This is a genomic window from Lacrimispora brassicae, assembly GCF_054772055.1.
In genome coordinates, this window is sequence record NZ_BRYH01000006.1 from 115,344 (window position 1) to 230,686 (window position 115,343).

Annotated in this window: 113 protein-coding genes, 2 tRNA genes, 2 pseudogenes and 2 riboswitches (2 of these 119 cut by a window edge); of the genes and pseudogenes, 91 read left to right on the plus strand and 26 right to left on the minus strand. The window is 44.7% G+C overall.

Annotation, left to right across the window (positions count from 1 at the left end; genetic code table 11):
• Positions 1-796 carry the 5' portion of a helix-turn-helix domain-containing protein gene (locus ACYVD3_RS03605; RefSeq protein ID WP_460641144.1) on the minus strand. 170 nt of this gene lie to the left of the window's left edge, so the window shows 796 of its 966 coding nt (coding positions 1-796); its start codon is at positions 794-796; its stop codon lies beyond the left edge, outside the window.
• A gap of 197 nt (positions 797-993) precedes the next feature.
• On the opposite strand from ACYVD3_RS03605, the gene ACYVD3_RS03610 reads away from it, so the two are divergent.
• From ACYVD3_RS03610 to ACYVD3_RS03635, 6 genes and pseudogenes are all read left to right on the plus strand, one after another.
• The gene (locus ACYVD3_RS03610; RefSeq protein ID WP_460641145.1) at positions 994-1,605 is read left to right on the plus strand and encodes an MptD family putative ECF transporter S component; all 612 of its coding nucleotides are present in this window, start codon (positions 994-996) and stop codon (positions 1,603-1,605) included.
• Positions 1,602-2,306, plus strand: a complete 705-nt coding sequence (locus ACYVD3_RS03615) for an energy-coupling factor transporter transmembrane component T (RefSeq protein ID WP_460641146.1) — start codon at positions 1,602-1,604, stop codon at positions 2,304-2,306. The genes ACYVD3_RS03610 and ACYVD3_RS03615 overlap by 4 nt, the downstream gene beginning before the upstream one ends.
• A 10-nt stretch (positions 2,307-2,316) precedes the next feature.
• The gene (locus tag ACYVD3_RS03620; RefSeq protein ID WP_460641147.1) at positions 2,317-2,469 is read left to right on the plus strand and encodes a hypothetical protein; all 153 of its coding nucleotides are present in this window, start codon (positions 2,317-2,319) and stop codon (positions 2,467-2,469) included.
• Positions 2,470-2,477: 8 nt separating this feature from the next.
• Positions 2,478-3,227 carry an ATP-binding cassette domain-containing protein gene (locus ACYVD3_RS03625; protein ID WP_460641148.1) on the plus strand — a complete coding sequence of 250 codons (750 nt, stop codon included), beginning with the start codon at positions 2,478-2,480 and terminating at the stop codon, positions 3,225-3,227.
• 14 nt (positions 3,228-3,241) lie between these two features.
• Positions 3,242-5,007, plus strand: a pseudogene (locus ACYVD3_RS03630) (ABC transporter ATP-binding protein).
• The gene (locus tag ACYVD3_RS03635; RefSeq protein WP_460641149.1) at positions 4,997-6,712 is read left to right on the plus strand and encodes an ABC transporter ATP-binding protein; all 1,716 of its coding nucleotides are present in this window, start codon (positions 4,997-4,999) and stop codon (positions 6,710-6,712) included. The pseudogene ACYVD3_RS03630 and the gene ACYVD3_RS03635 overlap by 11 nt, the downstream one beginning before the upstream one ends.
• Before the next feature lie 251 nt (positions 6,713-6,963).
• Here the strand turns inward: ACYVD3_RS03635 and ACYVD3_RS03640 are convergent, their stop codons facing one another.
• The gene (locus ACYVD3_RS03640; protein WP_460641150.1) at positions 6,964-7,314 is read right to left on the minus strand and encodes a helix-turn-helix domain-containing protein; all 351 of its coding nucleotides are present in this window, start codon (positions 7,312-7,314) and stop codon (positions 6,964-6,966) included.
• A 363-nt stretch (positions 7,315-7,677) separates the two neighbouring features.
• Here ACYVD3_RS03640 and ACYVD3_RS03645 point away from each other — a divergent pair, with 363 nt between their 5' ends.
• The 23 genes from ACYVD3_RS03645 (at position 7,678) to ACYVD3_RS03755 (ending at position 34,211) form a co-directional block, all read left to right on the plus strand.
• Positions 7,678-8,418 carry a LytR/AlgR family response regulator transcription factor gene (locus tag ACYVD3_RS03645; RefSeq protein ID WP_460641151.1) on the plus strand — a complete coding sequence of 247 codons (741 nt, stop codon included), beginning with the start codon at positions 7,678-7,680 and terminating at the stop codon, positions 8,416-8,418.
• A gap of 11 nt (positions 8,419-8,429) precedes the next feature.
• Positions 8,430-9,767 carry a sensor histidine kinase gene (locus ACYVD3_RS03650; RefSeq protein ID WP_460641152.1) on the plus strand — a complete coding sequence of 446 codons (1,338 nt, stop codon included), beginning with the start codon at positions 8,430-8,432 and terminating at the stop codon, positions 9,765-9,767.
• 226 nt (positions 9,768-9,993) lie between these two features.
• Positions 9,994-10,116, plus strand: a complete 123-nt coding sequence (locus tag ACYVD3_RS03655) for a hypothetical protein (protein ID WP_460641153.1) — start codon at positions 9,994-9,996, stop codon at positions 10,114-10,116.
• Positions 10,117-10,226: 110 nt separating this feature from the next.
• Positions 10,227-12,113, plus strand: coding sequence for a putative bifunctional diguanylate cyclase/phosphodiesterase (locus ACYVD3_RS03660; protein WP_460641154.1), 1,887 nt, complete (start codon positions 10,227-10,229; stop codon positions 12,111-12,113).
• Positions 12,114-12,237: 124 nt separating this feature from the next.
• Entirely contained in the window at positions 12,238-13,446 is a 1,209-nt protein-coding gene (locus ACYVD3_RS03665) for a GGDEF domain-containing protein (RefSeq protein WP_460641375.1), read from the plus strand.
• 206 nt (positions 13,447-13,652) lie between these two features.
• Entirely contained in the window at positions 13,653-15,083 is a 1,431-nt protein-coding gene (aspA, locus tag ACYVD3_RS03670; protein WP_460641155.1) for an aspartate ammonia-lyase, read from the plus strand.
• Positions 15,084-15,223: 140 nt separating this feature from the next.
• On the plus strand, positions 15,224-16,594 hold the full coding sequence (locus ACYVD3_RS03675; protein ID WP_460641156.1) for a PQQ-dependent sugar dehydrogenase: 1,371 nt from the start codon (positions 15,224-15,226) through the stop codon (positions 16,592-16,594).
• 559 nt (positions 16,595-17,153) lie between these two features.
• Positions 17,154-17,588 (plus strand): PTS sugar transporter subunit IIA domain-containing protein, encoded by a 435-nt coding sequence (locus ACYVD3_RS03680; protein WP_460641157.1) that lies wholly within the window; start codon positions 17,154-17,156, stop codon positions 17,586-17,588.
• A gap of 53 nt (positions 17,589-17,641) precedes the next feature.
• Positions 17,642-18,832 carry a glycoside hydrolase family 88 protein gene (locus tag ACYVD3_RS03685; protein ID WP_460641158.1) on the plus strand — a complete coding sequence of 397 codons (1,191 nt, stop codon included), beginning with the start codon at positions 17,642-17,644 and terminating at the stop codon, positions 18,830-18,832.
• 22 nt (positions 18,833-18,854) lie between these two features.
• Entirely contained in the window at positions 18,855-19,346 is a 492-nt protein-coding gene (locus tag ACYVD3_RS03690) for a PTS sugar transporter subunit IIB (protein WP_460641159.1), read from the plus strand.
• A 28-nt stretch (positions 19,347-19,374) separates the two neighbouring features.
• Positions 19,375-20,163, plus strand: a complete 789-nt coding sequence (locus ACYVD3_RS03695; protein ID WP_460641160.1) for a PTS mannose/fructose/sorbose/N-acetylgalactosamine transporter subunit IIC — start codon at positions 19,375-19,377, stop codon at positions 20,161-20,163.
• Positions 20,153-20,962, plus strand: a complete 810-nt coding sequence (locus tag ACYVD3_RS03700; protein ID WP_460641161.1) for a PTS system mannose/fructose/sorbose family transporter subunit IID — start codon at positions 20,153-20,155, stop codon at positions 20,960-20,962. The genes ACYVD3_RS03695 and ACYVD3_RS03700 overlap by 11 nt, the downstream gene beginning before the upstream one ends.
• 72 nt (positions 20,963-21,034) lie before the next feature.
• Positions 21,035-23,032 carry a heparinase II/III family protein gene (locus tag ACYVD3_RS03705; protein ID WP_460641162.1) on the plus strand — a complete coding sequence of 666 codons (1,998 nt, stop codon included), beginning with the start codon at positions 21,035-21,037 and terminating at the stop codon, positions 23,030-23,032.
• Positions 23,033-23,130: 98 nt separating this feature from the next.
• A complete protein-coding gene (locus ACYVD3_RS03710; RefSeq protein WP_460641163.1) occupies positions 23,131-24,135 on the plus strand; it encodes a LacI family DNA-binding transcriptional regulator in 1,005 nt (334 codons plus the stop codon).
• A gap of 108 nt (positions 24,136-24,243) precedes the next feature.
• Positions 24,244-24,326: riboswitch (glycine riboswitch) on the plus strand.
• Positions 24,327-24,484: 158 nt separating this feature from the next.
• A complete protein-coding gene (gene gcvT / locus ACYVD3_RS03715) occupies positions 24,485-25,567 on the plus strand; it encodes a glycine cleavage system aminomethyltransferase GcvT (RefSeq protein ID WP_460641164.1) in 1,083 nt (360 codons plus the stop codon).
• A gap of 26 nt (positions 25,568-25,593) precedes the next feature.
• Positions 25,594-25,977: a glycine cleavage system protein GcvH gene (gene gcvH / locus ACYVD3_RS03720; RefSeq protein ID WP_460641165.1), complete on the plus strand. Its 384-nt coding sequence runs from the start codon at positions 25,594-25,596 to the stop codon at positions 25,975-25,977.
• 13 nt (positions 25,978-25,990) lie between these two features.
• The gene (gcvPA, locus tag ACYVD3_RS03725; protein WP_460641166.1) at positions 25,991-27,310 is read left to right on the plus strand and encodes an aminomethyl-transferring glycine dehydrogenase subunit GcvPA; all 1,320 of its coding nucleotides are present in this window, start codon (positions 25,991-25,993) and stop codon (positions 27,308-27,310) included.
• Between the two features lie 4 nt (positions 27,311-27,314).
• Positions 27,315-28,775: an aminomethyl-transferring glycine dehydrogenase subunit GcvPB gene (gcvPB, locus tag ACYVD3_RS03730; protein WP_460641167.1), complete on the plus strand. Its 1,461-nt coding sequence runs from the start codon at positions 27,315-27,317 to the stop codon at positions 28,773-28,775.
• Complete coding sequence (locus ACYVD3_RS03735; protein WP_460641168.1) at positions 28,759-29,757, plus strand: lipoate--protein ligase; 999 nt, start codon at positions 28,759-28,761, stop codon at positions 29,755-29,757. The genes gcvPB and ACYVD3_RS03735 overlap by 17 nt, the downstream gene beginning before the upstream one ends.
• Positions 29,758-29,775: 18 nt before the next feature.
• Complete coding sequence (lpdA, locus tag ACYVD3_RS03740) at positions 29,776-31,188, plus strand: dihydrolipoyl dehydrogenase (protein WP_460641169.1); 1,413 nt, start codon at positions 29,776-29,778, stop codon at positions 31,186-31,188.
• Between the two features lie 279 nt (positions 31,189-31,467).
• Positions 31,468-32,628 (plus strand): tyrosine-protein phosphatase, encoded by a 1,161-nt coding sequence (locus tag ACYVD3_RS03745; protein WP_460641170.1) that lies wholly within the window; start codon positions 31,468-31,470, stop codon positions 32,626-32,628.
• Positions 32,629-32,682: 54 nt separating this feature from the next.
• Positions 32,683-33,216 carry a nitroreductase family protein gene (locus tag ACYVD3_RS03750; RefSeq protein ID WP_460641171.1) on the plus strand — a complete coding sequence of 178 codons (534 nt, stop codon included), beginning with the start codon at positions 32,683-32,685 and terminating at the stop codon, positions 33,214-33,216.
• A 779-nt stretch (positions 33,217-33,995) separates the two neighbouring features.
• Positions 33,996-34,211, plus strand: a complete 216-nt coding sequence (locus ACYVD3_RS03755) for a hypothetical protein (RefSeq protein ID WP_460641172.1) — start codon at positions 33,996-33,998, stop codon at positions 34,209-34,211.
• A gap of 209 nt (positions 34,212-34,420) precedes the next feature.
• Here the strand turns inward: ACYVD3_RS03755 and ACYVD3_RS03760 are convergent, their stop codons facing one another.
• Positions 34,421-34,903 (minus strand): GNAT family N-acetyltransferase, encoded by a 483-nt coding sequence (locus ACYVD3_RS03760; RefSeq protein ID WP_460641173.1) that lies wholly within the window; start codon positions 34,901-34,903, stop codon positions 34,421-34,423.
• 115 nt (positions 34,904-35,018) lie between these two features.
• Positions 35,019-36,389, minus strand: coding sequence for an APC family permease (locus tag ACYVD3_RS03765; RefSeq protein WP_460641174.1), 1,371 nt, complete (start codon positions 36,387-36,389; stop codon positions 35,019-35,021).
• Positions 36,390-36,753: 364 nt separating this feature from the next.
• On the opposite strand from ACYVD3_RS03765, the gene ACYVD3_RS03770 reads away from it, so the two are divergent.
• The 5 genes from ACYVD3_RS03770 to ACYVD3_RS03790 all read left to right on the plus strand — a co-directional run bounded on the left by ACYVD3_RS03770 (position 36,754) and on the right by ACYVD3_RS03790 (position 43,105).
• A complete protein-coding gene (locus ACYVD3_RS03770) occupies positions 36,754-37,674 on the plus strand; it encodes an ArsR/SmtB family transcription factor (protein ID WP_460641175.1) in 921 nt (306 codons plus the stop codon).
• A 348-nt stretch (positions 37,675-38,022) separates the two neighbouring features.
• Positions 38,023-39,435, plus strand: coding sequence for an extracellular solute-binding protein (locus ACYVD3_RS03775; RefSeq protein ID WP_460641176.1), 1,413 nt, complete (start codon positions 38,023-38,025; stop codon positions 39,433-39,435).
• Positions 39,436-39,507: 72 nt separating this feature from the next.
• Positions 39,508-40,407: a carbohydrate ABC transporter permease gene (locus tag ACYVD3_RS03780; RefSeq protein WP_460641177.1), complete on the plus strand. Its 900-nt coding sequence runs from the start codon at positions 39,508-39,510 to the stop codon at positions 40,405-40,407.
• Complete coding sequence (locus ACYVD3_RS03785) at positions 40,397-41,227, plus strand: carbohydrate ABC transporter permease (RefSeq protein ID WP_460641178.1); 831 nt, start codon at positions 40,397-40,399, stop codon at positions 41,225-41,227. The genes ACYVD3_RS03780 and ACYVD3_RS03785 overlap by 11 nt, the downstream gene beginning before the upstream one ends.
• A gap of 78 nt (positions 41,228-41,305) precedes the next feature.
• Entirely contained in the window at positions 41,306-43,105 is a 1,800-nt protein-coding gene (locus ACYVD3_RS03790) for a glycoside hydrolase family 2 protein (protein ID WP_460641179.1), read from the plus strand.
• Between the two features lie 114 nt (positions 43,106-43,219).
• Here the strand turns inward: ACYVD3_RS03790 and ACYVD3_RS03795 are convergent, their stop codons facing one another.
• Both ACYVD3_RS03795 and ACYVD3_RS03800 read right to left on the minus strand, forming a co-directional pair.
• Positions 43,220-43,408, minus strand: a complete 189-nt coding sequence (locus ACYVD3_RS03795; RefSeq protein ID WP_460641180.1) for a hypothetical protein — start codon at positions 43,406-43,408, stop codon at positions 43,220-43,222.
• Positions 43,409-43,478: 70 nt separating this feature from the next.
• Complete coding sequence (locus tag ACYVD3_RS03800) at positions 43,479-43,664, minus strand: small, acid-soluble spore protein, alpha/beta type (protein ID WP_460641181.1); 186 nt, start codon at positions 43,662-43,664, stop codon at positions 43,479-43,481.
• A gap of 225 nt (positions 43,665-43,889) precedes the next feature.
• On the opposite strand from ACYVD3_RS03800, the gene ACYVD3_RS03805 reads away from it, so the two are divergent.
• The 3 genes from ACYVD3_RS03805 (at position 43,890) to ACYVD3_RS03815 (ending at position 45,820) form a co-directional block, all read left to right on the plus strand.
• Complete coding sequence (locus ACYVD3_RS03805; RefSeq protein ID WP_460641182.1) at positions 43,890-44,714, plus strand: AraC family ligand binding domain-containing protein; 825 nt, start codon at positions 43,890-43,892, stop codon at positions 44,712-44,714.
• Between the two features lie 23 nt (positions 44,715-44,737).
• A complete protein-coding gene (locus ACYVD3_RS03810; protein WP_460641183.1) occupies positions 44,738-45,652 on the plus strand; it encodes a DMT family transporter in 915 nt (304 codons plus the stop codon).
• Positions 45,653-45,727: 75 nt separating this feature from the next.
• Positions 45,728-45,820 carry a DUF2000 family protein gene (locus ACYVD3_RS03815; protein ID WP_460641376.1) on the plus strand — a complete coding sequence of 31 codons (93 nt, stop codon included), beginning with the start codon at positions 45,728-45,730 and terminating at the stop codon, positions 45,818-45,820.
• 54 nt (positions 45,821-45,874) lie between these two features.
• On the opposite strand, the gene ACYVD3_RS03820 is transcribed toward ACYVD3_RS03815, so the two are convergent.
• The gene (locus ACYVD3_RS03820; RefSeq protein ID WP_460641184.1) at positions 45,875-46,462 is read right to left on the minus strand and encodes a hypothetical protein; all 588 of its coding nucleotides are present in this window, start codon (positions 46,460-46,462) and stop codon (positions 45,875-45,877) included.
• Between the two features lie 126 nt (positions 46,463-46,588).
• Positions 46,589-46,918: a winged helix-turn-helix domain-containing protein gene (locus tag ACYVD3_RS03825; RefSeq protein WP_460641185.1), complete on the minus strand. Its 330-nt coding sequence runs from the start codon at positions 46,916-46,918 to the stop codon at positions 46,589-46,591.
• A gap of 351 nt (positions 46,919-47,269) precedes the next feature.
• Between ACYVD3_RS03825 and ACYVD3_RS03830 the strand changes: the two genes are divergently transcribed.
• From ACYVD3_RS03830 to ACYVD3_RS03865, 8 genes are read left to right on the plus strand one after another with little or no spacing between them, the layout of a single operon-like run.
• Positions 47,270-48,469: an ABC transporter substrate-binding protein gene (locus tag ACYVD3_RS03830; RefSeq protein WP_460641186.1), complete on the plus strand. Its 1,200-nt coding sequence runs from the start codon at positions 47,270-47,272 to the stop codon at positions 48,467-48,469.
• Positions 48,470-48,477: 8 nt separating this feature from the next.
• The gene (locus ACYVD3_RS03835) at positions 48,478-49,494 is read left to right on the plus strand and encodes an ATP-binding cassette domain-containing protein (RefSeq protein WP_460641187.1); all 1,017 of its coding nucleotides are present in this window, start codon (positions 48,478-48,480) and stop codon (positions 49,492-49,494) included.
• 14 nt (positions 49,495-49,508) lie between these two features.
• On the plus strand, positions 49,509-50,738 hold the full coding sequence (locus ACYVD3_RS03840; RefSeq protein WP_460641188.1) for an ABC transporter substrate-binding protein: 1,230 nt from the start codon (positions 49,509-49,511) through the stop codon (positions 50,736-50,738).
• Entirely contained in the window at positions 50,729-51,421 is a 693-nt protein-coding gene (locus tag ACYVD3_RS03845) for a GTP-binding protein (protein ID WP_460641189.1), read from the plus strand. The genes ACYVD3_RS03840 and ACYVD3_RS03845 overlap by 10 nt, the downstream gene beginning before the upstream one ends.
• Positions 51,422-51,427: 6 nt before the next feature.
• Complete coding sequence (locus ACYVD3_RS03850) at positions 51,428-52,438, plus strand: FecCD family ABC transporter permease (protein WP_460641190.1); 1,011 nt, start codon at positions 51,428-51,430, stop codon at positions 52,436-52,438.
• 5 nt (positions 52,439-52,443) lie between these two features.
• A complete protein-coding gene (locus ACYVD3_RS03855; protein ID WP_460641377.1) occupies positions 52,444-53,214 on the plus strand; it encodes an ABC transporter ATP-binding protein in 771 nt (256 codons plus the stop codon).
• Positions 53,211-53,516 carry a hypothetical protein gene (locus ACYVD3_RS03860; protein ID WP_460641191.1) on the plus strand — a complete coding sequence of 102 codons (306 nt, stop codon included), beginning with the start codon at positions 53,211-53,213 and terminating at the stop codon, positions 53,514-53,516. Before ACYVD3_RS03855 ends, ACYVD3_RS03860 begins: the two co-directional genes overlap by 4 nt.
• The gene (locus ACYVD3_RS03865; protein ID WP_460641192.1) at positions 53,509-53,985 is read left to right on the plus strand and encodes a GNAT family N-acetyltransferase; all 477 of its coding nucleotides are present in this window, start codon (positions 53,509-53,511) and stop codon (positions 53,983-53,985) included. Before ACYVD3_RS03860 ends, ACYVD3_RS03865 begins: the two co-directional genes overlap by 8 nt.
• A 227-nt stretch (positions 53,986-54,212) precedes the next feature.
• On the opposite strand, the gene ACYVD3_RS03870 is transcribed toward ACYVD3_RS03865, so the two are convergent.
• The gene (locus ACYVD3_RS03870) at positions 54,213-54,470 is read right to left on the minus strand and encodes a zinc ribbon domain-containing protein (RefSeq protein WP_460641193.1); all 258 of its coding nucleotides are present in this window, start codon (positions 54,468-54,470) and stop codon (positions 54,213-54,215) included.
• 248 nt (positions 54,471-54,718) lie between these two features.
• Between ACYVD3_RS03870 and ACYVD3_RS03875 the strand changes: the two genes are divergently transcribed.
• On the plus strand, positions 54,719-54,862 hold the full coding sequence (locus tag ACYVD3_RS03875) for a hypothetical protein (RefSeq protein WP_460641194.1): 144 nt from the start codon (positions 54,719-54,721) through the stop codon (positions 54,860-54,862).
• Positions 54,863-55,080: 218 nt separating this feature from the next.
• Here the strand turns inward: ACYVD3_RS03875 and ACYVD3_RS03880 are convergent, their stop codons facing one another.
• Complete coding sequence (locus tag ACYVD3_RS03880) at positions 55,081-56,754, minus strand: S8 family peptidase (protein ID WP_460641195.1); 1,674 nt, start codon at positions 56,752-56,754, stop codon at positions 55,081-55,083.
• A 421-nt stretch (positions 56,755-57,175) separates the two neighbouring features.
• On the opposite strand from ACYVD3_RS03880, the gene ACYVD3_RS03885 reads away from it, so the two are divergent.
• Positions 57,176-58,528 (plus strand): PQQ-dependent sugar dehydrogenase, encoded by a 1,353-nt coding sequence (locus tag ACYVD3_RS03885; RefSeq protein WP_460641196.1) that lies wholly within the window; start codon positions 57,176-57,178, stop codon positions 58,526-58,528.
• Positions 58,529-58,872: 344 nt separating this feature from the next.
• Here the strand turns inward: ACYVD3_RS03885 and ACYVD3_RS03890 are convergent, their stop codons facing one another.
• Positions 58,873-59,073, minus strand: coding sequence for a cold-shock protein (locus ACYVD3_RS03890; RefSeq protein WP_013272236.1), 201 nt, complete (start codon positions 59,071-59,073; stop codon positions 58,873-58,875).
• 354 nt (positions 59,074-59,427) lie between these two features.
• Between ACYVD3_RS03890 and ACYVD3_RS03895 the strand changes: the two genes are divergently transcribed.
• From ACYVD3_RS03895 to ACYVD3_RS03915, 5 genes and pseudogenes are all read left to right on the plus strand, one after another.
• Positions 59,428-59,559: a hypothetical protein gene (locus tag ACYVD3_RS03895; protein ID WP_460641197.1), complete on the plus strand. Its 132-nt coding sequence runs from the start codon at positions 59,428-59,430 to the stop codon at positions 59,557-59,559.
• A gap of 44 nt (positions 59,560-59,603) precedes the next feature.
• Positions 59,604-59,816 (plus strand): hypothetical protein, encoded by a 213-nt coding sequence (locus ACYVD3_RS03900; protein WP_460641198.1) that lies wholly within the window; start codon positions 59,604-59,606, stop codon positions 59,814-59,816.
• A gap of 565 nt (positions 59,817-60,381) precedes the next feature.
• Positions 60,382-60,624, plus strand: a pseudogene (locus ACYVD3_RS03905) (DUF4317 family protein); the annotation flags it as partial.
• A 258-nt stretch (positions 60,625-60,882) separates the two neighbouring features.
• Complete coding sequence (locus ACYVD3_RS03910; protein ID WP_460641199.1) at positions 60,883-61,593, plus strand: hypothetical protein; 711 nt, start codon at positions 60,883-60,885, stop codon at positions 61,591-61,593.
• Positions 61,594-61,751: 158 nt separating this feature from the next.
• Positions 61,752-62,135 carry a VOC family protein gene (locus tag ACYVD3_RS03915; RefSeq protein WP_460641200.1) on the plus strand — a complete coding sequence of 128 codons (384 nt, stop codon included), beginning with the start codon at positions 61,752-61,754 and terminating at the stop codon, positions 62,133-62,135.
• Between the two features lie 267 nt (positions 62,136-62,402).
• On the opposite strand, the gene ACYVD3_RS03920 is transcribed toward ACYVD3_RS03915, so the two are convergent.
• Positions 62,403-62,645: a CsbD family protein gene (locus ACYVD3_RS03920; protein ID WP_460641201.1), complete on the minus strand. Its 243-nt coding sequence runs from the start codon at positions 62,643-62,645 to the stop codon at positions 62,403-62,405.
• Between the two features lie 136 nt (positions 62,646-62,781).
• On the minus strand, positions 62,782-63,030 hold the full coding sequence (locus ACYVD3_RS03925; RefSeq protein ID WP_460641202.1) for a GlsB/YeaQ/YmgE family stress response membrane protein: 249 nt from the start codon (positions 63,028-63,030) through the stop codon (positions 62,782-62,784).
• Positions 63,031-63,636: 606 nt separating this feature from the next.
• Between ACYVD3_RS03925 and ACYVD3_RS03930 the strand changes: the two genes are divergently transcribed.
• The gene (locus tag ACYVD3_RS03930; RefSeq protein ID WP_460641203.1) at positions 63,637-63,879 is read left to right on the plus strand and encodes a hypothetical protein; all 243 of its coding nucleotides are present in this window, start codon (positions 63,637-63,639) and stop codon (positions 63,877-63,879) included.
• Between the two features lie 284 nt (positions 63,880-64,163).
• On the opposite strand, the gene ACYVD3_RS03935 is transcribed toward ACYVD3_RS03930, so the two are convergent.
• The 5 genes from ACYVD3_RS03935 to ACYVD3_RS03955 form a co-directional block, all read right to left on the minus strand.
• Positions 64,164-64,237 (minus strand) — tRNA-Val (locus tag ACYVD3_RS03935).
• Between the two features lie 6 nt (positions 64,238-64,243).
• Positions 64,244-64,316, minus strand: a tRNA-Ala gene (locus tag ACYVD3_RS03940).
• A gap of 91 nt (positions 64,317-64,407) precedes the next feature.
• On the minus strand, positions 64,408-65,355 hold the full coding sequence (locus ACYVD3_RS03945) for a 2-hydroxyacid dehydrogenase (RefSeq protein WP_460641204.1): 948 nt from the start codon (positions 65,353-65,355) through the stop codon (positions 64,408-64,410).
• Positions 65,356-65,499: 144 nt separating this feature from the next.
• The gene (locus ACYVD3_RS03950) at positions 65,500-66,591 is read right to left on the minus strand and encodes an aldo/keto reductase (RefSeq protein WP_460641205.1); all 1,092 of its coding nucleotides are present in this window, start codon (positions 66,589-66,591) and stop codon (positions 65,500-65,502) included.
• A 416-nt stretch (positions 66,592-67,007) separates the two neighbouring features.
• Positions 67,008-67,823: a hypothetical protein gene (locus ACYVD3_RS03955; protein WP_460641206.1), complete on the minus strand. Its 816-nt coding sequence runs from the start codon at positions 67,821-67,823 to the stop codon at positions 67,008-67,010.
• A gap of 983 nt (positions 67,824-68,806) precedes the next feature.
• On the opposite strand from ACYVD3_RS03955, the gene ACYVD3_RS03960 reads away from it, so the two are divergent.
• A complete protein-coding gene (locus ACYVD3_RS03960) occupies positions 68,807-72,442 on the plus strand; it encodes a leucine-rich repeat protein (protein WP_460641207.1) in 3,636 nt (1,211 codons plus the stop codon).
• Between the two features lie 359 nt (positions 72,443-72,801).
• Here ACYVD3_RS03960 and ACYVD3_RS03965 read toward each other — a convergent pair whose 3' ends face one another.
• The gene (locus tag ACYVD3_RS03965; RefSeq protein WP_460641208.1) at positions 72,802-73,809 is read right to left on the minus strand and encodes an ABC transporter substrate-binding protein; all 1,008 of its coding nucleotides are present in this window, start codon (positions 73,807-73,809) and stop codon (positions 72,802-72,804) included.
• A 77-nt stretch (positions 73,810-73,886) separates the two neighbouring features.
• Positions 73,887-74,018, minus strand: coding sequence for a hypothetical protein (locus ACYVD3_RS03970; RefSeq protein ID WP_460641209.1), 132 nt, complete (start codon positions 74,016-74,018; stop codon positions 73,887-73,889).
• Positions 74,019-74,172: 154 nt separating this feature from the next.
• Here ACYVD3_RS03970 and ACYVD3_RS03975 point away from each other — a divergent pair, with 154 nt between their 5' ends.
• Both ACYVD3_RS03975 and ACYVD3_RS03980 read left to right on the plus strand, forming a co-directional pair.
• A complete protein-coding gene (locus ACYVD3_RS03975) occupies positions 74,173-74,982 on the plus strand; it encodes a Cof-type HAD-IIB family hydrolase (protein WP_460641210.1) in 810 nt (269 codons plus the stop codon).
• 84 nt (positions 74,983-75,066) lie between these two features.
• Positions 75,067-75,369, plus strand: coding sequence for a YerC/YecD family TrpR-related protein (locus ACYVD3_RS03980; RefSeq protein ID WP_460641211.1), 303 nt, complete (start codon positions 75,067-75,069; stop codon positions 75,367-75,369).
• Between the two features lie 116 nt (positions 75,370-75,485).
• Here the strand turns inward: ACYVD3_RS03980 and ACYVD3_RS03985 are convergent, their stop codons facing one another.
• The gene (locus tag ACYVD3_RS03985; RefSeq protein WP_460641212.1) at positions 75,486-76,106 is read right to left on the minus strand and encodes a DUF1836 domain-containing protein; all 621 of its coding nucleotides are present in this window, start codon (positions 76,104-76,106) and stop codon (positions 75,486-75,488) included.
• Positions 76,107-76,369: 263 nt separating this feature from the next.
• Between ACYVD3_RS03985 and ACYVD3_RS03990 the strand changes: the two genes are divergently transcribed.
• The 13 genes from ACYVD3_RS03990 (at position 76,370) to spoVAE (ending at position 85,354) form a co-directional block, all read left to right on the plus strand.
• Positions 76,370-76,753 carry a RidA family protein gene (locus ACYVD3_RS03990; RefSeq protein WP_460641213.1) on the plus strand — a complete coding sequence of 128 codons (384 nt, stop codon included), beginning with the start codon at positions 76,370-76,372 and terminating at the stop codon, positions 76,751-76,753.
• A 465-nt stretch (positions 76,754-77,218) separates the two neighbouring features.
• Complete coding sequence (locus ACYVD3_RS03995; RefSeq protein ID WP_460641214.1) at positions 77,219-78,595, plus strand: bifunctional folylpolyglutamate synthase/dihydrofolate synthase; 1,377 nt, start codon at positions 77,219-77,221, stop codon at positions 78,593-78,595.
• Entirely contained in the window at positions 78,592-78,732 is a 141-nt protein-coding gene (locus ACYVD3_RS04000) for a hypothetical protein (protein ID WP_166433171.1), read from the plus strand. The genes ACYVD3_RS03995 and ACYVD3_RS04000 overlap by 4 nt, the downstream gene beginning before the upstream one ends.
• An 11-nt stretch (positions 78,733-78,743) precedes the next feature.
• Positions 78,744-80,066, plus strand: coding sequence for a tetratricopeptide repeat protein (locus tag ACYVD3_RS04005; RefSeq protein ID WP_460641215.1), 1,323 nt, complete (start codon positions 78,744-78,746; stop codon positions 80,064-80,066).
• 224 nt (positions 80,067-80,290) lie between these two features.
• Complete coding sequence (locus tag ACYVD3_RS04010; protein ID WP_460641216.1) at positions 80,291-80,632, plus strand: STAS domain-containing protein; 342 nt, start codon at positions 80,291-80,293, stop codon at positions 80,630-80,632.
• 10 nt (positions 80,633-80,642) lie between these two features.
• Positions 80,643-81,077 carry an anti-sigma F factor gene (gene spoIIAB / locus ACYVD3_RS04015; RefSeq protein WP_460641217.1) on the plus strand — a complete coding sequence of 145 codons (435 nt, stop codon included), beginning with the start codon at positions 80,643-80,645 and terminating at the stop codon, positions 81,075-81,077.
• Between the two features lie 5 nt (positions 81,078-81,082).
• Complete coding sequence (sigF, locus tag ACYVD3_RS04020; RefSeq protein WP_460641218.1) at positions 81,083-81,796, plus strand: RNA polymerase sporulation sigma factor SigF; 714 nt, start codon at positions 81,083-81,085, stop codon at positions 81,794-81,796.
• Between the two features lie 64 nt (positions 81,797-81,860).
• Positions 81,861-82,022: a hypothetical protein gene (locus tag ACYVD3_RS04025; RefSeq protein ID WP_013272250.1), complete on the plus strand. Its 162-nt coding sequence runs from the start codon at positions 81,861-81,863 to the stop codon at positions 82,020-82,022.
• Complete coding sequence (locus ACYVD3_RS04030) at positions 82,019-82,645, plus strand: stage V sporulation protein AA (RefSeq protein WP_460641219.1); 627 nt, start codon at positions 82,019-82,021, stop codon at positions 82,643-82,645. Before ACYVD3_RS04025 ends, ACYVD3_RS04030 begins: the two co-directional genes overlap by 4 nt.
• Complete coding sequence (locus tag ACYVD3_RS04035; RefSeq protein WP_460641220.1) at positions 82,635-83,057, plus strand: stage V sporulation protein AB; 423 nt, start codon at positions 82,635-82,637, stop codon at positions 83,055-83,057. The genes ACYVD3_RS04030 and ACYVD3_RS04035 overlap by 11 nt, the downstream gene beginning before the upstream one ends.
• Before the next feature lie 87 nt (positions 83,058-83,144).
• Positions 83,145-83,597: a SpoVA/SpoVAEb family sporulation membrane protein gene (locus ACYVD3_RS04040; protein ID WP_460641221.1), complete on the plus strand. Its 453-nt coding sequence runs from the start codon at positions 83,145-83,147 to the stop codon at positions 83,595-83,597.
• 32 nt (positions 83,598-83,629) lie between these two features.
• On the plus strand, positions 83,630-84,649 hold the full coding sequence (gene spoVAD, locus ACYVD3_RS04045) for a stage V sporulation protein AD (protein WP_460641222.1): 1,020 nt from the start codon (positions 83,630-83,632) through the stop codon (positions 84,647-84,649).
• 348 nt (positions 84,650-84,997) lie between these two features.
• Positions 84,998-85,354 (plus strand): stage V sporulation protein AE, encoded by a 357-nt coding sequence (gene spoVAE / locus ACYVD3_RS04050; protein WP_460641223.1) that lies wholly within the window; start codon positions 84,998-85,000, stop codon positions 85,352-85,354.
• Positions 85,355-85,443: 89 nt separating this feature from the next.
• Here spoVAE and ACYVD3_RS04055 read toward each other — a convergent pair whose 3' ends face one another.
• On the minus strand, positions 85,444-88,095 hold the full coding sequence (locus ACYVD3_RS04055) for a transglycosylase domain-containing protein (RefSeq protein ID WP_460641224.1): 2,652 nt from the start codon (positions 88,093-88,095) through the stop codon (positions 85,444-85,446).
• Between the two features lie 162 nt (positions 88,096-88,257).
• On the opposite strand from ACYVD3_RS04055, the gene ACYVD3_RS04060 reads away from it, so the two are divergent.
• The 13 genes from ACYVD3_RS04060 (at position 88,258) to ACYVD3_RS04120 (ending at position 101,996) form a co-directional block, all read left to right on the plus strand.
• Positions 88,258-88,914 carry a YigZ family protein gene (locus ACYVD3_RS04060; protein ID WP_460641225.1) on the plus strand — a complete coding sequence of 219 codons (657 nt, stop codon included), beginning with the start codon at positions 88,258-88,260 and terminating at the stop codon, positions 88,912-88,914.
• Positions 88,915-89,152: 238 nt separating this feature from the next.
• On the plus strand, positions 89,153-90,985 hold the full coding sequence (typA, locus tag ACYVD3_RS04065; RefSeq protein WP_460641226.1) for a translational GTPase TypA: 1,833 nt from the start codon (positions 89,153-89,155) through the stop codon (positions 90,983-90,985).
• A gap of 212 nt (positions 90,986-91,197) precedes the next feature.
• On the plus strand, positions 91,198-91,824 hold the full coding sequence (locus tag ACYVD3_RS04070) for a single-stranded DNA-binding protein (protein WP_460641227.1): 627 nt from the start codon (positions 91,198-91,200) through the stop codon (positions 91,822-91,824).
• Between the two features lie 178 nt (positions 91,825-92,002).
• Entirely contained in the window at positions 92,003-92,506 is a 504-nt protein-coding gene (locus tag ACYVD3_RS04075; protein ID WP_460641228.1) for a cob(I)yrinic acid a,c-diamide adenosyltransferase, read from the plus strand.
• Positions 92,507-92,529: 23 nt separating this feature from the next.
• Positions 92,530-92,704, plus strand: a riboswitch (Lysine riboswitch).
• A gap of 173 nt (positions 92,705-92,877) precedes the next feature.
• Positions 92,878-93,762: a 4-hydroxy-tetrahydrodipicolinate synthase gene (dapA, locus tag ACYVD3_RS04080; RefSeq protein ID WP_460641229.1), complete on the plus strand. Its 885-nt coding sequence runs from the start codon at positions 92,878-92,880 to the stop codon at positions 93,760-93,762.
• A gap of 186 nt (positions 93,763-93,948) precedes the next feature.
• Positions 93,949-94,707 (plus strand): 4-hydroxy-tetrahydrodipicolinate reductase, encoded by a 759-nt coding sequence (gene dapB, locus ACYVD3_RS04085; RefSeq protein WP_460641230.1) that lies wholly within the window; start codon positions 93,949-93,951, stop codon positions 94,705-94,707.
• A 76-nt stretch (positions 94,708-94,783) separates the two neighbouring features.
• On the plus strand, positions 94,784-95,080 hold the full coding sequence (locus ACYVD3_RS04090) for a hypothetical protein (RefSeq protein WP_460641231.1): 297 nt from the start codon (positions 94,784-94,786) through the stop codon (positions 95,078-95,080).
• A gap of 205 nt (positions 95,081-95,285) precedes the next feature.
• Entirely contained in the window at positions 95,286-95,657 is a 372-nt protein-coding gene (locus ACYVD3_RS04095) for a hypothetical protein (protein ID WP_460641232.1), read from the plus strand.
• A gap of 146 nt (positions 95,658-95,803) precedes the next feature.
• Positions 95,804-96,511 carry a phosphoribosylaminoimidazolesuccinocarboxamide synthase gene (gene purC, locus ACYVD3_RS04100; protein WP_460641233.1) on the plus strand — a complete coding sequence of 236 codons (708 nt, stop codon included), beginning with the start codon at positions 95,804-95,806 and terminating at the stop codon, positions 96,509-96,511.
• A 125-nt stretch (positions 96,512-96,636) separates the two neighbouring features.
• On the plus strand, positions 96,637-98,079 hold the full coding sequence (gene purF / locus ACYVD3_RS04105; RefSeq protein WP_460641234.1) for an amidophosphoribosyltransferase: 1,443 nt from the start codon (positions 96,637-96,639) through the stop codon (positions 98,077-98,079).
• 138 nt (positions 98,080-98,217) lie between these two features.
• Complete coding sequence (gene purB / locus ACYVD3_RS04110; protein WP_460641235.1) at positions 98,218-99,648, plus strand: adenylosuccinate lyase; 1,431 nt, start codon at positions 98,218-98,220, stop codon at positions 99,646-99,648.
• A gap of 76 nt (positions 99,649-99,724) precedes the next feature.
• On the plus strand, positions 99,725-100,618 hold the full coding sequence (locus tag ACYVD3_RS04115) for a LysR family transcriptional regulator (RefSeq protein WP_460641236.1): 894 nt from the start codon (positions 99,725-99,727) through the stop codon (positions 100,616-100,618).
• Positions 100,619-100,721: 103 nt separating this feature from the next.
• Positions 100,722-101,996 carry an adenylosuccinate synthase gene (locus ACYVD3_RS04120; RefSeq protein ID WP_460641237.1) on the plus strand — a complete coding sequence of 425 codons (1,275 nt, stop codon included), beginning with the start codon at positions 100,722-100,724 and terminating at the stop codon, positions 101,994-101,996.
• A 71-nt stretch (positions 101,997-102,067) separates the two neighbouring features.
• On the opposite strand, the gene ACYVD3_RS04125 is transcribed toward ACYVD3_RS04120, so the two are convergent.
• A complete protein-coding gene (locus ACYVD3_RS04125; RefSeq protein ID WP_460641238.1) occupies positions 102,068-102,301 on the minus strand; it encodes a hypothetical protein in 234 nt (77 codons plus the stop codon).
• Positions 102,302-102,483: 182 nt separating this feature from the next.
• Between ACYVD3_RS04125 and ACYVD3_RS04130 the strand changes: the two genes are divergently transcribed.
• Positions 102,484-103,548: a cell wall-binding protein gene (locus ACYVD3_RS04130; RefSeq protein WP_460641239.1), complete on the plus strand. Its 1,065-nt coding sequence runs from the start codon at positions 102,484-102,486 to the stop codon at positions 103,546-103,548.
• A 54-nt stretch (positions 103,549-103,602) separates the two neighbouring features.
• On the opposite strand, the gene ACYVD3_RS04135 is transcribed toward ACYVD3_RS04130, so the two are convergent.
• Complete coding sequence (locus ACYVD3_RS04135) at positions 103,603-105,516, minus strand: ABC-F family ATP-binding cassette domain-containing protein (RefSeq protein ID WP_460641240.1); 1,914 nt, start codon at positions 105,514-105,516, stop codon at positions 103,603-103,605.
• 308 nt (positions 105,517-105,824) lie between these two features.
• Between ACYVD3_RS04135 and ACYVD3_RS04140 the strand changes: the two genes are divergently transcribed.
• From ACYVD3_RS04140 to ACYVD3_RS04165, 6 genes are all read left to right on the plus strand, one after another.
• Positions 105,825-106,499: a redox-sensing transcriptional repressor Rex gene (locus tag ACYVD3_RS04140; protein WP_460641241.1), complete on the plus strand. Its 675-nt coding sequence runs from the start codon at positions 105,825-105,827 to the stop codon at positions 106,497-106,499.
• A gap of 198 nt (positions 106,500-106,697) precedes the next feature.
• Positions 106,698-108,221, plus strand: coding sequence for an NAD(P)H-hydrate dehydratase (locus tag ACYVD3_RS04145; RefSeq protein ID WP_460641242.1), 1,524 nt, complete (start codon positions 106,698-106,700; stop codon positions 108,219-108,221).
• A gap of 129 nt (positions 108,222-108,350) precedes the next feature.
• A complete protein-coding gene (alr, locus tag ACYVD3_RS04150; protein ID WP_460641243.1) occupies positions 108,351-109,538 on the plus strand; it encodes an alanine racemase in 1,188 nt (395 codons plus the stop codon).
• A gap of 205 nt (positions 109,539-109,743) precedes the next feature.
• Positions 109,744-110,091: a type II toxin-antitoxin system PemK/MazF family toxin gene (locus ACYVD3_RS04155; protein ID WP_054740115.1), complete on the plus strand. Its 348-nt coding sequence runs from the start codon at positions 109,744-109,746 to the stop codon at positions 110,089-110,091.
• A 185-nt stretch (positions 110,092-110,276) separates the two neighbouring features.
• A complete protein-coding gene (locus tag ACYVD3_RS04160) occupies positions 110,277-111,680 on the plus strand; it encodes a hemolysin family protein (protein ID WP_460641244.1) in 1,404 nt (467 codons plus the stop codon).
• Positions 111,681-111,952: 272 nt separating this feature from the next.
• Positions 111,953-112,681 carry a YebC/PmpR family DNA-binding transcriptional regulator gene (locus ACYVD3_RS04165; protein ID WP_460641245.1) on the plus strand — a complete coding sequence of 243 codons (729 nt, stop codon included), beginning with the start codon at positions 111,953-111,955 and terminating at the stop codon, positions 112,679-112,681.
• Positions 112,682-112,736: 55 nt separating this feature from the next.
• On the opposite strand, the gene ACYVD3_RS04170 is transcribed toward ACYVD3_RS04165, so the two are convergent.
• Positions 112,737-113,429: a PocR ligand-binding domain-containing protein gene (locus ACYVD3_RS04170; protein ID WP_460641246.1), complete on the minus strand. Its 693-nt coding sequence runs from the start codon at positions 113,427-113,429 to the stop codon at positions 112,737-112,739.
• A 169-nt stretch (positions 113,430-113,598) separates the two neighbouring features.
• On the opposite strand from ACYVD3_RS04170, the gene ACYVD3_RS04175 reads away from it, so the two are divergent.
• Complete coding sequence (locus ACYVD3_RS04175; protein ID WP_460641378.1) at positions 113,599-114,234, plus strand: GNAT family N-acetyltransferase; 636 nt, start codon at positions 113,599-113,601, stop codon at positions 114,232-114,234.
• A gap of 3 nt (positions 114,235-114,237) precedes the next feature.
• Here ACYVD3_RS04175 and ACYVD3_RS04180 read toward each other — a convergent pair whose 3' ends face one another.
• Positions 114,238-115,005, minus strand: a complete 768-nt coding sequence (locus ACYVD3_RS04180; RefSeq protein ID WP_460641247.1) for a GNAT family N-acetyltransferase — start codon at positions 115,003-115,005, stop codon at positions 114,238-114,240.
• A gap of 246 nt (positions 115,006-115,251) precedes the next feature.
• On the opposite strand from ACYVD3_RS04180, the gene pepF reads away from it, so the two are divergent.
• On the plus strand, positions 115,252-115,343 hold the 5' portion of the coding sequence (pepF, locus tag ACYVD3_RS04185) for an oligoendopeptidase F (protein WP_460641248.1). The gene runs 1,693 nt beyond the window's last position; only the first 92 of its 1,785 coding nucleotides appear in the window; the start codon lies at positions 115,252-115,254; its stop codon lies beyond the right edge, outside the window.

Here is a 115,343-nt window from a genome sequence, read left to right on the forward strand (position 1 = left end):
TATACTCTGTAATCGTACAGTTGTGATAAAGCTTAAAGCTGGTCTTTAACTTCGTTGTACCCATACAGGCGATTTTGGAAAGACGCTCTAAGGGCAGGTCAAATGCGAAATGGTCGTTTATGTAAGAAGTGACAGTTTCCAACTGACGCATATCCTGGCCGGAAAGCCTGGAAGCCGGTTTTATCCGGCTCTTTTTTTGTCTTTCCACAACCAGTGCCACTGCTTCGGCGACCTTTGCCTCATAGAAGAGTTTGGCTGAAAATCCTGCTCCGCCATAGTTTTTTACCTGCCCTAAAAGTCTGGCCATTTCAGGGAAATCCGTTGTTTGATCCACAGATAAAAATGCATCGTGCAGATCGGTATATTCACCGGGATACTGCTTCTTCAAATAGTCTTCATAATAGGCCGGCATAATTTCTATACCAATGGAGCGGATGGGAATCTTCTTGTGCATCAGAATTTTATAAGGTTCATGTCCGCCGATTACACTTTTAATGCATCCGGCTGTCAGTCGGCGGTAAGGGGTCAGTTCTTCGCCGGATACGGATTCGTACTGTGTGATATTTAAGCACTCAGGAAGATCGAATTCCAGAAATGAGTCCTCATGAAAATAAAAGTCGTGAATTTTAATATCAAACAAATCTTTTTGACCATAGGTCCAATAATAGCCTTTGCCTATTTTTTCAGATAACCTCCAACATAATCCCAGCGACCCAAACCGGTCATTATCCGGTTCGGCGGTGAAGCCGTGTTCCGCCAGCAATGGGGAATAAATGTCTTCAATAATGTTATTCAACTGCAAATGAACCTCCTTCCCACGATCAGACGGAAACTTATCCATAATAGACGAACATTGATGTATCCGGTTGACTTAAGTTATTCATACAGAATATAATCGATCAGGTAGTTAGAAGCAACTAACTATAATTATACCCCGTCTTATGTGTCTCGTCAAGAAGGCAGATAAAGACGAAAACAAGGAGGAAACAACATATGACCAATCAAACAAATTTAAAGAAAGAGGGGCGAACCGTGAAGGATCTTGTGACCACAGGAATTTTCACTGCATTGTTTTTTATCTTTACGATTATCGGCGGGCTTCCTTTTGCCCCCAATCCTGTATTGATCTTTTATATGCCCATTGGTTCTGCCCTGCTTTGCGGCCCCATATTCCTGCTTCTGGTTGCGAAGGTGCCTAAGCGCTGGACGGTCACTACCCTTGGCATCATAGTTGGGTTGATCTTTTTTGCGACCGGTATGCATTGGGCCATGGATCTGGGATATATTGTGATGGGCTTTATTGCGGACCTTGTTGGGGGAATGAAAAAGTACAGAAGTGTAAAAATGAATGTCCTGTCCTATGTGCTGTTTTGTCTGGGAGCCACAGGAACGTATATTGTGTTTTTCCTTAATCCCGCCGGATGGATCAGTACCATGGTGAAAAACGGAACAGAACAATCTTATATTGATGCCATGACTGCCTCCGCTTCTGATTGGATGCTGGCTGTCATTCTGCTGGGAACGGCTGCAGCGGCAATTGTCAGCGGATGGATTGGAGCAACGCTTCTGAAAAAGCAGTTTGAAAGAGCGGGAATCACTCCATGAAAAGAACCTTGCAGCAACGATTCCTGGATCCCAGAACAAAGTTGTTTCTATTATTAATGGTCATTTTATCAACATCCATGGCCCCGTCCCTTTCTTATGAGCTGTGCTTAGTTGCGTTGATTGCCGTCACCGGTATCCTCTGCGGGCGCATTTATGAGAGCTTGCTGGCGGCAGCCGTTTATGGGGCTTTCTATTGGTTGACAATCCTGGTGCTTGGCGTGATGCATGGCGGGCTTCAGACAACTATGATCGCCTTTCTGGGACTTGTACATAAAGTTTACCCCTGTGGGATGATGGCCGGAATTATAATTTATACCACGAAAGTCACGGAGTTCATGTCGGCCATGTGCCGGATCTATGCTCCCAAAAAGCTGGTCATTCCCTTTGCGGTTATGCTGCGTTACCTTCCCGCTGTCCGGGAGGACTGGTGCTTTATCAAGGATGCCATGAGGCTTCGGAATGTCTCTCCGAATCTGGCAGGACTTATTTTCCACCCTGCCGTCGTGACCATGGAGTGCGTTTATGTCCCCCTCATGATGTCGGCTTCCAAAACTGCTGATGAGCTTTCCATGGCGGCGGTAACCCGTGGGATTGAAAATCCGGCGTCCCGCACCTGCCTGACCCAGCTTCAGTTCCGGCTTTCCGATGTTCTCACGGCGGTCTGCTTTTTTGTGTGGTTCGCTGTGGGCCGGTTTTGGTAAGGAGGGGCTCATGATCGAATTTAAAAATGTAGCCTTTTCTTATTACGGACAGAGGGGCGAAGGGCTGAGAAATTTAAGCCTGACCGTATTGTTTACCTGGAACAGGGGGAAATTGCGGGCATTTACAGACCGGAAGAATTCTCCCGCCTCCCCGCCGGGGTGAGGGAGAGTATGGGACTGCGGGCTGCAGACATGGCAGAGGTTCGTTCCCCTGGGGCGGTGCCGGTTCCTAGGTCTGCCCCGGTTTTGGAGCTGAAAAATGTATCTGTATCCTATAAAAAACGGAAGGTTTTAGAGAATCTGTCTCTGTCCGCATCTGCGGGAGAAATCATCGGCGTGGTGGGGCACAACGGGGCGGGGAAGACAACTTTTTCCCGCAGTCTTTGCGGGCTGCACCGGGATTGCATGGGAGAATTTCTCTGGGAGGGCGTTCCTCAGGGAAGCAAAGCCAGAAGAAAACGTTCTTATCTGGTGATGCAGGACGTAAACTACCAGCTTTTCGCCGAGAGTGTGGAACAGGAGTGTGTGCTGGGCGTACAAAATCCGGATCTGGCTCTGGCGGATTCCACTCTGGAACTTCTGGGTCTGGGTCCATTGAAACAGCGCCATCCAAACACCCTCTCCGGCGGGCAGAAGCAGCGGCTGGCAACGGCGGTAAGCATGGTATGCAAAAAGGATGTGCTGGTATTTGATGAACCAACCAGCGGTCTGGATTACGACAGCATGTCACAGGTAGGGGTGCTGGTGGAACGGCTGTCCCAGAAGGGGAAGGTGATTTTTATTGTAACTCATGACTATGAATTGATCTGCCGGGTCTGCACCCGGGTGCTGCATTTTGATCAGGGAGAAATGACGGACGATCTGCCGGTGAACCGGGAGATCGAAAGGAAGCTCCGAAACCTGTTGGGAGCGGATCAATAAAAGGAGGAAATTTCATGCAACAAAAAGAAGAAAACCCTGTTTTCCTGCTGATAAAATGGGCGGGACGGGATAAATATTACCTGTATCTGGCGGTATTGGTCGCATTTTTCAGCGGCCTGTGTACGGCAGTTCCGTATTTTGCCCTTTACCGCCTCATGGATTCGGTGCTTACGGATACCTGTACACGGCAGGTGATTGTGCAGTGCGCTCTGATGGCCGCGGCGGCGGTAACCGCCCGCTTTACCTTATTCGGACTTGCAGGCGTGCTTTCCCATAAGGGCGCTTATGGGGCGCTGTTTCGGGTCGGTGCATGGTGACGGAGCATTTGGCCCGGGTCCCCTTAGGAGCCCTGGGTGAGCGAAGCACAGGAAGCCTTAAAACCGTGATGAACGAGGATATCGAAAAGCTGGAGCTGTTTTTGGCGCACAATCTGCCGGAACTGGTTTACTATCTGGTAGGTCCTGTGGCAATTTTTATCTATCTGCTGGGAGTCAATATCCCTCTGGCACTGCTTTCCCTGATTCCTCTCATCTTTTCGCTGCTTGTGATGACAGCCATGTTCCGGCGGTCCGGCGGCATGATGGGGCGTGCAGGCCTGGCAATTGCGGCTCTCAATTCCGTGACCATCGAGTACATCAGCGGTATGAAGCTGATCAAAGCCTATAACATGGGGAGCCGGTCATTTCAGAAGTTTTCTAACGCCATCCGTGAGGAAAATGACGTATGGAATGAGATGTCCCGCAAGATGGGGCCGCTGTATGCGGCGTTTGTCATTATTGTGGAATGCGGTATGCTGCTTATGGTGCCTGTAGGGGGCATGTTCTTTTTAAAGGGTTCTATGTCTGCCAGCGCATTTTTGCTGTTTGCGTTTGTGGGTTCCCTGTACTTAACGGAGCTTCGCCCTTTACAGGAGCTGGGCAGCAGCTTTGCGCAGGTGCTCAACGGGCTTCGCAAGGCAAAGGATATTCTGGATATTCCGGCCTTTGAAAGCGGCGGCGATTTCCCGGAAGACTGCAGTATTGAACTAAGAAATGTATGTTTTTCCTATGATGGGAAAACAGATATTTTGCGTGACTGTAACCTTAAGCTTCCGGCAGGGCAGAAGCTGGCCCTTGTGGGAGGCTCCGGCGCGGGGAAAAGCACCGTTATCCAACTGATTTCCCGCTTCTATGACGTTCAGGAAGGAGAGGTGCTGATCGGCAGTAAAAACGTCCGGGACATTGACTATGAAACACTTTTGAAAAATATTTCCATCGTGTTTCAGAAAACCTTCCTTACACGGGAAAGTGTGCTGGAAAACATCCGCATGGGTTCCCAGGCGACTCTGGAACAGGTACGGGAGGCAGCCAGATCAGCACAGATCGATGATTTCATCATGTCTCTGCCGGAAGGATATGACACAAAGGTGGGCGGCTTTGGATCCCGCTTTTCAGGCGGTGAAAAACAGCGTATTGCCATAGCGAGAGCCATCTTAAAAAATGCCCCTATCCTGATTCTGGACGAGGCCACTTCGGCGGCTGATCCGGAAAATCAGGTGGAAATTGACCGGGCGATTCAGAATCTTTGCCGCGGGAAAACCGTAATTGTGGTTGCCCACCGCTTAAGTGCCGTACGTTTATGCGATCAGGTGGCAGTAGTGGAAAACCAGACAATTTCCTACGCAGGAACTCATGAGGAAATGCTGGAATGCAGCGCTTATTACCAAAAGGTGTGGAGTGATTATGAAACAGCACGGCAGATCGAATACCGGCTGAAAGGAGGTGGGGCTCATGCAAACTAAGGCAAATCCCATGAGAAAAAACAGAGACTTTCAGATTGGTCTGGTGTTTAACGTTGTGGAGGGAATTCTGTCCGGCAGCAATTTCATGCTGCTCTACGCCGTGATGCAGGCGCTTTGTGGAGGCAGTCTGGATATGAACCGGATTGGATTGCTTACCGGAGGATTGGCGTCAATATTTGTGTTGAGGCTTATCATTTACAGTACCGGCTATGTAAGGGCACAGATTGGAGGTGCTGCCGTAAGCATGGAGATCCGCCTGTTTCTGGGCGATAAGCTGCGGCGGATTCCTTTGGCCCGGTTTTCTCAGGGGCAGATGGGGCAGTACGTCAATACGCTGACAGCCAATGTCAGCAGCTATGAGAAAATCCTGACCCATAAGACCGGAGATCTTGCGAAAAACATCACCCTTTGCGCCTTGCTGATTGGGTTCGTGGGCAGTATCTGGATTCCTGCCGGATTGATCCTGCTCCTTGGGGGCTTGCTTTTAATTCCCGCCATGTGGCTTTCCTTTCGTGCGGTAAACAGGTATGGCGTTCAAAAGAATGCCATCAGCGCAGAAGCGGTCAGCAGCATTGTAGAGTATGTGACAGGAATTCAGACGCTGCGTGCCTACGGCGTTGGAGGCGCCCGGAACAGGACCACTGTTGCAGCAATGAAGGCTTTCAGTGACATTAGCTTCTACTATGAGGCAAAGATAATTCCCGTGGGGTTTATATACTCTATTCTGCTTTGGATGACCCTGCCGCTGACCATGTGGGCAGCCTCCTTCCAGTGGATCAACGGAACCCTGGACACCGTAGCCTATTTGCTGCTGTGCATGCTCCCTCTGTTTTTTTCCAAGCTGTGCGGAACCATTTTTGTCGATCTGACCAGCTACAAAAACATGATGATTTCCCACAACCAGATTACAGGGCTGATGGGAGAGCAGGAGGAAAAAGGCTGTAATTCCGGCTTTTCTCCTGGTTCCTTTGAAATTGCCATGAGGGATGTTGTTTTTTCCTACAATCCCGGTGAACCGGTGCTTGGTGGAGTCAGCTTTACCGCAGAGGACGGTAAACTCACCGCAGTTGTGGGAGATTCAGGCTCCGGGAAGTCCACCATACTGAATCTGATCGCAAAATATTATGAGCCGCAGAGTGGCAGTATCTCCATTGGAGGAAGGTCTGTGAAGGACGTGGAGGCGGCTCAGGTGCTGGGACTGGTCTCCATGGTGGATCAGGATGTTTTCCTCTTTGATGATACGGTCCGCAACAACATCCGTTATGCCCGCCCGGATGCGGCCGACGCTGAAGTGGAAGCCGCCTGCCGGGAGGCCAATTGCCATGAATTCATTGAAAAGCTGCCGGGAGGATATGATACAAGAATCGGCGAGAATGGGAACTTTCTGTCCGGCGGGGAGCGCCAGCGGCTGTCCATTGCCAGGGCAATCCTGAAAAACAGCCCGATTCTGCTTCTGGATGAGGCAACTGCAAATTTAGATATCGAAAATGAGCTGGCGGTCAAGCAGGCTGTGGCCCGGCTGCTTTTCAGAAAGAAAACCGTTATTATGATTGCCCACACCTTGTCTGTTGTGCGGGGCGCTGACCGGATTCTTGTTGTTGATAAGGGCAAAATTGCTGAATCAGGAACCCATCAGGAGCTGCTGCGCAAAGGCGGAAAATATGCGGATATGTGGCAGGCAGAGATGATTCTTTCGGAGGGATAATTTTAAATATCAGCGTTTTTTCAGTTGTTTTCATCTTCTCTGGTTCGGTTCTGAGGTCAAGGAGGGGCTGTATTGGAGCATGGAAAAATACGACGCTTTTAGGCAGTCCTTTGTAAAGAAGTATAGAAGCAGTTTTGAGAGAGTGGCGTAGCGTAAAGGCTACGCCATTTTTTTGACAGGTCCAAAAACTATGGGTAAATTGTACGGCTCAAAAAACAAGCCTCTATGGAAAAGGAACCAGAGCGGCTTCTTTAACTATGCTCCAAGTTAAAAGCTTTAAAGAGATTGTTCATGATAGCAAAAGCGATATCAAATTCCTCCGGGGACAGGTGTTCCATGCGTTTTATTAAAAAGTCCAGCCTTTCAGCATCAACAGGATCCGGTTCGCTCATAAGCAGAAAATCACTGGGAATAGAGAGGGTATTACATATCTTTTTTATCATGGATACAGAAGCACCAACTACGCCTCTTTCGATAGCTGATAAATTTTTCGGACTCATTCCAATCATTTCGGCAAAATCGTCTTGAATATAGCCGGCAGCTTCCCTGGCTATTTTAATTTGTTTCCCAATATGCACATTAATATCTTTTTTCTCACTCACTTTCAGCACCTCCTTATACCGTTAGTATAAGTAATGTTGATATTGACCTGAACATGGTAACTGCATTATAATGTATCGTGCTAATGCCTTTAGTCCCGGGGGATAAAAGTATTTTTGGCATTTAGGAGGGAAGAATACACCGCCTAAACCAAATGTCACTTTTATTTATATAACAGGAATAAGAGCATTAAAGTGGGATATAGATTGTCTACACCAAAATTTAAGATATTTACCCCATCAACATTAGAAGAACCTTACATCTATTTATACTATATACGGAAAATGAATGGATTTGCAAGGTGTAAAAAGAACAAAAATAAGGCTCTTTTTTTCAGCCGCTATATCTTTAAGGGAGGTGAACCGATGCTGCAGGTATTTTTATGCGATGACAACGAGATAGATATTCTACAATATGCAAATCTAATTTTGCAGCTTGCGGCAAAAAATCAAATTCAGGTAGAGCTTTCATGCTTCAGCAACTGTGAAACAATGCTTGTAGAAATTTGTGAATTTCACCGGCATGTAGATATTATTTATCTGGACATTGTCATGGATAAGGTCAATGGCATGGAAGCGGCGCGCTATCTGCGTGACTGCGGCTCCTATGCACAAATCGTTTTTTTAACAGCCAGCCTGGATTACATGAATCAAGCCTTTGATGTGGATGCCGTTCAATATCTTCTCAAGGGCCAGGTATCGGACAGCATGTTTGAACAGGTATTCCGGCGTGCGGTAAGCCGTGTGATCCGGCAAAAGGAAGAACTCTTTATCTGCGAGTTCAATGGCATCCGGACCAGCGTTCCCGTCCGGCAAATTGCATACTTTGAAGTTATGAACCGCATCATGATGATTCATCATGGGAAAGGCAAAGCTCCGATTAAGTTTTACGCAAGTATGAATCAGTTGGAAATGCATTTGGAGGGCAAGGATTTCTTGCGCACACATCGTTCCTATCTGGTGAATCTTTCTTATGTCGCCAAATTCGGTGCCCGAGTGGTCATTTTAAAGTCTGGAATTGAACTCCCCATTGGAAGCAGTTATATGACTCCTGTGAAGAGAGCCTTTGCAGACTACATATCAGGCAACCACATCTTTATGTGTTAAGGAGAAAAGAGATGAATTATCCTGCTACGATCAGCATTATCATTTATTATTTTGTGTTTTTACTGTACTACAGAAGCCTTTTCCCCAGAGAGGGAAGCAGGTATCCTCAAATGGCATTATCTCTTGTGTTCGTAACAGGGGGGTGCGTCATACTGGATTATGCAGGACTCTACTGGCTGAACATTCCCTTGCTGATGCTTTTTATGGCGTGCGGGATTTGGTTCGCTGTTAAAATGTCCTTTTTACAGGCGCTCTATGCCGGAGGATTAGGTGTACTGACCATCTATTCCTTCAGGGGGATTATCACATCGATCTGGGCGTGGATTTCTCAGGAAAGCAGCCCCAGCTTTGCCTTGTTTTCTAAATATCCCTATGCAATGACCATGGCGGCCGGCCTCTTGTCCCTTGCTTTTTTTCAGATTCTCCGCCGGACACTGCTCCCTGATAAAAATATTCGGTTTTTTTTAAAGAATAAAGAGAAGGTAAAGTCCATTGTCATTTACGATTGGGCGGCCGTTCCTTTCTTTGCATTGATGAATTTGGGGGGGCTCTTTGAACCTCATGTTATGTGGTACTTAGGAATTACGCTGGCCGGAAGCCTGTTCACACTTGTGATGCTGATTTACTCCATTTATCAGGCAATACGGTCAGTTCGTTTAACCATATACAAGGAGAACACCCAGCTTCTGGAAAAACAACTGACAATACAACTGCGGCATTACAATTTCCACCATGCCAGTACAGAAGCTTTCCGCTCATTCCGCCATGATTCCATTTCGCTCATGAGAACCCTTAAAACTTTAATCGGCACAGAAAAATATGAAGAAGCGCTGGCAATGCTGGATGAAGCCTGCCAAACAACGCAGCATTTGTCACAGGCCTATAGGGAGTATTCCGACAATGCCACGCTCAACGCAGTGCTTCAGGATTTAGCATTGTTATGCAAGGAAAACAGCATCCGCTATTCCTTTATGGCTTCCGTACCAAGGCATACCGAGCTTACCCCCCTGGACTCTTTTCGCATCTTCTCCAATATTACCGCCAACGCAGTGGAAGCCTGTCAAAAAGTGCCTGAAAAAAAACGGTTTATCAAAATCAGTACCCGGAGCGAAAGAGGGTGGGTTCTGCTGGATGTTGTGAACTCCTTTAACGGGGACATGTGTATTGAAAATAACTGGTTTGAAAGTACAAAGCAGAATAAAGAAGAACATGGCCTGGGGCTGCAAATCGTGGAAGAGCTGGTGGAAAGCAAGGGCGGTATTATACTCTGTGACGTGGATACAGGGAGGAAAATCTTTCGAACAAAGGTGCTTGTCCCCCAATGCCAGTTGCATGGCGAAACTCCGTAGACAAAATTCGACTATTTACATCAAAATTTTCATCGTTTACTACGAGGATAAATTTTGCCGGTTTCACCTTGTATAATTTATAATGATATCTATCCCCAGGGATTCGTCTGTAAAAGGTCAATGGCAAGATTCGCGGCAAGAAAATTGGCATAGTTTTGCCGATGACAGGTAAATGTGGGTGAGCAACAGACCAAAACAAAAATTGATGTGAAAGAAGGAATCTGATATGAGAAAATTCGGGAATTTCAGCATTGCATGTAAACTGCCAACAGGTTTTTTGATTCTGGATCCGTCCAAAAGATTCAGTGATGACGAGTTTTTTGTTTTGGTACAGGCGTCACAACAGTAAAGAAAAACATTGGGCTTGAACAAAGGAAAATATTGGGCTTGACGGCAGTGGGGCGTTCGTTGAACTGCCTGTATTGCCATCATATGCCGTACATACAATAGGAGGGGCACATGAAAGGGAATGCCAAGTGTGAGGATTGGACTCTGGAGGGCGATTTCAAGGAGGAAGAACAGGTTTTACGCTCAATTACTGAAGTGCTGGAGTATGGGGAAAATGGTGAGGCAATCAAAAGGATCTTAGAACTGGTGGGCACCTATCTTTGCGCAGCACAGGTAGTTATTCTGAAGGGTCATGAAGATGAGACAAAAGCAAGCATTGTATGTGAATGGAAGTATTCAGGCAATTTTGGGGAGCTTTGTGACAGCAATCCATACCAATATAACTTAAATTTGGATATTATCTGCCAATTTCAGAGGCAGGGCTGGTTCATCACAGAAACCCCCAACCCTGTAAGTGAACAAAGATTCTCTTATGCATTTCCATTGCAAAATGAAAATGGATATTACGGAATTTTATGGCTGGGAGAATGCGCCAGGCTTAGCCTGTCCAAAAACGTGTTGTTCCATTTTTTATCTGAGGTTTCCCACGGGACCTTAAAACTCATTGAAAAAATTGAGAAATTGGTCAGGCAGCAGAATATCCCCTCCCTCCCACGGCTGTTTCCGGAGGAGAATACCTTAATCGACTATGATTGGAGAACAATGCTGCCGAACAGGCCCCGGTTTGAATGTTATATGAGGACTGCGCTTTTGAATGCGGAGAAATCGGGCCAAAAAGGGTATGTCATTATGATTGATGTGGATGACTTCAGGCTGATTAACCGGGAATACAGCTTTGAAACGGGAGACAGGCTCATTACGGTGATCTCCAATTATTTGGCGGATACCTTTTCCAAGCGTCATTCCCTGTTTCGGATTGGAACAGATTCTTTTTTACTGGTGAATACCTATGGCGACGAGGAGCAATTAACATGGGTAACAAACACCATTTACAAACGCTGCCAGTCATTGTGGCAGGTTGATGAAAAAACCCTGTACTGCACTGTAAGCATGACTGCGGTTCAATATCCCGACCATGGAAACAGTGTAGAGCAAATCTACAGGAATTTATTCAATGTGATGTATCAGGTCAAGGGTTCCGGGAAAAACAGTATCCTGTTATATCAGGAACAATCGGAATACATCTCCAATGTTATTTTGCGGCATCAGGAGATCGAAAAAATGTTGCGTGATTCTATTTCCAATCAGTATCGGGGCTTTCAGTTGAATTATCAGCCACTCTACCATACCGAAGCAGATAAGCTGATTGGTGCGGAAGCTTTGGTGCGCTTTACCAGTAATAAGGGCATCAGGATCCCCCCTCAGCATTTTATCCCGCTGGCGGAAGCGGATGGATTGATCGTGCCCATAGGCGATTATGTTTTACAAAATGCCGCCATATTCTGCAAAACGGTAAATAACATGATAGATCCGGAATTTTCCATCAGCATTAATGTGTCCATACGGCAATTTCAACTTTTAGATTATGCGAAAAGGGTTGAAACGTTGCTGAGTGACGTGGGAGTTTCCTTTCAAAATATAATTCTGGAAATTACAGAGGGTCTGGCAGCGGCGAACATTGAAAGAATCCGTAACACCTGCATCGAACTGCGTAAGTTGGGCATCAGAATTGCTTTGGATGATTTGGGTACCGGCTATTCATCGTTGAACATGCTGCGAACCATGCCTGTGGATATTATTAAAATAGACCGTTCCTTTATTAAAGATATTACCACCGATACTTACTCTCATCATTTTGTTGGGCTGATCACAGAGCTTGGCCATACCCTGAATCTAAAGGTCTGCGCCGAAGGGGTTGAGGATGCGGTGCAGTTGGCCCGTTGTAAGGATCTGGGGATCGATTGTATTCAGGGCTACTATTTTCATAGACCGATGTCAAAGGATCAGTTTTTAGAAGGTCTCATGAATTCATGGGGCCATGCAGCTCGGACATCGTAAAAAAGTCCATAGGGGGGGGCCGGCACGAGATAGGCGAACCAAACAGCTATAAAGCAAAAAATCGGACGGTCCCCAATCCCCAATAAAGTTTGTCCGATTGTAAGGAGGTGTTGTATTGCCGGAAATGTTCCATAAAGCCTTTGCGCTGGATAGCAGAACCTTGATCGTTGTACTGTTTATGGGAAACCTGACCGCAGTGATTCAGATTCTAACCTATGAGCGTATCTATTTATATAATGCACAAAGCAAGCGGTTAAACATATATGTGCTTGCAAGATTACTCCAGGCACTTGCTTTTCTTCTCTATATATTGCGCGGTTATGTAAGTGATTTTGCTTCCATTGTTATTGGAAACGTATGCATGCTGACCGGCTCGTATTTTGAATCTGTCGCAATTCAGCAGTTAGCCAATACTGCAAATAAACGCAATACCTTTGTGCTGCGCACAATGTTGAGTGTATCGATTATAGTATTTGTCCTTGTGGAGTACCTGTTCCATAGTCCTGCCAACCGCATCATTTACTCATCAATAGGCGTATTTTCACTCATCTTTATTTCCAATATCCAGCTCATAACCAGCAAGAAGGCCAATGCATTTAAGCGGATAATGGGTATTTTGTATCTGATATTTCTCATGTTCCTGCTGCCGAGTACCATTTATACAATGGCAACGCCCCAGGCCGATATTTTTACCAATGCCTTCCTGCATTCCATGACATTCTTATCTATGATTGCTTTATTGCTATATGGGCAATCATTTTATTTGCTTCTTGCCAAGGAAAAAGCCGACGCGCTGCTCAGCAAGATGGCAACAACAGACGAGCTTTCGGGCCTGCTGAACCGGAGCAGCTTTATGGAAAAGTCGAATAAAGAATTTGAGGATGCGAGGGAACAGCATAGGAATATTGCCGTGTTTTTCTGCGATATCGACCATTTCAAAGAGATCAATGATGTATATGGGCACCTTTTTGGAGATGAAGTGATCAAGAAGTGCTCACAGGTATTACAGTCCTGCGTACGTAAAAATGACATTGTTTGCCGCTACGGCGGGGAAGAATTTACGATCTTTTCTTTTGTAAGCGATTTAGATATTGCAAGAAGTATGGCAGAGCGTATTATGACCAAGATATGCAGTATCCACTATGAGGACAAGCCTGAGTTTTCCTTTACGGTCAGTATCGGCGTTGTATACGGAATCCCTCAAGGGGATGAAGTGTTGACGGAATATATCGAAAGAGCGGACCAGGCACTATATACGGCAAAGAACACGGGACGTAACCGGTATTGCGTTTATTCGGAGATGCAAGCTGTAATGAAAGGAGGCAGAATATAAGAAGTAAATATATTCTTTGCCTCTAAAAATAATTGTCTTCCAATTTTCATTCATAAAATATAAATTTGTTATCTGGCTGTTTTTAGGATGCAGATATGTCTGACATATAAATAAATATCTATAATTATTATAAAGATATATATATTTGATTAAATCATAGGCATAACCTATAATAAAGTCAATAAAAAATTATAGGGGATAAAAGAATGGCAGATACGATAAAAAGTGAAAAGGTACGAATGGAGCATGACTCTATTGGCAGCAAAGAAATCCCGGCGGATGTTTATTACGGTGTACAGACATTGCGTGCGGCTGAAAATTTTCATATTACCGGTATGTATATGCATCCGGAATTGATTAAAAGCGTTGTTCAGATTAAAAAAGCGGCTGCAATCACAAATTGTGAAGTGGGACATCTGGATAAAAAAATAACAGAAGCAATTGTAAAAGCCTGTGATGAAATAATCGGCGGTAAAATGCATGACCAGTTTATCGTAGATCCCATACAGGGAGGGGCAGGAACTTCTTTAAATATGAATGCGAATGAAGTGATTGCAAACCGGGCCATAGAATTATTAGGGGGAGATAAGGGGGATTATTCCATAGTCAATCCCAATGATCATGTCAATTACGGCCAGTCAACAAATGATGTCTTTCCATCCTGCGGCCGAATAACTTCTCTGAAATTATTAAATAAAGCACAGTTGCAATTAACACGTTTATACGATGCGTTGTTAAATAAGGCGGAAGAGTTTGACGGCGTTATAAAAATGGGAAGAACCCAATTGCAGGATGCAGTTCCGATTCGGCTTGGACAGGAATTCAGAGCATACAGTGCTGCAATTAAAAGAGATATTTCACGGTTGGAAAGTGCAAAACAAGAGATGAGTTCCTTAAATCTGGGAGGAACTGCAATAGGAACAGGATTGAATGCTGATATTATGTATTCACAAAAGGTTATAACAATACTGTCCGATATTTGCGGTCTTCCCTTAACTCAGGCCTATGATTTGATTGATGCCACCCAGAATCTGGATGGATACACGTTTGTTTCAGGAGTGGTGAAAGCTTGTGCGGTTAATCTTTCAAAGATATCCAATGATCTTCGGCTGATGTCATCAGGCCCAAGAGCAGGATTAGGCGAGATTAACCTTCCGGCAAAGCAAAATGGTTCTTCCATAATGCCGGGAAAGGTAAATCCCGTTATTCCGGAAGTAGTAAACCAGGTTGCATTTAATATCATTGGAAATGATATGACAATTACAATGGCAACAGAGGCAGGTCAGTTGGAACTTAATGCATTTGAACCGATTATTTTTTATAATCTTTTTCAATCCATAGAAACTCTTAGTTATGCAGTAAGTACGCTGGTTGACAACTGTATCCAAGGGATTACTGCAAATGTTCAAAGGTGCAAAAGTATGGTTGAAAATAGTGTGGGAATCATCACGGCACTCTGCCCCCATATCGGCTATGAAAAATCCGCAGTTATTGCAAAGGAAGCAATTAAAACCGGTGCCTCTGTAAAAGAACTTATTTTAAGAGATGGGATATTGTCAGAGGACAAATTAGGAAAGATATTAAATCCCTATTCCATGACAGAACCGGGAATTTCAGGGCAAGAGATGCTGGTATAAGTTATAAAAAAATAAATGAATCAACGGCTTATTATAAAAGATTGATTGAAAAATCTGCAGGAATCCCTGCTGCCTGGTTAAATTGTATAATTTAAATAAATCCGAATATAATGTAGTAAAAAAATTTCCTGGTGCAGTTAATGTTTCAAGATAAAAATAGCAGAGGAGTTCTTTCTTGTAACCAAATCGATCCCTTAGGGGAACGATATTTAAATCCAGAAGATATTTACATTGTCCATGGTTATGGTATTGAAGCATTTATAAAAAACTTAGATTCTCCAATTGGAATGGTATTTAATGAGGATGGAGATATTTTGATTGCTGATTCTGGGTTAGCAACTGGAAATCCCAGAGTGCTGCAGATGGTCAACGGTCACTTTGAGACGATTGCGGAAGGTTTCGTTGCTCCCATATCGGGCATTAATTATTTAAACGGTGTCATATATGTGTCACATAGAGGTTATGTAACTAAAATATACAGAGACGGTACGAGACATAATATCATTATGGGTTTGCCCAGTAATGGTGATAATTATAACAGTCCCGTTACTTTTTCACCTGATAATAAACTGTATTTCGGCCAAGGAACTGTTACCAACAGCGGCGTTGTCGGAAATGATAACAAGTGGGTGATAGCTTCCCCGCTGCTATGTGATTATACCGGTGATTATGTCATGCTCTACGGTCAAAATTTTGAGTCAAAAAATATTCTGACAGAGGCTTTGCCCAATGCTACTGCAACAACGGGCGGTTTTTCTCCTTATGGAATACCTAATGTAGCATATGAAATCAGAAAGAAGTATATTAAAGCTTCAGGGAGCATCCTAAGGGCAAATCTCGATGGTTCAAATCTGGAACAAGTTGCCTGGGGCTTCCGGAATCCATCCTACTTAAAATTTGATATAAACGGTCAGTTGTTTGCAGTCAACAATGGCTATAATCCCATCGGGAGCAGACCGATTGAAAATGCCACGGATGATTTTTATTATATTACCCCCAATCTATGGTATGGATGGCCGGATTACTCCGGAGGGGAGGCGGTAAACTCGCCGCGGTTTACACCAAGAGGAGGGATCCAGCCAACGCTTCTGTTTAAAAATCAGCCAAATGTTCCTCCAAGACCTTATGTTTCATTTCCGCCGAATTCTTCCATAAGAGGGTTTGAGTTTAATTATAATGCGGACTTTGGTCCCTATGGGGATGTTTACATAGCAGAATATGGCAGTACCATACATACACAGGTAGGTGATTCCATATCCTATGCCAGTGCAGGGCATAGGATATCAAAAATTGATATGAGATCCAGAACCATCAGTACGTTTGCAATTAATAACACCGGCTTTCCGGCATCCTTATCAAATGGAGGAGGGTTGGAGAGACCGTCGCATCTTATATTTGGACCTGACGGAGCAATGTATATTGTGGATATGGGGTTAAATGTTACAGGAAATGCAGATGCCTTTATACCGAATACCGGAGTGGTATGGAGAGTGTACAGAACGGGTTCATAATCTGAAATCATAATCCGCTGCAGATCCATACCCCAAACAAAACCATGGACGAGGTAAGGATCACACTGATTGCCAATACAAAATTTATAGGAGTAAACCATATTGAGAGAGTCGATTCAGGCGAAAACTGGATCGACTCTTTCTTTTTTGTCCTTGACAAAGGGGACAGTTTATGCCATGTTCTCCATTTTAATTTATCCCTATGGCCCAACGGACATTGCAACCGTTTATTGCAGCCGTTTCTTCCGATGCAATATCTGCCCATAGTGGATTTGAATTATAATGGTTTACTAAAAATTTAAGTAAACAAATGAAAAATATAAATTAATGGGTTCACTTTAAAAAGAAATGATTATTGTACAATATGCATAATAAAATTAATTATAATTGTTAAAAATGTGAAAAGTGTAGGATGAATATCAGATTAATATTGACAAGGACCACAAATGATATTATACTTCAACCAAGGTAAACCAATTTACTAAAAGTGAAAATAAAAGCAACATATATGTACAAAACAGTAAATAAAGGTAAACCAAATAGAAAGGGAGTATTCAAAATGACGGGAATCGTTGTAACGGGACACGGACATTTTCCAACAGGCATTCTAAGTGCCGTGGCGTTGGTGGCGGGCCGGCCAAATCATACCGTTGGTGTTGATTTTGAAGAAGGTCAAAGTCCGGAAGACTTAAAAAAATCCATGGAAAATGCAATGGAATCTCTGGAGGGAGATGAGGTTCTGATTCTTGCAGATCTGCTGGGAGGAACGCCTTTTAAAATGGGAGCAGCCATAAAGGCAGAGAATCCGGACCGTAAAATCAAGGTAATAGCAGGAGTGAATATGGCGGCTTTGGTAGAAGCGGTATTTTCAAGGCCATTGTATGATTTGGAGGGGCTGGCAGCAGCGGTTATCCAGTCAGGAAAGGATGGATTGGCTGACCTGGATCATTTAGAGCGTGATGGCGGAGAACCTGAATTTGAGGATGGATTATAGTTAAGAAAAAAGCGGGGATATTATTAATTAATAAGGAGAGGAGTAAAGACAGGATGATAAAGAAAATCCATGTAGAACCAATTGGCAAAACACAGGAATATAGAAGTACATCCCTTCTTACCAGAGAGGAAGTAGAGAAAGCCATCAGCAAAGTAGTAGATCAGGTGCGCTGTAATATGAACTATTTTGGTACAAGGTTCCCATCGCCGGCCACAAAAGACCAGACATACGGTATTATTGAGAATATAGAGTGGACTGACGGTTTTTGGACAGGGATGTTATGGTTGTGCTATGAATATACAGGCGATGAGGATTTCCGCAGATGTGCAGAACAGAATGCAGCTTCCTTTTTGAACCGGGTGGAGAAACGCCTGGAACTGGATCATCATGATCTGGGCTTTTTATACAGCCTTTCCTGCGTTGCCGGCTATAAGCTGACAGGTTCGGAAGATGCAAAGAAAGCGGCAATTATGGCTGCGGATAAACTGATGGAAAGGTATCAGGAAAAGGGCGGTTTCATCCAGGCTTGGGGAGAACTTGGCGCAGGGGATAATTACCGTCTGATTATTGACTGCCTGCTGAACATTCCGCTGCTTTACTGGGCATCGGAGGTTACGGGAGACGATACATATAAGGCAGCAGCAAGGCGTCACTATGAGACATCGTGCAACAATGTGATACGGGATGATGCTTCCGCATACCACACCTTTTATTTTGATCCGGTAACAGGGGCCCCTTTAAAAGGTGTGACAAGACAGGGTTACAGCGATGATTCGGCATGGGCCAGAGGTCAGGCATGGGGGATATATGGAATTCCGCTGAATTATAAGTATACAAGAGATAACAGTGGGTTCAACCTGTTTAAGGGAATGACCAATTACTTTTTAAACCGTCTCCCAAAGGATGATGTGTGTTACTGGGACCTGATATTTTCAGACGGCTCCGGCCAGCCCAGGGACTCTTCTGCAGCGGCTGCCGCGGTGTGCGGCATTCATGAGATGCTTAAATATCTGCCGGAGGTGGACGATGATAAGGAAACCTATAAATATGCAATGCACCGTATTCTCCGCTCCCTGATGGTTCATTACGCAAACTTGGAAACCGGTGAGGGGAAACCGGTCCTTCTTCACGGAGTATATTCCTGGCATTCAGGAAAAGGTGTAGATGAAGGAAATATCTGGGGAGACTATTACTATCTGGAAGCTTTGATACGGTTTTATAAAGATTGGAACCTGTACTGGTAAAACATCAAGGAGGAACAGTTTAATGACAGTACCTAATATTGTATCATTCAGAATCGATGAAAGACTGATTCACGGACAGGGGCAGCTTTGGATAAAAGCCCTGGGAGTAAATACCGTGATTGTGGCAAATGATTCAGCCAGTGAGGATCCCATGCAGCAGACGCTGATGAAAGCAGTGGTTCCCAGATCAATTGCCATGCGTTTTTTTTCCATCCAGCATACTTGCGATGTGATCATGAAGGCTTCTCCAAAGCAGACCATATTCATCGTGTGTAAGACACCTGAGGATGCGCAAAAGCTGGTGGCAGGAGGTGTCCCGGTAAAGGAAATCAACGTAGGCAATATTCATCACGGACCGGGGAAGGAAGAAGTGAGCAAGTACATTGCCCTGGGGCAGGAGGATAAGGAAGCCCTGCGGGAGCTGCGGGACCGGTACGGTATTCGGTTCAATACAAAGACCACTGCATCCGGAGATGACGGAGCCATAAAAGTGGATTTGAATAAATACTTATAAGAAATGGAAGGACAAGGAGGGAATAATAATGACAATCAGTATCATTCAGTGTTTGTTAATCGGTTTATGGACCGGGTTCTGTCTTGCAGGCATGCTGTTCGGCATTTATACCAACAGATGTCTGGTAATGGCCGCAGGAGTAGGTCTGATTCTGGGTGACCTGCCAACAGGACTTGCAATGGGAGCGGTGGGGGAACTGGCATTTATGGGATTTGGTGTATCCCAGGGAGGTTCTGTACCCCCTAATCCCATGGGACCTGGCATTGTTGGAACCATTATTGCGATTACCATGAAGGATTCGGGAATTGACGTGGGTTCTGCCCTGGCTCTTTCCTTTCCCTTTGCAGTGGCGTTCCAGTTTGTGATCACCGCAACTTACACATTCACAACAACGCTCACCAGCTATGCAGGCAAAGCTCTTGAAAAGAAGAATTTCAAAGGATTCCGCATTGCGGCAAATGCCACGGTATGTGTATTCGCAGTGGTGGGCTTTATTGTCGGATTTGGCGGTGCCTTCAGCTCCGAGGGGCTTCAAAAGGTGATCTCCCTCATTCCGGCGTGGCTGAGCAATGGTCTGGGGGTAGCAGGAAAGATGCTTCCGGCCATCGGATTTGCCATGATTCTCAATGTTATGGCAAAAAAGGAACTGATTCCGTTTGTACTGATCGGATATATATCCATCGCTTATTTGAATCTGCCTGTAATGGGCGTGGCGGTAATAGGTACGGCAATCGCTTTGCTTGTTTTTTTCAACCCAGGAAAGGGCGGCGGCGAGTCCGTGGAAGAAGTGGAGGTTGAATTTGAAGATGGCATATAATCAGTTAGAGAAAAAGGATTATGTTAAAACATCCCTGCGGGCATACTTCCTGCAAAATGGATTTAATTATGGAAACTACCAGGGGCTTGGTTATGCCAATGTAATGTATCCGGCCTTGCGTAAGATGTATAAGGGTGATGATGATAAACTGCAGGAAGCATTAAAAGAAAATATCGAGTTTTTTAATACGAATATTCATTTCTTTCCCTTTATTACCAGTCTGCATCTGGTAATGCTGGAGAATCACACGCCTTCAAAGGAAATCCGTAATATCAAGATGGCCCTTATGGGACCGCTGGCAGGTATCGGAGATTCTCTGGCTCAATTCTGTCTGGCACCGCTTTTTGCCACGATAGGGGCCTCCCTGGCTCAGGACGGACTGATCATGGGACCGATTCTTTTCTTTACAGCTATGAACGTAATCCTCCTGGCCATAAAAGTCCTTACCGGCATGTGGGGATACAAGCTGGGAACCAATATTATCGGCACCTTAAGTTCTAAAATGGAGCATATATCCAATATTGCCAGCATGATCGGAGTGACCGTTATCTCCGGACTGGCTGTGAATTTTGTGAAGCTCACCACACCCATCCAGTATGCGGCAAACATGCCTGGTGACCAGCAGAAGATTGTGGCTGTACAGGAAATGATGGATGCAATTGCACCAAAGCTTCTTCCGGTCCTGTACACAGGCCTGATATTCTATCTGATCAAAGTAAAGAAATGGACCACATACAAGCTGGTCATTCTGACCATTATATTGGGAGTTGTACTTTCACTCTTACATTTAATTGCATAATTCCATACATCAGGGGAGGTGCCTGTCCGGCACCTCCCTGTAGCTGTTGGTAAGATCACAAGGAGTCATAAAATGCAGGATAAACGTTTTGACAGCCTGAAAAGGCGTGCAAAAGAGTATGTAAGCCGATACGATGGGGCCTATGTAACGGAATATATGGAAAAGAACTGCCGGGAAGAGAGGAAGACGGTACTGAAACAGGCGGACCGGCTTTTGAAGCAGGTATTTGTTTTTGAAGACAAATGGGATATGGAACCCTGCTCCGTTCCTTATGCACTGGAGAATATGGTCTGGGATTACAGCCCTAACGGTGATCCGGAGTGGGTCTATATGCTGAACCGTCATGAGTACCTTCACAAGCTCTTTCTGGCATACTGCTTTACGAAGGATGAAAAATATATAGAAAAGCTTAAGTGGTATTTGCAGCACTGGATCAATACCAATCCCATCATGCCGGAGGCCACGGAAACCACAAGAACCATTGACACGGGAATCCGCTGTATGAACTGGCAGCTTCTCCTGATTCAAATGATAGGAAGAGGGCTTTTGGATCAGAAGGAGGCAGAGGCGGTACTGGAAAGCATGAGCCGGCAGTTTGATTACATGGGCAGTAAGTATATGGAAAAGTACTCCTTGAGCAACTGGGGAGTGCTGCAGACCACGGCTATTTGTCAGGGATATCTTTGGTTTAAGGAATATCTGCCTGAAAATGGGATGGAACAGTGGGCGTGGAAGGAGCTGGAGCATCAGACGGAACTTCAGGTATTATCCGATGGATCCCACTGGGAACAGTCCATGATGTACCATATAGAAGTACTTCTGGCCTTTATGAAGCTGTTTTCCAATTCAGGAGATAAGGAATGGCTCTTGAGAAACATCCATGCCATGAGCCGTTATGTCCTTTATGGCGCAGCACCGGATCATTGCCAGATCGCCCAGTGTGACAGCGATGTTACCGATGTAAGGGATGTGCTGGTAAAGGCTGCGGTTCTTACGGGTGACGGCAGGTACAAGTATGGCGGATATAAAACCATGGATCTGGACAGTGCCTGGCTGTTTGGACGGGAAGGAATCCGTAAGTATGAAGAATTAAAGGCGGTAAAGCCTGAATCCCTGTTTATGAATGCGGCAGATACAGGAAATATTTACTTTAGAAGCGGCTGGGATGAGGACAGCCATTTTACTTATCTCAAGTGCGGGCCTCTGGGAAGCAGCCACGGACATGCAGATCTGACACATATTTCCCTGTATTATAGAGGAAAACCGTTTCTGATAGACAGCGGAAGGTATTCTTACAGGGAGGAAGAGCCGCTGCGGGTCTTATTAAAAAGTGGGCAGGCCCATAACGTCTGTGTAGTGGATGATGAGTCTCCCGGAAGGCCGGTGAGTTCCTGGGGGTATGAAAGCTTTGGTCAGTGCCTGAAAAATTATTACAGGGAGGAAGGGCCGGTCTGTTATGGGGAAATGGCTTATCACGGAACTTTATCCGGGGGTGAAAACTGTCTGATCCTGCGCAAGGTAATGGCGGTAGACTGCGGGCTTTGGTTGATTGTAAATGATATCTGCTGCAACGGAGTCCACCAGGTGAAGGAATATTACCATTTGAATGCTTCGGTGGAGGCAGCCCCTTTGGCGTCAGATGGGGCTGGGTGGCATTGGGAGCTTAAGAATGGGACCGAAAGGCTGAACCTGTGGGGGTCCGGTATTTTCCGATCCCATAAATGCCTTGTCTCCAACCGTTACAATCAGCTTTCAGACAGCAGTTGTCTGGTCAAGGAGTCCGGCTTTACGAACCGTCACACGGACTGGACATGTCTTGGAGGGCCTAAGGTGGGGTTAAAGGATGCTGCGGTGCATCAATCCGGTAATCCGCTTCCTGCAGACCATGAGACAGTGACAGCCAAAGAATTTGTTTTGTCAGAACAGGAGTCGTGGATTCTTCTTATCTGGAACAGGGAAACCTGCTGTGGCGGTAAATTATATAAATGCCGGAATATGCAGATTTATGCAAAAGCCGCAGCCATTCACTGCAAGGAAGGCAAAAGAACCCTTTACCGTTTAAGAATTTGATGGAAACCCGTTCCACGAAAGGATTATCTATGGTATATTATATAAAAAGGTTGAGTTTGTCCCTTGTAATTTAGGGGCATCAGGTCGTGGAGGTTACTATGAAAAAGCTGACAATTAATGAGATTGCTGAGAAAGCAGGTGTTTCTAAGACAACGGTTTCCTTCTATCTTAACGGCAAGACCAATAAGATGTCCGAGGAGACGAAGCAGAGAATCCAGCATATCATTGATGAGACAGGATATGAACCCAGTGCCGCAGCAAGAGCGATGAAGGCAAAGAGCAGCGGCCTTATAGGGGTTATCCTGGGAGATGCTTCGGAACCATATAGTGCCAGAGCGCTAAAAGGCATAGAAGATGCGGCCAGTGCCCAGGAATACCAGATCATGATCGGCAACAGCGGACTGGCCTTCCAACAGGAAAAGGACTATGTACAACGTATGCTGAAGCTTGGCGCAGAGGGTTTTATTATCCAGTCGACTTATCGCTTTGGAATGCTGGCCAGTGACTTGGAGAAGAAAAAAAAGCCCATTGTTTATCTGGATGCCAGGCCCTATGACTTTAAGGGAAGGTATGTGAAAGGCAACAATTATGATTGTGTATACCGGGTGATCACAGAATGTATCAAAAAGGGATATGATGATTTTCTGATGATAACAGACGGGGAAGCAGAGATGAGTGCGGGTTTTGAGAATACCCAGGGCTATAAGGATGCCCTTCAGGATGCCTGGAGGGAAGGCGGAACCCGGTATCTTCAGGAGGGAATCAAGTCAGTCGAGGTATTCGAGATGCTGAAACAGGCTGTAGATCTTAGTAAAAAAACGCTGATCTATGTAGCCAGCCCCGGCCTGTTTCAGGTAGTATACCAGGCTGTCCGTAATTATCCGGACTATATGTCACTGTTTCCCGGAACATTAGGACTGATCGGCTTTGATGCCGGGGGATGGACAAGGATGACTACCCCCGCTGTTTCCGCCATTATCACCCCAGCCTACGAGGAAGGCGTAAGAGCGATGGAAGAACTTATTGATTTGCTGGAGGGCAGGCGGATAGAAGGTGAGGTCGTATTCAGGAATATCGTGAAATGGAGAGAAACGACTTTGTAAACCTCTTTAAAGGCAGGCAGATCAGTTGTCAGAATCATTCTTGAAAATTGCGTAAAAAAATCATTGACAGTGCCAAAATACTCTGATAATATCAATAATAAATAACGGATGATGAATCCGAGAGAGAGCACAAATCTGTGCCGCCGAAGGGGAACGCAGAAACTCTCAGGCAAAAGGATCGGATTCGGACGTAACTCTGGAGAACATTTATGTACCGACGAAGTCAATCTTTCAGGTAAAAGGACAGAGGCAGACAAGAATATCCAATAGGGATGTTTCTTTCTGCCTTTTTTTGTACGGATAAACGGGTAACTTCCTATTATCATATAAATTTAAGGAGGATTAAGACATGGAACGAAAAACACCGCTTTATGAAATGCATCTGAAGTATCATGGCAAAATGGTCCCTTTTGCCGGGTATCTTCTTCCCATCCAATATGAGGAAGGGATCATAAAGGAGCATATGGCAGTAAGAACAAGAGCAGGACTTTTTGATGTTTCCCATATGGGTGAAATAAGCTGTAAGGGAAAAGATGCACTTGAGAATCTGCAGCGGCTGCTGACCAATGATTTTACGGATATGGCAGACGGCCAGGCAAGATACAGCCCCATGTGCAATGAGCATGGGGGGACCGTGGATGATTTAATTGTATATAAGAAAAAAGATGAGGAGTATTTTATCGTCGTAAATGCTTCCAATAAAGAAAAGGATTACCGGTGGCTGCTGGAACATAAATTTGGAGAAGTGGTGTTTGAAGATATTTCCGATGATATCACACAAATCGCCCTGCAGGGTCCTAAGTCCCGGGAAATACTTATGAAGCTGACAACAGACATTCCCGAAAAGTACTATCATGGTATTTTTGATGGAAGGGTGGCCCAAATCCCATGTATCGTATCCAGAACCGGTTATACAGGGGAAGACGGTTTTGAACTTTATTTAGATAATACATATGCTGAAACAATGTGGGAAACGCTTATGGAGGCAGGTAAAGAATACGGACTGGTCCCCTGCGGCCTGGGGGCCAGAGACACCCTGAGGCTGGAGGCCGGCATGCCTCTGTACGGACATGAAATGAACGACGATATCAATCCGGTGGAAACCGGTCTCGGGTTTGCTGTGAAAATGCAGAAGGCGGATTTTATCGGCAAAAGCCATTTGCCGGATAAAGATTCCCTTACAAGAAAGCGGGCAGGCTTAAAGGTAACGGGACGCGGAATCATACGGGAACAGGAAGATGTGCTTGTAAACGGGAAAAAGGCAGGTTTTACAACCTCTGGAACCCATTGCCCGTACTTAGGCTATCCGGTGGCCATGGCTATTTTGGATAAGGAATATGCAAAAGTAGGTACAAAAGTAACGGTAATTGTAAGGGGAAGAGAAGTAGAGGCAGAAGTGGTACCCCTTCCATTTTATAAAAAAACAAAATAATTCATCTGGGAGAAGGAGAATCAATCATGAAGGTATTAGAAAATCTGGTTTACACAAAAACACACGAATGGGTAAGGTTTGAAGATGAAACAACAGCTTTGGTGGGCCTTACGGATTACGCCCAGCAGTCATTGGGAGGGCTTGTTTTCGTTAATCTTCCGGAAGAAGGTGACGAGACCACAGCCGGTGAAGTATTTGCCGATGTGGAATCCGTAAAAGCCGTTTCCGATGTATATTGCCCGGTAACCGGAGTTGTGGCAGAAATCAATGAAGAACTTTTAGACGCACCGGAAAGGATCAATGAGGCTCCTTATGACGCCTGGTTTGCAAAGATAACCGATATTATTGATAAAGAAGAATTCTTAAGTCCTGAGGAATACGAAGAATTTGTCAAAAAAGAAATAGAATAAAGGAGATCTGCATATGGGTTCATTTGTACCGGCAACCGATCATGACAGAAAAGAGATGCTGTCAGCGATTGGAATCAACAGCATAGAAGACCTTTTTGGGCAGCTTCCCCGGGAAGTGATGTTAAAGGATGGGTTGAATCTTCCTCATGGAATGTCTGAAATGGAAGTATGTAAGAAGATGGAAGGCATTGCAGCAAAGAATACGGTGTTCCCGGTTATGTTCAGGGGAGCAGGTGCGTACAGGCACTATATTCCATCCATAGTGAAAAGCGTGTTATCCAAGGAAACTCTTTACACGGCTTATACCCCCTACCAGGCGGAAATCAGCCAGGGTATCTTACGGTCTATATTTGAATACCAGACCATGATCTGTGAGCTTACAGGAATGGATACAGCCAATGCCTCCGTATATGACGGCGGGGCAGCGGCGGCAGAAGCGGTGGCTATGTCCAGGGACAGAAAGAAAAACAGAGCCTTTGTTTCCGCAGCGGTTCATCCTCAGGTCATGGAGACCATAAAGACTTATTGTTTTGGAAATAGCATGGAACTGACGGTTGTTCCTGAGAAAGACGGCATCACGGATCTGGATTTTCTGAAAGAACATCTGGATGGTCAGGCCGCATGTGTGTATATTCAGAATCCCAATTATTACGGCAGTCTGGAACCGGCTGGGGAAATCGGAATCACGGCAAAGGAAGCCGGCGCACGCTATATCATGGGCGTGAATCCCATTTCCCTTGGAATCATAAAGACGCCGGCAGAATACGGCGCCGATATTGCAGTGGGAGAGGGGCAGCCCCTTGGACTTCCCCTGGCATTCGGCGGGCCATATATCGGTTTTATGGCATGTACCAAAGAACTGACCAGAAAGCTGCCGGGAAGGATCGTTGGTGAAACCGTTGATTCCAACGGAAAAACAGGATATGTCCTGACCCTTCAGGCCAGGGAGCAGCATATCCGAAGAGAAAAAGCATTGAGCAACATCTGCTCAAACCAGGCGCTTTGCGCATTGGCAGTGGGAGTCTATTTATCGGCCATGGGAGCAGAAGGGCTGAAACAGACAGCCATACAGTGTTTGTCAAAGGCCCATTATCTGGCGGCCCAATTGGAAGCAATCGGGTATCCGGTTGTAAACCGGGGAGAATTTTTCCACGAATTTGTGACCGCTTCCAAAATTCCGGTAGAACAGGTAATGGGTCTGCTGGAGGAACAGGGGATCCTTGGCGGCTATCCCTTAACCGGTGAGAGAGCCGGGCAGATCTTATGGTGCTGTACGGAAATGAATGCAAAGGATGACATGGACCGTGTCATTGGCATTTTAAAGGAGGTGTAAGGCTATGCTGATTTTTGAAAAGGGACAGGACGGAAGAACCATGACCATCCTGCCGGAATGTGATGTGCCGGTGAGGCTGCCGGAGGAAGACAGCCAAAGAAAAAAGAGCCTGCGCCTTCCCCAAGTGTCTGAAAATGATATAAGCAGGCATTATACAGAAGCGGCGAAAATGGCATATGGCGTCAATGACGGCTTTTATCCTCTGGGTTCCTGCACCATGAAATATAATCCCAAGATCAATGAAGACATGGCCTCTCTTCCGGGATTTGCGAAGATCCATCCCCTGCAGCCGGAGCATACGGTGCAGGGCTGCATGGAGGTATTGAAAACAGCAGAGAGATACTTATGTGAGATCACCGGAATGGACCGTATGACCTTTCAGCCGGCAGCAGGAGCCCACGGTGAATTTGCCGGACTTTTGCTGATAAAAGCATATCATGAAAGCCGCGGTGACGGAAAAAGGACAAAGATCATAATACCGGATTCCGCCCATGGAACCAATCCCGCAAGTGCCTCAATGGTGGGCTATTCGGTGATCAGTATTCCGTCCGCAGAAGACGGCGGAGTGGATCTGGAAGAATTAAAAAAGGCAGTGGGAGAAGATACGGCCGGACTGATGCTGACCAACCCCAATACATTGGGCCTTTTTGATAAAAACATTTTAGAAATCACAAAAATCGTTCATGAAGCCGGAGGGCTGGCTTACTATGACGGAGCAAATTTAAACGCCGTCATGGGCATGGTAAGACCGGGGGATATGGGATTTGATGTGGTTCATTTAAATCTTCATAAAACCTTTTCTACCCCTCATGGAGGCGGTGGTCCCGGCAGCGGACCAGTGGGATGCAAGAATCTCCTGGCTGAGTTTTTACCTGATAACCTGGTGGAGGAAGAAAACGGATATACGTTTAAACGTCCGGTTCAAACCATGGGACAGGTGAAGAACTTTTACGGAAACTTTCTGATCGTGGTCAGAGCCATGACGTATCTGTTTATGCTAGGAAAGGAAGGAATTCCGGAAGCTTCAAAGCATGCCGTATTAAACGCCAATTATATGATGGCAAAATTAAAGGATGTATATGATATGGCATACCAGGGACCCTGTATGCATGAATTTGTCATGAGCCTGGCCAGGCTAAAAAAAGAAACAGGTATATCCGCTATGGACATAGCAAAAGGACTTTTGGACCATGGCATCCATCCCCCGACCATGTATTTTCCGCTCATCGTATCAGAAGCGTTAATGGCGGAGCCTACGGAAACAGAATCAAAAGAAACCATGGATGAGGTGATATCTGTATTCCTCAGCCTGTATGAAACAGCCGGCTCCCAGCCGGAAACCCTTCATCAGGCCCCCATCCATACGCAGGTCACAAGACTTGATGAAGTAAGGGCAGCCAGAAATTTAATGTTAAAGTATGACTTCTTAGATAAGGAAACCCATAAAGATGATACAGGAAATTAAATATTTAAGCGGAAAGGGCAATGACCCCTATCTGAATCTTGCCATAGAAGAATATTTATTGGATACAACAGAGCGGGATACCTGTATCTTATACCTTTGGCAGAATGAAAATACCGTTGTAATCGGCAAAAACCAGAATCCATGGAAGGAATGCAGGATCCGGGAGCTGGAAGAGGATGGCGGACATCTGGTGAGAAGGCTTTCAGGAGGAGGCGCCGTATACCATGACCTGGGTAATTTGAATTTCACCTTTCTTGTTCACAAGGATCATTATGATCTGGATAAGCAACTGGAGGTCATTTTAAGCGGAGTCAAAAAACTGGGGATACATGCAGAAAAATCAGGAAGAAATGATATTACCGTATCAGGCAGGAAGTTTTCCGGCAATGCCTTTTATACCAGAGGGGAGAAGTGCTATCATCATGGGACCCTGCTGGTTCATGCAGATATGGAGAAGCTTTCCCAGTACCTGGAGGTTTCAAAGGATAAGCTGGCATTAAAAGGAGTGGATTCTGTCAGAGCCAGGGTAACCAATCTTTCCGAGTATCAGCCAGGTCTGACCATTGATATGCTGAAAGAAAAGCTTCTGGAGGCATTTGAGGAAACCTATGGATGCAAGGCGGTTTTCTTAAGACAGGAGGACTTAAACCAGGAAGCATTGTCAGAAGGAAGAAAGAAATTCTCCTCCTGGGATTGGCTGTACGGGCGAAGTATGGACTTTCAGTACGAGCTGTCAAAGCGGTTTGCCTGGGGGAATGCAATCTGGCAGTTTCAGGTGAACGGTGGAATCATAAAGGATCTGCAATTGTATTCCGATTCCATGGAACCGGATCTTGTGGACCGGATTCCCGGGTACATAATTGGAAGCAGATATGAGAATAGGGATATTTGTAATAAACTGGATCAGGTGCCTGCAGAAACGCAGGCCCAGTCTGCCATGACAAAAGATTTAAGAGAGTTTTTTGCTGCTGCAGAATTATAAAAGCCAGGGAGGGATAGGATGGAGGTAATATATGATCTGCTTGTGATCGGTGCAGGACCCGGAGGATATGTAGCGGCGATTAAGGCTGCAAAGCTGGGAATGAAGACCGGGGTGATAGAAAACCGGGAAGTCGGCGGCACCTGCTTAAACCGTGGTTGCGTTCCGGCAAAGGCCATGCTGCATGCTGCCAAATTGTATCAGGAGGTTCAGTCCGGAGAACGGTTTGGTATCATCTCCAAAGAGGTGAGCTATGATTACAGCAAAGTAATGTCCTATAAAAATGAGACTTCTGAAAGTCTCAGACTTGGAGTGGAACAGCTCCTTAAGGGAAATAAAATAGAACGGATCCATGGGACAGGGACGCTGACAAAGGATGGAAGGGTCAGGGTCAAGACGGAGGACGGCGAAGAGATCCTTCAGGCGGACCATATTCTGCTGGCAACAGGATCCAAACCCTCTTTTCCTCCCATTGAAGGAATCCGCCTTCCCGGAATCATGACCAGTGACGAGATGTTTCAGCTTGATCATGTGCCGGAAAACCTGGTGATTATAGGCGGCGGGGTCATAGGGGTGGAGTTTGCCACCGTATTCTCTTCCTTTGGTTCCAAGGTCACATTGCTGGAGGCGGAAGAAAAACTTCTGCCCGGTCTGGATAAAGAGATTTCCCAGAATGTAAAGCTGCTTTTGAAAAAGAGAGGCGTTGACATTCACACCAAAGCATTTGTCCGGAAGATAGAAAAGGAGGGCCTGGATTTTATCTGTACCTATGGGGAGAAGGTAAAAGACGAAGAAAAGATTGAGGTCTTAAAGACCCCATATCTGCTTTTGGCCACCGGACGTATCCCCAATACGGACGGACTGCTGGAGGAAGGGACATTACTTAAAATGGACCGGGGCAGGATTGTGGTGAAGGAAAACTTTGAGACAAGTATGCCGGGTGTGTTTGCTGTCGGAGATGTGATCGGAGATATTCAGTTGGCCCATGCCGCAAGCTCCCAGGGCATCTGTGCGGTGGAAGGGATGAATGGGAAAGACCCTTCCATTGATTTGTCGGTAGTTCCGTCATGCGTTTATATTGATCCTGAAATTGCATGTGTAGGAATGACGGAAGAGGAGGCAAAAGGGAAAGGAATTGAGACCGCTGCCGGGAAGTTCTTGACCCATGCCAACAGTAAGTCATTTATAACTAAGGAAGAGAGAGGCTTTGTTAAAGTTGTAACAGATAAGGAAACGGGCGTACTGCTGGGAGCACAGATGATGTGTGCCAGAGCTACGGACATGATTGGTGAGATGGGAACTGCCATTTCCAATAAACTTACTGCAGTGCAGCTTTTAAAAGCCATGCGGGCTCATCCTACCTATAATGAATCTGTGGCAGAAGCGCTTGAGGACTGTATTGGAGGAGCGATTCATGTCCTGCCCCGCAGGTAATTAATTTTAAAATTCAGATATGGCAGACATAATAGAGCGGTTCTTTTTGCTGAGGAAACCCATATTACAAAGAGTTTTAAGAGGGCGCACACCTGACCTGTCGGGTGTGCGCTTGAATGGTATTCCGGAGGTTGTGGGTTCGATTCCCGTTATCTCACCAAATTTATAGGTGGTTCAAAAAACGGGAAATCTAATGCGTAATTATACTTAACAACCTGCTTGTTTTGTGGTATTCTTGATGTGTGAGGTTTACAAAATATTATTCTTGGAGGGGCTTTAATGAAAAGGAGAAAATGTATTTCGATTGGCTTATTTATTGCTGTATTCTTAAGTGGTGCTAAGCCTGTTTACACCATGGCTTTTGAAAATGCAAGTGTAATACAAGAGTCGCAGAACCAGTTGTCCGTTAAGGTTTCAAAAGTGCATGAAAAATATGGCAATGTATATATTGGTATTAAAAACCCTGATTTTCTAAAAGTATTCCAATATGGCGACATGGTGAATGTGACAATTGGAGAACAGTTCTTAGAGGTTCCGGTATGTTCTTCCTATAGTGATGTGGACAGTAAGAAGGTCGTTATAGTTGCATCATCAGATGAAGAAAAAGCTAATGAGGACATTATATTGGCAATAAATCTGGGCAGCTTTGCAGATACATACGGGACGGCTGTTAATGATAATGTAACGATCACCCTTTCAAAAAAGGGAGGATACCTGGCTGAATACGAAGTACGTCAACTGAAACGTACGAACAACAGAGATGATTATGGCAGTGACCAGGTGTTTGCCAATTTCCGTGAAGTGACTTATGGCAGTATAGCTCCGGGCAGGCTATACAGGTCATCTAACCCCATAAATCCGGAAATTGGAAGAAACCAATACGCTATGCGGCTTACGGAAGATGCGGGAGTTAAGGTTATATTTAATCTTTCCGAAACAGCCCAGGAGGTTGCGGCTCATTTGGGAACCGATGCCGGCGGCGAACTTGCATATTATAAGGGACTGAATGATATAGGTAATGTGTACGCGCTGGGTATGGGACTTGATTTACAATCAGAAGATTTCAAGCAGAAACTTGCTGTTGTTTTACGGGAAATGAGCCAAAAGGAAGGTCCATACCTTATCCATTGCGTAGAGGGAAAAGACAGGACTGGTTTCGTCGCCGCTTTGCTTGAATCCTTAATGGGTGCGAAATATTGGGAGATTAAGGTTGACTATATGGACAGTTTCGTTAATTTCTATAATGTACCTGTAGGGCCTGGTCAATATGACCGGATTGGGAATAACAACATTTTGGAGAGTATGAGGCAGATGGCTGGTATTCCCAAAGGAAGCAGTCTTAAAGGGGTAGATTTGTCCAAAGCAGCAGAGAGTTATATCAAGTCAATAGGTTTAACTGATGATGAAATAGAAAAGCTTAGAGTCAATCTCTCTAACTGAGGCAGTAGGAACAACAGTAAAACATCAGCCTTCACACATAAAGGAGCAATTAAAATGAATGATTTTATGGATTTATGCCTTCGCAGGCAAAGCTGCAGAAATTTTAAAGATCAATTGATTGAACACGAAAAGCTGGTTAAATGTGTTGAGGCGGCCCACCTGGCACCTTCCGGTTGTAATGGTCAGCCATGGAGTTTTGTGGTAGTTGAAAATCCGGAATTTATAGAAAAGGTAGCGGAATCTGCACAGCAGTTGGGATCAAATGGGTTTGCTTCCAAAGCACGGGCATTTTTTGTTGTGGTTGAAGAACATGCAAATTTAATGCCCCATGTTAAAAGCCTTGTAGACAGTCAGTATTTTGCTCCCGGCGACATTGGAGCGGCAATTGCCTATCTTTGCCTGGAAGCCGAATCCCAGGGAATCGGTACTTGCATTTTTGGAATGTATGATAGAGAAAAAGTTGCTTCACTGCTGAACATTCCCAAGGAAAAGCATATATGCGGATTAATTGCAGCCGGATATCCGGCAGATCAGACGGTGCGAAAGAAATCCCGTAAACCACTGGATGAAATTGTCCGGTTCGTTTAAATTCCTTATAATCCTGTAATATAAAGTTCGCGATTCTGCCTGTACATATGTCGTTACACCAATATAATTTCATATTCAGCAATCCCAAAAGTCAGTATTTTGCCTATGGCACTGTACTGACTTTTTTTCTTTCCCCAAGGAATCTTTAATAAAACTTCCCTCAGCATTTTCTGACCTTTGTACCTTCTTTTAATGCATGTAATGGACTTATTGTTGCAAGTACCGTAGGTTCCGCAATAATAGCAGGAATTTTTATTTCCACGTTTTATTTCCATGTTTGGATAATAAAGTACCGTTATAGTTGGTACTGTTAAACAATGATATAATATATAATTACAAATACATGAAGATCAGAGATGATTCCGTGTATTTAGTTAATAATCATATGGAAAAGTGTAGGATGAGTTGATTTGAATAAGAAAAGAGCTGAAAATATTATATTCTCTCTCTGTATTCTTTGCGTACCATTATTTATCTGCGAAGTTCTTTCTTGTCATAATTTTGGACATCTCTCAATAGATGAGGGAACCAGGGAATCATGAGCAGGCAGCAAAAAAAGTGGAAATATATGGAATCCCATGAAAAGAAAGGGAACGGTCGCGGCTAAAAAAATAAATCCATATATGCTATATCGGGGAGTTCGAATGTATTACCGGGCACTGGCTATGATATCGAAAAGTAAGTAAACAGTAAAAACGGTAATTGCCAATCATCTCTTGATTTTCTCTGCATAGTTTCTGTGGAAATACAAAAACTATTGACAGACAGGAGGTATTATTATGGCAAAAGCAGGTATGAGAAGACCAAGTCCCTATGATTCAAACAATCATGGTACGGAGAATCATGAGAAAATGCATCATCCAAAGAATGACCAGGCCCAGGTACCGGAAATCCAGGGTGCTGCAAAGAATGGCAATGAGAAAGCCGGTCCGGTCAATGCTCCAAACTGGGCCAGAGACGATTACAAAACAGGAGATAAGCATTACGGTATTTAATAAAGAGGTACTTTTATGCTTGATAGCAATCCATATGAGATCGGACACTTAATAAGGATTGAGCACATGGAAAGACTTGTTGGAAATGCATTTCTTTCAGACGTTCTTTGTAAGGCAGAATATTAATTTTAAGAGTGTGGCGCAGCATAAAGGCTGCGCCATTCTTTTCCGTCTGTTAACGTATCTTTCCAATGCCATGGTATTGGCAGTTATTCTAAATATTCAAAAGCAATTCTTGGACTTCCGTCTGCCGCATAAATAGTTCCGCATCTCGTAAACCCATTTTTTTGAATCAGATGTTTCATGATCCCGTTATTTTCATGTGTATCTATTCTAAGATGAGAAATCTGTCTTTTGCAATAGTCCACACATTTCGTAAATATGCCGTTTTCCGTCCCATCACTGGCAACCATGTGTATGGCTCCATAAATTGTATCAGATACCCAGGCGCCGTTTTCTATATGGCTGTAAGTAGGATCATCTCCAACGGTAAGAGTGAATACTCCATGTATCTGTTCTTCATTTTCGTAAACATATAGCTGTTTTTTCTTAATAGCCTCTTCAAGCAATTCTTTCGGCGGGAAATGGTTTCCCCATTGGGATGCATTTCCGTTATCAGCCATAAATTTTCTTGCAATTTCATACGCGGTCAAGATCGAAGGTAAATCCTGCGGTTTTGCATGTCTTATCATATACACTCCCCCTTATTCTTTTTTCTGTAATGTGAGGTTGATTGTCCGGGAAACTTTTCATTGAGACGTCGCGGTCATGGGTAAGGCTGTCAGCCGGAGTCTCCCTGTTATTTTTTTATTTATTCCGGGCCTCATTCCGGGGCTGCTTTACTTTCCGTAAAAGCACAGCGCCAAAGGCCATGATAACAAAAAACACTATCAGATAAGCCACCGCAGCAATTCCGTGGGCAAACCAGGCGGCAGCGATCATAAATATACAGCCTGCAAGGGATATACAGGGCATTAATATCCGGTTAAAGAAATTAAGCTCTTTCCCTTTTGCCATGAACATAATAAAAATGGGGATGTACAGGGCATAAATTGTGATTATGGGCAATTCCGAAGAGTCAAAACTGAAGAATCCAAACCAGTTGGAGGTTAAGTTTGCTCCATAAAAATAAAATAACCAGATTCCGCAAAGAAACAATCCTAAAATCGCAGAATTCACAGGCATATTGGTCGCCGGATCAATCTGGCTGAAAACCTGGGGTTTAGGGCCAAGACCTCTTGCGGCAATGGAATAGATCCCCCGTGTACAGCCAAGCATCAGGCCGTTTAAGGTTCCCAGGCATGAAATGATGACAAACACAAACAAAAGGGAACCGCCTGCAGAAGTGAAAATCGTCTGGAAGGCCAGCTTGGCGCCGGCTTCACCGCCAGCCATCATCACTTCATTTTTAATTGTTCCGGCCAAACCGATGTAATACAGAATGTAAACGGACATGGTAATAAAAGTACCTGCAATCAAAGCCAAAGGAAGGTTTCTCTTTGCATTTCTTAATTCTGCGTTAATGCAGGTTGCAATGATCCAGCCCTCATAGGCAAAGCAGGCTGCCACAACGGCCGTAAACAATCCGTTGGAAGTGCTTTGGGACACATAATGGGTGAAATTGTATATGGTCATGCCGCTGCGAAATCCTGCAAACGTTCCCACAACTGCCATTAAAGAGAGGGGGATCAGTTTGATTGCCGTAGTGCTGACCTGGAATTTCCCGGCCAGAACAGGAGATAAGGCATTCATTGTAAAGCTTGAAATCAGGTAAAGGCAGGCAATGGTCATACATTCTCCCCCTGTAATGGAAAATCCAAAGATAACGCAGGTGTACCGGGCGGAAACCCATGCAAGTACGGAGGTAATTGTGGGATAATAAATCAGTGCCATGAACCAGCCTACATAATAGGCATATTTTTTCCCCATTGTGGCTTCCGCATAATCCACTACACCGTTGATGTACTGATATTTGGTAGCCATGACAGAAAAGGTGTACGCACAGGAAATCATAATGATACCGCCGATCACCCACGCCAGGATGCCCTGCTTTAAATTGCCTCCGGTTGCCGTAAGGATCTTTTCCGCCTTAAAAAACACGCCGCTGCCGATGACGATACCTACAACCATTGCTATGGCTGTAAAAAGACCATATTTCTTTTCTAACTTCGGTTCCATAAGTTAACCAGTCCTATTTTTTCATAGGATTCCTTTTTGATTATTCTTTCATCCTCAAAGAAAATAATTGCCATAAAGATGGGGTTATAAGACTCGGCATCCTTTTTTGATGAAACTTTTTTTATTTTATCATAAAATTGTCTATCATTCAGTAAGAATTTTCTTTTTTAGAAATTTTTCCAGTAAATACAAATATTTGTAAACTTCCGAAAAAACATACAGGATTGACAGCATCCCAAAAAATAAGGTATGATAAGTATCAATTATGGGATCCAAGGAGTCATGGATCCCAAACCTGGAAGGTTGGACCTGCAAAACCCATAAGCGCTCAGGCGCTGAAAAAGGGTGAAAGGAGAGTGGCGTCATGGCAAAAATTAAGGAGTTTACTCTGGAAAATATCAAGGAAATCTGTGAGTTTGGCAAGGCGGTCTCGTCGCCTGTGCGGCTTGAGATCATAAAACTGTTATACCAGGATAATTATTCCATAAGCCAGATTGCGGAAACCCTTGATCTTCCCCAGTCCAGTGCCGCTTTTCATTTAAAGCTTCTTGAGGCGGCGGATTTAATCCGTATGGAGGAACAGCCTGGGAGCCATGGGACCATGAAGGTGTGCAGCCGGAAACAGGATTATGCCAATCTCTGCTTTCTGCCCAGAAGCAGCCAGATCAATGAGGTGTTAACCGTTGAAATGCCTGTAGGCGCATTTGTGGACTGCAGCATTTATCCCACCTGCGGCTTATACACGCCCAATGGAGTGGTTGGAATGGAGGATAAGGAGTACAGCTTTTATCTGCCGGAACGGATGAATGCCGGACTCTTATGGACTTCCAAAGGTCATGTGGAATACAGGTTCCCCAATCAGCTTCCTGGGGAAAAACAGCCGGTGCGCCTGTCTTTTTCTATGGAGATTTGCTCGGAGGCGCCTGGGTATGCGGAAGACTGGAAGTCTGACATCACCTTGTGGGTAAACGGTGTGGAATGTGCTACATGGTGCTGCCCGGGAGATTTCGGGTCCAGAAGGGGGAGACTTACGCCTCCCCTGTGGCCCAACGGTTCTACCCAATATGGTATTTTGGTAAAGTGGGAGATCAAGGGAGACGGAACCTATATTAACGGAGAGCGGGCTTCCAAAGTCAGGATCAGCGACATTGGGCTTTCGGAAAACGCCTTTGTCACCATGATCATGGGAAATAAAAAAAGTACAAAATATGAAGGCGGCTTTAATCTTTTTGGAAAGACCTTCGGCGACTATCCTCAGGATATTCTTATGGAAATCGAATATTGATGACATATGGCGAAAGATGAAACAACTGTTTGGAGAATAAATATATTTTCCGGGCGGTTGTTTTTTTATTGCCTTACGGCGGGAAAGCGGTGGACCTGTATTATAACAGAAATTCTATTTTTCTGAAGAAAAGAAATTAATAATACAACAGTAATATTGTTATAAATATAAAAAATGTACAAATAATTATATAAAATAGAGAATAATATATTGACTTACACAATGAAATGGTGTATTGTTGATGTATTAAATCAGTATTACTGTTGTTAATTCGACTTTTTACGAGGAAAAGAGCAACAGGCTGTTTTATGGTTTGCGCGGCAAAATGAACAAAACAAGGAGGTAATTATGAGAAGGGGTAAAAAATGGATGGCTGCATTAGGTGCAGCGGCACTGGTTATGGCAGCACTGTCTGGATGCGGAAGCAGCGCATCAACGCAGACGGCCGGGGAGACTAAAGCAACCCAGGGGGCACAGGAGACCAAAGAGACTTCCCAAGGGGAAACGTCAGCAGCAGCGGAAGAAACAAAGAATGTCAATGACGACGGAACGGTCAACAATCCGGAACAGGTTGCGGTAGACGCCAACAAGCTGGTCATGTGGTCTCTGTTCAGCGGCGGTGACGGCGGTTTTATGACTAAGATGATCGAGGAATATAACGGCACCAATCCAACCAAGCAGGTACAGTCCATTATGCTGGTATGGGCTGATTATTATACCAAGCTTCAGACAGCCGTTGCTGCCGGGAAAGGGCCGGATATCGGAATTTCCCATGCATCCTCCCTGCCCCAATTAGTGGAAGACGGTGTGGTGCAGCCCATCACATCTTATCTTGATGAGCTGGGGATGGATTTAAGCCAGCATTATTCCCAGGCCTCCATTGATGCAGTGACTTTTGACGGAGAAGTTTATGCGGTGCCTTTGGACACTCATGCGGAGATCATGTATTTCAATAAAGGCATATTAGAACAGGCCGGCGTGACCTTAAATACAGACGGAGGAGTTGATATTAAAAGCGTAGATGATTTCTATGCTGTTTGCGATAAGATCAAGGCCGTGATCCCGGAAGATGGATCGACCATTGCCATTACCAACAACGGAGACGATCCTTACCGTCTGTGGTGGGCAACCTATTTCCAGATGGGAGGAACCCCGATTGTCAGCGACGACGGCAAGACGGTCACCCTTGATAAGGAAAAGGCAGTGAAGGCAGCAGAGTTTGTAAAGGGACTTTATGACAAGGGCTATATTAAGGAAGGCATTGATGACCACCAGAAATTTTTCCAGAGCGGAAAAGCGGGAATCTGCATCAGCGGAACCTGGGCCGTAGGTGCTTTTGAGCAGACAGATAACTTAAGCTTTGTGCCGGTGGCATTCCCCAAGCTCTTTGATACGGATAATTGCTGGGCTGACTCCCACACCTTTATGCTTCCTACAAAGAAGACAAGGAATGAGGCTGACAGCAAGGCAGCAGTAGAATTCATGGTGGCGGCATCCATGAAGGGCGGTGTGACCTGGGCAAGCTCCGGCCAGATCCCGGCATGTAAGGAGGTTCTTGCAAGCGATGCCTATAAGGCCCTTCCATACAGAAGCAGCTACATGTCCGAGGTGGAGAAAGCAGTTCTTCCGGCAAAGGTATCTACCTTTAACGGAATGAAAAAGGGCATGATCGACAGCCTTGATACCATCTGGACAGGAAAGGGAGATGCTGCTTCCGGTATTGATGCACTCTATGATGAGCTTGAATCAAACCTTCCGTAATGCTTACGAAACAGAGGGGGGATACTTCTCCCCTCTTATAAAAGGGATTGTATCGTTGGGGAGGGCAGGAATTTGAGCAGAAGCAGAAAAATAAGAGATATGGCTACGGGCCTGGGATTGTGCTTTCCTTTTTTGGCCTTATATACGGCCTTTACCATATGGCCGGTTCTCCAGGGGCTGTATGTGAGCCTGCATAAGTGGTCCTTAATGGGTAAGGTAAAATTCGTAGGACTGGACAATTACATTAAATTTTTATCGGATCAGAAGTTTATTGACGCACTGAAACATACGCTCTTCTTTGTCCTCCTTTCTGTGCCATTTCTGGTGATCATGGCTTTGATACTGGCCCTGTTTGCCAACAGGCCGGTGAAGATCAAGCGGGGATTAAGGATCGCATATTATCTTCCCAGCATTATTTCCGTTTCTGTTGCGTCCTTTATTGCAAAATATATGTTTGCGCCCTATATGGGCTTTGTAAACGGAGTTCTCCATCTGACCGGGCTTTTAGGTCCGGGATCGGAAATCCAGTGGCTGATTGACACCAATCATGCATGGGCAGTGGTTACCATGATGACTGTATGGTGGACCGTAGGGTTTTCCATGCTTTTATACTTATCGGCTCTGCAGGATATCTCTCCGGAGATTTACGAGGCCGCGGAAATTGACGGGGCGGCAAAATGGCAGCAGTTGTTATCCATTGTCCTGCCCCTGCTAAAGCCAACTACCTACTTAATCGTCATGCTGCAGATCATCGCCAGCTTTAAGGTGTTCGGCCAGATTTACTTAATTACGGTGGGAGGGCCGGCAGGAAGCACAAAGCCTTTGATTCAGTATATTTATGAAACGGGATTTACGAAAAACAATATGGGCTATGCCGCTGCCATGTCCTATGTGTTGTTTGCCATTCTGGTGGTGTGCACCCTCTTCCAGAAGGCGGTTCAGAAAAAGGGGGAAAAGAAAGATGAAGCATAAGAAAGTAAAGGCAGGGAGTGTTGTTCTGACCCTTCTGTCCGCCGGGCTGGCCGTCATTTTTCTGGCACCTGTGTTATGGGCTTTTTTCGTATCCCTGCAGTATGAGGGGAAGCAGATCAAAAGCGTGGTCAGTTGGTTTTCTCCTCCTTATACCTTTGGGAATTATCTGGACCTGATTATCGGTTCCGATGTTGCCAAGTGGCTGCTTAATTCTGTGATCGTTGCAGTACTTGTTACGGTTTTGACCATCCTTTTTTCTGCCATGGCAGCTTATGCCCTGTCAAAAATTAAATTTATGGGAAGAAACAAACTGTATTTTTACTTTTTGCTGGGACTCATGGTTCCGGGGGAAGCGACCATTGTTCCGCTGTTTATTACAGCCAACAGCATGCACCTCATTGATTCTTACGCAGGGCTGCTTCTGCCGTCTGTGGCAGTATCCATGAATCTGATCATCATGGTGACGTTTTTTAAAGGGATTCCGGATTCCCTCATTGAAGCCGCAAGGATCGACGGCGCCGGAGAGCTTACGATTTTTGCCAGGATCATCATGCCTTTATCAAAGGCGGTGGTTTCCACTATCAGCATTTTTGCATTTATCGGAAGCTGGAATAATTATCTGTGGCCCCTGCTTTGCGCCATGGACAGCAGTAAATTTACATTGCCTGTGGGCATTCCTATTTTTGCCGGAACTTACACCGTGGATTATGTGAAGCCGATGACGGCCAATATGATCGCGTCCATACCTGCCATCATCATTTATCTCATATTTGAAAAACAGATCGTGCAGGGAATCACCATGTCCGGCGTTAAGGGCTGACTTAAGTAAAAACAAACACCTTACAAGTATACCTTAATGCCATAAATCAGGCAGGAAAGAGGAAAGGAGAACTATTACATGCTATGCTATCAGAAGGACTATCCAAGACCCCAGTTTGTCCGTAAGGACTGGACCAATTTAAACGGCATTTGGGACTTCAATTTTGATGATGAGAATAGAGGGGAGATCAAAGGCTGGTATAAGGGCTTCCAGGGGGAAAAAGAAATATGCGTGCCCTTTACTTATGAAACGAAGAAAAGCAATATCCATGATGAAGGGGTCCACAATTTTGTGTGGTATGGCCGCAGGTTTCAGGCGGAAAAGGAGAAATTAGCCGGGAATAAGCTGGTTTTGCATTTTGAGGGAAGTGATTTCCTTACAAAAGTATGGATCAACGGGCAGCTTGCCGGAATACATGAAGGAGGATATTCCCGCTTTTCCTTTGATATCACAAATCTTGTAACGGATGGGGAAAACCTTGTGGTCGTAAAAGCGGAGGACCATTTGGATCCTCAGCAGCCCAGGGGAAAGCAGCGTTGGGTTTCTGAGAATTTTGGCTGCTGGTATGTTCAGACAACAGGGATCTGGAAGACCGTATGGATGGAGTATGTGCCGGACATCAGCTTAAGTTCGGTGAAAATGACTCCTGATTTACCAGAGGGCAGGCTGGAACTGGAGTATACCGTGGACTGTCCGGCTGCCCTTGACGGGAGAAGGCTGGAGGTGGAAGCGGTCGTAAGCTTTCAGGGTAAGTTTGTCACGAGGACCATCACCGGCATAGGGAAAAATCCTACAAAGGCTTCCATTGACTTAGAGGCGGCTGAAGCAGATAATCCTTGGGGAATACGTACATGGACTCCGGCGGCTCCTCAGCTTTATGATATCAGCTTTTGCACCCGGTACGACGGAGAGGTGTGTGATGAGGCAGGATCTTACTTTGGCATGCGTGAGATCCACATCGACGGTTCCAACATTCTTCTCAATGGGGCACCGCTGTATCAGAGACTGATCCTTGACCAGGGGTATTGGGAGGAAACTCATTTGACGCCTCCTGATGAGGAAGCCTTGATTGAAGATATTGATAAAATCCATGCTTTGGGATATAACGGTTTGAGGAAGCATCAGAAGACAGAGGATGAACGGTTCCTCTACTGGTGTGATGTAAAGGGAATGCTGGTGTGGAGCGAGGCCCCGGCCGCTTATGTTTATTCCCACCGGGCAGTGGAGCTGTTTACAAGGGAATGGCTGGATATTGTGAAGCAGAATTATAATCATCCTTCCATTATTACATGGACTCCTATAAATGAATCCTGGGGGGTTCCTCAGGTTGAGACCAATAGAAAGCAGCAGCATTTTACGGAAGGGATTTATCATCTGACGAAAAGCGTTGACCAATACCGGCCGGTGATCGTAAATGACGGCTGGGAGCATACGGTTTCAGATATCATCACCCTTCACGATTATGAAGAGAAGGGGGAAGTGCTAAGGAAACGTTATACAGAATATAAGGATGAGATCATGACGGCAGAGGTTTACCACTCCACCTATAAATCGGCTTTTGCCAATGGCTTTTCCTACAGGGGCCAGCCGGTGATGATCAGTGAGTTTGGAGGTATCGCATTTGACAGCGACAAGGAAGGCTGGGGATATGGGAATAAGGTCAATACCAAGGAGGACTTTTTAAAGAGGTTTGAGAGCATTACCACAGCCATTAAAGAGATCCCTTATGTATGCGGCTATTGCTATACCCAGGTCACGGATGTGCAGCAGGAGGTCAATGGACTGATGGATATCAGAAGAAACTTTAAGGTGGATCCGGAGAAGGTAAAGGAAATAAATGAGAAGAGAGTGGCTTTCTGGAGGGATGAACTCCGGTAGCATACAGCTCTTGCCAGGACTTGATCAATATTATTTTTTATTGTGGATAGTTGGTAAAAAAACAGTCACTCCTGCAAAAGGACATTGCCTTTTGCAGGAGTGACTGATCTTTTTTTATTTTGGTGTCATTATTGTGTGAACATAAGCCAGCATTTCTTCTTTCGACTGTATCGTTTGAGTATGATCGATGATCTGCTGCTGTGTTTGCCCGGGCAAGGAAAAAAAATGATCCATTGCCTTATATTCTTCAAGTGCCAGGCCAAGGCCTACCGGTAATTCTGCACCGCTGGTGTATTTTTCCATCTTTAACCCCCTCTTTGAATGTGATTTTTATATGGCGGTATTATTTGATTGCAGATGACGGAACGGATTGTTAAGATTTATCCATCAACTGTTTTTCCTGCTCTTCAATCATCTTTTTCACCATATAGCCATATTGATAAGACGTCATTTTGCCATAATCATTGCTTTTTATAGGAAAGCCGGTTTCTTCAGCGATTTCATATTTAAATCTGTCAAGAGCTTCCCTTGCTTCTGGAATTACATTGCTTTTTGGCATATATAATCACCTCAATTCGTTTTATAAGATATTATTAAGTTTTTTAGGAAAAATATTCAGAAGCATAAATATATGGAGGTTTTCTTCCGAGTGTGGCAAACAGCCGGACAACAGTCAAACATATATGTAAACGGATTCTAAGGGGAAAGGGCAATATCATACAAGAATTCTATTGCCGCTTGTGGTACACTGAATATCAGAGAATCGGGGAAGGAGGATAAGTTTATGAAACAGGAGATAAGAATGGTAAAGTATGATGCTGAATTGAAAGTGGAAGCCTATCACTTTCAAGGCATTATGCAGAAGTTTCCCAATCACTTTCACCAGTATTATGTGATTGGTTTTATTGAAAAAGGCCGCCGGTATTTATCCTGTAAGAACCAGGAGTATACCATAGAGCCGGGAGACTTGTTACTGTTTAATCCAGGTGATAATCATACCTGTGAGCAAATTGATGGTAAAACCCTGGATTATCGCTGCATCAATATTCAGTCGGATATAATGAGCAAGGCTGTCTTTGAAATAACAGGAAACGAGTATTTGCCTTATTTTACGTCCCAGGTGGTTTTCCATAATGAATTGGTGGCAATACTCCGGGAATTGCATCAAATAATTATGGAGGAAGAAAAGGATTTTAGAAAAGAGGAAATCTTCTTTTTCCTTTTGGAACAGTTAATTGAAGAATATACGGATCAGGCAGTACCTCCAGGAGATACGGAACAAAGTGCGCAGGCGAGGGAGATATGCCAATTCCTGGAAACTCACTACATGGAAAACATTGCCCTGGAAGACCTTTGTAAACTGACCGGATTGAGCAAATACTATCTGCTTCGTTCTTTTACCAAACAAAAGGGGATTTCACCTTACAGCTACTTAGAAACCATACGGATTGACAAGGCAAAGAAACTGCTGGAACAGGGCATTTTGCCCATTGATGCAGCGTTACAGACCGGGTTTACAGACCAAAGCCATTTTTCAAACTTTTTCAAAAAGTTTATCGGGCTGACACCAAAACAATACTGGAACATTTTTAAGGATATCCAAAGCTGATTTTTTACATAGAAAGGGATTTCATGGACGGAAAAAAAGAAATTCAAGGACACTTGCTTGCATTTGTGACGATTTTTATTTGGGGTACGACTTTTATATCAACTAAAATACTCTTAAAAGCAATGTCACCTGTTGAAATATTGTTTTTAAGATTTGCCATAGGATATGTCCTGCTGGTTCTGGTTTATCCTCACAGATTCAGGATCAAGGACAGAAAGCAGGAGCTGTATTTTGCAGGAGCTGGTTTATGCGGCGTAACGCTGTATTTTTTGCTTGAGAATATTGCTCTGACCTATACCTTTGCGTCTAATGTAGGGGTTATTGTATCCATTGCACCGTTTTTCACCGCCATTCTTGCCCATTGTTTTTTGGACCGAGAGAAATTGAAATTGGGATTTTTTATGGGATTTGCCCTTGCGGCTGCCGGAATTTTTATTATCAGCTTTAACGGAAGCAGCCGCCTGCAGTTGAATCCTCTGGGAGATATACTGGCTGTTTCAGCCTCCGTGGTATGGGCTGCCTATTCTGTTTTGACAAAGAAAATCAGCGGGTTCCATTACAATACCATTCAGGCAACGCGGAGAATTTTCTTTTATGGGCTGCTGTTTATGCTGCCTGCATTGCTGGTATTTGGATTTCAGCCCAGCATAAATCAACTGATACAGCCGGTTAATCTCTTTAACATCCTGTTTTTAGGCTTGGGAGCATCTGCTCTTTGCTTTGTAACGTGGAATTCTGCGGTTAAAATATTGGGTGCAGTTAAAACCAGTGTTTATATTTACGCGGTTCCCGTAATAACCGTTGCCACTTCCGTTATTGTGCTTCATGAAAGAATTACAGGGATTGCTGTGATCGGGATTGTGCTTACATTGGCGGGATTATTGGTTTCACAGAGTAGAACATTCTTAAAGACAAGAGGAGTTTTGAAGTATGAGTGATATGAAATGTGTTATGATTATAGATTCAAAGCTTCCGGTCAAACCCACTTAGGTATCGTTTCAATTCCTGTTACAATGGAAGGGGACCATAATTATTTTGGAATAGCTATTTATGGAAGCAAGAAAAAGGTAAACAAACTGACAGGATTTATGGCGCTTTTAAGATAAACGGCATAACCTTCCTTCACCGCAATGGATTCCGGGAAGGAAGGCTGGAGAAAACTATATAATAAACCACCAGATAAGAATTGTAAGCCCGGCGCCGGCAATGCAGCAGATCATATCATTCATCGTATCCACAAGACCGGCGGGCTGAATTGCTTTTTCAGATACATGGTTAATGGAAGCATGGACCTTTTGCCATCGCTGTGCATTTCCATGAAATATACAATCGGTTATATATTCAAGGACTTCCCAAAACACATGAAGTGTTATGGAAAAGGTAAAACCAAAGAGCAGAATTACGGAGTTTATAATATCAGATCCTGTACCGGCAATTGCAATCCCAAAACCCACGAACCCAGCGCCGGACAGGAAATGTATTGCACGATCCCACCATTTATATTTATCATAGAAGTGGAAGGAGCTGCCCAGGTATAATGCCATAAATAGGATGATCAAATAAACAAAGATGCTGAAGGAATCAACTTGTATTTGAAATACCCCATGCAAAAATCCAGGTAAAAATGACAATGCAAATACCAGGATAAGGGATTTCATTAACTTAAATTCCCGCTTGTAAATATGATAAATTGCCAGCACAAATAAAACACACCGAAAAATAACCTCGCAGAGATCCAAAAAATTCATATCATCACCTCACGAGTTGAGTATGCACAGCGGCTGAAAAAATATGCGTTTGTTGAAAATACAGGCCATTTTGTGTATTGTCCTGGGTCTGCTTTGCTGTTGCCTGAAGATTTTAAGTTTGAAGTCTTAAAAACGAAATTCCTGCTCAATCAGTTTTTCCGCATATTCTTCCACGGTTTTCTCGATTTTCCGGTAAGTCTCAAGAACCTCTTTGCCCTTTTCAGTCAAACGGGTCCCTCCCCGTTCATTTCCACCCTTTTCAGAAATGACAACAGGAAATCCCAATTCTTCTTCCAGGGTCCGGATCATCCGGATGGCTTTTGGATAGGAAATCCCCGTGTATTCCGTTGCCTTTTTTATGGATTTATTCAGTTCAATGGCATCCAGCATTTCTTTTACGCCTTTGCCAATAAAAATTCTGTCTTTGCCAATCCTTATTCTTGTAATTACACGCATGATTTGCCTCCTAATGAATAAAACGGATATGCTTGGATATTCAGTTACTTCACAAACTCAAGGTTGAAAGATGTTTTTCTTTCAACCTTATATTACCTCAGATTTACTATACAAAGATTTTTGATTTGTGGCAAGAGGAATGTGAAACAAATAAAATCAAAAAATCAAAATTTTTGTTAGCTTGATTTTTTGAATCCGATATATTAATATGTTTATATCGAGAAAAAAGAGAAAATTCTTCCTGGTTTTTGGGCGGTTTGAACAAAATGGCCAATGATTTTTCAATTTTCACCTAAAAAAATTTGTTGATCATAAAAAATCAGGATGAAAAAAAGAAAGGAATTACTTATCATGCGGAGAATACCTAAGAAGAAACGTATCTATTTGTCAGGATTGCTTTTATGCATCACACTTGCATTAAGCGCCTGCAAAGGAGCCGGAACCACTGCCGGTTCAGCAGTCCAGGAGACACAGCCGGTAACAGAAAGCAGTACTGCCAAGTCTGAGGAAATGGCAAAAACAGAGAATGAATCCTCCCAGGCGGCACAAAACGATTCCCCAGTCCAGGAGGTTACAGACCATGCAGGGCGTAAACTGGAATTGCCTGCAACCATCAGCCGCGTATATTCCACCAGCCCCATAGGCACCATGCTCATGTATACCTTTGATGACAAAATGGTAGCCGGTGTAAATGTGAACATATCCGATGCAGAAAAAGCCTATTTGACAGAATATTATGCAGCACTTCCGAATCTGGGAGGCTGGTATGGCAAAGGAAATCAGGGAAACATTGAAGAGATCATCAAAGCAGCACCGGATGTGGTCCTTTCCAGCGGAACGGATCAGGGAAGCATGGATCAGGCAGAGCAGCTTCAGAAACAGCTTGGCATACCGGTGATATTAGTGAAAAGTGATTTAACGGACTTACCGGAAACCTACCGCTTTTTAGGCAAGCTGTTGGGCAAGGAAGAACGGGGAGAAGAGCTGGCCTCCTATACCCAGAAGACATTGGATCATGCAAAAGAGATCACAGCCAAAATTCCTGAGGATAAAAAGATCCGTGTTTACTATGCAGAAGAGCAGGACGGTCTTCATACCGACCCATCAGGTTCCTCTCATTCCCAGTTAATCGACCTATGCGGCGGAATCAATGTAGCAGATTGTGAAATCACGCCGGGATACGGACGCACCGCCGTGTCCATTGAACAGGTTATGAAATGGAATCCGGAACTGATCATCTGCAGCGTGGACAATGGATTTGCAGATTCCAGCAGCTATAACACCATCATAAACGATGGGAAATGGTCTGCTATCCCTGCAGTTAAAAGCGGCCTGGTGTTTGAGACACCCATGCAGCCTCAGAACTGGTTTGACAGGCCGCCTTCTGTAAATACGGTCATTGGGATCAAATGGGTCCATTCCATACTGTATCCGGAATACGTGGATTATGATATCAAGGAAGAAACAAAAGAATTCTATAAGATGTTTTATCACGTGGAACTAAGCGATAAAGATGTGGAAAACATCACAAAGAACGCTTTGCGAAAGTGAATCAAATCATGATAACAAAGGAATTATTGACAGATAACATTGCTGTGGTTTTAGAAACCTATCCCTATGCCGGCGACTTTTTTGCAGCCTCCGGTATAGAGGGCTTTTCCCGGCAGCCTCATTGTAACGTCCGGCAGTTTATTGACGAAATCCCCGAACATTTGCTGGAGGACATCGGCGCTTCCCCTTCCTTGCTGGCAGATCATTTTATCCTGTTTTTAAACCGGATGGAGTCTTTGAAACAGAAGAAGAAATCCGTGGAAAAGATCACCATCATAGGAGGAGAGAACAAATTGGGAGAAGGTGAGAATCTTTCCTTTTCCATAGAAAAGGGGGAGATCATCACGGTTATGGGGCCCACGGGATCAGGAAAAAGCTGCTTATTGGCAGACATTGAATGCCTGGCCCAGGGAGATACCCAGACAAAACGGAAAATCCTCATTGATGACCGTGTCCCCAGTGACAGGGAGCGCTATCAGATCGAAAATAAACTGATCGCCCAGCTTTCCCAGAACATGAATTTTGTCATGGATCTTCCTGTCATGGGTTTTCTGCGCCTTCACGGGGAGAGCCGGATGATCCAATCCCTTGACAAGGTGGTCGAGAAAATTTTTGATACGGCCAATGACCTGGCAGGAGAACGGTTTTCCAAAGAAACGCCTTTGACAGAGTTAAGCGGAGGCCAGTCCCGTGCCCTGATGATTGCGGACACTGCTTTTTTAAGTGCCTCCCCCATTGTGCTGATCGATGAAATTGAAAATGCGGGAGTAGATCGGAAAAAAGCGCTGCGCCTGCTGGCTCAGGAGCAAAAAATCGTGCTCATGTCTACCCATGACCCCATCCTTGCTTTGATGGGGGATAAGCGCATCATTATTGAAAATGGCGGCATAAAATCGGTGCTGGTGACCAGCGATATGGAAAAGAGAAATTTAAAGGAACTGGAAGATATGGACAGAAAAACAACAAGGCTGTTACAGATGCTCCGCGGGGGTGAACGGGTGGAGATATCGGTTTCAATGCTTTAGTCAGGAGGTTTATTGTGATAACAGGAACGATGAAGCTTAAAGAGATTCTGGAACAGTATCCGGAAAGTTTTGAAGTGTTCCGGTCCAATGGCTTTGACTGCGAAGAGCCGGAGCATTTTTTAGAAGAGGCAGGCCCGGATACCATGCTAAAGACCCTGCTTTATGTAAGGGGCTTAAATCAGGAGCTTTTTTTATATTATTTGGACAATGCCGTCTTAAAGGCAGAGGCAGAGCGCCAGTATCTTCTTGAGGATTTTTCACCGGGGGAAAAGCTGGATTTTTACGGCAATACCATTTGCCCCTTAAAATTCACCTTCCGGGATGCCCTGGAAGACCTGGAGCGGAAATATAAAAAGCACCATAGGGTTTCAAGAAAGTGCTATTTGGAGTTCGGGAAAATGACAGACGATACCTGTGAGGAATCCTGGGCAGATCCTGATCCAAAGCTCTTTCCGGGACTGCTGTTTTCAAAAGAATTTAATGAATACCTGGGTCTGGATTTTCAGAAAAAAATGTCCGGGATGTTTGCAGGAGGCTTCTGTCAGAACGTAAATCCGGCATTAAAAGCGGCAGGTTTATGGGATTCGGAGGATGTTTATACTGTTTACGGCGTTATGGCGGAAATGTTTATGATCGACAAGAAACGGCTGGGCAGCCTTCCGGTTCCCAGGACCCTGGAGGACCTCCTTGATCCGGTCTATGAGAATAATATCATTATCTTTGGAAAAGACCGGGACACCATATCCAATGCCATGTTTTTATACATATACAAGCTGTATGGCGAGGAAGGGATCCGGAAATTTGCCAAAAACGTGAAGCATGCCCTTCACGGCAGCGTGATGTCAAAAACAGCCGGAAGCAACCGGCCGGAAGGAGGAGCCGTTTATCTTGTTTCCTGGTTTTTCGCCCAGACCTGTGTGCGGGATGAGGTGGAGATTATATGGCCTGATGACGGGGCCATTACCCTGCCAATGTACATGCTTGTGAGAAAGGATGAGGCAGAGAGGGTAAAGGATATTGCGGATTATATCATTGGAAATGAATTTGCCCAGGCTTGTGTAAAGGCTTATACGCCGCCCATGAACGGGGAGGTGGATGCAAAGCTGCCCCCTGGCGCCGCTTTTCAGTGGCTGGGATGGGATTTCATCCGCGAGCATGATATTCCTTCTCTGGCGGAACACTGCCTGGATGTCTTTTTTCAGGAATGGCAGAGGGTTCATCCCGGAGGTGTATTATGCCCATGAAATTGATTACGGTTTCCGGGCCGCCTTCTGCGGGAAAAACTTCTGTTCTGATCCGGATCATTGAACAGCTTGGAAAGGACAAGGCAGGAGTGGCAAAATTTGACTGCCTGTCCAGTTCGGATGCAGACCGGTTTGAGGAGCATCAGATCTGTTCTGTTGTGGGGCTTTCGGGAAACTTATGCCCGGATCATTTTTTTGTCAGCAACATAGAAGAGTGTGTGGCCTGGGGATTTAAAAATGATTTTGAATATCTTGTGATTGAAAGTGCCGGGCTGTGTAACCGGTGCTCTCCCCATTTACGTGAATTTTTAGCTGTATGTGTGATCGATAATTTATCAGGCATCAATACCCCTCACAAAATCGGCCCCATGCTTCGTTATGCCGATCTTATTATTGTTACAAAAGGGGATATCGTATCTCAGGCGGAAAGGGAAGTTTTTGCATTTAAAGTAAAAATGGCAAACCCAAAGGCGGATATATTATTTCTTAACGGGATTACAGGACAGGGGGCTTTTGATGCCGCGGAATATTTCCGAAAAGGGAAAACCCTTCTTTCAGGCAATATGCAGGACTGCCGCCTAAGGTTTACCATGCCAGCGGCCCTTTGCTCCTATTGTCTGGGAGAGACCCGGGTGGGGGAAAACTTCCAAAAAGGAAATATTAAAAAAATGAAGATAGGATGATCAGAAGTGGATCAAACAAAAAATAAAATACAGCCGGTGGGGATGCTGTGGCTGCTTGCGCTTCTCTTGCTGGCTTCCATATTGCTGTCTTTACTGGCCGGACGTTTTCCCATATCCCTGGCAGACGTTATAAAGACGCTGTTAGGGTATTCAGAAGACCAGCAGATCGCGCATATCATTTATCAGGTCCGTCTGCCGCGGATTTTTGCTGCCATCCAGGTGGGAGGAGCGCTGGCGGTCAGCGGCGCGGCGTATCAGGGGATGTTTAAAAATCCGCTGGTATCGCCTGATTTACTGGGAGCGTCTTCGGGCGCTTCTTTTGGCGCTGTGCTGGGAATTGTTTTGTCGGTTGGCATTGCCGGCACCAAGATAATGGCCTTTGCATTTGGCCTTGTGGCTGTTATGATGGCATGGTTTATTGCCGCGCGGATCGGAAAAGGAAATAATACGGTGTTTTTATTGGTATTAGGGGGAATTCTGGTCAGCGGCCTGTTTCAGTCTTTGATCACTTTGATGAAATACACTGCGGATACGGAAAACAAGCTGCCGGAAATCACCTTTTGGCTCATGGGGAGCTTAAACAAGGCCACCTGCCAGGATGCCATAGGCATGGTGGCGCCTTTTTCCATATGTATCGCAGTCTTGGTGTTTTGCAGCAATAAAATCAATATTCTTTCCTTAGGTGAGGATGAGGCAAAGGCATTGGGCGTGAATACCCGGTGGCTGCAAGCCGTCATCACCATTACAGCCACCGTTTTAACAGCATATTCCATATCAGTGACCGGGACAATCGGGTGGATTGGGCTGATCGTTCCCCACTTGGCAAGAATGCTCATGGGTCCTAATTTTAAATATGTGATCCCCGGCTCTCTGCTTTTAGGGGCCGTTTACCTTTTGCTGATGGATGATTTGTGCCGCAGTTTAATGACCATTGAGATCCCTCTTGGAATCACTACATCCCTGGTTGGAATCCCCTTCCTCATATTTCTGATGAGCAGAAGAGAAAGCGGTTGGTGAAGCAAATGAAAATGGAAATGAAAAATCTAAGCTGCGGCTATCATGGCCATGCAGTGATCGAAAATATCAATATTACCATCGGAACAAAGGAAATGTGGTGTGTGCTTGGGTCGAATGGGGTGGGGAAAACGACGTTTTTTAAGACGGCCCTTCGCTTGCTGGAGCCTATAAGCGGTGGTATTCTGTTAAATGACATTCCCCTTGAAAGCTGGAACAGGAAGGAGCTGGCAAAGCAGATCGCCTATGTTCCTCAAAACCATGTTCCGCCCTTTGCATTTACAGTTAAGGAGGTCATTGCCATGGGAAGAAATCCCCATCAACAGGGCATGGGAAAGCTTGGGGGAGAGGACCGGAGGGCAGTGGAAGAAGCTATGGAGCTGTTGGGGATTGAATCTCTTTGCAATAAGGATTATACCCAGATCAGCGGAGGGGAGAGGCAGCTTACTCTGATCGCCCGGGCCATTGCCCAGCAAACGTCCATATTGGTTATGGACGAGCCTGTTTCCAACTTAGATTTCGGCAACCAGGCCAGGATTATTTCCCATATCTGCGGTCTGGTGGAAAAGCTTGGCCGGACCGTAATTATGACGACTCATTTTCCGGACCATGGGTTTTTGGCGGATGCAAATGTATTGATGCTCTTTAAGAACAAAAAGCATTGTGTGGGGAAAGGCAGAGATATCATTACGGAACAGGCCGTAAAAGAGTTATATGATATTGAAAACCGGATTCTTTATTTAGACTCCTGTAAAAAAACGATTTGTGTGTCATTGTGAAAGGGGAAGAAGTTCCGTCTATTCACCCAAACGGGAATTCAAAGCTTCCCATGGAAGACACCTGTTATTCAAAACTCAGGAAAAATAATGGATATAGTCAAATCGGTTGTTTTCCCCCGATCCATGGTGACGTTGAAAACTTAATATTGACCTTCATCAGTTTTTCAGGTATTATGATACAAATATCAGGAAGAAACTGGAAAGAGAGGGCAAACTATGACACACCTTGGAACGGTATATCTGGAAACGCAACGGCTGGTATTGAGGAAATTTACCTTAGAGGATGCGGAAGCAATGTTTAAAAATTGGGCTTCCGATACCCAGGTCGCAAAATATCTGACATGGCCGGCCCATAAGGATGCTGACACTAGCAGAATGGTGCTGAAAAAGTGGGTAAACGACTATTCCGGGATGGACAATTACCAGTGGGCCATTGCCTTAAGAGAGTCCCCGGCTGAGCCCATTGGTTCCATAAGCGTGGTATCCCTCAACGACAGTGTTGCCTCAGCCCAGATCGGATATTGCATTGGACGCAAGTGGTGGCATAAGGGCATTACTTCTGAGGCTCTTAAACGCGTTGTGGATTACTTATTTGATGAGGTGGGAATGAACCGCATAGAAGCATGGCATGACACCCAAAATGCCAATTCAGGCGCTGTCATGGAGAAATGCGGTATGAGATACGAGGGGACAATGCGGCAGGCCGGCCGCAATAATGAGGGGATCCGTGATCTTTGTTATTATGCCATATTGTCCTCTGACAGAAAATGATAAGTATCATGGAATCCGGCAGGGCGGCAGGGCCGGTTTGCCACAGTCCAAGGAAATATAAGGCAGTGCTTTGAATTAAGGGGCTGCCGCAAAAGAGAGAGTCTGCATCAGATATTGAATATTACACACCTCTGTGTAAACAATATCAGGTCTTGGTCCCCTTTTTGCGGCAGCCCCCTGCCGTCATATATAGGTTAGGTAATGTTTATATTTTATCCGGATTGTGATTATTTCCAGCGTTTAAGAGTTGGCAATAAAGCTGTGATTACTTTCCTTGCTTCTTCGTTTCCCATAGATCTGCCTAGAGCAGGCACGATCATATCAGCCATTTCTTCCATGGTCAGGTGTGGGTCAATGAATTTTCCGCTTTTATAGCAGTTTGTGCAGTAAATGCTTCTGTTTCCGTCAGGTTCTGTTGCAATGAAATGAGCATGCTCTTTGTTAAAAGGTAGACTGCAGCTTTGACACATCGTTACTTCTGCCATTTTCATCATTCCTTTCATATAGTAACTCAGTCAATAGTTGGTTTATATTGCAAATTGAAGCTGGTTTTATTATAAAGGAAGTTCTTGGGGCTTGTCAACGGCAAGCCGGAAGGCTTTTGCGGGATTTAAATTTAACGGCCGGTTCAGACCCTGATGGAGGACATTAAGATACTGTTAAGATTTCCTATTCTCTCTTCCTTTCCAAGGCGATTTTCATTAAAATAAAGATGGAGAAGGAGGATTAATTTATGAATACCTTTATTATTATTATGATTGCTATTTATGGGGTCATAGGTGGGTTGTCCACCCTGTATTTGTTTTTCAGCATGCCTGCGGTTATTATATGGAAGATTTACCGGAAGTTTAAATATCACATATCTTTAATGAATTAATGGTTGCATAAAATCCGAATTTTAAATAAAGGGTGTGCCTTTCTATGATTTTCACATGATAGAAAGGGACACCCTTATGCATATAAAGTTGTGGCTGTGAAAGAACGGCAGGCCTGGGGGGCGGGTGCAGTAATATCCTGAATAGACATGGTCTTTCACGGAAATGCCTCATTCCATGACATGGCTCCAGATACCTGTGACGGTTATGACCGGGTTCTTTAAACATTGGTAAGCCTTCGAAACAGATTGTTCACATCCATCTGGCCATATCCCCATATGTTATTGGGATAAATAATGGCGCTTTCACGCCGGGCGCCTCTTATCAGCAGGCGGTTTACATCGTATCCGGTCATAGAAGTATAATTCCCTCTGGGAATGGCCCATTCCAGGATCATGGCAATGGCGCCGGCTGTGTGAGCTGCCGCTGCTCCTGTTCCGGTAATTGTTCCATACTGGTTCCCCGGAACGGCACAGGGAATCTGATAGCCTGGAGCGGCGATATCTGGTTTGACCATGCCGCTTCTGGTGTAGCCTCTGCTTGATTCTATGAGTATGCTGTCATTAAACTGGTTATAGGCCGTAACTGTCAGTTGATGGAGTCCGTTACCGGGAGAGGTTATGGTTGTATCCGGGTTTGGACTGAGAAAAAAGGTTTCATTTGAAATAAGGTTTCCGGAAGGCAGCCAGGCATGGAAGGATATGGGCTCGTTTTCAGTGCTTTGGACCCGAATGCTCCAGACTCCTGGCTGGGGATCCTTAAAGCGAAGCAATATCAACTGGTCACCGGTTTCCTCTTCAAATATAAAGTTATTGACCCAGATCACACTTGGAGTGAAAATAAAGTTGAACATTCTGCAGGAACCGATGGAGGGATAAATAAGCTGAGTGGATTCCCGGTTTGGTGAAGAAACATCTACGGCCAGCCGTCCAAAGGCATAGGGCCATATTTCCATGGAAAATAATTTATCCTGTTCCCCTACTCTTAATTCAAAGTCATTGTAAAAGGGAGCCTCCGTCGTATTGTTAAAGTAATGTCGGCGGTTGTTTCCTTCATTCCCGGCGGAAACAGAAAGACCGATTCCGGGAAGCCTGCCTAAATAGTTTAGAAAATTGCTGAGGGCGCCATTTCCGTCATGACCTTCCTGGCTGCTTCCCAGGGCGATACATATGACTACGGGACGGCTTACACTTTGCGCATAGGCATTCAAGTAGCGTATCCCCAGTATGATATCAGATTCCTGAAAGCACAAAATATCGTCTGGTACAAAAAAGATTTCCTTAAGATTTTGCTTTGCATCCTTTAACTTTACAACTACCAGTTCGGATTCCGGTACAACACCGGAAAAGGTACCATCTGGACTAGGTTTTCCGGCAATTACGCTTGCAATGGCTGTGCCGTGGCCGTTGGTGTCAACAGAAGGTACAATGGATAAGGGGTTATCTGATCTCAAGGCAAGATTAATAATCTCTCTTTTATATTCAGTTCCAAAGGTAAATCCTTCGGGAGGGGAACCTTCTTGTACGGACTGGTCCCAGAGAGAAAGGATTCTGGTGGTGTTATCATTATAAAGGAAGGCCCTGTGCTGGTAATCAATTCCGGTATCTATGATTCCAACAATAATCCCCCTCCCAAACAGGCCTAAAAAAGGATTTCTCTGTACGGTGCCGATCCCTGATTTTTCGATGCTGACAGTAGAAGTTGGCACATAGAGAGTCGGAAAGCTGTGATAAGGATACACTCCTAAGTTGCAGGGATCCGAGTTTGTCTTCGGGATGTGAAGAAGAGAGTGCCTGAAATTCAGCGTTGTAATGTTATCCCCGGAAGCATACATGGGGATTGAGACATTATTAATAATGAGGTCATAGTAGTTATTGTCCAAAACTTTTTCCAAATTTCAGCCTCCAGGTTTGGTTCGAAAGGAGCATTTGTTTTATATTATGCAGCAGGAGTGCTATTATGAGCAGCATAAAGGTTTGTTTTATTCTGAGTTTATGAAAGATTGAGCTCCCTGGGGCCGGATGGGCCTGTCGACTTCAGGCAGCAACGTGTTGCTGATGTTTTTGCCATTCGATTGATAAAAGACGAATTTGATGACGAACTGTCGGGAACTTCGCTATGGGGATCCTGATAGGACCAGAACCTGGGCTATGGGGCAGAACTGGGGGCTATCCCGAAAGTGTAATGCTCCATAAACGGGAGGGACTGGCAAGTTTAGGGGGAATCCTGACGGTTGAAATATTTAATACTGAGTGGTCATCATGTTATAAAGGTTGCCATATATTGTAAATAATATATATAGGCGGAGATCAACGGTGAATTTCGCTACAATCAATTATCAGCAGAAGTTATACATGCATCAGGTTCCGTATAAACAGAGAGAGCTTGATCCTAATAGAATAAGTGTACCTATGGGTTATGAAATAGAGGTCTTTGCTCAAGGATTAAATGCACCAATTGGAATGGTTTTCACAGAAAATGGCGATATGTTAATTGCAGATTCCGGAATAGCTACAATGAACCCTCGGGTTATGCGCATAAGTAATGGAAATATTGCGGTTGTTGCTGACGGCTTTAATGTCCCGCTGACTGGAATAAATTATAAAAATGGATATATTTATGTGTCGCATAAAGGAGTAGTAACTGTTATTAATCCGGATGGTACAAGAGAAGATATTATAAATGGCTTGCCAAGTTATGGAGACTTTAGCAATAATCGGGTCGAGTTTAGTAATGATGAGAAAATTTATTTTGGACAGGGAACAGCAACAAATTCCGGTGTAGTAGGACTGGATAATATCTGGGTTTTCGATCATCCTTATTTTCACGATTTCCCAGGTTCCTATATCATTCTTAATCACACTAATTATGAAACTGAAAATGTGCTGATACCAGCTATGGAGCCGGCTGTTACCGGAGCGTTTTCCCCTTTTGGAGTTCCTAATATCCAAGAATTCCAAGTGAAAGAGGGTAGACTATTAGCTTCTGGCAGTGTATTAAGAGCAAATATGGATGGCTCTGATATAGAACTGGTTGCATGGGGACTTCGTAATCCGTTTTGTATGAAATTTGATGGCTTAAACCGACTGATTATATCAAATCAAGGAATGGATACAAGAGGAAGCAGACCCATTGCTAATGCATTTGATGAATTATATTTATTTAATACAGGGGCATGGTATGGCTGGCCAGATTACTCAGGGGGATCTCCTATTACAATGCCCAGGTTTACTCCCATCAGAGGCAGAAAACCTGAATTATTACTTAACACCATTCCATCGTTTCCGCCAACACCAATTGCAGTTTTTCCGTCTGGCTCCAATATAATGGGATTCGACTTTAACAAGACACCAGATTTCGGACTGCTTGGTGACATTTATATTGCGTGTTTTGGCGGAATCCAATATGAAGAGTCCAGCGAATATATACGTTCAGGTGTAGGGCATAGGATATTGAGAGTTAATATTGTTAATGGAGATATATTAACATTTGCTATAAATAAATCGGGATTTCCAGAAGAAAGAGGGTTAAGCAGACCCACTGATGTTGCTTTCGGACCTGATAATGCAATGTATATATCAGATATGGCAATAGCTGATTTAGATATGCCAAATGTTTATTTGCCAAATACAGGAGTAATATGGAGGATTAGAAAAACAATGATGTAAATATCATGTGGGATTTATTTTGGATTAATTAGATGTAAAAATTACAGATACGAAGAATGTCAGCACAACTTGTAGCTGAGAAATCTGGATTTATTATAAGTGTTTTCAGAACTACCGACTATTTATATTAATGTTGGTAGTTTTTTTATGTAGCAGCTTTGTCATGAAAATTGAAAACTTAGGTTGAGCCAGCAAGGAATATATCATAAACCTTGCTGACTTAGCTGTAATAATTAAATATTGCTCTGACTTTTTAACCTACAGATTGTTGGTACATATTCATTCTATCAATGGGTATTTTGAAGAAAATGGATAAGTTAGATGTGATATTAATACGTTAAGGATTAAGCGATGTGTACATTTACGGCCTGTAAGCCACGAGCGCCGTTAGTAGTCTCAAAAATTACTGACTGGCCATCTTCTAAAGATTTGAAGCCTTCCATAGCAAGACCGGAGAAATGAACGAATATATCGTTACCTTCTTCGTCGCAGATAAAACCGAACCCCTTTTGTGCATTAAACCATTTTACTGTACCTTTTTTCATAAAAGATACCTCCTTAAAATTATATTTATTTTAATAAAAATTAAAAATCGCATATATGTGTAAATCATCAATAGAATAATGACTTACAAATACATGCGAAATCAAAACTTTATTTAAAATACTGATTCAGTGTATCATGGTCTTACAAAGAAGTCAAGCAAAAAATCATACAATGCTTTTAACTTGTGAGAATATCACCTTAAGATTCCCTTTGTTTTTTGATCCCTCAAACGACACTTATCCACAATAATGTGGAAATAATTGTGGATTGATTGTTAATGTCTGAAAATACGACACAAAACAGCAAATTATTACAGGCTTAGCGACGAAGCTGTTCCCCAGGGGTTTTCCCGTATGTGGGATGATATCCCTGACATAGGGCAGAATCATGGGATAGTTCCGCCTAGAAGTGAAGGCGGTAATAAGATGCCAAAAGTGACCATTAAAAAGCGGATGGGACAGATGGCTTTTATTATGCAGCACTAAAGAAAATCACCGAGGCGGAGTGAAGAGAAATTTGAAGGAATGTAATGCTTAAAGCAAAAAGCGGCCTTGATGTAGCTGAAACATTTGAAGAGAGATATGTTGATGTGTTAAGGGGTATTGAATCATTGCAATATTCCTTGGAATTGACTGAATGCAATTTTGCGTTGAGTGCTTATAAGTATGCCGATGTCCATAACAAGGAAAGGCCCGCATTTCGATTATTTAGGCTAAAGGGGGAATTGCCAATAAGCACTTAAAACACTAAAATAGGGAAAATATGAAGCTTACATAGGCATTGCAGATAGGAAAGTGAGGAAAAAGGCAGCAGAATCATTGTGACCTGCTGTCAGGAAAAATAATTGCACATTGAAATGGGATATGTTACCATAGTGACATGGAATAATCGTGTCACTGCAAGGGCGTTGGCCTTCCATCATACATAGATGGGAGGTGGTGTGGATGAAATATGACTTTAAAGACCTTATGGCCTTTGGCATGTTCATAATCGCATTACTTACCTTTATTTTCGTTAATTGTAAGTAGCGTTTTTCTATAAAGTCCCAGAAATGGGCAATAGAAAACCACCCTTGTATACTTGGTAGGTTGAAAGGGTGGAGCTTTCTATCGTTTTGACGGCCAACCCCTTGTATTGGGGCGGTTGTTCCTTTTGTGTATTCATTATAACATTTCTGGAAATCAAAATCAAGAGCCTACGATGCAATTATAGGCGGTCCGCCTTGTCCTAATTATTCTTCCAGTTTTAAAAACCCTTCCGACTCCATTTTTATATCAATTCTTCCTGAAACATAGCAAGGATTCCTTTTCCCGGCATTTAATGACCGCCAGACAGATATCAACGGCACCCCGTTTTATGTCAAAAAGCCAGATATGAATTACAGAAAATTTATCGAAGAGGTAATATGGGCATATGAACCGCTTACGGCTCACAACCAGGAATTTGCATTCAAGAAAATAACTGAGGAACTTTTAGGAGAGAACTGCAGCTTTGGAGCCGTTAAGGAAATTTATGGAGATATTATGCGTTCCTCACTCACTGGAAGATGATGGTAACCAGAAAGGTCTTGATACTGTTGTTGCCGGCCTAACATCGGAAGGAATGGTATATAAAGTACTTCCTGCCTCCATGTCACCCATTACATAACAGTACAGATGCACCAATCCTGTTTTATCCTTGTGGATTTGTACCCGTACATTTGGACTACTTAGGTTGCAATATTTGGAGGCAACAAAATTGCTATTTATCGGAGTTGGGATTTTATTTAAATGGTGATATAATTTAAAAAAGATAAATAGGGGAAAAAGATGAAAAAGTTTATAATTTTACTGTCACTTATATTTTGTTTGACGGGTTCTATTGTAAGTTATGCAGGGGGGTGGACTCAAGATTCAAAAGGTTGGAAGTATATAGAAGATAATGGTGCTATGTTAGCAGATACTTGGTTTCAGGATCCATCAAATAAGTGTTATTATCATTTTGATTCAAATGGATATATGAGTACTGGTATTGTAAACATTGATGGGATAACATTTTGTTTTACAAAAGATGGGGTACTGCAATTTAATGGAAAAACTAGTGATGGTCGTTTTGTAGATGGAAAAGGACAGGTTATTGATGATGTAAATGATGGCTATACATTCATATTGTCATCAATGACAGAGAATAAAGTTGGATATAATAGACTTCTTGTAATGTCAATAAAAAATGAATGCAATAAACCATTTACAATTAAACCAACATGTTGGATTCTTAGAGAGGGACAGAAAAAAACATTATATTTATATGATACTGAGACACGTACTTTTTGTAATGAAAGGATAATCAAGCCAGATGAAACATTAACTATAAGTTATGTTGTTGATTCAGATATTTCAGAATTTTATGTTGATGAAAGCAGTCGCTTGCAGATGTATTTTGTATTTAATAATGAAGATTTTTCTTGTTCTGGAAAATTAGGAATACCAAACAGGGGTCATTATTCCGAGGAAACCTTAAAAAACTATAATATAGAATAAAAATTAATTGGCGGGCTACGGTACAATCGGGCCCGTCATTTACTATTTATCTTAACAATAATATTATGCTCAAAGTTATTTATAATTGTTATTGAGGTCCTATGTAATAATTTTCTTTGTTACAATTAAGAAAATGAAAAGGAGGATATAAAACTAATATGATTATAAGATTAAAAACTGTAATATTAGAATGTCGTGATATACCGCAATTACAGTCTTTCTACACAGGTCTTTTGAATTGGCCAGTTGTGTATGAACAAGAAACTTTTGTAGGAATACATTCGAATGATGAAGAAATGGGAATAGCTTTTCAGTATGATGAAAATTATATTCCTCCAGTTTGGCCATCACAGCTAGGGCAGCAACAGATGATGGCGCATTTAGATTTTGCTGTAGCTGATAAGAATGAGTTAAAGGAAGCAATGGAAAAAGCAACTATGTTAGGTGCAAAAATTGCTAATGAGCAATATGGTGGTGGAGAGTGGGTCACTATGCTTGATCCTGCTGGACACCCGTTTTGTTTTGTTGTATGGAGTGAATAATAATAAATATTGTATTTCAATCTGAAAGCAGTATTCAAAATTAAGATGCTGCTTTTAAATTGCTATTACCTGGACCAGGGCGGTAAGATGGTCGTGGATCCGGTAACACTCGGCAGCATAGTAAAACATGAAAAAAGCAGAATATAAAAGACCAACTATTAGTTTTACGCCGATAGTCGGTCTTCTGCTGTTTATTCCGTCAGTTTTTGTTTATAGCATAAGATTTAATTGAAGAAAAGGGCAAGGTCAAAGTATCAAAACAAGTACTTATTTATTTTCTTTCTTCACCGAATCAATTAAATCATTTGCCTTCTCAGCAATTGCTTCTTTGATATCCTCACTGATTTGTACGGATTTTTCCTTAGTCTCTTCAACTTTTCCCCTAGTTTCGCCGGCAAGCTTTTGCAGTTTACCATCCAGCTCCATTTGTTCAGAGTCTATAGCTTTTCCAATATTTTCTTTCATAGTACCCACAACTTTATCCGTTTTACTTTTAATAGAATCATTCATAAATTACGCCTCCTTTATTTAGCTAATCTTTCCATAAACCTACAAACAAATATTTTTAAAATATAAGCGCCTTTTTATGTCAATATATTTTGCCATTCATTTTTACTTCAAAGCCAATAAAAAGCCGCTGTTTATTTTATTTGTGAACTTTATTAAATATCCACAAAACAATTAATGAGCCTATAAATGCGACCAAAAGACTCCAAAGATTAAAACCGGAAACGCCTGCTCCCCCTAGAAAACTCATAATGAATCCGCCGATAAGCCCACCAATAATACCCACTCCAATATTTGCGAATGCACCCATTTTTCTATCGTTTCCAGTAACCATGCTTGCAAGCCAACCAGCAATAGCACCAATGATAATCCAACCGACAATTCCCATAATAATCTCCTCACTTAACTTATTTTCTAAATATAACACATATAACCATATAATGTCAATAAATTTAAGAAAATAAAATATATTTTCTGTATTTTATAATGCCTGATTTATGTCAAAGTGAAAATGCCTCCATTCGTTTTATTAGCCTACCTCTAAAAATGCTGCTCGGAATTCTGATAAACAAATATTTCAAAAAGCGGGTATCTGGTATTCCGGGCCGCCTATATATTTTGCTTATTTTCGTTTGAATTTATACAATAATAGATTGCGTGTTGATATATTTAGTTAAAACTAACTATAATAATGAAATAAATGAGATATTTTTAAAATTAAAGTACGTTATGATTAACTATTCTGTGAATATAATCATATTTAAAAAAATATCAAATCTCCTAAAAATTTTATTATTAATTGCAGCGAACGTTCATTTTTTTTGCAGTAAGCGTAATAGGCTACGTGCAAAACATACAAAAAGTACCGTGGATTATAGATAATTTTACCAAATATAGAAATCCCATACATTGCTAAATTATGTAAATATAGTATAATTCTGATTATAAATCACGATCACGTGATAATTTAAGGCTGGCGAAACAATAAGTATCCTTGAAAAATCAAACATACGTTCTTACAATTAAACAAGACATGACTAAGAAAAATGTGGAATTGGATTATGTAAAATTCCGTATAGCGGAGAAGGGGGCATCATTTATGCACTTAAGTAAAAACAGCGTATTGTCACATGCAAAGAGAAAGACAGACAAGGATATAGTAATTGGGAGTAGGAGGGGAGAATATGAGATTGTAAACATTGATGGATATACAAACACGGGAACTATAGAAAGCTAATCTATTCAAATAGATTAGCTAATAAAAATGACAGAAGAAGAGTTTGATTTATTTTTAAATCTTATTGATTATAAAAAAATAAAAGGATCACGAAGTTTGCCATCTGGATACATAATATGAGAAAGAGTAATATTTCATAGGGTTTACGTGTGATATTTCGTGTGATATCGTGTTGCGTTCAAAGGTATATACGTGTCTCATTCAGCAAAATCTTGCAAAGCCCAATATATAAAGGACCCTAGTATTTACAATGAATTCTTGTATTTACTAAGGTCCTAAGATACTGGAAGTAATGGGGCTCGAACCCATGACCTTTCGCGTGTGAGGCGAACGCTCGTCCCAGCTGAGCTATACTTCCGTTACATGGAGATAGCGAGACTCGAACTCGTGACCTATGCGTTGCGAACGCATCGCTCTCCCAACTGAGCTATATCCCCATGTCTAAATTATAGCACGATGATCGGGAATTACAAGTATTATTTGTGCAAATAAAACATGAAATTTCATCATTTCTATTTTGATTTTGTCTTAAAGAATAATATTTGACTGGCGGCCTTCCATCCAGTTTGTGATGTTGTCAAATACGATTTTAGCCCGGGCTTCCATGGATTGTTCTGAGGCAAAGGCCACGTGAGGGGTGACGATAGTGTTTTTGCTTTTAAGAAGGGGATGAGCTGGATCAAGAGGAGGCTCTGTCTCAAATACATCGATTCCGGCGCCGGAAAGGTAGCCGGTATTTAAGGCTTCAGCCAAAGCATTGGAATCCACCACAGGGCCTCTGGCGGCATTGACTAAGTAAGCACCTTTTTTCATTTTTGCGATAGTGTCCCGGTTAATTAAATGGTGGGATTCATCGTTTAAAGGACAATGGAGGCTTACGATATCAGAATGGGATAACAGCTCATCAAGGGATACGAATTCCATGAAGGAAGGCTCGTTTCCAGTCAGACGGCGTTTGTAACCCAGAACCTTACAGCCAAAAGCGGAATAGAGCTCTGCAGTCCTTGTACCGATAGCACCGGCACCTATGATCCCCACGGTTTTTCCCATAAGTTCACAGCCCACCAGGCCATCCTTGGTTTTTCCTTCCCTGCAGCGGGCTTCCACCTGGGGCACGTTGCGAAGAAGGGAGAGGACCAGGCAGATGGTAAGCTCTGCCACGGCTTCGGTGGAATATCCGGCTGCATTGCTGACCTTGATTCCCCTTGCCTTTGCTGCTTCCAGGTCCACATGGTCGACTCCTGTAAATGCAACATCTATAAATTTTAAATGTTCACATGCAGATATTACCTGTCCGGACAGAGGCATATTGGCAATCATAATCACATCCGCCTGTTTGGCCCGTTCAATCTGGACTTCAGGATCAATATTCTTTGGATAGGCTGTAAAGCTGTGGCCGGCTTCGGTCAGAGGCTTTGCACATTCATTGAGAAGGTTGTCCGGGATTCCCAGGGATTCTAATAATACGATGTTCATAGGTATCACTCCAATCATAATAAGATCTGCAGGGCCGCAGTAAGCGCGGCCCTGCAGATCTTATTATAGCACTGATTGAAGGATTAAAAAAGATGGGATTTATTTTGCTGTCATTTCCGGATAAAGAGTCTGAAATATTTGCATTTATCCAGCAATCTCAGACAGTCTCTCTATAATGGGCAGATGCTGTGTGCACAGCTTCTCGCATTTGCCGCATTTGATGCAGGTTCCGGCTGAGTCTTTCGATATCTGCCAGTGACCCTTCAGGCGTTCAAACATATCATTTCCCAGCAGCTTCATGTTGTAGGCATCCATGAATTTGGGGATATCGATGTCTTTGGGACAGTGCTTGCAGTATGCGCAGCCGGTACAGAGGTCGTTGATAATCATGCCTTTATTCTCGTATTCCTCATAGATTTCAGCAGCCGGACGTTCCGATAAATTTTCCACGGATTTCACTGCATCATCTACATGGGCTTTCGTGGTGCAGCCCGCAAGGGTGATTGTGATCTCTTTGTGGGAAGCCACGAAATTTAAGGCGGCCTGTGCTACGGTAAGGTCAGTTCCTTCTGTCAGATAGCGGAATGTGTCTGGGTTTCCAGGTATCAGGCCGCCTCCCAAAGGATTCATGACTACAACGCCCATACCACTGTCATAGGCGGCTTTGATGCCTGTCTGGCGGAAGCGGTAGTTGAGGGCATTGTAACCAATGAGCATTCCCTTAAATAAATCTGAAGCTACGGCAGCCTCCAGCTCATTGCCCTGCATATGGGAAGAAAATACGATATTGCGGATCAGTCCTTCTGATTTGGCTTTCTCAAAGAATGAATAAAGAATATCCACCTGTTTGGAAAAGGAATCCAGATTTAATATGCACCACAGATGATAAAAGTCCAGATAATCCACCTTCAGCCGGCTTAATGTGGTTTCCAGCCTTCTGCGAAAGTCTGATTCTGTGTAGCTGCCGCCTACCGTGCCCAGGTTGGTTTTTGAGGAAATATAGTAACTGTCTCTGGGAAGCTGGGAAAGGGCTATTCCTGTGATGGTCTCGCTTTTATCATCGCAGTAATAAGGTGCAGTATCAAAGTAGTTGATGCCTTTTTCATGGGCATACAGCGCGACTTCAGCACATTTTTCAAAATTGCCTGATTTGACATCGTCTGCGTCATATCTCATACAGCCCATGCCAATGGCGGAGACTTTCATACCGGTGTTTCCATACTGTTTGTAATACATATAATACCTCCAGAATTTATTTGTGGATTCAGAATTTTTTAAAGATACCCCAGTGATTCCAGGTGTATTTTTAACCCGGTTTCAAGGGGCGTATGCGGCAGACTCACTCCCGCCTCCCCCAGGGCAGACAGATCATAGATCCGATGGCACAGATGCCCGCTATACTCCGGGTGTTCCTTAAGGTAGCCTGTCAGCGGGATCTCTTTTATGTTCACCTCTCTGTCAAGCAGTTGTCCGATGATCTGGGGCAGCTACTGGTACATAATTTTTTTAGTACATTTAGTATATCTTGCCCAGTAAAAATGTGCAATAGAGAATGCAAAGTTAAAATTATATTTAAAAACTACAGATTGCTGCAACGGCGGCTACGGCGGTTTCCTTGAATTGGGACTGCATTATGATAATATTGCGTTTCATCAGTTTCCCGACTCCCAGGGCGGGATGGAATATGAGGCGGGAGAGTATTGATACCGGTCAGCCAGTGCCTTGTCAAATAGGAACGGATCCAATTCCTGTTCTCCCACGGCGGCGGCAGTACAGTCTATATAGGAAGTCTGGCTGCCCAGTTTAACGGCATTCCAACTGTGTTCGATTCCCTTTTTTGTGCCGATTATGACCCAACAGGGAATTTCAAGCTGGTCACATATTCCCTTCAGTGCTCTGGAGTAGCCGGTGCAGACTGTATTTTTGGTAACCAGGGCACCATAGGCAGTACGGTCAAAGTGCATGGATTCCGCCATGCGTCCGGTACCGGAAAGGGAGGCAAGTGCGTAATCGTAGGAAGCATTGCCGGATACCTTCTGGAAGGCCGTGTTAAGAAGATCCTGAGGCAGGTGCGATGGGGCAGAATGGCGTACATCTTCCGCCATTTGGATCATTGCGGAAGAAAGACTATTTGCCGCTGTTTTTAGTGAATCTTCAGAGGCCTGCATGGATAAACGGATTTCATAGGTGCGGAGATCCCCATTCTCCGAAAGGGGGGTAAAGCTTAGGGCAGAGGTTTCACAGGGAAAGGAAGCGCAGTTTATCTCGTAGTTGTCAATGAGATTGAAAATGGAATCATCAGACAATCCTTTGGGAAGCTGTATTACAGCAACCGGAGAAGGAAAAGTATCTTCCCATTGGGAAATCAGGCCGGAAATTTCCTGGGGTGCGGCTACGGGTCCGGAAACCGGGGCTGTGAGAATCAGGGAAACTAACATGGGCAGGAACGATAAAAATTGAATATTCATGCAAAGAGCTCCTTATAAAAAATCAGGGTTGATTTTTAAATATAATGCTGTTATAGTGAAAATGAACAAAAAAAGTTAGGTAACCTAAAAAAAATTGTACCTAACTTTTATTATACCATCGTTATTCTCATTTGAGAATAACAAATTGCTACTTTTTTAGCATTTTTATTTGCATAAATTAGATAATTGGAGCCTCTGCCTTCACTGATAGTGTAACTCATACTTTTCAAATGAGGGCGTAGTTCAAAGGCATAGGTACCGGCGCCTGCAAAGGCCTGGTTAAAAATAGAAATTGTTTTTTGAAAGCTGTTATGAGGTTCGGGTACTGGGTGTCATGGCATCTATAAGCTTTCAAAAGGAGCCGGGTATCCTCCTGCGGGGCGTAAGGCTTTAAAAGTGCCCAGTTAGAAAGCCCGCAGTCAGCAATTCTGACTGCCTCTATTTTGCCGGTGTTAACCTTACGGGCAGTGTTGTTATCGTAGCCATGGATAAGCATTGCATGGACTGCGCTGACATAAGAACCAGAATCAGTGAGATATACCGTGCTAAGGGGGGATAGTATTTGCCGGTGTACTCCACAATGATTCAAGTCTCATCGTCTAAGCTTTTGGGAGAGCAGGCCAGCTCTTTTGGTTCACTTGCGGTGCGGCGGATTGAAAAAGGTTTTTCCGCGATTTTGCCCAGGAGTCCCATGATGGCGATCATGGGTTTGCTTTTGGAGACATCAATACCAGCGGCGTTTATAAGTAATCTTCCAATCAGTGATGGCAGGTAGTGAGGAATTATGGTTTGCTCATTGCTGATTTAATTTGTCTGGTGATGTGAATGCTCTGGCAATTAGTGGTCTAACCTGCTTAAAACGAACGCTGAAATAAGAAGGAAAGCTGATAATCCTCTTATTGCAGCCCAGGCACAAATGGAAAAACATAACCGGATGTTATGTTTGAATCCAAATATTATAAGTAAAGGAGAGGTAGAGAAAAATGAGAAGAAAACATGTGAGAGGTAAGGGAGTATGGAGAGCAGCCGCCTCCATAATGGCGGCAGTAGTCCTTACAACAGCGATCCCTTTAAACCTGCCTGTTTATGGGGAGGAACTGGTAAAGGAACAGGAAAGTCAGGAGATTGACGAAGGGGGCACTGATGCAGGTGATGACAGTAACCGAGAGAATCTGGTAGAGGAAAAGGAAACTCAAGAGTCCGAAGAAACGGTTACTGATTCAGAGAACGACAGTAAGGAGGAGAATCAGGAAACAGACGAGAAAGACCGCAGCGAGCCGGAGGATGACAAGGCGGAAGAAAACCAGACGAAAGAAAGCCAGACGGAAAAAGAGAAATCGGACGAAAATCAGCGAAATGAGAATGAAAAAGAGCCGCAAAATGAAAGCCCGGTGGCAGATGACGCTCTGACAGGAAATGTGGATGGAGAACAGAATAAGCCGCTGGACCAGGCTGTATCAACAAAAACGGCACGGGTTGCTGTATCCGGCGATGATTTTGAGATCAACATAAAAGGAGTGATCACCGGGTACAATGGATATGATACGGATGTGGAGATACCGTCAGAGATTGATGGGGTAATCGTGACGGGGATTGAAAGTTGCGTTTTTGAGTATTCTGACATTGAAAAAGTATCCATACCTGATACAATTAAAACAATAGGAGACGATGCGTTTTCATGCAGTTTTTATCTGGAATCGGTTTCTTTTTATGGCAATGTGCCTTCCATTGGGAATGCTGCGTTTTATCAATGTGGTGAGGGAACAGACGGCCTTACGTTCCACTGCCCAAGTAACTTAGAGAGTGAATATATTGAGGCATTAGCAGAGTGGGTATATGGCGGGAGTGGTAATAATGCACTTGAAGGTGATATTGATCCATATGAAGGCAGTATACCTTCCGTACCAAAGCCGGAGGATTATCTGGATGCAGTGGATGATTCATCATCCGGCGGAGTGATTATCAAAGGGGTAAAATCTGGAAGCAAGGAAACTTCTATCACGATTCCGGAAATCTTCAATGGAAAAACTGTTACACAGATTAAGGCCGGAGCATTTAAAAATAGTACAAAGATTAAAACGGTAACCATAGAAGCGGGAATAACCTCCATTGGAGATGGGACATTTAATGGATGCAGCAGCCTGGAGACAATCACATTCCCCGATATGCTGTCCAGTATCGGCAGTGAGGCTTTTTATAACTGTCAGAAGCTGACCGGTGTAACTTTCCCTGAAAGTCTGAGAGTGATCGGAAGCAATGCTTTCTATCAGTGTCTTGCTCTTGAACGTGCTGACTTAAGTCAGACGGAAATGACGGTTATAGCCCAAAATACATTTGAAAGCTGCCAAGTTTTATCGGATGTGGTATTGCCGGAAGGTTTGGAGACAATCGAACAGTACGCTTTTTTCAAATGTAATGCTATTACAGAGATTACTCTGCCCAAGAGTCTTAAGAGAGTTGGCCAGGGAGCATTCCAGTATGCCCATTTGACAAAGGTGGAGATCCCGGCAGGTGTAGGGCTGATTGGGGACAAAGAATTTGCTGCCGAGGCATTCTGGTGTGACGAACTTAAAGAAATAAATGTAAGTAAAGATAATCCGTCCTACGCAGATGAGGATGGCGTGCTTTACACCAAGGATAAGAAAACATTGCTTTATTATCCCAATGGAAGGGAAGATACTGTATATGAAATCCCGAAGGGTGTAGAGGAAATCAGCGGATACGCATTTAAGGTTCCGGCAGGTCAGAGGCCGGCCAACTGGGATTCCACCAAAGGTGACAATCTGAATACAATCGTATTTCCTGCTACTCTTAAGAAAGTTGGAAACGGAGCATTTGCCCAAAGGACATTAGACAGTATAACCATTACGCCAAATATAGAATGGGGAACCTATGTGCTTGACAACTGTAAGGTAAAGACCATTGAAATTGCTGAAGGCGTAACGGAAATCCCAGATAACTTTTTCTATGGTGCAACCGGATTTCAGGAGCTTACCCTTCCCGCATCTTTAAAGCGGATTGGAAACAGTGCCTTTGACAGGTTCCCGTTAGAGAGCATTGAACTGCCGGATGGTCTGGAAGAAATCGGAGTTGAGGCATTTGAATGCAGCAAACTGACCGGTATAAAAATTCCAAAAACCGTAAAAACCATTGGAGACCGTGCATTTTATCTGAATAAAAACCTTACAGATGTGGTATTTGAAGAGGGTTCTGCTTTAAAGAATACAGGGGAATTTACGTTCAACTCCTGTTCAAAGCTGGAAACTATAATGCTGCCTTACGGGGTAGAAGTCATAGACAACGGCTGTTTCAGTAGCTGCGATTCTCTAGAGTATGTAGGAATTCCATCTACGGTAACGACACTTGGAGATTTTTCTTTTTCAGGAAGCGGCCTCCGGACGATGGAATTGACAGACAGCATCCGGTATATGGGAACCGGTGTTTTCCGCAACAGTTTCTTAGAGTATGTAAAGCTGCCGGCATCGCTGGAGGTCATGGGAACCTGTACCTTTGAATGGTGCCGGGATCTGGAAAAGGTAATCTTCCCGGATAACATGAAGTTAAAAGATCTTCCTTCTGATACATTTTTTTACTGCGTAAATCTTACCGGCCTTACCTTACCGGCCAGCATTGCCAGGACGGAGCCTTGCTCCCTGTCATACTGCGATAGTCTGGAAAAAGTGGAGTATAAAAATAAAAATTTACAAAGGTCCGTTTTCGATTGCTTTGCAGTTAATTTAAACAGTTATTTCGGATATGGGGAGTGGGATGAAGGCACAAACTATGAATTATACATTCCGGCAGACACCACCATTTCTACGAAAAACGGATTTACAGTTAATACAAGCATTACAACCCCAGAGGCAGATAAAACGGAGAACCTCTACACTGAGGCCATGAATTACGCAAATGAATCCAGCGGAACTAAGACCAGAAGTGCATCTGCTGCTACGGCAAACTGCGGGTGTGCAGGAGGAAACGGCATTTTCAAATATACAGCTACCATAAGCCCTAAATTCAACTATATTGTTACCCAGGGTCAGGATTCGGGAGGTAAAGATGAGAACCAGAAGCCTTCAAATCCTAAGGAAAATGAAAATGGGAGGAATCCTGGTGATATACCTTCTGGAAATACGCCTTCCCAAAATATAACCTCTGAAAGCTCATCTTCTAAAGACACGGTTTCAGGAACAGGAGCAAATGCAAGCAGTCCTGTTAACGTAACCGGTGGACCTAGCACCACACGTTCTGATGGAAAAAATCCGGCGGCAGGTTCCTGGGCAAGGGATGGGAAGGGTTGGAAGTTTAACTATACAACTGACCGGACCAGTGCCTTGGGATGGGAATATGTTACCTGGAATGGCGTTTCCGGTTGGTATTATTTTAATAAAGAAGGCTATATGCTGATCGGCTGGATAGAGGATAATGGACGAAAATATTATCTTGACCGGCTGGGAGAGACCGTTCAGGGGCGGATGGCCGAAGGCTGGAATCTGCTGGACGGAAAATGGTACTATTTTAATACGGCTTCAGACGGAGCCAGAGGTGCTCTGCTTACGGATTCTGTGACTCCTGATGGATACAGAGTGGGGGCGGATGGTTCCTGGAATAGGTTATAATAATGGGAGGACGTTACCCTCATATCTGGAATACTGCCTATTATCAGGTAAATAACCAGAACTATGCCAGGAGTTTCTCCTGACAATAGTTACTTCCATCTTCCTACTTTGATTGTGCTTCTGTATAAAAGTATATTATATATTCCTATGTTTCGCGAGTATATTGTCCTTCTTATTTGACGCATTGTGCCATAGATGAGCAGAACTGGGTTCCGTTCATAATATGAAAGAACCTGGTTGCGGAAGAAAAGGAGTAAACTGTACCCTGATAGTTAGACACAGCCTCTTTTTCTGTGTTCACTATCAGGGTACAGTTTACTTTTATTATATAATTGATTGTACGATAAAAAAGATGGGATTTATTTTGCCGCTTTTTCCGAATAAACTGTGGTTACAAGGGTTTCATAGGGAACCCGTTCCTTCAATTGTCCGGATTCTTCCAGAATATTTTCCAGAAGTTCAAAGCTCTCTTTTTCAAACACGGTATCCTTTTTCCAGGTATCCTGTGCCTTATAGCGGTCAACGATTGCTGCAATGGTAGCTACGTCGGTTTCCTTAAACTGGGGCTGAATCACCTTTGCGATCTCTTCTGAAGAATGGGAATTCACGTATTCCAGGCCTCTTTGAATGGCATTGGTAAATTTCTGGATGGTTTCCGGATTTTTTTCCAGATAGCTTTTCTTTGCGCTGTAGGCGGTATAAGGAATATAACCGGAATCAACGCCCAGGGAGGCTACTACATGGCCGCTTCCTTCCTTTTCAAGTCCTGTGGCAAATGGTTCAAATTCTACGGTATAGTCTGCGTCATTGCTGGTAAAAGCCGCAGCCGTTAAGCCAAAGTTTATGCTCTGGTCAATGGAGAGATCCGTGGCAGGGTCAATGCCATTTTTCTTCAGGATGTACTCAAATACCATTTCCGGCATTCCTCCGGCTCTTCCGCCGAGTACCTTTTTTCCTTTCAGATCCGTCCACTTAAAGTCAGGCTGTGGTTCTCTTCCTACAAGAAAGTTCCCGGCTCTCTGGGTCAGTTGGGCAAAGTTGACGGCATAGTCTTTCGAACCGTTTGCGTAAGTATAGATGCTGGCTTCAGAACCCATAAATCCGATATCGGCATCGCCTGATATCAGGGCAGTCATGACCTTGTCAGCGCCGGCCCCGTTGACTAAGGTTAAGTTAATGCCTTCATCCTCAAAATATCCCAGTTCAATGGCTGAATACTGGGGAGCGTAGAAAATGGAGTGGGCAACTTCGTTTAGTGTGACCGGAGTCAATTCAGATGCTTTTGCTTTTGAACCGCAGGCAGTCAGGCTAAGCAAAGCAGCTCCGGTGAGTATGGCCGCCAGAAAAAAGTGATAGGCTTTTCTCATAAAATCCTCCTTAGGGAAATCTTAATACTACATTTTATTATGAGAATATGGGAAGGTACTTTGTCTTGAAAATTTTTTTATGTTTCAGCGGCTGAGGCAGATACATGATAAAAAAGCGGCCTTATATGTTTTCTGCCTGTGGTTCTGCAGCTTGTCAGGGAGACAGCCAGCATAAATGCCGCCAGGAGTAAGGCGATTGTCTTTTTCATATCGTGCCTCCTTTCCTAGTTTCTCCTAGTGGCATTGTATGAAGCCGGCCAGGCTGCGGTTCCGGTCATTTTTATATTTCTGTATTTTAGGATGGAATAAGAAGAGAAATTGTGCTATACTGCTATAGTAAAATTTACAAATAGGAGAAATATAATGGACTATCGGATGATTGTGCTGGATTTGGATGGGACGCTGACCAACGGTCATAAGGAGATTACGCCCAGGACCAAGGAGGCACTTTTTGAATTAAAACGACAGGGTGGAATCATCGTACTGGCTTCCGGACGGCCTACTTACGGGGTGATGCCCCTTGCCAGGGAATTGGAGCTTCATGAGTCAGGCGGATATATTTTATCCTTTAACGGAGGGCGTATCATCGACTGCAAAACAGGGGAAACGGTTTTTGCAAAGGAATTACCTGTGTCCTCTAATTCCAGAATTATCCGCATGGCAAAGGAACATGGAGTAAACATCCTGACCTATGAGGAAGATCTGATTGTCACTCCTAATGCAGGGGATGAATACGTGGGAAAGGAAGCAGCCATCAATAAGCTGGAAGTAAAAGAAGTGGAGGATATGGAGGCTTATGTACAGTTTCCCGTTGTAAAGTTCCTGATGCTTGAAGAGGGGGATTTCCTTGCCATGGTGGAGCCAAAGGTAAAAGCGGCTTTAGGACGGGATTACAGCGTTTACCGCTCAGAACCATATTTTCTGGAGATACTTCCAAAGGGAATCGACAAAGCTGCAAGCCTGGAACGGCTTCTTTTAAGGCTTGGCATGAACCGGGATGAGATGGTTGCCTGCGGAGACGGCTACAATGATTTGTCCATGATCAAGTATGCAGGACTTGGAGTTGCCATGGAGAATGCGGTTCTTCCGGTGAAGACGGCAGCCGATTATGTGACCCACTCAAATAACCATGACGGAGTGGCTCATGTTGTAGAAAAATTTATGCTTTCCTAATGTTTGCGGAGGGTGGACTTTACAACTTTAGTATGTTAAAATGCATCTGAAAGCAAAAACAAGAAAAGGGGATTGATTAATATTATGAATAAAAAGATTAAAACAGATGCGGTTGACCATCTGTTTGAAGCCATTTTGACCTTGAAATCAGCGGAAGAGTGCTATACCTTTTTTGAGGATGTATGCACCGTCAATGAGCTGTTAAGCTTATCCCAAAGGTATGAGGTGGCTAAAATGCTGCGGGAGGGCCGCACCTATCTGGAGATCGCAGAAAAGACGGGGGCATCTACCGCGACGATCAGCCGGGTGAACCGCTCCTTAAATTATGGAAACGATGGATATGATATGGTGTTTAAGCGTTTGGAAGAGGAAAAAAGAGAAGGTTAATGAAAACAGGGACAAGACGGGAATTGAAACTTGCCCCTGTTTTTATCATATCATGATCAACATTCAGCTTCCGCGCCTATGAGCAAGCTCATCTACGCTCTCTTGCGCTCATTATATTATTTTTTCTTTTTTATGTTTACAGGATCGGTTTCCCTTAAATCGTCAATGATCTGTTCAATGATCTGCTTCTTTAAGTACACATCAAAGGAAAGCTCACAGATCCAGGAAAATAGGCGGAGATATTCCAGATCTTCCCCCTGGAGCCCTTTGTTTTCAAAGGTTTTCCCTGCATGAACGTATTTTTGGGTGATATCCTCCTTGATGCGGTCTATATCCCCTTCTACCTGGGAGAAGATCTCCTTGTAGATGTCCTCCAAAGGGATTCCTTCCGAAGAATTAAAATGCTTTTCCGTAATGGGGCGGAAGAGCTGTTCAATATCATGGAAGGAAAGCAGATTCTTGAAATAATATATAAATATGAGGAGCAGAATATGCTCCCTGGAATACTTCTTTTTATTGGGAGCCGGAAGGAGATTGTTCTTTGCATAATTATTGATCATGGTCTTTGTCAGGACCTTGTCTTCCGGATAGCGTTTGGTATCTTTTAAATGCTCATCCATAAAGGTGGTGACCTGGTCCATGTACAGATCAATGTTAGGAATGGTCTCGGGCCTGATATGGTCTAAGGATTCCAGATACTTTAGGATGTCCTGCATTCTTTCTTCGTTGGTCTTCATATGTTTTCCTCTTTCCTGCCCGTGCCTTTTGAGCATAAAGGTATGGCCGCAGGGCGCCGACCTTCTGTACAGCCCATGCCGTACATGAGGGATGTTCCCTTTATTATATCATATTATATAGTATTCAATACCAGATGACAAGGGGGAAAAAAATATAATACACTAAATTTTTTTGAGAATACCTTAAAATGTTTCTTGACTTTTGACGAATGTGTGCTAATCTAGAATTATCAGAGAGATGAACGAAAGGAGACACATCATTTATGAAAAAAGTATTAGCAACAGAAAAAGCGCCGGCAGCAATCGGCCCATATTCTCAGGGTGTACGCGGAGGTGATTACGTATTTATATCTGGACAGCTTCCTATTGATCCTGCCACCGGTGAATTTGCAGGTGATGATATCGTATCCCAGACAAGACAGTCCCTGACAAACATCAAGTCCATTCTGGAAAGCGAAGGCTTATCCATGGCCAACGTGGTTAAGACAACCGTTTTATTAAAGAATATCAGTGAGTTTGGGGCAATGAATGAGGTTTATGCATCCTTCTTTGAAGGAGAATGCCCGGCAAGAGCCGCATATGAAGTGGTAGCTCTTCCAAAGAACGCTCTGGTTGAAATAGAAGCCATCGCTTATATCGGCAAGTAATGAGCCAGGCACAGGAATGGAGGCATTCCTGCAACCGGCAGTCATTTTCTGAGAACTTGTTTTAAGGAAACGAAAGCAGGGAGTACAGCCCTTTGAGACGCTTGACAGCGTTTCAGAGAGCTTTGCTCTCTTTTTGATTTTGTAAACTTGAGACGTATTTCAAGGGCAATTGTAGAAATAAAGGGCTTTTTGCGAAAGAAATGGGTTGCATATTGACGGACTTATATTATAATTAATTAGAAAGTCCGATTAATTTTTGGCTCATCGGATGACTGGTTTTCCCGATCCAGGCTTCATCAGGTTTATGTTCAGAAGGAAAATCAGGACTGAAATTAAGGTTGAAAGAAAAAGCAACGTTCAATCTTGAGTTTGTGAACAGCGCGCCCCGATTCACCGGGCGTCAACTGGATATGTAAGTATATCCCATTGATTTATTCGTATGCAAATATGGAAGATGGTACTCTAATGATGAAGATTGACGAAACGGCAGAAGAATATCTGGGCCGGATTCCCATGTGGACCAGAAAGAAAAATTCTCTGGAAGATATCAGGAAGTTTCTCTGTGAAATGGGGGAACCGGATGAAGGGATGAAAATTTTTCATGTGGCAGGTACCAATGGAAAAGGATCGGTATGTGCATTTTTACAGTCTGTTTTAAGACAAGCAGGCTGCAGGGTTGGCACCTTTACTTCCCCTCATCTGATGGAAATCAGAGAGCGCTTCTGTATCAATGGAGAGATGGTGGCGGAGAAGGTTTTTGAAGAAAGCTATGGGGCCGTCAGAATGCTTTCCCAGAGCATGATGGAAAAAGGGTATTGTCATCCATCTTATTTTGAGTTTTTGTTTTATATGGCAATGGACATGTTCCGTAAAACGGAAATGGATATTGTAATTCTGGAGACCGGTCTTGGAGGAAGGCTTGACACCACCAACGTCATTAAGTCTCCCCTGGTGTCGGTGATCACCTCCATCAGCCTGGATCATACGGAATATTTGGGGGATACCATTGAAAAGATCGCATGGGAGAAGGCTGGAATTATAAAGAAAGGGATCCCGGTAGTCTTTGACGGAAATGACAGAACGGCATCCCAGGTCATCCGAACCAGGGCAAAGGAGCTTGGCTCTCCCTTTTATGAGGTGGACAGGCAGGGATATGAGATAACCGGATGGGAAGATAAAGGCTGCCAGGCCAGGTTTTATAAAACCGGGGAAGATTTTATGGAAGTTACTGTTCCGACTGTTGCAGAATATCAGGTGATGAACGCCTTTCTTGCATTTAAGGCTCTTGAAGCGGCAGGGCTTAAGGAGGTAATGGGCCTGGAGATAACCCGGCAGCAGATGAAAGAGGGAATCGCCCACATGTACTGGCCGGGAAGGATGGAAAAGGTGCTGCCGGGGGTATATTTAGACGGAGCCCATAATCCAGGCGGAATTAAAGCTTTTGTCCGGGCGGCAGCCGGTTTGTGCGAAGCCGGGAAGAAACGGGCCGATCTTTTGTTTTCAGCAGTATCCGATAAGGATCATGATAAAATGATAAAGGAAATTGCAGGGGCGCTGCCTCTTGATCAAGTGGCGGTGGCTCATATACATTCAGAAAGAGGACTTGAAACAGAGGTCCTGCTAAAAGAGTTTCAAAATGCCTGCGGCTGCGGTGTGGAAGGATTTCAGACGGTGGAAGAGGCTGTTTTATACATGCTTCATAAAAAGGATGAAGAGCATCTGCTGTTTTGTGTTGGTTCTCTTTACCTTATGGGGGAGATAAAATCAGTTTTAAGGAGAAACTCCATTCCATGGATACCTGGATGGCCTGAGAAGATGGGCGGGAAAGAGGAAAGCATATGATTGATTTTGAAGCTGAGATTAACAGTTACAGGCCAAGCCTGGAGGTTGATGCCATTGAAGATGCCATTGTAAGAAGTGATCTGACTGATATGAATGATCTGATGATGGATCTTATAAAAGAAATCAACAAGGAATAGGCGGTTAAAATATGGATTATGAAAGAAAAACCAGGGTGATCGCAAACAGCTATTATAACATGGGGCTGGAGCGGGCAAAACTCCGGGACCTATCAGGTGCTTCCGAATGTCTGAAAAAAAGCCTTCATTTTAACAAGTATATGACAGACGCAAGGAACCTTTTGGGCCTGATTTATTATGAGGTCGGAGAGGTGGGGGAAGCTTTGGTGCAATGGGTCATCAGCATGAACTTACAGCCCGAGGGAAACCGTGCAGATCACTATCTTGGCCAGATACAGAGGAAGTCAGGTGCTATGGAGACGGAGCGGCGTGGGGTTAGAAGGTTTAACCAGGCTCTGATCTATGCCCAGAACGGAAGTGAAGATCTGGCGATCCTGCAGCTTAACAAGGTTGCGGAAAGCAAGCCTAACTATGTAAAGGCCCAGTTGTTGATGGCACTCTTATACATTGCCAGGGAAGATTATCAGAAGGCCGGGAAAGCTGTTTATAAGGTATTGCAGATTGACCGCAATCATCCCAAGGCTCTTTATTACAAGTCCCTGGTCAAGGATGCCGGGGGAAGCCCAAAAACAAAAAATGAGCGGGAGCCGGAAAAACGGAAGCTGAAAAATGTGCTTTCCCACAGGCAGATGGAAGATGACGATGTGATCATCCCTCCAAGCTATCGGGAGAATACAAAGGACCAGGCGGTGTGGAACATTCTTGCAGGGCTCTTGCTGGGGGCTGGAGTGATCTTTTTTCTGGTGATGCCGGCAAATACAAGATCCATCAATGATAGCCATAACAAGGAGATGTTAAAATACAGCGAAGCCTTAAGTCAGGCCAGCCAAAAGGCCGACAGCCTGACAGGGCAGTTGGAAGCTCTGGAAACGGAGAAGAAAACTGCAGAGGCGTCCCTGGCTTCCATTACCAGTGATTCAGACAGCGTTCTGGCCCAGTACCAGGCCGTAATCGGAATCCTCCAGGCTTATAAGAAAGATGATTTTTCGGCTGCGGTACGGATCTATGCAGGACTAAACCCGGATCTTATTACCTCCCCCGATGTCCAGGCAGTAATCGGCGAGATAAGAAAAGATATGACAGAGAAGGGCTGTCCGATTTTGGAAGGCCTTGGGGACAAGGCAATGGAGGCAGGAGATACCCAGACTGCTCTTAATTACTATTTAAAATGCATTGATTTAAAGCCGGCTAGCTGGCAGGCAAAGTTTAATACAGCGGTCATTTATAAAGGAATGGATCAGAAGGAACAGGCCAACGGGCTGTTCTCCGACATCATAAATAACAGTAAAGATGAAGAGCTATCTGCTAAGGCAAAATCAGAACGTGGTTTTTGACATAATTTACTTAGTGAAGGCAAGCAAAATGCAGCCTGAGCTTAGTAAATTAGTCGTTCGATGAACGAAGGTGAATCGAACTTCCTTAGTTTTAGCAAATGAAAGACACTACGGAAGAGGACTTTTTTTGTGGTGTCTTTTTATTTCTCGGAGCATTTCCAGGGAGCAAAAAAGTTCTTTTCTGGTATTACGGACAGACAATAAAGAATGGAGGAGTATTGCATATGAATCAACCATACTTTACATATGAAGCAGATGGACAGACGTTAATTGTCCATCTGCCGGAGGAGTTGGATCATCATAACTGTTCAGGACTTAAATGCGAAACCGATTTAATCCTTTCTGAGAACTATATTAAGCGCATTGTTTTCGATTTTTCAAAAACCAGGTTCATGGATTCTTCAGGAATTGGTATTTTGCTGAACAGGTATAAGCAGATGGCTTTAAGCGGGGGAACCGTGAGCCTTTACGGTGCAGGTCCCCAGGCTCTCCGCATTCTTAAAATAGGGGGCATTTTAAAATTAATGAAATTATATGACTCTAAGGAAGCTGCAGTCACAGGTTGAGGAGGAACGTATGTCAGAACAGAATAAACCAGAAATTCTGAAAATGGAATTGGAGGCCCTGTCAAAAAATGAAGAGTTTGCCAGAGTGGCAGTGGCTGTTTTTTTGGCAAGGTTAAACCCCACTCTGGAAGAGGTGGATGATGTAAAAACAGCCGTGTCGGAGGCTGTTACAAATGCGGTCATTCATGGATATCAGGGGCAGGGAGGGATCATTTACTTGGAAGTGAGGATAGATGGACAGGAGATTACCGTAATCGTTGGAGATACGGGCATCGGCATCCCTGATATCAAATTGGCCATGGAACCTATGTATACCACAGATCCGGATGGAGAACGGTCAGGCATGGGATTTTCCTTTATGGAAGCGTTTATGGATCAGGTGGAAGTAAAGTCGGCGACCGGAGAGGGAACTGCCGTGACCATGAAAAAGAAGATTAGCGGGTGAGCCTTATGGATGAGACCATGAGATTGATACAAATGGCTCACGAAGGAGATAAAGCGGCAAGGGATCAGCTTGTGACCGACAATTTCGGGCTGGTCTGGAGCATTGTACGCAGATTTACAGGGCGTGGTTATGAACCTGAGGATCTATTTCAAATCGGCAGCATTGGCCTGATGAAGGCCATTGATAAATTCGACTTGTCCTATGAGGTGAAATTTTCCACTTATGCGGTTCCAATGATCATGGGAGAGATCAAACGTTTTTTAAGAGACGACGGAATGATCAAGGTCAGCCGCTCCATTAAGGAAATGGGGCTTAAGGTAAAAAATGTCAGGGAGGAATTGATATTTCGTCTGGGAAGAGAACCCACGGTGGAAGAAATTGCCGGGGAGATCGGGGTCAGCAAGGAAGAAGTGGCCGCTTCCATTGAGGCAGGAGCGGAAGTGGAATCCTTATACCGTTCTGTCAACAAAAATGACGAAAACAGCATTTTACTCATTGATAAAATTGAAGAAGAAAGCTCCGCACAGGAAGAGCTTTTAAACCGCATGGTGCTTCGGGAACTTTTAACGGCGCTTTCCGACAAGGACAGGGAAATTATTATCAGGCGCTATTATTACAATGAAACCCAAAGCCAGATTGCGGCAAAGCTTGGAATCTCCCAGGTTCAGGTTTCCAGGCTGGAAAAAAAGATTTTAAAACAGATGCGGGAAAAATTGTAGAATAAAATAATTTTATACGGCTCATACTAGCTTTGAAAAACCAGAAAAAAGGATGTGAGCACGTATGGAATCCATAAAACATAAGCTTGTCATGGCGCTTCTTGTGTTATGCCTGATTGCAGTGGCCGCTGCTATCTGGTATATGATCGCTGTTATGCCGGATGGAGCGGAGAAAGAAGGGACTCTTGTAGAAGCCATTCCTGGATTGGAGATGATGGTTTCATGAGCAAGACCGTTTATTTGAATATCAGCCAGATTACAGAGGTCCGGCACAAGGAAATCCAGTTAAAGGATGTGGCAGATGTTTATTGTGACGATTCGGCCATCATGAATAAGTGCAAAGCCCTTCGGATCAAAACCATTCATCTGGACCGCAACAAGCGGTATATAGAAAGTACTCTTGATGTAATCAAGAAACTGATGGAAATGGATTCGACGCTTCAGATCAATAATATGGGGGAAGTAGACTTTATCATAGACTACCATAAGCCTAAGCCCCCCATTTGGGTCTGGCAGTGGGCTAAAACCATTTTTGTCTGCATTGTATGTTTCTGCGGAGCATCCTTTGCCATTATGACCTTTAATAATGACGCCAGTGTTTCAGACGTTTTCAAGGAAATCTACCGGATCGTCATGAAACAGGAATCCAGCGGATTCACGATTTTGGAGGTCAGTTATTCCGTTGGGCTGACTTTGGGGATTGTGGGATTTTTTAATCATTTCGCAAAATACAAGATCAATACCGATCCAACGCCGCTGGAGGTGGAAATGCGGCTTTACGAAGACAATATCAGTAAGACCCTGATTCAGAACGATGGAAGAAAGGAGTCGGATATTGATGTTTCTTAAAGAAGTATTTCTTGTTTTTATTGGGCTCAGCGCTGGCGGCATCATAGCAGCCGGCGTTTTTGCTTTTCTGGCAATTATTGGCGTATTTCCCAGGCTGATTGGAATAACCCATACAAAAAAGCATATTTTGCTTTATGAATCGTTCATCATTCTTGGGGGTGTCCTTGGGAATATATGGGATATTTATGAAATACCCATAGGATTTGGCGGAAATCCGGTTCTTGGTATATATGGGCTGTCCGCAGGGATCTTTGTGGGAATCCTTGTCATGTCTCTTGCGGAAACGTTAAAAGCCCTGCCTGTAATGAGCCGAAGGATTCATTTAGCCGTTGGACTGCAGTATTTGATTCTTTCTATCGGCCTTGGCAAATTGATCGGTTCCCTGATCTATTTTACAGGGAATCTTGGATAGTGACAGGAGGCAAAGGATCTACAGAATGGAGGAACGCCCCAGGGGCATACCTACATGCCAAAAAAACATGGGCAAAAGGAGGAAATCATGGAAATAAACAAAAAAGCATATGAGGCTTACGTAAAAGAGGTGACTCCGGTCCATAACAAATGGCCGGGGATTATAAAGGCTTTTCTGGTAGGTGGAACCATATGTGTCTTAGGCCAGATTGTGACAACCTTATTTATGAATGCAGGTTTGGAAAAGGAAGCGGCCTCTGCCTGGACGACTCTGGTTCTGATTGCAGCCACCGTCATCCTCACCGGGTTTAACATTTATCCCAAGATTGCAAAATTTGGCGGAGCGGGAGCCCTGGTGCCTATCACGGGATTTGCCAATTCCGTTGTGGCTCCGGCGGTAGAATTTAAGGCGGAGGGCCAGGTATTTGGAATCGGCTGTAAGATTTTTACCATTGCCGGTCCTGTCATACTATATGGAATATTAAGCTCCTGGGTCCTTGGGATCATCGCCTATGTGTTAAAGGCTTTTAGCATGCTGTAGGAATGAACCGGTCAGAGAAATGGAGAGAGAAAATGCAGATAGGAAAAGCAAGTATTAAATTTGAAGAACCTCCGATTATTGAAAGCATGGCTTCCATAGTCGGTAAAAAAGAAGGAGAAGGCCCCCTGGGAAAATTGTTCGACGTTGCGGAGCAGGATGACATGTTTGGGGCAGACACATGGGAAAAGGCGGAAAGCGCTCTTCAAAAGCAGACGGCTGATCTGGCCATTGAAAAAGGAGATATCCGGAAAAAAGACATCCGGTATTTGTTTGCAGGAGATCTGCTGGGCCAGTTGATTGCCACTTCTTTTGGAACCGTTGATTTGGAAATTCCCTTATTCGGCTTGTTTGGAGCCTGTTCCACCATGGGTGAGGCTCTTAACCTGGGGGCAATGACCGTTGCAGCAGGCTATGCGGACAAGGTCATGGCCATGGCTTCCAGCCATTTTGCAACGGCTGAAAAGCAATTCCGTTTTCCTTTGGGATATGGAAGCCAGAGGCCATTTTCCGCCTCCTGGACCGTTACAGGCTGCGGTGCGGTGGTGCTCACCAAGCACAGGAAGGAAGGGATCGCGGCCATTACCGGGATCACAACCGGACGCATGGTGGACATGGGCATCAAAGATTCCATGAATATGGGAGCCGCCATGGCTCCTGCTGCCTTCCACACCATACAGCAGAATTTTGATGATTTTCAGGTGGATGAGTCTTATTATGATAAAATCATTACAGGAGATTTAGGCCAGGTAGGCCGGACCATCCTCCTTGATTTCATGAAAAATAAGGGACATGATCTGGAAAAGGTGCATATGGACTGCGGAATCGAGATATTTAACAGCGAAGAACAGGATACCCATGCAGGAGGAAGCGGCTGCGGCTGTGCGGCTTCCACTCTTTGTTCCTATATACTCCCTAAAGTACAAAGCGGTACATGGAAACGGGTCCTGTTTGTTCCCACAGGCGCCCTCCTTTCCACAGTGAGCTTTAACGAAGGCGAGACGATCCCAGGAATCGCCCATGCAGTTGTGATTGAAAATATGGGAAACCTATAGCCATGCAGAAATAGTTGTACTGTTTGTGCGTGGGAGCTTGCTCACTAAGCGCAAACAGTACAACTATTTCTATAGGGCGCAGCCCGCATTCATAATTTGGCGGCGCATTTCCGCCAAATTATGAATGGCATGGCGTATTTCCGCCAAGTTATAAATGGAATGCCGCATTTCCGCCAAGTTATAAATGGCATAGCGCATTTCCGCCAAATTATGAATGTCATGGCGTATTTCCGCCAAGTTATAAATGGAATGCCGCATTTCCGCCAAATTATGAATGGCATGGCGTATTTCCGCCAAGTTATAAATGGAATGGCGAACACATGGACAGTAAAAGGAAAGGAGACAGCCATGGATTACGTGAAAGCGTTTTTAGTAGGAGGAGCCATCTGTGTTCTGGTGCAGATACTAATGGACAATACAAAACTGATGCCGGGCCGCATTATGGTTCTTCTGGTGGTAACCGGAAGCATCCTGGGGGCAATTGGGATCTACCAGCCCTTTGCCGACTGGGCAGGAGCCGGGGCAACGGTCCCGCTTCTGGGCTTTGGAAACACCTTATGGAAGGGTGTTTATAAGAGTATGGGAGAGGATGGATTCTTAGGAATTTTTAAAGGAGGATTCACTGCCAGCGCCGTGGGGATCTCCGGAGCATTAATTTTCGGATATCTGGGGTCCATTGTATTTAAGCCCAAGATGAAGAGTTAATGGAGATATGACAGAAGGAAAGAAGAGCAGTTGTTAAGAAAGGTGCCGCAAAAGCCAGACTGGCTTTTGCGGCACCTTTAAGCATTTCTTTAATAGCCTCCCCAAGGCGGAATCTGCGTTGCGCCACCAGGATTCTGGGGCGTATATCCAGGTCCGTACTGCTGGGGAATTCCGCCGGAGGAATCAGGATCGCCTCCCGGAGGAAGAATAATGGAGTTGGCGGAATGGATGGTACAGTAACCTGGCATAGCATATTTGGAATCATCCGTTGTCCCTTCCTCTCCCGCAGGGATTGCCATGAATATGGCTGTGGTCCGTTCCGGACAATAAGGAGTTGGCAGGCGGTGGGATACAGAGCAGACCGTAGCGCGTACATGATTGTTGCATACGTCCGTAGGAACCGTACCCTTTGCAAAAAATTCCGTATATACCGCATTGCCTCTGGGGTCATTGGTACAGATTCCGGAGACTGCCAGCTTGCCGGATTTCCGGCAGATCTGAGCGGTTTCGATGCTGTCCGGCACCGGAAATCCGGGATCAGACATTCCCTCATGGACTCTGGTCATGATCTTCCGCCAGATGCCCTTGTGGAATGAGGTGCCTCCGTTTTGTTTCGTCAGCTTCTGGTTGTCATCGCAGCCGGCCCAGATACCTGCAGTATAATAGGGGGTAAAGCCTACGAACCAGATATCATTGTTTGCGGTGGTTGTACCACTTTTTCCTGCTGCCGACATGCCGGGAATCTGTGCCGCGGCACTGGTGGAGCTTGGTCCCGAGCTTGAGAATTTCCTGCTGCTTTCCATGGAGTCTGCCATGGCATCGGTCAAAAGAAATGCGGTGGAATCCTTTAATACCCGGTGGGTTTCCGGGGTATTGTCAATTAACACCTTGCCGTCGTGGTCCAGAATCCTGGTAAAGAATATGGGCTTTTTGTAAACCCCTCCGTTGGCTACGGTGGCAAAGGCGCCGGTCAGCTCTAAGTTGGAGACACCGGTGGTGATCCCTCCAAGGGCCAGGGCAGGGTTATAATCCGTATCGGTTAAGGAGGTGATGCCGAAATTCTTGGCATACTCTACTCCAAGCTGAGGCGTAACGGTTTCCATCAGGCAGCGGACAGCCACGATGTTCATGGAATAGATGATTCCGTCCCGTATGCTGGAGTAGCCTTGATAGCCGGAGCTGTACCAGTTGGAAAATGTCTTTTTGCCTACCGTATAAACGGAATCGTAATAAACTGTTCCAAGGGTGGCTCCGCAGGTGTCAATGGCAGGTGCAAAGGCTGTTAAGATCTTAAAGGTGGAGCCTGGCTGCCGGTATGTGTTGCTGGCCCGGTTTAAGGTCAGGCTGGCAGTTTTCTGCCCCCGTCCGCCGCTTATGGCTTTTACTTCTCCTGTTTTCTGGTCCATGAGAACAAAGGAAGCCTGAGGCTGCAGCGTTATATGGAGGTTTTCGCCAAGAATGGTATCCCCGTCTTTTAAGAGATAAGCCTTGTATCCATCAATATCGGCCTGAACAGCTTCTTCGGAATTATATAAGCCGTCATATCCTGTATCTCCGTTTTCCCTGTGGTAACGCTTTATGTTTTCCTGGGAGTAATGGGTAGTGGTTTCATCCTTGTGGGTAACGGACAGTCTGTATTCTATGGAATATCTGGCAGCGGAATAGTTTTCAGGATTGTTGATTTCCTCGTCTACAATGGTCTGGAGCCTGGGATCCTGGGTGGTATAAATGGACAGGCCGCCGCTGTAAAGTAAGTTGTGGGCCTGGGTATCTGTATATCCCAACTGGTCCTTCATGGCCTTTTTCACCTGCTCCACCAGTTCATCTGTAAAATAGCTGTAAGGGGAGGAGGTTTCCTTGGTGGCGGTGTCTACATTCTGGATTCTGGAATAGACATCGTCGGACAGGGCAACATCCTCTTCTTCCTTTGTGATATAACCCTGGTCAAGCATGTACTGGAGGATTACCTTTTGCTTGTCCGAATTGGCCTTTTGTCCTGCAATAGGATTAAACTTTGATGGGTTCTGGGTGATCCCTGCAAGGACTGCGCATTCCGATAAGGTTAAATCTGATACGCTCTTATTGAAATATCTTCTGGCAGCTACCTTCACTCCCAGGGAATTATTGCCCAGATTAATGGTATTTAGGTAATTGGTTATGATCTGCTCCTTAGACATAGCCTCGTCCAGCTTGACAGCTAAAAACCATTCCTGCAGCTTTCGCTCCAGCCGCTCCCCGAAGCTTTTTTCCATACCGCCGCCGAAGACGCTGTTTTTAATCAACTGCTGGGTAATGGTGCTGCCTCCGCCTGCGGTGGAATCGCCTGTCAGCACACCTTTGACGGCGCGCATAATGGAACGCAAATCAATTCCGTTGTGATCCCAGAACCGGGAGTCTTCATAGGAAACGAAGGCGTTGATAAGGTTCCTGGGAATCTCCTCATAGCTGGCTTCCTCCCGGTTGGAACCTGCGGTCACCAGGGTTTCAGTAACGTTGCCGGCGCTGTCATAGACGGTTGTTGCATATTCATTTGGAACAATGGTTGCGATATCCACGTCAGGAGCATTGTCTATGATACCTTTTGCCATGCCAAAGCAGATGCTGGCAGCAACAATGCCGCCAAATAAGCACAGCACAAATAAACTCTTTAAAAAGGCAAGAAAGACCTTGGTAGTGTATTTCCTTGCTTTTGAATTGGCAGATCTGATTTTCTTCTCTGTCGATTGTTTGCCGTAATTCATAGGAAACCTCCTTTACCGATTCATTATACCAAAAATTGTCGTACAATTCAACACTTACCATTTTTGGAGATAATCAGACAAAATATACATGAAAGCTTGCCTGTACCCGGACTTTTGGATATAATGAAAGGAATCGGTCAAAAAGAAGAAATGAGGAAATTTATGAGAAAGGCTTACAGGATTTTGTATCAGGGCGGCACAGGAGAAATTGTCGAGAAAAAGTCCCGGTTCATTGCTAACTTAAAGCCAGTGGAAACAGAAGAAGAGGCTCAGGCTTTTATTGAGGAAACAAGAAAAAGGTATTGGGATGCAAGGCATAACTGCTACGCCTGGATTATAGGAAGAGGCGGGGAGGAAAAGCGCTTGAGCGATGACGGGGAACCAAGCCAGACAGCAGGAAAACCCATGATGGACGTTCTGGAAGGCGAGAAGCTTGTAAATCTCTGCGGGGTGGTGACCCGGTACTTTGGAGGGACTCTTCTTGGCACAGGAGGCCTGGTGAGAGCCTACTCCAAGGCGGTGCAGGAAGGGCTTAAGGCCTGCACGGCTCTGACTGTGGAACCGGCGGTGAAGCTTTCTGTAGCTACGGATTACAATGGCATTGGAAAGATCCAGTATCTTCTGGGACAGCGGGAGATCACGACTCTTGGCATTGAATATACGGACCGTGTGGAGCTTACCGCCCTGGTTCCTGATGAGGCCTTGGATAAGCTCCGGACGGATATTACCGAGGTGACCAACGGAAGAGCCGGCCTCCTTGTGTCAGGGGAGGTTTATTATGGAATTTTTAATAAGGATGTGGTGCTGTTTCCGGGATGAGAACCAAAAGTTTTAAAAAATTGTCGAAAAAACAGGAAAAAATCTTGCAATATGAAGTATAGGATGATATACTGAATAATCGTGATAATGTAGATGAAACTAAGGGCGGATCTGGTCCTTAGTTTTTTATGATATGGGAACATGATTGCCTGTATTATAAAAATGTACTTTGGCCGCATACCCTTTCAAAGGCCGGGGTACATTCTTTGTTTAAAGAATAGAAAGAAGAGTACATTTTATGAAGATGAAAAGAGAAGACATAAGAAATGTGGCGATTATTGCCCACGTCGATCATGGCAAAACAACCCTGGTGGATGCCCTGCTTAGGCAAAGCGGTATTTTCCGTGAGAATCAGGAAGTCATGGAGCGGGTAATGGATTCCAATGATATTGAGAGAGAGCGTGGAATCACCATTTTATCCAAGAATACGGCTGTTCATTACAACGGGACCAAGATCAACATCATTGATACCCCTGGCCATGCGGACTTTGGAGGCGAGGTGGAGCGGGTTTTAAAAATGGTAAACGGCGTAATCCTGGTGGTAGATGCTTATGAGGGCGTTATGCCCCAGACGAAGTTCGTGCTCCGGAAAGCATTGGAGCTGGGACTGTCTGTGGTGACCTGCATTAATAAGATCGACCGCCCGGAGGCAAGGCCCCAGGAGGTGGAGGAAGAAGTATTGGAGCTTCTCATGGACCTTGATGCCAATGACGAACAGTTGGACTGTCCGTTTGTCTATGCCTCTGCAAAAGCAGGATTTTCCAAAATGGGGCTGGAGGATCAGGAAGTTGATATGAGCACCTTGTTTAAGACTGTAATTGATCATATACCGGCTCCGGAAGGAGATCCGGATGCATCTACCCAGCTTCTCATCAGCACCATTGACTACAATGAATACGTTGGACGAATCGGCGTAGGCAAGGTGGATAACGGACGCATCAAGGTGAACCAGGAGTGCGTGATCGTAAACCACCATGACCCGGATAAATTCCGTAAGGTAAAGGTAGGGAAGCTTTATGAATACGAAGGCCTTAACAAGGTAGAGGTTCAGGAAGCCACCATCGGCGCCATTGTGGCCATATCCGGCATTGCGGATATCCATATCGGTGATACCCTCTGCTCTTCGGATAAACCGGAAGCGATTCCCTTCCAGAAGATCTCAGAGCCAACCATTGCCATGAATTTCATGGTAAATGACAGCCCTCTTGCCGGACAGGAAGGAAAATTTATTACCTCCCGCCACATCAGAGAGCGTTTGTTCAGGGAACTGAATACGGATGTCAGCCTTCGGGTGGAGGAGACCGATTCTCCGGACTGCTTTAAGGTTTCCGGCCGCGGGGAGCTTCATCTGTCTGTTTTGATTGAAAATATGAGAAGAGAAGGCTTTGAATTCTCGGTCAGCAAGGCGGAGGTTTTGTACCGTTTTGATGAGAGGAACCATAAGCTGGAGCCTATGGAGATCGCTTATGTGGACGTGCCGGAGGAATTTACAGGAGCTGTTATCCAGAAGCTTACCAGCCGTAAGGGAGAGCTTCAGGGCATGAGTCCTGCCAATGGAGGCTATACAAGACTGGAGTTTGCAATTCCTTCCAGAGGTCTGATCGGTTATCGTGGAGAATTCATGACAGATACAAAAGGAAACGGAATCATGAATACGTCATTTGACGGCTATGCGTCCTTTAAGGGAGACTTATCCTACCGTAAGACAGGATCCCTGATCGCTTATGAGTCGGGAGAATCCATTACCTACGGCCTGTTTGGTGCCCAGGAAAGGGGAAGCCTGTTTATCGGGCCTGGAGTAAAGGTATATTCCGGCATGGTTATAGGACAGAATCCAAAGGCAGAAGATATCGAAATCAATGTATGCAAGACGAAAAAGCTGACCAACACCCGCTCTTCCAGTGCGGATGAATCTCTTAAGCTGACAACACCAAGGGAGATGAGCTTAGAACAGTGCCTGGACTTTATTGATGTCGACGAACTGCTGGAGATCACTCCTTCAAACCTTCGGATCAGAAAGAAGATTTTGGATCCTACTTTGAGAAAAAGGTCTTCTAGTAACAAAAAATAAATGGCGTAAATTGTATTATTAAGGAGAATGCCGCCCTCATTAACCGAAAATTCGGCAATGTGGCGGCGTTCTCCTTATTTTTCTCGGGCATTCTGCCTTGTTGTGTCGATATTTTTGGATTGTTTTCTATCATTTTAATGGCTTCTATCACATAAATTTAATATTAGCTGTGAAGCGTATTAGCAAATAAGTGAAAGAAGAGGGGAAATACAATGTCAGAAAAAATGATTGAAAACAACAAAGTGAGCGTTATCGGAGAAATTATCTCTGGCTTCACCTTCAGCCATGAAGTATTTGGAGAAGGATTCTATATGGTGGATGTTGCGGTAAACCGTCTTAGTGAACAGGCAGATGTTATACCACTCATGATTTCAGAACGTTTGATTGACGTGGAAGGGGATTACAGCGGCTTAACAGTAGAATCCGTTGGCCAGTTCCGTTCCTATAACCGTCATGAAGGCACGAAAAACAGACTGGTGCTTTCTGTTTTTGTGAGAGAGATCCACTTTATAGAAGAATTTACGGATTATACAAAGACCAATCAAATTTTTCTGGATGGATATATCTGCAAAGCTCCCATTTACAGGAAAACGCCTTTGGGCAGGGAAATTGCGGACCTGCTCCTTGCGGTCAACCGCCCATATGGAAAATCAGATTACATACCCTGCATCGCTTGGGGGAGAAATGCCAGATATGCTTCCGGATTTTCGGTAGGAACAAGAGTAAAGGTATGGGGCAGGGTTCAAAGCAGAGAATACACAAAAAAATTAAGTGAAACAGAGTGTGAAAAGAGAGTGGCTTACGAGGTATCAGTCAGCAAGCTGGAATGTGCGGAATAGCATCTGTTATTTATAAATCAGGGAATGCCTTGCAGGCAACCCATTACACCCGGAAAGCATGGACAATATTAAGGAAAAGGTAAGAAAACTTGCAAAAAAATTAAAATTATGATACGATAAGCAGGTTCTAACATAATATGTAAATAATTGCTTTTTAGCTGTTATGAGGTGCTGAAGGATGAGTAGAGGTGCAATACAGGTTATATGTGGGGAAGGAAAAGGAAAAACTGCGGCCGCGATGGGTATGGGAATCGGAGCTCTGGCCCAAAATAGAACTGTTATCATGATACAGTTTTTAAAGGGCTGCTCTGGGCGGACTTCATTTGATGTTATGAAACGCCTGGAGCCTGAGATGAAAATATTCCGGTTTGAAAAGTCCGATTGCTTTTTTGAAAGCCTTTCTAAAGAACAGCAGGAAGAGGAGCAGAGAAACATCCGCAACGGCCTGAATTTTGCAAAGAAGGTCGTTTCAACCGGAGAATGCGACATGCTGATCCTGGATGAGATCCTTGGACTTCTGGACCAGAAGATCATCGAGGCAGAGGAGCTGGCAAAGCTGCTTCAGTCTAAAGTTGATGAGATGGAGGTCATATTAACCGGTAAGATATTTCAAAAGGAAATAGAACCTTATGTAGATAGTATTCTGGAAATCAACCATGTTAAAGTTGACAACACAAAATAATAATGATAGTATGGAGACATACATAATAGAGTAGAGGTTGCGTTGCTTATAAGTACTCTGTCCGATGTATCAGGTACAGATGAGGGCAGGGGGAAGGAAGAAACGCCGAAGAACGGTATGGCCTGAGCATACCTGTTCTGGGCATATGGTTAAGAGCCATATGACTGTCATCCAATTGGATGGGGGGCTACTTAAAGAAAGATGAGATTACCAGATTCTGAACTTTAAGAGCTGACCCTGTTGTCAGCTCTGTTTTTTTTCATAGAAAATTCCCTTCTATGAATCAAAAAGCGCTCAGCGAAAACAGAGAAGACTTCGGGCCGGATGAAAGTTTACTATGTATGACGAAAAAGAATCAGGAGGATAATATTATGGCAATTTTTGAAGGTGCAGGTGTAGCTCTTGTCACACCATTTAAGGAAAATGGGGAAATAAACTACGGGAAATTGGAGGAACTGGTAGAAGAGCAGATCGCTTTGGGAACAGATGCCATCATTGTCTGCGGTACAACAGGCGAAGCTTCCACCATGACCCATGAGGAGCACTTAGAGGCGATCAAATACGTATGTGATGTGACGAAAAAGAGGATTCCGGTCATAGCAGGAACCGGCTCCAATTCCACGGATACAGCGGTTTATCTGTCTAAAGATGCGGAAAAGTACGGTGCGGACGGGCTTCTCCTCGTGTCTCCCTACTATAACAAGGCAACTCAGAAGGGACTGAAGGCTCACTTTAGAGCAGTTGCTGATGAGGTGAAGATTCCCATTCTCCTGTATAATATTCCGGCAAGGACAGGGATCAACATTGCAGCCGAGACCATCGCGGATTTATGCTTAAATGTCCCCAACATTGTGGGGGTAAAAGAGGCAAGCGGGAATTTTTCGGCCATAGCGGATCTGATGAATCTTTCGGATGGCCGTGTAGATCTTTATTCCGGCAATGATGACCAGATTGTCCCCCTGCTGTCCCTGGGAGGAAAAGGTGTTATTTCCGTTCTTTCCAATATTGCGCCGGCTCAGACTCACGAAATCTGTGAGGCTTATTTTAAGGGAGATGTTAAACGGAGTGCTGCACTGCAGCTAGCTGCCATTCCTCTTATTAATGCCTTATTCTGCGAGGTCAATCCCATTCCGGTTAAGGCTGCCTTAAATCTTATGGGAAAGGCTGCTGGCCCCATGCGTCTGCCCCTTACTGAAATGGAACCTAAGAATCAGGATCGTTTAAAACAAGCCATGATTGAGTATGGAATTCTGTAATCAGTAAATGATACACACATAGAGGAAACACCCTGCGGATATACCTTTATGCCCAAAAAGCATGGGCGGGAAAGAGGAAACACCCTGCGGGTATACCTTTATGCCCAAAAAGCGTGGGCAAGAAAGAGGAAACACCCTGCGGGTATACCTTTATGCCCAAAAAGCATGGGCGGGAAAGAGGAAAACATGATTAGGATGATAATGCACGGCTGTAACGGAGCCATGGGTCAGGTGGTGACTGGAATTGCGGCAGAGGAAAAAAATATAACCATTGTTGCGGGAATCGATCCCAGTGACACCGGGCAGAATACGTATCCGGTATTTCCGTCCCTGGAGGCATGTGATGAAGAGGCGGATGTGATCGTGGATTTTACCTCCTCCAAAGCATTGGATGGCCTTCTTGAATACAGCGTAAGAAAAAAAATACCTGTGGTAGTATGTACCACCGGCCTTTCGGAGGAGCAGATGAAAAGTCTGGAAGAGGCTGCAAATCATGTTGCTGTCCTTAAGTCCGCCAATATGTCTCTTGGAGTCAATCTGCTTATGAAGCTGGTAAAGGATGCGGCCCAGGTCCTTGCGGCAGCAGGATTTGACATTGAAATACTGGAAAAGCATCACAATAAAAAACTGGATGCCCCCAGCGGAACAGCTCTTGCCCTGGCAGATTCCATTAATGAGGCTATGGATCAGGAGTTTCATTATGTTTACGACAGAAGTCAGGTCAGAAAAGCCAGAGACAAAAAAGAGATTGGGATCCAGTCCGTCCGGGGAGGAACCATCGTCGGAGAACATGATGTGATTTTTGCAGGAAAGGATGAGATCGTCACCTTCCATCACACCGCCTATTCCAAGGCGATTTTTGCAAAAGGCGCTGTTTCCGCAGCAAAGTTTCTGGCAGGAAAAGCTCCGGGATTATATTCCATGAAAGATGTAATAGATTCATAAATTTTCCAATATCTTCCACCATAATTCATTCTTCCTCTACACATACTAATCGTAGAAAATGAAAGGAGAATGTATTATGAAAAGAATAAAACCTTATGCAATTGCCCTTATTGTCATTATGACAGTAATGTGTCTGACTGCTTGCGGCACCACCAAGAATAACGATGGAACATCAGCAGGTACCACGGCTGCAACGACCCAGACGACAGCGGCAACAACGACGAAAGAAACCACCTCTGCAACGGCTACAACAGGTGCCAATGAGAGTACTGGTGTGATTAACGGTGTTGTTAATGATGTAGAAAAAGGGGTTGACAAAATTACAGGGGAAAGCAATGGCCAGCCAACCACGGAAGCCACAAAGGCTCCATAATAGGAAGAGAATTGAAAAAAAGCTTCAGGCATGGAAACTATGCTTGAAGCTTTTTTTAATTTACGATATAATGGAATTAAGGCATATCTTGTTGTATTTCAAAATATTTCTTCTTAAATTTTATTCAGAGAGCCCATATTCCGGCCGGATATCCAGAACAATATAAAGAATAACAGGGCCTGCTTGGCAGGGAGGCAAAACAGCTATGAAAGGAAAGTTTGATTATTTCAAATATCAGCGGTATAATAAAAAAAGGAAAAAGCCCTGGAGAAGCCTGAAGTGGTTCAAGCCTTATGGGGAAGGCCAAAGCATGGGATTAAGAAAGAGGCTGCTTCTTCTCATCATTTTGGAAGGGGCGGTGTTTTCCCTGTCATATGGAGGAACCATTGGAGACAATGTTCATGGCTTTCTGTTTGCCGGTCAGGAGGAGCAAGAGGAAAAGGAAGTGATTTCTGAAGCTTTCTGGGGCAGAAAAACCGGGGAGACCAGGGAAGAGGGACTTTCTGTGGACTGGAAGGCCGGCACGGTTAAACTCTGGAAGAAGATGGAGCGGGTGATCCTTCTGGGACCTGATTGAGAAACAAAATCCCATGATGGTCATAAGTATTTATAATAATAAAACCAGTTGCATTCCTATTTTTACTGTATTATAATTTCTACTGAAACACCATAGTTTTATTTGAAAAACTTATAAATTAATTCAGAAAAGGACAGGTGGATACCGTGGAGAAAAAAGAATTGCTGTATGAGGGAAAAGCAAAAAAGGTTTATACGACCGAAGACCCGGATGTATTGATTGTTTCATACAAAGACGATGCCACAGCATTTAATGGCCTTAAAAAAGGAACCATTGTGGGTAAGGGTGCGGTCAATAACCGGATGACCAACTTTATCTTTCAGAAGCTGGAAGCCAAAGGTGTTCCCACCCATCTGGTGGAAGAGTTAAACGACCGTGAGACGGTGGTGAGGAAAGTGGAGATCATTCCTCTTGAGGTGATCATCAGAAACTATTCCGCAGGAAGCTTTGCCAAGAAAATGGGTATGGAAGAGGGCGTAAAATTCCCCTGTCCCACTCTTGAATTCAGTTATAAAAATGACGATCTGGGCGATCCGTTCATCAACAGCTATTATGCCTTGGCCCTGGAGCTGGCGACTCAGGAAGAGATGGACAAGATCACGGAATATGCCTTTAAGGTAAATGAAGTGCTTAAAGATTATTTTGACGGTTTAAACATTGATTTGATCGATTTTAAGATTGAATTCGGCCGTTACCATGATCAGGTCATCCTGGCTGACGAGATCTCCCCTGACACATGCAGGTTGTGGGACAAGGATACCTACGAAAAGCTGGATAAGGACCGCTTCCGCAGGGATTTAGGAGGTGTGGAGGACGCATACGAGGAAGTATTCCGCCGCCTTGGCATCAGGTAAACAGCACAAAGAGGAAACATCCTACGGGTATACCTTTGCGCCCGATGCCCCATAAAGCTGGGCAGACCCTAAAGCGGGGCGGGCTTTGCCCAAAAAGCATGAGCAGGAAAGAGGAAAGACATTAGATGAATAACGAATGGGATTTCAATTTTGAGGAAGAGTTGCATGAGGAGTGCGGCGTATTCGGAATGTATGATTTTGACGGCGGCGACGTTGCTTCCACCATTTATTATGGATTGTTTGCGTTACAGCACAGAGGCCAGGAAAGCTGTGGAATCGCAGTCAGTGATACAGAAGGCCCTATGGGAAAGGTAAGCGCCCATAAGGGGATGGGGTTATGTAACGAGGTATTTACACCTGAAATACTGGAAAACCTCCCAGGCAATATCGGCGTGGGCCATGTTCGTTATTCTACTGCAGGCAGCAGCACCCGGGAAAATGCCCAGCCTCTTGTACTCAATTACTTAAAAGGGACTCTGGCCATGGCTCATAACGGCAATCTGGTCAATGCGCCGGAGCTGAGACGTGAGCTTGAATATAACGGAGCCATTTTCCAGACGACCATTGATTCAGAGGTGATCGCTTATCACATTGCCAGGGAGAGAGTGAAAGCTGCCACAGTGGAAGCCGCAGTGGCAAATGCCATGAAAAAGCTCCAGGGGGCCTATTCCCTTGTCATTATGAGCCCCCGTAAAATGATCGGAGCCAGGGATCCTTATGGATTTAAGCCGCTGTGCATTGGAAAACGTGATAATGCCTATATCCTGGTATCGGAAAGCTGCGCCCTTGATACCATTGGTGCAGAGTTTGTCAGGGATGTCCGTCCGGGGGAAATTGTGACCATTACAAAGAAGGGGATTGTTTCCGATACCAGACTCTGCCCTGGAGATAAGTCAAAGGAAGCCAGATGTATTTTTGAATATATTTATTTTGCAAGGCCGGACAGCGTCTTTGACGGTGTAAGCGTCTATCATTCCAGACTGTGTGCAGGCCGTGCCCTTGCCATTGATTCCCCTGTGGAAGCGGACTTAGTCGTGGGGGTTCCGGAATCGGGGAATGCGGCTGCCCTGGGATATTCCCTTCAGTCCGGGATTCCTTATGGAACCGCTTTTATAAAGAATTCCTATGTGGGCAGGACATTTATAAAGCCAAAGCAAAGCAACCGGGAATCATCGGTAAGGATTAAGCTGAATGTATTAAAGGAAGCTGTAGTGGGGAGGCGTGTTATTATGATCGACGATTCCATTGTCAGGGGAACCACCAGCGCCCTTATTGTCAATATGCTTCGGGAGGCCGGGGCAAAGGAAGTCCATGTCAGGATCAGTTCTCCTCCCTTTCTTCACCCCTGCTATTTTGGAACCGACATACCCAACGAGGATCAGTTGATCGCACATAACAGGTCCGTTGAGGAGATCCGGAAGGTTCTGGGAGCGGATTCCCTGTCTTATTTAAAGCTTGACCGGCTGAAAGAAATGGCGGAAGGGCTTCCTATCTGCACCGCCTGCTTTAGCGGAAATTATCCCATAGAGCCGCCAAAAGAGGATATCAGGGGAGAATACAGTGAGTAGGAATATGAATGATTAGAACCGGGGACCTCCGGTCCGGCTGGGCTTATTCAGCCAGGAGGTCCCCGGTTTCTCTTCCCATGAAATAAAAAATATGTTATCATAAATCTATAACGAAACCCAAGGAGGAATTTAACAACCATGACAGATAGATACCAAAGCCCCCTGTCTGAGCGCTATGCCAGCAAGGAGATGCAGTACATCTTTTCCCCGGACAGAAAATTTAAGACATGGAGAAAGCTGTGGGTTGCCCTGGCGGAAGTGGAAAAGGAACTGGGACTTCCCATTAGTTCAGAGCAGATAGAGGAATTAAAGGCCCATCAGGATGAGATCAATTACGATGTGGCGATACAGAGGGAAAAAGAAGTACGCCATGATGTCATGTCCCATGTATATGCATATGGCGTCCAGTGTCCAAAGGCCAAGGGTATCATTCATTTGGGAGCAACCTCCTGTTATGTGGGGGATAATACGGATCTTATTGTTATGAGATCAGCCCTGAAACTGGTCCGCAGAAAGCTTCTGAATGTCATTGATGAACTGGCCCGGTTCGCTGAGGCCTATAAGGAACTGCCTACCCTGGCGTTCACCCACTTCCAGCCGGCCCAGCCAACCACGGTTGGGAAAAGAGCCACTCTCTGGCTTCACGATTTAACCATGGATTTGGAAGATTTGGATTATATTCTCGGCTCCCTCCGCCTTCTTGGTTCCAAGGGCACCACAGGGACCCAGGCCAGCTTCCTGGAACTGTTTGACGGTGATATGGACAAGGTGAGAAAGGCGGATGCCATGATCGCAGAGAAGCTGGAATTTTCCGGCTGCTATCCGGTTTCCGGCCAGACCTATTCCAGAAAGGTGGACAGCCGTGTGGTCAATGTGCTGGCAGGCATTGCCCAAAGCGCCCATAAATTCTCCAATGATATCCGCCTCCTGCAGCATTTAAAAGAAGTGGAAGAGCCTTTTGAAAAGAGCCAGATCGGTTCTTCCGCCATGGCCTACAAGCGCAATCCCATGAGAAGTGAGCGGATGGCCTCCCTGTCTAATTATGTTATGGCAGATGTGATGAACCCCATGCTGGTTTCTTCCACCCAGTGGTTTGAGAGAACACTTGACGATTCCGCCAATAAAAGGCTGAGCATTCCGGAAGGCTTTTTGGCGGTGGACGGAATTTTGGACCTTTATTTAAATGTGGTTGATGGGCTTGTGGTTTATCCAAAGGTCATTGAGAAACATATGATGGCCGAGCTTCCCTTCATGGCCACGGAAAACATCATGATGGATGCGGTTAAGGCCGGAGGAGACAGGCAGGAGCTTCATGAACGGATCAGGGAGCTTTCCATGGAAGCAGGCAGGAATGTGAAGGTCAACGGCCTTGATAACAATTTGCTGGAGCTGATTGCAGCAGACCCATCCTTTAATCTTTCTCTGGAAGATTTAAAAAAGAGCATGGATCCCAAACGATATGTTGGCTGCGCTCCGGCCCAGGTGACCGCTTATCTGGAAGAGGTGGTAAAGCCCCTTCTTGATGAAAACAGGAAGATTCTTGGAATGAAAGCAGAAATTCAGGTATAGGGGCTTACAGGCAGACGTCAGAAATTTTGTGAAGTCTGCCTGTGTTTTTCTTGATTTTTCATAGCAGGAGGGATTCATGAGCAGCAATTTGGAATACTATAAGGTGTTTTATTATGTGGCCCAGTTTAAAAGCATTACCCTGGCGGCGGAGAAGCTGTGTATCTCCCAGCCGGCCGTGAGCCAGGCGGTAAGGCAGTTGGAACGGTCTCTGGACAGCCAGCTTTTTTTGCGGACTTCCAAAGGCGTCCGTTTGACCCGGGAGGGGGAATTTTTTTACGGATATGTAAAATCCGGTTTAGAAAGCATCTGGCATGGAGAAAGTATGTTAAAAAGACTGAAGGATCTGGAGACGGGCGAGGTGCGGATCGGGGCCAGTGATATGACTCTTCAGTTTTATCTGCTGCCTTATCTGGAGAAATTCCATGAGCTGTATCCCAGTATCAAGGTAAGTGTTTCCAACGGGCCCACGCCTGAGACTCTTCGCTATTTATACGACGGTAAGATTGATTTCGGGGTGGTCAGCACTCCCTTTGAAGCAAAGAGCCAGGTCATGCGCAGGGATGTAAAGGAAATAAAAAACGTGTTTGTGGCAGGAGATAAATTCCGCTATTTAAAGGATCAGGAACTGGATTATGAGATTTTAAAAGAACTGCCCTGTATCTTCCTTGAAAGAAATACCAGCACCAGGACGTTTATGGATGAATATCTGGCAGGCCGGGACATAGGGGTAGAACCGGAGTTTGAGCTTTCCACCAGTGACATGATCGTTCAGTTTGCCATGCGGAATCTGGGAATAGGCTGTGTAATGTCAGGATTTGCACAGATGGAGCTGGAAAAGGGGAATCTTGTGGAGTTAAAGTTCCGTGATGAAATGCCGAAACGCCATTTTACCATTGTCACGGACAACAAGACGCCCGTATCTCCTGCCGGGAAGCGCCTTTTGCAGTTAATGACAGGTGATATAATTTGAGCTTATATCGAACATAAATAATATTGACTTTACTTATGTGGTCTCCTGCGCTATCATAGGTAAGTAAAAGGCATTTTTTTTCACTCGAAGGAGGAACAATCAAATGGTAAGAGCAATCGTAGGCGCCAACTGGGGCGACGAAGGAAAAGGTAAGATCACGGATATGCTGGCAAAGGAATCGGATATCATCATCCGTTACCAGGGAGGCAGCAACGCCGGGCACACGATCATCAACAATTATGGCAAATTCGCCCTTCACCTTCTGCCGTCAGGTGTATTCTATCATCATACTACCAGCGTCATCGGCAATGGTGTGGCATTAAATATCCCGTTCCTGGTAAAGGAAATCCAGGAGCTGGTAAGCAAGGGCGTTCCCAAGCCGGATATTCTGGTTTCTGACCGCGCCCAGATTCTGATGCCGTACCACATTCTGTTTGACCAGTATGAGGAGGAGCGTCTTGGCAAGAAGTCCTTTGGTTCCACAAAATCAGGGATTGCACCATTTTATTCAGATAAATATGCGAAGATCGGATTCCAGGTCAGCGAGCTTTTTGATGAAGAAGCTTTAAAAGAAAAGGTGGAACGGGTTTGTGAAACAAAGAATGTTTTAATGGAGCACCTTTATCACAAGCCGGCCATTAATTCAGAGGAGTTATTTCAGACCCTGCTGGAATACCGGGATATGGTGAAGCCTTATGTATGCGATGTATCTAAATACCTTCATGAGGCCATCAAAGCAGGCAAGAACATTCTTTTGGAAGGCCAGCTTGGATCTTTAAAGGATCCTGACCATGGCATTTATCCCATGGTTACTTCTTCCTCCACCCTTGCGGCATACGGCGCCATCGGCGCAGGCATTCCGCCCTATGAGATTAAGAACATCACTACCGTGGTAAAGGCTTATTCCAGTGCAGTAGGAGCAGGAGCCTTTGTCAGCGAGATATTCGGAGATGAAGCTGATGAGCTGAGACGCCGCGGAGGCGATGGAGGCGAATACGGGGCAACCACCGGAAGGCCCAGACGTATGGGCTGGTTTGATGCGGTTGCATCCAGGTACGGCTGCCGGATCCAGGGTTCTACAGAGGTTGCCCTCACCGTTCTTGACGTGCTGGGATATCTTGATGAGCTTCAAATCTGCGTGGGCTATGAGATTGACGGAAAGGTCACAAAGGATTTCCCAACCACTGTAGATCTTAACAGGGCAAAGCCGGTATACACTACACTTCCTGGCTGGAAATGTGAGATCAAGGGAATTAAGAACTACGAGGACCTTCCGGAAAACTGCAGGAATTATATTGAATTTATTGAAAAAGAACTGGAAACGCCAATTACCATGGTTTCCAACGGACCTGGAAGAGACGAAATCATTTACCGCTGATAATCTGACGGGGAAGAATAAAAAATGGAGAACAAGGAAAAGAGCACCTGCTTTTTTCTGTTCTCCGTTTTTTATTGTTTTCCGCTTTTTCCGGAAGGGTCCGGATCAGCGTTGTCCCGTCTGACCATCCGGGCGGCCAATTGAGCGGCATAAAGAAGGATGGGGATAACGGCGGAAGAAATAATAGCTGCCATGAGCCAGTTTTTTGATTCCGGACTATGGGAAAAGGCGGCTATAAGGGCTATGACGTACATGGAGAGGATGATGAACAATCCTGCCATTGCCAGGAGACGTTTCCATTTCACAGAAATTACCTCGCTTTCTGAACATGTTTATTACCTACTATTATAGCCTATAAAAGGAAAAATAGAAAGAAGGCCTTTTCATTGTTCATAAAAACTTTAAATTTGAAACCTGTACTTTTCCATGGAAATATAGTAATATTTTAATTATAAAAAACGGAAGGCCTGGAAGGAGTGCAATACTCTTGAGGAAACGATGGATAGCGGCGGCAGGAATCATACTCAGCATTGGAACCATGATGACTTCCATGGCTGGGGAAGTAAAGATGCCGGAAGAGAGCGAAAGCCAACAGGCGGCAGTGCCGGACTGGCAGTGGCAGGAGGAGCCTGACGGTTGGAGATATGTTAATGGAGCCGGGGAATTTAAGAAAAACGGCTGGGGAGAAATCAACGGATATTGGTATTATTTTAATTATGAAGGATATATGGCTTCTGACTGGACAAGGATCGGCGGAATAAACTACTGCTTTTCTGAGACAGGGGAGCAAATGCTTGGCTGGTGTTACAACGATGAGGAAGAGAAGTGGCATTATTATAACGAAGACGGCACGGCTCAGAAGGGCTGGTATCAGGAGACAAACGGAAGCTGGTACTGGTTTTCCTTAAAAGGAGAGATGGCGGCCTCCGGTTATAAGAACATATCAGGGAAACGGTATTATTTCTTTGAAAACGGACAGTTGGCAGCCAATCAGTACGTCGGCCTTTTCTATATGGACGAAACCGGCCAGAGAAACAAAGAATTCGATATCACCCTTGATGGAAAGAAAACTTCTTCTTCCGTGTCTTCTGAGGCGAAAGAGGCCTTTACGGAGGCGTCCAAGAACCTCCCAAGGGATTGGGTTAAGAAGTTTACGGATCAGGGATGGGAGATTATCTATTATCCGGGAAAACAGTATTTTTCTGCTCCGATGACTGGAAGCGGCGTTTATTACGTATGCCATAAACTGGATACCAATTATAAAAAAATCAAAATATGCCAGCCGGAAGATTTGACAGCAGCTTTTGGGGAATATATCGGTTATGCCTCCGGCTGCTACGGCAGTTCCAGCCAGGATGCCACGGACCTGCATATGAGCAGAGTTTCAGTGGAGGAATTCGTGGACATCCCCGATTATTTTTCCGATGACATGAAGTTTTATTTTGGAAAGCTGGTGGCGGCTTATGTAGGGAGTTCCACTGTCAGAGAAGAGATGGAAGAGGAATCCCCTCAGGTGGCGGAGATTTTAAAAAGGATATTATATGGCCGGTAAGACGGATTAAGAAAATGGAAAGCGGCGATTAACTGCTTTCCATTTTTTGATCCATTATTCCGCCAGCTCTTCCCACAACTCATATAGTTCTTCCAGCCGCAGCCTGATGGTTTCTTTCTCGTTATTTAGCTCCAACAGCTTTGAAACATCGGTAAAAATCTCTTCTTTTCCCAGGGCTTCATCAATTTCCCCGTCCCTGGTTTCTAACTGGTGGATCTCATCCTCTGTTTTCTTTAAATCATTCTGGCGTTTGCGAAGACGGGCCTGTTCTTCCTTCTGGGCCTTCCAGTCCAGCTTGGTCTCAGAGGTGTCTTCCTGGAAAACAGACTTTACAGAAGGGGGGGCCGCATATAAATTCGTCATGATCTCTTTCTTTTCCAGATAATAGTCGTAGTTTCCGATATAATTGACCAGGGTCTGATTGGTCAGATCCAGGATCCTGGTAGCGGTTTTGTTGATGAAGTAACGGTCATGGGACACGTAAAGGATGGTTCCCGTATAATTGACAAGAGCATCCTCCAGTATTTCTTTTGATGTAATATCCAAATGGTTGGTAGGCTCGTCCAGTATGAGGAAGTTGGCTTCGGAAAGCATCAGCTTTGCCAGGGATACCCGGCCCCGTTCCCCGCCGCTTAAGTCTTTTACCCGTTTGAACACATCGTCTCCGGTAAAGAGAAAGGCAGCCAGGATGTTCCGGATCTGGGTGTTGTTCATGGAAGGATAAGTATCCTGCAGCTCATCAAACAGTGTTTTTTCCATATGAAGCACCTGATGCTCCTGGTCATAATAGCCGATATGTACCTTGGAGCCAAGAGAAATTTCTCCTTCATCCGGTTGTAAAATACCGTTTAATATTTTAAGCATGGTGGTTTTTCCTGTTCCGTTGCCGCCGATGACTGCCACCCGTTCCCCACGCTTGATTTCAAAATTAATGTTTTCAAAAAGCAGGTTCTGGGGGAATGCTTTTTTCAGCTCCCGGACGGTGAGGACATCGTTTCCGCTGATGATATTGGGCTCCAGGCGGATCCGCATTTCGTCGTTTATTTCCGATGGCTTATCCAGAATCTCGACTTTTTCCAGCATCTTTTCCCGGCTTTCCGCCCGCCGGATGGATTTCTCCCGGTTAAAAGACTTTAATTTGGCAATGACCTCTTCCTGGTGCCTGATTTCCTGCTGCTGGTTTAAATATGCTTTCATCTGGGCGTCCCGGATCATGGCCCGCTTGCCACTGTAATCAGTGTAATTTCCCTGATATGTGGCCATAAGGCCGTTATCCAGTTCAATGATCTTTGTGACCACCCGGTCCAGGAAATAGCGGTCATGAGCCACGATAATGACACTTCCGTCATAGTTGATCAGATATCCTTCCAGCCAGGCAATGGATTCCATGTCCAGGTGGTTGGTAGGCTCGTCAAGAAGGATGATATCCGGCTTGGTAAGGAGAAGCCGGCCTAAGGACACCCGGGTCTTCTGGCCTCCGGATAATGACGTGACAGGTTTATGAAATTCCTCTTCCGTAAATCCCAGACCTTTTAACACTCCTGTTACTTCGCTTTGATAGGCATAGCCGTTTAACAGCTCAAATTCGTGGTTTAAACGGCTGTAGGTGGTGAGCATGGCATCCAGATCTTCTCCGGAGGCGTGTTTCATATCCACTTCAAGCCGGCGGATCCTTGCTTCCATTTCTATGACTGGCCGCTTGATTTCCAGAACTTCCTCGTAAACGGTCCGGTTTCCGGATAAATCCTGGTGCTGTGCCAGGTAACCGATGGATTTTCCTTTGGAAACCACCACGTCTCCTTCGTCTGCCGGAAGCTCTCCCATGATGATCTTTAAAAGAGTGGATTTTCCGGCACCGTTGATTCCCACAATGGCGGCTTTTTCATGGTCTTCTATATGAAAGGAAGCGTGCTTGATCACCTGGTTGCTTCCAAATGCTTTGCTTATATTACTGCATGACAAAATCATATCTCGTTTCCTCTTTCCTGCCTGTATTTCAGGGCATAAAGGTATACCCGAAGGGTGTTTCCTCTTTCCTGCCCGTATTTCAGGGCATAAAGGTATGCCCGAAGGGTGTTTCCTCTTTCCTGCCTGTATTTCAGGGCATAAAGGTATGCCTGAATGGTGTTTCTTCCTGAATGAATATAAGGCAACAGGACTAGTATAATATAGGTCCCTCTTTTTTTCAAGGACACAATCACAAAACCTGTTTGACATTATTTTGTCATGCAGTTATAATAATCTTAGTTTGATTCTAAGTTAAAGAAGGTGAAGAAGTGTCAGAGAAAGAAATTTCCAAAGCAGTGATTACCAGGCTTCCAAGGTATTACCGGTATCTGGGCGAGTTAATGGAAGATGGAGTGGAACGTATTTCCTCCAATGAGTTAAGTATCCGAATGAAAGTGACGGCTTCCCAAATCCGCCAGGATTTGAATAATTTCGGTGGATTCGGCCAACAGGGTTATGGTTATAATGTAAAATACTTATATGCAGAAATCGGGAAGATACTGGGAATAGACAGGCAGCACAATATCGTTATCATAGGCGCTGGAAATTTAGGACAGGCAATTGCCAATTATGCGAATTTTGAAAGACGGGGATTCCTCATTAAAGGAATGTTTGATATCAATCCGCGGCTGATCGGCCTTGTGGTCCGCGGAATTGAGATTCGCAGCGTAGATGATTTGGAGCAGTTTGTAAAGGACAATGATGTTCAGATTGCAGCTCTGACCATTCCCAAGACCAAAGCTCCGGAGATTGCAGACCGCCTTGTAAGGGCAGGGATCAAGGCGATCTGGAATTTTGCCCATACGGATTTAAGCGTGCCCGATGATGTGGTTGTGGAAAATGTCCATTTATCGGAAAGTCTGATGCGGCTGTCTTACCGGGTCTGCAGTATGCAGGATAAGACCGAGGAAGAAAAGAACAAGCAATCTGAAAAAAAGGGGTAGCATGCCTGCCGGCAGATGAAGGGGAGACTCTTCGCTGCCGGTAGTTTTTCTATGACAGGGTTTAAAGCAGGAAAAAGGAAACACCCTTCGGGTATCCCTTTATGCCCAGAATGCATGGGCGGGGAAAAGGAAACACCCTTCGGGTATCCCTCTATGCCCAGAAAGCGTGGGCAGGAAAAAGGAAAGGCGGGAGAAATTATGAGATATCTGGTAACAGGAGGACAGATGAAGGAGGTGGACCGCTACACCATAGAGAATATAGGGATTCCATCTCTGGTGCTTATGGAACGGGCCGCCCTGGCGGTTACAGAAGAAGTTGTAAAACATGGAAAAAAGACGGACCGGATATGGGTCTTATGCGGAAACGGCAATAATGGGGCGGATGGAGTCGCAGCGGCCAGAATGCTGCATTTAAAAGGATACACGGTGTCTGCTTTACTTGCGGGCGGAAAGGAAAAGGGTAGCAGGGAATATGTTACCCAGATTTCCATCGCGGAGCATACTGGGGTCAGTCTGGTGGAATTTTCTGATTTCATTCCCGGCGTCTGTGATATTCTCATTGATGGACTTTTCGGCGTGGGGCTGGACCGGGAGATCCTTGGAAGATACCGGGAGATCATGGAGGCGGTTCTTCTCAGCCGGCCCAAATTTACGGTGGCAGTGGATATTCCTTCTGGAATCCATTCCGATACCGGACAGATCATGGGCATTGCTTTAAGGGCAGACGTGACAATTACCTTTGGCTATGAAAAGCTGGGGTCCATGCTGTATCCCGGCAAAGAATACTGCGGAAAGGTGGTTGTGGCTGATATCGGTTTTCCAAATGAGGGCTTAGAACGCATTAGGACAGAATATTTTACCCTGGAGCCGGGGGATGAGGAACACCTTCCAAAACGTCCGGCCTATTCCAATAAGGGAAGCTTTGGAAAAGTTCTTGTGGTGGCCGGATCTGAAAACATGAGTGGAGCCGCGTATTTAAGCGCCCTGGCTGCTTATCGGACAGGAGCAGGCTTAGTGAAAATTTTCACAGTGAAGGAAAACAGGACCATCCTTCAGACAGGGCTTCCGGAAGCCATTATCACCACCTATGAAGCCGGGGAGGCAGAAGCGGGAACAGAGGAATTTAAAAAGCTTCTGGTAAAGCAGTGTGAGTGGGCCACCGTCATTGTTCTGGGGCCGGGGCTTGGGCAGGAAAGCTATGTAAGGAATCTGGTGGAGGAAGTCCTTGCAAGTGCTTATGTTCCTATTATTCTGGATGCCGATGGGCTGGGGATCATTGCCTCATACCCGGAACTGACCAGTTATTTCACGGAAAACATCATTGTAACGCCTCATTTGGGAGAGATGGCCAGGCTTACGGGAAGCTCTGCAGAAACCATAAAGAAACATCTGGTGGCCGTTGCCAGGGAATATGCGGACCGGTTCGGCATCACCTGTGTGTTAAAGGATGCGGTGACCATTGGGGCATTAAAGGACCAGAGGACCTATATCAATGGAAGCGGAAACAGCGCCATGGCAAAGGCCGGGGCAGGAGATGTGCTGACCGGCATCATAGCCGGGCTTCTGGCTCTTGGTCTGGAAGAGTCAGATGCGGCTGCTTTCGGCGTGTGGCTTCATGGCCGCGCCGGAGACATAATAAGAGAGAAACAGGGAGATCACAGCCTTCTTGCCAGGGAACTGGCGGAAGAGATACATTCAATATGGCAGGGACAAAGGAGGTAACACCCTTTGAGGATACCTTTACGCCCGATGCCCGATGCCCGATAAAGCGGGGCAGGCCCTAAAGCGGGGCAGGCTCTAAAGCGGGGCGGGCTTTGTCCAGAAAGCATGGTTGAAAAGAGGAACAAAGAGATGAAATTATACAGCAGGGTTTATGAAACAGTGGATTTAGATGCCATTGGGCACAACATGGAGGCCATGAAGGCAAATCTAAAGGAAGGGACCAGGATGATCGGCGTTGTGAAATCCGACGGATACGGCCACGGAGCGGTTCCCGTAGCCTGGGCCATAGATCCCTATGTGTGGGGCTATGGGGTAGCCACCGTGGAAGAAGGAGTGATCCTGAGAAAGCACGGGATCAGAAAGCCCATACTGGTCCTGGGAGTGGTACCTTACGAAGGATACGGCCTTTTGGTGGAATACGGGATCAGTTGTGCAGTATTTCAGTTGAAACGGGCAGAGCGCCTTTCCAGCCTGGCGGAAAAGGAAGGGAAAAAGGCAGTCGTCCACCTGGTACTGGATACTGGTATGAGCCGGATCGGATATCCGGTCACAGAGGAAGCGGCAGATGAGGCCGTGAAAATCTGCAGCCTTCCGGGAATTTATGTGGAAGGATTGTTCACTCATTTTGCAAAGGCAGATGAAAGGGACAAAGAGGCCACGGATCAACAGTTGGAAAGGTACCAAAAATTCGTGACAATGCTTTCAGACCGCGGGATCACCATCCCAATTCTTCACTGTTCCAACAGCGCCGGGATCCTGGATCTGCAGAAGGCCAACTTTCATGCAGTGCGGGCCGGGATATCCATTTACGGCATTTATCCCTCAGGAGAGGTTGACAGGGATACGGTAAAGCTTCAGCCTGCCATGGAATTAAAAAGCTTTATTTCCTATGTAAAAAAAATTGAGCCGGGAACCTCTGTAAGCTATGGAGGAACCTTTACTGCTGACCGGGAAATGACGGTGGCTACCATCCCCGTAGGATATGGTGATGGCTATCCAAGGAACCTTTCCGGAAAAGGGGAGGTGCTTATCAGAGGGCAGCGTGCCAGGATATTAGGCCGTGTGTGCATGGACCAGTTCATGGTAGATGTGACCGGAATCCACGGGGCAGAGGAAGAGGATGAGGTGGTTTTGATCGGCAGGCAGGGGAAGGAAGAGATTACGGTGGAAGAGCTGGCCATGGCCGGCGGCGGCTTTCACTATGAAATCGTCTGTGACATTGGCAAACGGGTACCCCGGATCTACCTGGAAAACGGCCGGGTCATTGGTACGAAAGATTATTTCAATGATTGTTATGAAGGGTTTTACCGGGTCTGATAACATACTCTATGTCCAAAACATATGATAAGGTATGCGGCGGAAAAACTTAAGTGAATACACGAGTCAAAGAAGGTCAATACTAGACTTAGGCATAATTTGCTTAGTGAAGACAGGAATTGCGCAGTCTGAATCTGGCGGATTAGCCGTTCGGTGAGCCGTGAGGCAAATCGGACTTCCTAAATAATTGACGGAGTGTGAGAGTGTGATAATCAGACGTGGAGACATTTATTATGCCGATTTAAGGCCAGTCGTGGGCTCTGAGCAGGGCGGTATCCGTCCGGTTCTTATTATACAGAACGACATAGGTAACAAGCACAGCCCTACCGTAATCTGTGCGGCAATTACCTCAAGAATGAACAAGGCAAAGCTACCAACCCATGTGGAGCTGGACACAAAAAAATGCGATATGATCAAGGATTCAGTGATCCTTCTGGAGCAGCTTCGCACCATAGATAAGCAGAGGCTGAAGGAAAAGATCTGTCATATCGATGAGGAACTTCAACAGGAAGTGGACTGTGCATTAAGGGTGAGCCTGGAACTGGATACATAGTTCACCATTGGCAGAAGTTGCTTCATAAAAGCAAGGGAAGTGCAGTTTTAATTTAGCAGATTCGCCGTTCGGTGAGCCAAAGGCGAATCGAACTTCCTTGACGGATTACTGAGAAAATGGTATATTTCTAAATAGTTACAAGAAAAAATACGAATGATAATGGACAAAAGGAGTAGATTTTTAGAATGGACGATGGCAATCCGCTTATACGCGTGATTATTTTTATTGCTTTTATCGTGCTGGACGCAATATTCTATGGGTTTGGAGCGGCGATCCAAAACGTGAATACAAGCGAACTGGAGCACCAGATGGAAGAGGGTAGTGAAAAAGCCAGGAAGCTGTTACATATTGTGAACAGGCCTACCAGGTTTGTAAATACTATCCAGATCACCACCAATTTAATCGGTATGGTAACAGGGGCTTTTGTTTTGGAAGAACTGGGAGCAAGGCTGGAAACGATCTTTACCAAAGGCAGGGTTTATCCCAGCCAGTGGATATCTTTATTCAGCCTGCTGTTGGTTTCTGTTGCGCTGATTGTGCTTTTGATCAGCTTTGGCATCATTATTCCAAAACGCTGTGCGGCAAAGAATCCTGAAAAATGGGGCTATCGGATGCTGCCTGCAGTATCCCTCATCATGATACCCCTTATCCCTTTTACCTGGCTGGCAAATGTGGTGGCTTACTTCGTCTTAAAGCTTCTGGGAATTGATATGGCAACGGATAATGAGAACGTTACGGAAGAGGACATCATGTCCATGGTGAATGAGGGCCATGAGCAGGGCGTTTTAGAGGCCAGGGAAGCAGAGATGATTACAAACATCTTTGAACTGAATGATAAGGACGCCGGAGATATTATGACCCACCGGAAAAACCTGGTGGCTTTGGACGGAGAGATCACTCTCCGGGAGGCGGTGAATTTCATACTGAAAGAGGGATTTAATTCCCGTTACCCGGTTTATAATAAGGATGTGGATGACATCGTGGGGATCCTTCATATGAAGGATGCGTTGATTGCCGTAGAAAATAAACGGAATGCGTCCCGACAGATATGGGAAATTGAGGGTCTTCTCAGAGAGGCTCATTTTATTCCGGAAACCAGGAATATCGATACCCTGTTTAAGGAGATGCAGTCCAGAAAGATCCATATGGTGATCGTGGTGGATGAATATGGGCAGACCGCAGGGATCGTGACCATGGAAGACATTTTGGAAGAGATCGTGGGCAATATTATGGACGAATATGACGTGGATGAAGAATACATTGTCCCCTCAGAGGACGGTTCCTTTTGCGTCAGCGGCATGACCCCTTTAGAAGAAGTGGAAAAAACCCTGAACATTGAATTTGACGAGGAAGATTATGACTCCTATGATACCGTCAACGGCCTGTTGATTTCCAGGCTGGACCGAATCCCCCAGGAAGGGGAGGAGACGGAGGTATCCATTCGGGGATACCGTTTCAAGATCCTTCGGGTGGAGAATAAGATCATTCATACCATCCGGGTCTGGAAAGAGGAGCCGGAAGAGAAACGGGAGGAAGATCCGGAGCTTAGAAAAATGGAGGCCCATTCGGAATCCTCAGGAGAAGGTTGAAAGAAACCCAGCCTTTCCCCTTGAGTTTGTGAACCGTGTGCCCCGTTTCACCGGGCGTCAACTGAATATGTAAGTATATCCGTTTGATTCATTAGTATGCAAAAATGTAAAACAGGCACAGTTGTCAGAGATTCCCGGTAAAAGGGGGAGAATCGGCGGCTGTGCATTATTTTTTCTTGCAAGATGAAAAAAATAGTGCTAAAATAGAAAAGATGTTGATTTTTAAGAGATCATAAGGACGAAATAGAGAAAGAAAAGGAGTGTTGGAAACAATGTCAGGACATTCAAAGTTCGCAAATATTAAGCACAAAAAAGAGAGAAATGATGCTGCAAAAGGCAAGATTTTCACTATCATCGGAAGAGAATTGGCGGTAGCGGTGAAAGAAGGCGGACCAGACCCTGCAAACAACAGTAGGCTCCGTGATATTATCGCAAAGGCGAAGGCCAGCAATATGCCCAATGATACCATTGACCGCGGTATTAAGAAAGCAGCCGGCGATGCAGGTTCCGTTAATTATGAAACCATTACATACGAAGGATACGGCCCCAACGGGGTTGCAATCATCGTAGATACGCTGACAGACAACAAGAACCGGACTGCAGCAAACGTAAGAAACGCATTTACCAAAGGCGGCGGCAATGTGGGAACTCCCGGCTGCGTGTCCTTTATGTTTGATAAAAAAGGCCAGATCATCATTGATAAGGAAGAGTGTGAGATGGATCCTGACGAGCTGATGATGATTTCCTTAGAGGCAGGGGCAGAAGATTTTGCTGAGGAAGAGGACAGCTTTGAAGTAATTACCGGACCTGAGGAATTCAGCGGGGTGCGTGAAGCATTGGAAGCGGCAGGCGTTCCCATGGTGGAAGCAGGCGTTACCATGATTCCTCAGACATGGGTGGAACTGACGGATGAAGATTCCATTAAAAAGATGAACCGGCTTATGGACCTTCTTGATGTAGAGGATGACGTACAGGCCACTTACCATAACTGGGATGAATAATAGATGATAAAAGTGAGGAAAGAGCTTTGCGGCGGGCTTTCCTCACTTTTTTATTTTAGCCGATTTCCGTTAAATTCTTTACGGCGTCTTCCATTTCTTTAACAAGCTCATGGATCCTTTGATAGACGGCTCCTGAATTCTTTGAAATATCTCCGAATTCTCTGGCTACCACGGCAAAGCCCACCCCTGCTTCTCCTGCCCTGGCGGCTTCGATAGAGGCATTGATGGAGAGGATGCTTTCCATGGAAGCGACCTTCTGGAGATCGTGGGTCTTGTTTGTTACCTCGCTTAAGGATCTCTGGATTTTACCTATCTCCGAATCAAAAATATCATTTCTTTTCTGGGTGATGGTTTTTATATATTCCAGATTGACTAACTGGTTTACAACGTTTCCCAGCATTTGTGCAGAAGCCTGGATCATGTGCTCGGACCGTGCCGGGGCCGTTTTAAACTCCTCCCCCCAGGGGTCTTCATTGACGCCGGTCCCCCTTGCAGCGCTTTGGAACGTCTCTTCCTGAAGCTCCTTTGGAAACCCTCCGATGATGGCCCCCACCTTCTCCCCGTTTATGATAATGTCGGTAGAAAAGTCCGTGAGACTTACATGGGAGGACCCGGAAAAACCACTTCCTTTTGTTATGTAATTCCCCTCTGCATCCGTCACAACGGCCGCCAGGCCGGTGGATTCATAAAATTGATCCTGGATTTTCTGCAAGGCGTTTCGGTCAAGGAATTTTTTGATATCAGTCATACTCATTTTGCCGCCCTTTCTGTAGTAAAGTGCTGTACAATTATTCTATATAATATTATATAATAATGAAGGAGGAATTACAAGCAGCTAGTTGAGCCAAAGAGAAGAGAATTAGATGCACGTTATGAAAAATGGTACGGAGTTTAAGGAATGGAAGAGGTTTGAGATTATGGATAGCGGTCGATTGTACCGGGTACAAAAAGAAGATGTGGAAAAATTAAAGGAATTGCTGACAGAATGCTTTGCAGGAGATCCCCTTTATTGCAGGCTGATTCCTGACGGAAAGACCAGGAGCCGCCTGCTCCCGGAATTATTTGAATGCGATATGGAAGAATTTTTTGAGACTTGTGAAATATATGCCGACAGCCCGGAAATCAACGGGATCCTTGTAGTGGATGACGAATCCCAGCCTTATAATGCCTTTCATTACTATCTGGCGGAAGCAGCCGCCCTTTTAAAAACAGACGGCTATCTGATTAAGGAGGATCCTTCCTTAAAAACGTTCTGGAACTTTTTTCAGGGAAGGGATTATTTAAATTCTAAGTGGACGGACCAGCTTGAACAGGAGAAACGGCTGCACATCATTTATCTGGCGGTGCGGCCTGCCATGCAGCATCATGGATTATCCTCTCTCCTGTTAAAGGAGGCCATAGACTACGCAGACAGGAAGAAACTCATGATCTCCCTGGAAACACACAATAAGAACAATGTGCCGTTTTATGAGCATTTCGGTTTTAAGGTTTTCACCATTGTGGAAAAGCATCTCCATTTAAAACAGTACTGCATGGTCCGGGATATAAAATAAGTTCTAATACACATAATATGACAGGCTTTCTGTAATCTGGAAGCCTGCCTTTTTGTATAAGGCCATAGCAGGCGCGTTTTGGCCGGATACCTGTAAAAACAGCCTTTCCGGTCTTTCCGGATCTGGCAGTGAAAAGCAGGTTTCCAAAAGCAGAAGAAGACAGGCACTTCCTAGTCCCTGGTTCCGTAAATTCTCTGCAATTTCAAATCCGTAAAAATAAACGGCTGGTCCCCTAAAATCCAGATAACAGAAGCCCACCGGGCTGCCTTCCATCAAAAACGTCCACTGGCAGGGGCCTTCTTCCGGGTCATGGGTCGTAGAAAGGGTAAGAGCCTTAAAAAAGCGGCTGCTTTTTGTCAGGCCGGTTTCTGAAAGGTCAGAGGATGAAAGCTCCATTAAGTGTTCCCGGTACCAGAGTCCGGCTCCCATGGAGTCAAGAGTCCGGACCGTATCCTCACAGGTTTCATCTACAGGAAAGACCAGATCACTGTCGGCCGCATCCTTTAGGAGCTCTTCCAGAAGCAGCGTAAAATATCCCTTCCGCCTGTCTGCGGGAAGGGTATAGGCGCAGGATTCATACGCCCCGTTTTCATTAAAAAAGGCGGAAAGGGCGGATAAGAGGCCGTCTTCGTCGTATAATAAGTAAAAAGTGCAATCCTCTTCCATGGGAAAGGTGAGGGAAATATGGTCATGCTTTCTGCAGGTTTCCTGCAGGTGAAGCAGGTTGCTTATCTGGGTTTCGCTGGGGGTTTTCGTTCGTATGATATTCATGGCAGTACTCCTGGTTCGTTTTCGTATAGTATAGTTAGTATAGTTTATCTGAACTTGCAACGCAAGTGAAGATAAAAGGGGCGTTCTGTGCCCCGTCCATCCGATTATTGGAAGGGTTTTTTGCTTCCGATAATATAATACAATAAAAAAACGTGAAAATTCAATAAAATATTTTCCATATTGCTGATTGTCTCTTTGAAATATGGGTGATAGAATAAACACAAGTGAACAGTTGGAGGGATCGATTTGAAAAAGAGAGAAGAAATACCGGTTTGCGATACCTGGAACCTGGCGGACATTCTGCCGTCAGAGAGTGCTTGGGAGGATCTGTTCCGTGA

Excerpts from the sequence above, each read along its gene's own strand:
- ACYVD3_RS03610 (WP_460641145.1), top strand. The coding sequence starts at position 994 with ATGACCAATCAAACAAATTTAAAGAAAGAGGGGCGAACCGTGAAGGAT.
- ACYVD3_RS03615 (WP_460641146.1), top strand. The coding sequence starts at position 1,602 with ATGAAAAGAACCTTGCAGCAACGATTCCTGGATCCCAGAACAAAGTTG.
- ACYVD3_RS03620 (WP_460641147.1), top strand. The coding sequence starts at position 2,317 with ATGATCGAATTTAAAAATGTAGCCTTTTCTTATTACGGACAGAGGGGC.
- ACYVD3_RS03625 (WP_460641148.1), top strand. The coding sequence starts at position 2,478 with ATGGGACTGCGGGCTGCAGACATGGCAGAGGTTCGTTCCCCTGGGGCG.
- ACYVD3_RS03635 (WP_460641149.1), top strand. The coding sequence starts at position 4,997 with ATGCAAACTAAGGCAAATCCCATGAGAAAAAACAGAGACTTTCAGATT.
- ACYVD3_RS03645 (WP_460641151.1), top strand. The coding sequence starts at position 7,678 with ATGCTGCAGGTATTTTTATGCGATGACAACGAGATAGATATTCTACAA.
- ACYVD3_RS03650 (WP_460641152.1), top strand. The coding sequence starts at position 8,430 with ATGAATTATCCTGCTACGATCAGCATTATCATTTATTATTTTGTGTTT.
- ACYVD3_RS03655 (WP_460641153.1), top strand. The coding sequence starts at position 9,994 with ATGAGAAAATTCGGGAATTTCAGCATTGCATGTAAACTGCCAACAGGT.
- ACYVD3_RS03660 (WP_460641154.1), top strand. The coding sequence starts at position 10,227 with ATGAAAGGGAATGCCAAGTGTGAGGATTGGACTCTGGAGGGCGATTTC.
- ACYVD3_RS03665 (WP_460641375.1), top strand. The coding sequence starts at position 12,238 with ATGTTCCATAAAGCCTTTGCGCTGGATAGCAGAACCTTGATCGTTGTA.
- aspA (WP_460641155.1), top strand. The coding sequence starts at position 13,653 with ATGGCAGATACGATAAAAAGTGAAAAGGTACGAATGGAGCATGACTCT.
- ACYVD3_RS03675 (WP_460641156.1), top strand. The coding sequence starts at position 15,224 with ATGTTTCAAGATAAAAATAGCAGAGGAGTTCTTTCTTGTAACCAAATC.
- ACYVD3_RS03680 (WP_460641157.1), top strand. The coding sequence starts at position 17,154 with ATGACGGGAATCGTTGTAACGGGACACGGACATTTTCCAACAGGCATT.
- ACYVD3_RS03685 (WP_460641158.1), top strand. The coding sequence starts at position 17,642 with ATGATAAAGAAAATCCATGTAGAACCAATTGGCAAAACACAGGAATAT.
- ACYVD3_RS03690 (WP_460641159.1), top strand. The coding sequence starts at position 18,855 with ATGACAGTACCTAATATTGTATCATTCAGAATCGATGAAAGACTGATT.
- ACYVD3_RS03695 (WP_460641160.1), top strand. The coding sequence starts at position 19,375 with ATGACAATCAGTATCATTCAGTGTTTGTTAATCGGTTTATGGACCGGG.
- ACYVD3_RS03700 (WP_460641161.1), top strand. The coding sequence starts at position 20,153 with ATGGCATATAATCAGTTAGAGAAAAAGGATTATGTTAAAACATCCCTG.
- ACYVD3_RS03705 (WP_460641162.1), top strand. The coding sequence starts at position 21,035 with ATGCAGGATAAACGTTTTGACAGCCTGAAAAGGCGTGCAAAAGAGTAT.
- ACYVD3_RS03710 (WP_460641163.1), top strand. The coding sequence starts at position 23,131 with ATGAAAAAGCTGACAATTAATGAGATTGCTGAGAAAGCAGGTGTTTCT.
- gcvT (WP_460641164.1), top strand. The coding sequence starts at position 24,485 with ATGGAACGAAAAACACCGCTTTATGAAATGCATCTGAAGTATCATGGC.
- gcvH (WP_460641165.1), top strand. The coding sequence starts at position 25,594 with ATGAAGGTATTAGAAAATCTGGTTTACACAAAAACACACGAATGGGTA.
- gcvPA (WP_460641166.1), top strand. The coding sequence starts at position 25,991 with ATGGGTTCATTTGTACCGGCAACCGATCATGACAGAAAAGAGATGCTG.
- gcvPB (WP_460641167.1), top strand. The coding sequence starts at position 27,315 with ATGCTGATTTTTGAAAAGGGACAGGACGGAAGAACCATGACCATCCTG.
- ACYVD3_RS03735 (WP_460641168.1), top strand. The coding sequence starts at position 28,759 with ATGATACAGGAAATTAAATATTTAAGCGGAAAGGGCAATGACCCCTAT.
- lpdA (WP_460641169.1), top strand. The coding sequence starts at position 29,776 with ATGGAGGTAATATATGATCTGCTTGTGATCGGTGCAGGACCCGGAGGA.
- ACYVD3_RS03745 (WP_460641170.1), top strand. The coding sequence starts at position 31,468 with ATGAAAAGGAGAAAATGTATTTCGATTGGCTTATTTATTGCTGTATTC.
- ACYVD3_RS03750 (WP_460641171.1), top strand. The coding sequence starts at position 32,683 with ATGAATGATTTTATGGATTTATGCCTTCGCAGGCAAAGCTGCAGAAAT.
- ACYVD3_RS03755 (WP_460641172.1), top strand. The coding sequence starts at position 33,996 with ATGGCAAAAGCAGGTATGAGAAGACCAAGTCCCTATGATTCAAACAAT.
- ACYVD3_RS03760 (WP_460641173.1), bottom strand. The coding sequence starts at position 34,903 with ATGATAAGACATGCAAAACCGCAGGATTTACCTTCGATCTTGACCGCG.
- ACYVD3_RS03765 (WP_460641174.1), bottom strand. The coding sequence starts at position 36,389 with ATGGAACCGAAGTTAGAAAAGAAATATGGTCTTTTTACAGCCATAGCA.
- ACYVD3_RS03770 (WP_460641175.1), top strand. The coding sequence starts at position 36,754 with ATGGCAAAAATTAAGGAGTTTACTCTGGAAAATATCAAGGAAATCTGT.
- ACYVD3_RS03775 (WP_460641176.1), top strand. The coding sequence starts at position 38,023 with ATGAGAAGGGGTAAAAAATGGATGGCTGCATTAGGTGCAGCGGCACTG.
- ACYVD3_RS03785 (WP_460641178.1), top strand. The coding sequence starts at position 40,397 with ATGAAGCATAAGAAAGTAAAGGCAGGGAGTGTTGTTCTGACCCTTCTG.
- ACYVD3_RS03790 (WP_460641179.1), top strand. The coding sequence starts at position 41,306 with ATGCTATGCTATCAGAAGGACTATCCAAGACCCCAGTTTGTCCGTAAG.
- ACYVD3_RS03795 (WP_460641180.1), bottom strand. The coding sequence starts at position 43,408 with ATGGAAAAATACACCAGCGGTGCAGAATTACCGGTAGGCCTTGGCCTG.
- ACYVD3_RS03800 (WP_460641181.1), bottom strand. The coding sequence starts at position 43,664 with ATGCCAAAAAGCAATGTAATTCCAGAAGCAAGGGAAGCTCTTGACAGA.
- ACYVD3_RS03805 (WP_460641182.1), top strand. The coding sequence starts at position 43,890 with ATGAAACAGGAGATAAGAATGGTAAAGTATGATGCTGAATTGAAAGTG.
- ACYVD3_RS03810 (WP_460641183.1), top strand. The coding sequence starts at position 44,738 with ATGGACGGAAAAAAAGAAATTCAAGGACACTTGCTTGCATTTGTGACG.
- ACYVD3_RS03815 (WP_460641376.1), top strand. The coding sequence starts at position 45,728 with ATGGAAGGGGACCATAATTATTTTGGAATAGCTATTTATGGAAGCAAG.
- ACYVD3_RS03820 (WP_460641184.1), bottom strand. The coding sequence starts at position 46,462 with ATGAATTTTTTGGATCTCTGCGAGGTTATTTTTCGGTGTGTTTTATTT.
- ACYVD3_RS03825 (WP_460641185.1), bottom strand. The coding sequence starts at position 46,918 with ATGCGTGTAATTACAAGAATAAGGATTGGCAAAGACAGAATTTTTATT.
- ACYVD3_RS03830 (WP_460641186.1), top strand. The coding sequence starts at position 47,270 with ATGCGGAGAATACCTAAGAAGAAACGTATCTATTTGTCAGGATTGCTT.
- ACYVD3_RS03835 (WP_460641187.1), top strand. The coding sequence starts at position 48,478 with ATGATAACAAAGGAATTATTGACAGATAACATTGCTGTGGTTTTAGAA.
- ACYVD3_RS03845 (WP_460641189.1), top strand. The coding sequence starts at position 50,729 with ATGCCCATGAAATTGATTACGGTTTCCGGGCCGCCTTCTGCGGGAAAA.
- ACYVD3_RS03855 (WP_460641377.1), top strand. The coding sequence starts at position 52,444 with ATGAAAATGGAAATGAAAAATCTAAGCTGCGGCTATCATGGCCATGCA.
- ACYVD3_RS03865 (WP_460641192.1), top strand. The coding sequence starts at position 53,509 with ATGTTTAAAAATTGGGCTTCCGATACCCAGGTCGCAAAATATCTGACA.
- ACYVD3_RS03870 (WP_460641193.1), bottom strand. The coding sequence starts at position 54,470 with ATGGCAGAAGTAACGATGTGTCAAAGCTGCAGTCTACCTTTTAACAAA.
- ACYVD3_RS03875 (WP_460641194.1), top strand. The coding sequence starts at position 54,719 with ATGAATACCTTTATTATTATTATGATTGCTATTTATGGGGTCATAGGT.
- ACYVD3_RS03890 (WP_013272236.1), bottom strand. The coding sequence starts at position 59,073 with ATGAAAAAAGGTACAGTAAAATGGTTTAATGCACAAAAGGGGTTCGGT.
- ACYVD3_RS03895 (WP_460641197.1), top strand. The coding sequence starts at position 59,428 with ATGTGGGATGATATCCCTGACATAGGGCAGAATCATGGGATAGTTCCG.
- ACYVD3_RS03900 (WP_460641198.1), top strand. The coding sequence starts at position 59,604 with ATGCTTAAAGCAAAAAGCGGCCTTGATGTAGCTGAAACATTTGAAGAG.
- ACYVD3_RS03910 (WP_460641199.1), top strand. The coding sequence starts at position 60,883 with ATGAAAAAGTTTATAATTTTACTGTCACTTATATTTTGTTTGACGGGT.
- ACYVD3_RS03915 (WP_460641200.1), top strand. The coding sequence starts at position 61,752 with ATGATTATAAGATTAAAAACTGTAATATTAGAATGTCGTGATATACCG.
- ACYVD3_RS03920 (WP_460641201.1), bottom strand. The coding sequence starts at position 62,645 with ATGAATGATTCTATTAAAAGTAAAACGGATAAAGTTGTGGGTACTATG.
- ACYVD3_RS03925 (WP_460641202.1), bottom strand. The coding sequence starts at position 63,030 with ATGGGAATTGTCGGTTGGATTATCATTGGTGCTATTGCTGGTTGGCTT.
- ACYVD3_RS03945 (WP_460641204.1), bottom strand. The coding sequence starts at position 65,355 with ATGAACATCGTATTATTAGAATCCCTGGGAATCCCGGACAACCTTCTC.
- ACYVD3_RS03950 (WP_460641205.1), bottom strand. The coding sequence starts at position 66,591 with ATGTATTACAAACAGTATGGAAACACCGGTATGAAAGTCTCCGCCATT.
- ACYVD3_RS03955 (WP_460641206.1), bottom strand. The coding sequence starts at position 67,823 with ATGAATATTCAATTTTTATCGTTCCTGCCCATGTTAGTTTCCCTGATT.
- ACYVD3_RS03960 (WP_460641207.1), top strand. The coding sequence starts at position 68,807 with ATGAGAAGAAAACATGTGAGAGGTAAGGGAGTATGGAGAGCAGCCGCC.
- ACYVD3_RS03965 (WP_460641208.1), bottom strand. The coding sequence starts at position 73,809 with ATGAGAAAAGCCTATCACTTTTTTCTGGCGGCCATACTCACCGGAGCT.
- ACYVD3_RS03970 (WP_460641209.1), bottom strand. The coding sequence starts at position 74,018 with ATGAAAAAGACAATCGCCTTACTCCTGGCGGCATTTATGCTGGCTGTC.
- ACYVD3_RS03975 (WP_460641210.1), top strand. The coding sequence starts at position 74,173 with ATGGACTATCGGATGATTGTGCTGGATTTGGATGGGACGCTGACCAAC.
- ACYVD3_RS03980 (WP_460641211.1), top strand. The coding sequence starts at position 75,067 with ATGAATAAAAAGATTAAAACAGATGCGGTTGACCATCTGTTTGAAGCC.
- ACYVD3_RS03985 (WP_460641212.1), bottom strand. The coding sequence starts at position 76,106 with ATGAAGACCAACGAAGAAAGAATGCAGGACATCCTAAAGTATCTGGAA.
- ACYVD3_RS03990 (WP_460641213.1), top strand. The coding sequence starts at position 76,370 with ATGAAAAAAGTATTAGCAACAGAAAAAGCGCCGGCAGCAATCGGCCCA.
- ACYVD3_RS03995 (WP_460641214.1), top strand. The coding sequence starts at position 77,219 with ATGATGAAGATTGACGAAACGGCAGAAGAATATCTGGGCCGGATTCCC.
- ACYVD3_RS04000 (WP_166433171.1), top strand. The coding sequence starts at position 78,592 with ATGATTGATTTTGAAGCTGAGATTAACAGTTACAGGCCAAGCCTGGAG.
- ACYVD3_RS04005 (WP_460641215.1), top strand. The coding sequence starts at position 78,744 with ATGGATTATGAAAGAAAAACCAGGGTGATCGCAAACAGCTATTATAAC.
- ACYVD3_RS04010 (WP_460641216.1), top strand. The coding sequence starts at position 80,291 with ATGAATCAACCATACTTTACATATGAAGCAGATGGACAGACGTTAATT.
- spoIIAB (WP_460641217.1), top strand. The coding sequence starts at position 80,643 with ATGTCAGAACAGAATAAACCAGAAATTCTGAAAATGGAATTGGAGGCC.
- sigF (WP_460641218.1), top strand. The coding sequence starts at position 81,083 with ATGGATGAGACCATGAGATTGATACAAATGGCTCACGAAGGAGATAAA.
- ACYVD3_RS04025 (WP_013272250.1), top strand. The coding sequence starts at position 81,861 with ATGGAATCCATAAAACATAAGCTTGTCATGGCGCTTCTTGTGTTATGC.
- ACYVD3_RS04030 (WP_460641219.1), top strand. The coding sequence starts at position 82,019 with ATGAGCAAGACCGTTTATTTGAATATCAGCCAGATTACAGAGGTCCGG.
- ACYVD3_RS04035 (WP_460641220.1), top strand. The coding sequence starts at position 82,635 with ATGTTTCTTAAAGAAGTATTTCTTGTTTTTATTGGGCTCAGCGCTGGC.
- ACYVD3_RS04040 (WP_460641221.1), top strand. The coding sequence starts at position 83,145 with ATGGAAATAAACAAAAAAGCATATGAGGCTTACGTAAAAGAGGTGACT.
- spoVAD (WP_460641222.1), top strand. The coding sequence starts at position 83,630 with ATGCAGATAGGAAAAGCAAGTATTAAATTTGAAGAACCTCCGATTATT.
- spoVAE (WP_460641223.1), top strand. The coding sequence starts at position 84,998 with ATGGATTACGTGAAAGCGTTTTTAGTAGGAGGAGCCATCTGTGTTCTG.
- ACYVD3_RS04055 (WP_460641224.1), bottom strand. The coding sequence starts at position 88,095 with ATGAATTACGGCAAACAATCGACAGAGAAGAAAATCAGATCTGCCAAT.
- ACYVD3_RS04060 (WP_460641225.1), top strand. The coding sequence starts at position 88,258 with ATGAGAAAGGCTTACAGGATTTTGTATCAGGGCGGCACAGGAGAAATT.
- typA (WP_460641226.1), top strand. The coding sequence starts at position 89,153 with ATGAAGATGAAAAGAGAAGACATAAGAAATGTGGCGATTATTGCCCAC.
- ACYVD3_RS04070 (WP_460641227.1), top strand. The coding sequence starts at position 91,198 with ATGTCAGAAAAAATGATTGAAAACAACAAAGTGAGCGTTATCGGAGAA.
- ACYVD3_RS04075 (WP_460641228.1), top strand. The coding sequence starts at position 92,003 with ATGAGTAGAGGTGCAATACAGGTTATATGTGGGGAAGGAAAAGGAAAA.
- dapA (WP_460641229.1), top strand. The coding sequence starts at position 92,878 with ATGGCAATTTTTGAAGGTGCAGGTGTAGCTCTTGTCACACCATTTAAG.
- dapB (WP_460641230.1), top strand. The coding sequence starts at position 93,949 with ATGATTAGGATGATAATGCACGGCTGTAACGGAGCCATGGGTCAGGTG.
- ACYVD3_RS04090 (WP_460641231.1), top strand. The coding sequence starts at position 94,784 with ATGAAAAGAATAAAACCTTATGCAATTGCCCTTATTGTCATTATGACA.
- ACYVD3_RS04095 (WP_460641232.1), top strand. The coding sequence starts at position 95,286 with ATGAAAGGAAAGTTTGATTATTTCAAATATCAGCGGTATAATAAAAAA.
- purF (WP_460641234.1), top strand. The coding sequence starts at position 96,637 with ATGAATAACGAATGGGATTTCAATTTTGAGGAAGAGTTGCATGAGGAG.
- purB (WP_460641235.1), top strand. The coding sequence starts at position 98,218 with ATGACAGATAGATACCAAAGCCCCCTGTCTGAGCGCTATGCCAGCAAG.
- ACYVD3_RS04115 (WP_460641236.1), top strand. The coding sequence starts at position 99,725 with ATGAGCAGCAATTTGGAATACTATAAGGTGTTTTATTATGTGGCCCAG.
- ACYVD3_RS04120 (WP_460641237.1), top strand. The coding sequence starts at position 100,722 with ATGGTAAGAGCAATCGTAGGCGCCAACTGGGGCGACGAAGGAAAAGGT.
- ACYVD3_RS04135 (WP_460641240.1), bottom strand. The coding sequence starts at position 105,516 with ATGATTTTGTCATGCAGTAATATAAGCAAAGCATTTGGAAGCAACCAG.
- ACYVD3_RS04145 (WP_460641242.1), top strand. The coding sequence starts at position 106,698 with ATGAGATATCTGGTAACAGGAGGACAGATGAAGGAGGTGGACCGCTAC.
- alr (WP_460641243.1), top strand. The coding sequence starts at position 108,351 with ATGAAATTATACAGCAGGGTTTATGAAACAGTGGATTTAGATGCCATT.
- ACYVD3_RS04160 (WP_460641244.1), top strand. The coding sequence starts at position 110,277 with ATGGACGATGGCAATCCGCTTATACGCGTGATTATTTTTATTGCTTTT.
- ACYVD3_RS04165 (WP_460641245.1), top strand. The coding sequence starts at position 111,953 with ATGTCAGGACATTCAAAGTTCGCAAATATTAAGCACAAAAAAGAGAGA.
- ACYVD3_RS04170 (WP_460641246.1), bottom strand. The coding sequence starts at position 113,429 with ATGACTGATATCAAAAAATTCCTTGACCGAAACGCCTTGCAGAAAATC.
- ACYVD3_RS04175 (WP_460641378.1), top strand. The coding sequence starts at position 113,599 with ATGGATAGCGGTCGATTGTACCGGGTACAAAAAGAAGATGTGGAAAAA.
- ACYVD3_RS04180 (WP_460641247.1), bottom strand. The coding sequence starts at position 115,005 with ATGAATATCATACGAACGAAAACCCCCAGCGAAACCCAGATAAGCAAC.